Source organism: Stutzerimonas azotifigens DSM 17556 (assembly GCF_000425625.1).
Lineage (GTDB): Bacteria > Pseudomonadota > Gammaproteobacteria > Pseudomonadales > Pseudomonadaceae > Stutzerimonas > Stutzerimonas azotifigens.
The window spans coordinates 1-113,969 of record NZ_KE384411.1 but is presented as its reverse complement, the minus strand read 5'-3'; the positions used below and the strand labels follow the sequence as shown (position 1 = coordinate 113,969).

Annotated in this window: 97 protein-coding genes and 1 pseudogene (1 of these 98 running past the window's edge); 50 read left to right on the top strand and 48 right to left on the bottom strand. The window is 66.9% G+C overall.

Features of this window, described 5'->3' with window-relative positions; all coding sequences use genetic code 11:
• Window positions 1-126, bottom strand: partial view of a dihydroorotase gene (gene pyrC / locus H610_RS0115120; RefSeq protein WP_028240457.1) — the beginning only. It extends 918 nt beyond the left edge of the window; the window shows 126 of its 1,044 coding nt (coding positions 1-126); its start codon is at window positions 124-126; the stop codon falls past the left edge of the window.
• Window positions 127-631: 505 nt separating this feature from the next.
• Here pyrC and H610_RS0115115 point away from each other — a divergent pair.
• From H610_RS0115115 to gloA, 3 genes are all read left to right on the top strand, one after another.
• Window positions 632-1,537: a flagellar protein MotY gene (locus H610_RS0115115; protein WP_028240456.1), complete on the top strand. Its 906-nt coding sequence runs from the start codon at window positions 632-634 to the stop codon at window positions 1,535-1,537.
• Window positions 1,538-1,635: 98 nt separating this feature from the next.
• On the top strand, window positions 1,636-2,853 hold the full coding sequence (locus H610_RS0115110; protein ID WP_028240455.1) for an argininosuccinate synthase: 1,218 nt from the start codon (window positions 1,636-1,638) through the stop codon (window positions 2,851-2,853).
• Between the two features lie 153 nt (window positions 2,854-3,006).
• A complete protein-coding gene (gene gloA / locus H610_RS0115105) occupies window positions 3,007-3,399 on the top strand; it encodes a lactoylglutathione lyase (protein WP_028240454.1) in 393 nt (130 codons plus the stop codon).
• A gap of 565 nt (window positions 3,400-3,964) precedes the next feature.
• Here the strand turns inward: gloA and H610_RS0115100 are convergent.
• From H610_RS0115100 to metG, 9 genes are all read right to left on the bottom strand, one after another.
• Window positions 3,965-4,147, bottom strand: a complete 183-nt coding sequence (locus tag H610_RS0115100) for a PA3496 family putative envelope integrity protein (protein ID WP_028240453.1) — start codon at window positions 4,145-4,147, stop codon at window positions 3,965-3,967.
• A gap of 111 nt (window positions 4,148-4,258) precedes the next feature.
• The gene (nth, locus tag H610_RS0115095) at window positions 4,259-4,897 is read right to left on the bottom strand and encodes an endonuclease III (protein ID WP_028240452.1); all 639 of its coding nucleotides are present in this window, start codon (window positions 4,895-4,897) and stop codon (window positions 4,259-4,261) included.
• Between the two features lie 70 nt (window positions 4,898-4,967).
• Window positions 4,968-5,681 (bottom strand): electron transport complex subunit E, encoded by a 714-nt coding sequence (locus tag H610_RS0115090; protein ID WP_028240451.1) that lies wholly within the window; start codon window positions 5,679-5,681, stop codon window positions 4,968-4,970.
• Window positions 5,678-6,433, bottom strand: coding sequence for an electron transport complex subunit RsxG (gene rsxG, locus H610_RS0115085; protein WP_201768373.1), 756 nt, complete (start codon window positions 6,431-6,433; stop codon window positions 5,678-5,680). The genes H610_RS0115090 and rsxG overlap by 4 nt, the downstream gene beginning before the upstream one ends.
• A gap of 1 nt (window position 6,434) precedes the next feature.
• Entirely contained in the window at window positions 6,435-7,463 is a 1,029-nt protein-coding gene (locus tag H610_RS0115080; protein WP_028240449.1) for an RnfABCDGE type electron transport complex subunit D, read from the bottom strand.
• A gap of 26 nt (window positions 7,464-7,489) precedes the next feature.
• Window positions 7,490-9,757, bottom strand: coding sequence for an electron transport complex subunit RsxC (gene rsxC, locus H610_RS0115075; protein WP_028240448.1), 2,268 nt, complete (start codon window positions 9,755-9,757; stop codon window positions 7,490-7,492).
• Window positions 9,754-10,329, bottom strand: a complete 576-nt coding sequence (gene rsxB / locus H610_RS0115070) for an electron transport complex subunit RsxB (protein ID WP_028240447.1) — start codon at window positions 10,327-10,329, stop codon at window positions 9,754-9,756. The genes rsxC and rsxB overlap by 4 nt, the downstream gene beginning before the upstream one ends.
• Entirely contained in the window at window positions 10,326-10,910 is a 585-nt protein-coding gene (rsxA, locus tag H610_RS0115065; RefSeq protein WP_028240446.1) for an electron transport complex subunit RsxA, read from the bottom strand. The genes rsxB and rsxA overlap by 4 nt, the downstream gene beginning before the upstream one ends.
• A 274-nt stretch (window positions 10,911-11,184) precedes the next feature.
• The gene (gene metG, locus H610_RS0115060) at window positions 11,185-13,221 is read right to left on the bottom strand and encodes a methionine--tRNA ligase (RefSeq protein ID WP_028240445.1); all 2,037 of its coding nucleotides are present in this window, start codon (window positions 13,219-13,221) and stop codon (window positions 11,185-11,187) included.
• Between the two features lie 158 nt (window positions 13,222-13,379).
• On the opposite strand from metG, the gene apbC reads away from it, so the two are divergent.
• The 4 genes from apbC to H610_RS0115040 all read left to right on the top strand — a co-directional run bounded on the left by apbC (window position 13,380) and on the right by H610_RS0115040 (window position 17,616).
• Window positions 13,380-14,471, top strand: coding sequence for an iron-sulfur cluster carrier protein ApbC (gene apbC, locus H610_RS0115055; RefSeq protein ID WP_028240444.1), 1,092 nt, complete (start codon window positions 13,380-13,382; stop codon window positions 14,469-14,471).
• A gap of 14 nt (window positions 14,472-14,485) precedes the next feature.
• The gene (locus H610_RS0115050) at window positions 14,486-15,958 is read left to right on the top strand and encodes a helicase HerA-like domain-containing protein (protein WP_028240443.1); all 1,473 of its coding nucleotides are present in this window, start codon (window positions 14,486-14,488) and stop codon (window positions 15,956-15,958) included.
• A 70-nt stretch (window positions 15,959-16,028) separates the two neighbouring features.
• Window positions 16,029-16,595: a dCTP deaminase gene (gene dcd, locus H610_RS0115045; RefSeq protein ID WP_028240442.1), complete on the top strand. Its 567-nt coding sequence runs from the start codon at window positions 16,029-16,031 to the stop codon at window positions 16,593-16,595.
• Between the two features lie 109 nt (window positions 16,596-16,704).
• Window positions 16,705-17,616 (top strand): aldo/keto reductase, encoded by a 912-nt coding sequence (locus H610_RS0115040; RefSeq protein ID WP_028240441.1) that lies wholly within the window; start codon window positions 16,705-16,707, stop codon window positions 17,614-17,616.
• A gap of 48 nt (window positions 17,617-17,664) precedes the next feature.
• On the opposite strand, the gene H610_RS0115035 is transcribed toward H610_RS0115040, so the two are convergent.
• From H610_RS0115035 to H610_RS0115015, 5 genes are all read right to left on the bottom strand, one after another.
• Window positions 17,665-18,366, bottom strand: a complete 702-nt coding sequence (locus H610_RS0115035) for an ABC transporter ATP-binding protein (protein WP_028240440.1) — start codon at window positions 18,364-18,366, stop codon at window positions 17,665-17,667.
• Window positions 18,366-19,133: a high-affinity branched-chain amino acid ABC transporter ATP-binding protein LivG gene (gene livG / locus H610_RS0115030; protein ID WP_028240439.1), complete on the bottom strand. Its 768-nt coding sequence runs from the start codon at window positions 19,131-19,133 to the stop codon at window positions 18,366-18,368. Before livG ends, H610_RS0115035 begins: the two co-directional genes overlap by 1 nt.
• On the bottom strand, window positions 19,130-20,389 hold the full coding sequence (locus tag H610_RS0115025; protein ID WP_028240438.1) for a high-affinity branched-chain amino acid ABC transporter permease LivM: 1,260 nt from the start codon (window positions 20,387-20,389) through the stop codon (window positions 19,130-19,132). The genes livG and H610_RS0115025 overlap by 4 nt, the downstream gene beginning before the upstream one ends.
• Window positions 20,386-21,309: a high-affinity branched-chain amino acid ABC transporter permease LivH gene (gene livH, locus H610_RS0115020; RefSeq protein ID WP_028240437.1), complete on the bottom strand. Its 924-nt coding sequence runs from the start codon at window positions 21,307-21,309 to the stop codon at window positions 20,386-20,388. Before livH ends, H610_RS0115025 begins: the two co-directional genes overlap by 4 nt.
• 212 nt (window positions 21,310-21,521) lie before the next feature.
• A complete protein-coding gene (locus H610_RS0115015; protein WP_028240436.1) occupies window positions 21,522-22,643 on the bottom strand; it encodes a branched-chain amino acid ABC transporter substrate-binding protein in 1,122 nt (373 codons plus the stop codon).
• A 210-nt stretch (window positions 22,644-22,853) separates the two neighbouring features.
• Between H610_RS0115015 and H610_RS0115010 the strand changes: the two genes are divergently transcribed.
• Complete coding sequence (locus H610_RS0115010; RefSeq protein ID WP_028240435.1) at window positions 22,854-23,171, top strand: DUF2288 domain-containing protein; 318 nt, start codon at window positions 22,854-22,856, stop codon at window positions 23,169-23,171.
• Window positions 23,172-23,183: 12 nt separating this feature from the next.
• Here H610_RS0115010 and phnE read toward each other — a convergent pair whose 3' ends face one another.
• Genes phnE through H610_RS0114990 form a run of 4 tightly spaced genes read right to left on the bottom strand, consistent with a single transcriptional unit; the run spans window position 23,184 to window position 26,426 of the window.
• A complete protein-coding gene (gene phnE / locus H610_RS0115005; RefSeq protein WP_028240434.1) occupies window positions 23,184-23,951 on the bottom strand; it encodes a phosphonate ABC transporter, permease protein PhnE in 768 nt (255 codons plus the stop codon).
• A complete protein-coding gene (locus H610_RS0115000) occupies window positions 23,948-24,781 on the bottom strand; it encodes a PhnE/PtxC family ABC transporter permease (protein WP_028240433.1) in 834 nt (277 codons plus the stop codon). Before H610_RS0115000 ends, phnE begins: the two co-directional genes overlap by 4 nt.
• Complete coding sequence (locus H610_RS0114995) at window positions 24,775-25,578, bottom strand: phosphonate ABC transporter ATP-binding protein (RefSeq protein WP_028240432.1); 804 nt, start codon at window positions 25,576-25,578, stop codon at window positions 24,775-24,777. The genes H610_RS0115000 and H610_RS0114995 overlap by 7 nt, the downstream gene beginning before the upstream one ends.
• Window positions 25,575-26,426, bottom strand: coding sequence for a putative selenate ABC transporter substrate-binding protein (locus tag H610_RS0114990; protein ID WP_028240431.1), 852 nt, complete (start codon window positions 26,424-26,426; stop codon window positions 25,575-25,577). The genes H610_RS0114995 and H610_RS0114990 overlap by 4 nt, the downstream gene beginning before the upstream one ends.
• Window positions 26,427-26,600: 174 nt before the next feature.
• Between H610_RS0114990 and H610_RS0114985 the strand changes: the two genes are divergently transcribed.
• From H610_RS0114985 to H610_RS0114970, 4 genes are all read left to right on the top strand, one after another.
• Window positions 26,601-27,485, top strand: a complete 885-nt coding sequence (locus H610_RS0114985) for an NAD(P)-dependent oxidoreductase (protein ID WP_028240430.1) — start codon at window positions 26,601-26,603, stop codon at window positions 27,483-27,485.
• Window positions 27,482-28,267, top strand: coding sequence for a hydroxypyruvate isomerase family protein (locus tag H610_RS0114980; RefSeq protein WP_028240429.1), 786 nt, complete (start codon window positions 27,482-27,484; stop codon window positions 28,265-28,267). The genes H610_RS0114985 and H610_RS0114980 overlap by 4 nt, the downstream gene beginning before the upstream one ends.
• Before the next feature lie 149 nt (window positions 28,268-28,416).
• Entirely contained in the window at window positions 28,417-29,745 is a 1,329-nt protein-coding gene (locus H610_RS0114975) for a spinster family MFS transporter (protein WP_028240428.1), read from the top strand.
• A 433-nt stretch (window positions 29,746-30,178) separates the two neighbouring features.
• Window positions 30,179-31,444: an Hsp70 family protein gene (locus H610_RS0114970; RefSeq protein ID WP_028240427.1), complete on the top strand. Its 1,266-nt coding sequence runs from the start codon at window positions 30,179-30,181 to the stop codon at window positions 31,442-31,444.
• A 313-nt stretch (window positions 31,445-31,757) separates the two neighbouring features.
• Here H610_RS0114970 and rapA read toward each other — a convergent pair whose 3' ends face one another.
• Entirely contained in the window at window positions 31,758-34,604 is a 2,847-nt protein-coding gene (gene rapA / locus H610_RS0114965; protein WP_028240426.1) for an RNA polymerase-associated protein RapA, read from the bottom strand.
• A 151-nt stretch (window positions 34,605-34,755) separates the two neighbouring features.
• Between rapA and H610_RS0114960 the strand changes: the two genes are divergently transcribed.
• The 8 genes from H610_RS0114960 to H610_RS0114925 all read left to right on the top strand — a co-directional run bounded on the left by H610_RS0114960 (window position 34,756) and on the right by H610_RS0114925 (window position 41,932).
• Complete coding sequence (locus H610_RS0114960) at window positions 34,756-35,055, top strand: hypothetical protein (RefSeq protein ID WP_028240425.1); 300 nt, start codon at window positions 34,756-34,758, stop codon at window positions 35,053-35,055.
• A 39-nt stretch (window positions 35,056-35,094) separates the two neighbouring features.
• On the top strand, window positions 35,095-35,688 hold the full coding sequence (locus tag H610_RS0114955) for an alpha-ketoglutarate-dependent dioxygenase AlkB family protein (protein ID WP_028240424.1): 594 nt from the start codon (window positions 35,095-35,097) through the stop codon (window positions 35,686-35,688).
• Entirely contained in the window at window positions 35,685-35,843 is a 159-nt protein-coding gene (locus H610_RS25815) for a hypothetical protein (protein ID WP_169338861.1), read from the top strand. The genes H610_RS0114955 and H610_RS25815 overlap by 4 nt, the downstream gene beginning before the upstream one ends.
• A 212-nt stretch (window positions 35,844-36,055) precedes the next feature.
• A complete protein-coding gene (gene ccoM, locus H610_RS26130) occupies window positions 36,056-36,166 on the top strand; it encodes a cytochrome c oxidase subunit CcoM (protein WP_028240423.1) in 111 nt (36 codons plus the stop codon).
• Between the two features lie 428 nt (window positions 36,167-36,594).
• On the top strand, window positions 36,595-38,583 hold the full coding sequence (locus H610_RS0114940; RefSeq protein WP_028240422.1) for an FUSC family protein: 1,989 nt from the start codon (window positions 36,595-36,597) through the stop codon (window positions 38,581-38,583).
• Window positions 38,570-38,776 (top strand): DUF1656 domain-containing protein, encoded by a 207-nt coding sequence (locus H610_RS0114935; RefSeq protein WP_028240421.1) that lies wholly within the window; start codon window positions 38,570-38,572, stop codon window positions 38,774-38,776. The genes H610_RS0114940 and H610_RS0114935 overlap by 14 nt, the downstream gene beginning before the upstream one ends.
• A gap of 13 nt (window positions 38,777-38,789) precedes the next feature.
• Entirely contained in the window at window positions 38,790-39,659 is an 870-nt protein-coding gene (locus tag H610_RS0114930) for an efflux RND transporter periplasmic adaptor subunit (protein WP_028240420.1), read from the top strand.
• A gap of 296 nt (window positions 39,660-39,955) precedes the next feature.
• Entirely contained in the window at window positions 39,956-41,932 is a 1,977-nt protein-coding gene (locus H610_RS0114925) for a methyl-accepting chemotaxis protein (RefSeq protein ID WP_028240419.1), read from the top strand.
• Between the two features lie 81 nt (window positions 41,933-42,013).
• Here the strand turns inward: H610_RS0114925 and codA are convergent, their stop codons facing one another.
• From codA to H610_RS0114910, 3 genes are all read right to left on the bottom strand, one after another.
• Window positions 42,014-43,252 carry a cytosine deaminase gene (gene codA, locus H610_RS0114920; protein WP_028240418.1) on the bottom strand — a complete coding sequence of 413 codons (1,239 nt, stop codon included), beginning with the start codon at window positions 43,250-43,252 and terminating at the stop codon, window positions 42,014-42,016.
• Window positions 43,253-43,357: 105 nt separating this feature from the next.
• Entirely contained in the window at window positions 43,358-44,641 is a 1,284-nt protein-coding gene (codB, locus tag H610_RS0114915) for a cytosine permease (protein ID WP_028240417.1), read from the bottom strand.
• Window positions 44,642-45,399: 758 nt separating this feature from the next.
• Entirely contained in the window at window positions 45,400-45,870 is a 471-nt protein-coding gene (locus tag H610_RS0114910) for a MaoC family dehydratase (RefSeq protein ID WP_028240416.1), read from the bottom strand.
• Between the two features lie 227 nt (window positions 45,871-46,097).
• Between H610_RS0114910 and fadD2 the strand changes: the two genes are divergently transcribed.
• Complete coding sequence (fadD2, locus tag H610_RS0114905; RefSeq protein WP_028240415.1) at window positions 46,098-47,786, top strand: long-chain-fatty-acid--CoA ligase FadD2; 1,689 nt, start codon at window positions 46,098-46,100, stop codon at window positions 47,784-47,786.
• Between the two features lie 362 nt (window positions 47,787-48,148).
• Window positions 48,149-49,837, top strand: a complete 1,689-nt coding sequence (gene fadD1 / locus H610_RS0114900; RefSeq protein WP_028240414.1) for a long-chain-fatty-acid--CoA ligase FadD1 — start codon at window positions 48,149-48,151, stop codon at window positions 49,835-49,837.
• A 468-nt stretch (window positions 49,838-50,305) separates the two neighbouring features.
• Here the strand turns inward: fadD1 and H610_RS0114890 are convergent, their stop codons facing one another.
• Window positions 50,306-52,255 (bottom strand): methyl-accepting chemotaxis protein, encoded by a 1,950-nt coding sequence (locus H610_RS0114890; protein ID WP_028240412.1) that lies wholly within the window; start codon window positions 52,253-52,255, stop codon window positions 50,306-50,308.
• A 504-nt stretch (window positions 52,256-52,759) separates the two neighbouring features.
• Between H610_RS0114890 and hrpA the strand changes: the two genes are divergently transcribed.
• Window positions 52,760-56,881: an ATP-dependent RNA helicase HrpA gene (gene hrpA / locus H610_RS0114885; protein ID WP_028240411.1), complete on the top strand. Its 4,122-nt coding sequence runs from the start codon at window positions 52,760-52,762 to the stop codon at window positions 56,879-56,881.
• 809 nt (window positions 56,882-57,690) lie between these two features.
• Complete coding sequence (locus H610_RS23980; RefSeq protein WP_084166465.1) at window positions 57,691-60,081, top strand: M48 family metallopeptidase; 2,391 nt, start codon at window positions 57,691-57,693, stop codon at window positions 60,079-60,081.
• 101 nt (window positions 60,082-60,182) lie between these two features.
• Here H610_RS23980 and H610_RS0114875 read toward each other — a convergent pair whose 3' ends face one another.
• The 3 genes from H610_RS0114875 to H610_RS23975 are packed head-to-tail and all read right to left on the bottom strand — an operon-like array spanning window position 60,183 to window position 65,855.
• Window positions 60,183-61,574: an efflux transporter outer membrane subunit gene (locus H610_RS0114875; protein WP_043238683.1), complete on the bottom strand. Its 1,392-nt coding sequence runs from the start codon at window positions 61,572-61,574 to the stop codon at window positions 60,183-60,185.
• The gene (locus H610_RS0114870; protein WP_028240409.1) at window positions 61,571-64,693 is read right to left on the bottom strand and encodes an efflux RND transporter permease subunit; all 3,123 of its coding nucleotides are present in this window, start codon (window positions 64,691-64,693) and stop codon (window positions 61,571-61,573) included. Before H610_RS0114870 ends, H610_RS0114875 begins: the two co-directional genes overlap by 4 nt.
• A gap of 10 nt (window positions 64,694-64,703) precedes the next feature.
• Complete coding sequence (locus tag H610_RS23975) at window positions 64,704-65,855, bottom strand: efflux RND transporter periplasmic adaptor subunit (RefSeq protein WP_236614309.1); 1,152 nt, start codon at window positions 65,853-65,855, stop codon at window positions 64,704-64,706.
• A 159-nt stretch (window positions 65,856-66,014) separates the two neighbouring features.
• On the opposite strand from H610_RS23975, the gene H610_RS0114860 reads away from it, so the two are divergent.
• The 3 genes from H610_RS0114860 (at window position 66,015) to H610_RS0114850 (ending at window position 68,765) form a co-directional block, all read left to right on the top strand.
• Complete coding sequence (locus H610_RS0114860) at window positions 66,015-67,394, top strand: ATP-binding protein (protein ID WP_028240408.1); 1,380 nt, start codon at window positions 66,015-66,017, stop codon at window positions 67,392-67,394.
• Complete coding sequence (locus tag H610_RS0114855) at window positions 67,394-68,074, top strand: response regulator (RefSeq protein WP_028240407.1); 681 nt, start codon at window positions 67,394-67,396, stop codon at window positions 68,072-68,074. Before H610_RS0114860 ends, H610_RS0114855 begins: the two co-directional genes overlap by 1 nt.
• Window positions 68,075-68,240: 166 nt before the next feature.
• On the top strand, window positions 68,241-68,765 hold the full coding sequence (locus tag H610_RS0114850) for a DUF3087 family protein (RefSeq protein WP_028240406.1): 525 nt from the start codon (window positions 68,241-68,243) through the stop codon (window positions 68,763-68,765).
• A 349-nt stretch (window positions 68,766-69,114) separates the two neighbouring features.
• On the opposite strand, the gene H610_RS25520 is transcribed toward H610_RS0114850, so the two are convergent.
• Entirely contained in the window at window positions 69,115-69,348 is a 234-nt protein-coding gene (locus tag H610_RS25520) for a hypothetical protein (RefSeq protein ID WP_152529106.1), read from the bottom strand.
• A 378-nt stretch (window positions 69,349-69,726) separates the two neighbouring features.
• On the opposite strand from H610_RS25520, the gene H610_RS23970 reads away from it, so the two are divergent.
• Complete coding sequence (locus tag H610_RS23970) at window positions 69,727-70,671, top strand: DMT family transporter (RefSeq protein ID WP_051231781.1); 945 nt, start codon at window positions 69,727-69,729, stop codon at window positions 70,669-70,671.
• A 151-nt stretch (window positions 70,672-70,822) separates the two neighbouring features.
• Here H610_RS23970 and H610_RS0114835 read toward each other — a convergent pair whose 3' ends face one another.
• The 4 genes from H610_RS0114835 to H610_RS0114820 form a co-directional block, all read right to left on the bottom strand.
• A complete protein-coding gene (locus H610_RS0114835; protein WP_028240405.1) occupies window positions 70,823-71,128 on the bottom strand; it encodes an ArsR/SmtB family transcription factor in 306 nt (101 codons plus the stop codon).
• A 137-nt stretch (window positions 71,129-71,265) separates the two neighbouring features.
• Entirely contained in the window at window positions 71,266-72,249 is a 984-nt protein-coding gene (locus H610_RS0114830; protein WP_028240404.1) for an LLM class oxidoreductase, read from the bottom strand.
• 65 nt (window positions 72,250-72,314) lie between these two features.
• On the bottom strand, window positions 72,315-73,439 hold the full coding sequence (locus H610_RS0114825; RefSeq protein WP_028240403.1) for an alkene reductase: 1,125 nt from the start codon (window positions 73,437-73,439) through the stop codon (window positions 72,315-72,317).
• Window positions 73,440-73,498: 59 nt separating this feature from the next.
• Window positions 73,499-74,998 (bottom strand): aldehyde dehydrogenase family protein, encoded by a 1,500-nt coding sequence (locus H610_RS0114820; RefSeq protein WP_028240402.1) that lies wholly within the window; start codon window positions 74,996-74,998, stop codon window positions 73,499-73,501.
• Window positions 74,999-75,164: 166 nt separating this feature from the next.
• Between H610_RS0114820 and acuR the strand changes: the two genes are divergently transcribed.
• Together acuR and acuI are read left to right on the top strand one after the other, a co-directional pair.
• On the top strand, window positions 75,165-75,797 hold the full coding sequence (gene acuR, locus H610_RS0114815) for an acrylate utilization transcriptional regulator AcuR (protein ID WP_201768372.1): 633 nt from the start codon (window positions 75,165-75,167) through the stop codon (window positions 75,795-75,797).
• A gap of 46 nt (window positions 75,798-75,843) precedes the next feature.
• Window positions 75,844-76,827: an acrylyl-CoA reductase (NADPH) gene (acuI, locus tag H610_RS0114810; RefSeq protein WP_028240400.1), complete on the top strand. Its 984-nt coding sequence runs from the start codon at window positions 75,844-75,846 to the stop codon at window positions 76,825-76,827.
• Window positions 76,828-77,239: 412 nt separating this feature from the next.
• Here acuI and H610_RS0114805 read toward each other — a convergent pair whose 3' ends face one another.
• The 5 genes from H610_RS0114805 to H610_RS23965 all read right to left on the bottom strand — a co-directional run bounded on the left by H610_RS0114805 (window position 77,240) and on the right by H610_RS23965 (window position 82,608).
• Complete coding sequence (locus tag H610_RS0114805; protein WP_028240399.1) at window positions 77,240-78,301, bottom strand: Ldh family oxidoreductase; 1,062 nt, start codon at window positions 78,299-78,301, stop codon at window positions 77,240-77,242.
• A 42-nt stretch (window positions 78,302-78,343) separates the two neighbouring features.
• The gene (locus H610_RS0114800; protein WP_028240398.1) at window positions 78,344-79,861 is read right to left on the bottom strand and encodes a tripartite tricarboxylate transporter permease; all 1,518 of its coding nucleotides are present in this window, start codon (window positions 79,859-79,861) and stop codon (window positions 78,344-78,346) included.
• Window positions 79,862-79,870: 9 nt separating this feature from the next.
• Window positions 79,871-80,332: a tripartite tricarboxylate transporter TctB family protein gene (locus H610_RS0114795; protein WP_028240397.1), complete on the bottom strand. Its 462-nt coding sequence runs from the start codon at window positions 80,330-80,332 to the stop codon at window positions 79,871-79,873.
• Window positions 80,329-81,291 (bottom strand): Bug family tripartite tricarboxylate transporter substrate binding protein, encoded by a 963-nt coding sequence (locus H610_RS0114790; RefSeq protein ID WP_084166463.1) that lies wholly within the window; start codon window positions 81,289-81,291, stop codon window positions 80,329-80,331. The genes H610_RS0114795 and H610_RS0114790 overlap by 4 nt, the downstream gene beginning before the upstream one ends.
• 540 nt (window positions 81,292-81,831) lie before the next feature.
• The gene (locus H610_RS23965) at window positions 81,832-82,608 is read right to left on the bottom strand and encodes an IclR family transcriptional regulator (protein ID WP_051231779.1); all 777 of its coding nucleotides are present in this window, start codon (window positions 82,606-82,608) and stop codon (window positions 81,832-81,834) included.
• A 604-nt stretch (window positions 82,609-83,212) separates the two neighbouring features.
• On the opposite strand from H610_RS23965, the gene H610_RS0114780 reads away from it, so the two are divergent.
• From H610_RS0114780 to H610_RS0114745, 8 genes are all read left to right on the top strand, one after another.
• Window positions 83,213-84,757, top strand: a complete 1,545-nt coding sequence (locus H610_RS0114780) for a UxaA family hydrolase (RefSeq protein ID WP_051231777.1) — start codon at window positions 83,213-83,215, stop codon at window positions 84,755-84,757.
• Between the two features lie 10 nt (window positions 84,758-84,767).
• The gene (locus H610_RS0114775; protein ID WP_028240394.1) at window positions 84,768-86,300 is read left to right on the top strand and encodes a UxaA family hydrolase; all 1,533 of its coding nucleotides are present in this window, start codon (window positions 84,768-84,770) and stop codon (window positions 86,298-86,300) included.
• A gap of 35 nt (window positions 86,301-86,335) precedes the next feature.
• Window positions 86,336-87,148 (top strand): 2-keto-4-pentenoate hydratase, encoded by an 813-nt coding sequence (locus tag H610_RS0114770; RefSeq protein WP_051231775.1) that lies wholly within the window; start codon window positions 86,336-86,338, stop codon window positions 87,146-87,148.
• A gap of 18 nt (window positions 87,149-87,166) precedes the next feature.
• Window positions 87,167-87,943, top strand: a complete 777-nt coding sequence (locus H610_RS0114765; protein WP_028240392.1) for a 2-keto-4-pentenoate hydratase — start codon at window positions 87,167-87,169, stop codon at window positions 87,941-87,943.
• A gap of 30 nt (window positions 87,944-87,973) precedes the next feature.
• Entirely contained in the window at window positions 87,974-88,882 is a 909-nt protein-coding gene (locus H610_RS25510; RefSeq protein ID WP_152529105.1) for a cupin domain-containing protein, read from the top strand.
• Between the two features lie 31 nt (window positions 88,883-88,913).
• Window positions 88,914-89,384, top strand: a complete 471-nt coding sequence (locus H610_RS0114755; protein ID WP_028240390.1) for a nuclear transport factor 2 family protein — start codon at window positions 88,914-88,916, stop codon at window positions 89,382-89,384.
• 3 nt (window positions 89,385-89,387) lie between these two features.
• Complete coding sequence (locus H610_RS0114750) at window positions 89,388-89,678, top strand: YciI family protein (protein WP_028240389.1); 291 nt, start codon at window positions 89,388-89,390, stop codon at window positions 89,676-89,678.
• A 135-nt stretch (window positions 89,679-89,813) separates the two neighbouring features.
• Window positions 89,814-91,391 carry an aldehyde dehydrogenase (NADP(+)) gene (locus tag H610_RS0114745; protein ID WP_028240388.1) on the top strand — a complete coding sequence of 526 codons (1,578 nt, stop codon included), beginning with the start codon at window positions 89,814-89,816 and terminating at the stop codon, window positions 91,389-91,391.
• Window positions 91,392-91,797: 406 nt separating this feature from the next.
• On the opposite strand, the gene H610_RS23960 is transcribed toward H610_RS0114745, so the two are convergent.
• Window positions 91,798-92,316: a DUF417 family protein gene (locus H610_RS23960; protein ID WP_051231773.1), complete on the bottom strand. Its 519-nt coding sequence runs from the start codon at window positions 92,314-92,316 to the stop codon at window positions 91,798-91,800.
• 79 nt (window positions 92,317-92,395) lie between these two features.
• Between H610_RS23960 and H610_RS0114735 the strand changes: the two genes are divergently transcribed.
• On the top strand, window positions 92,396-92,908 hold the full coding sequence (locus H610_RS0114735) for a MarR family winged helix-turn-helix transcriptional regulator (protein WP_028240387.1): 513 nt from the start codon (window positions 92,396-92,398) through the stop codon (window positions 92,906-92,908).
• Between the two features lie 66 nt (window positions 92,909-92,974).
• Here the strand turns inward: H610_RS0114735 and H610_RS0114730 are convergent, their stop codons facing one another.
• The 4 genes from H610_RS0114730 to mapR form a co-directional block, all read right to left on the bottom strand.
• Complete coding sequence (locus tag H610_RS0114730) at window positions 92,975-94,177, bottom strand: MFS transporter (RefSeq protein ID WP_051231771.1); 1,203 nt, start codon at window positions 94,175-94,177, stop codon at window positions 92,975-92,977.
• A 219-nt stretch (window positions 94,178-94,396) separates the two neighbouring features.
• The gene (locus H610_RS0114725) at window positions 94,397-94,630 is read right to left on the bottom strand and encodes a hypothetical protein (protein ID WP_028240385.1); all 234 of its coding nucleotides are present in this window, start codon (window positions 94,628-94,630) and stop codon (window positions 94,397-94,399) included.
• Window positions 94,631-94,640: 10 nt separating this feature from the next.
• Window positions 94,641-96,074, bottom strand: a complete 1,434-nt coding sequence (gene ccoN, locus H610_RS0114720) for a cytochrome-c oxidase, cbb3-type subunit I (protein WP_028240384.1) — start codon at window positions 96,072-96,074, stop codon at window positions 94,641-94,643.
• A gap of 98 nt (window positions 96,075-96,172) precedes the next feature.
• Entirely contained in the window at window positions 96,173-97,582 is a 1,410-nt protein-coding gene (gene mapR / locus H610_RS0114715; RefSeq protein ID WP_028240383.1) for a GntR family transcriptional regulator MpaR, read from the bottom strand.
• A gap of 359 nt (window positions 97,583-97,941) precedes the next feature.
• Here mapR and H610_RS0114710 point away from each other — a divergent pair, with 359 nt between their 5' ends.
• Genes H610_RS0114710 through H610_RS0114695 form a run of 4 tightly spaced genes read left to right on the top strand, consistent with a single transcriptional unit; the run spans window position 97,942 to window position 101,237 of the window.
• A complete protein-coding gene (locus H610_RS0114710; RefSeq protein ID WP_028240382.1) occupies window positions 97,942-99,612 on the top strand; it encodes a nitrite/sulfite reductase in 1,671 nt (556 codons plus the stop codon).
• On the top strand, window positions 99,609-100,121 hold the full coding sequence (locus H610_RS0114705) for a DUF934 domain-containing protein (RefSeq protein ID WP_028240381.1): 513 nt from the start codon (window positions 99,609-99,611) through the stop codon (window positions 100,119-100,121). The genes H610_RS0114710 and H610_RS0114705 overlap by 4 nt, the downstream gene beginning before the upstream one ends.
• Before the next feature lie 34 nt (window positions 100,122-100,155).
• Complete coding sequence (locus H610_RS0114700) at window positions 100,156-100,515, top strand: CidA/LrgA family protein (RefSeq protein WP_028240380.1); 360 nt, start codon at window positions 100,156-100,158, stop codon at window positions 100,513-100,515.
• Window positions 100,515-101,237, top strand: coding sequence for an LrgB family protein (locus H610_RS0114695; RefSeq protein WP_028240379.1), 723 nt, complete (start codon window positions 100,515-100,517; stop codon window positions 101,235-101,237). The genes H610_RS0114700 and H610_RS0114695 overlap by 1 nt, the downstream gene beginning before the upstream one ends.
• A 25-nt stretch (window positions 101,238-101,262) precedes the next feature.
• Here the strand turns inward: H610_RS0114695 and H610_RS0114690 are convergent, their stop codons facing one another.
• Entirely contained in the window at window positions 101,263-101,754 is a 492-nt protein-coding gene (locus tag H610_RS0114690) for an Lrp/AsnC family transcriptional regulator (RefSeq protein ID WP_028240378.1), read from the bottom strand.
• Between the two features lie 127 nt (window positions 101,755-101,881).
• Between H610_RS0114690 and H610_RS25030 the strand changes: the two are divergent.
• Window positions 101,882-102,507, top strand: a pseudogene (locus H610_RS25030) (LysE family translocator).
• Between the two features lie 12 nt (window positions 102,508-102,519).
• Here H610_RS25030 and bsrA read toward each other — a convergent pair.
• Window positions 102,520-103,431: a LysR family transcriptional regulator BsrA gene (gene bsrA / locus H610_RS0114680; protein WP_028240377.1), complete on the bottom strand. Its 912-nt coding sequence runs from the start codon at window positions 103,429-103,431 to the stop codon at window positions 102,520-102,522.
• A gap of 87 nt (window positions 103,432-103,518) precedes the next feature.
• Here bsrA and H610_RS0114675 point away from each other — a divergent pair, with 87 nt between their 5' ends.
• Window positions 103,519-104,670 (top strand): SRPBCC family protein, encoded by a 1,152-nt coding sequence (locus H610_RS0114675; RefSeq protein ID WP_028240376.1) that lies wholly within the window; start codon window positions 103,519-103,521, stop codon window positions 104,668-104,670.
• Here H610_RS0114675 and H610_RS23950 read toward each other — a convergent pair.
• Complete coding sequence (locus H610_RS23950; protein ID WP_084166460.1) at window positions 104,652-105,695, bottom strand: ribonuclease Z; 1,044 nt, start codon at window positions 105,693-105,695, stop codon at window positions 104,652-104,654. The genes H610_RS0114675 and H610_RS23950 overlap by 19 nt on opposite strands.
• Window positions 105,696-106,221: 526 nt before the next feature.
• On the opposite strand from H610_RS23950, the gene H610_RS0114665 reads away from it, so the two are divergent.
• The gene (locus tag H610_RS0114665; protein WP_028240375.1) at window positions 106,222-106,698 is read left to right on the top strand and encodes a GreA/GreB family elongation factor; all 477 of its coding nucleotides are present in this window, start codon (window positions 106,222-106,224) and stop codon (window positions 106,696-106,698) included.
• Window positions 106,699-106,774: 76 nt separating this feature from the next.
• Here H610_RS0114665 and H610_RS0114660 read toward each other — a convergent pair whose 3' ends face one another.
• Together H610_RS0114660 and H610_RS0114655 are read right to left on the bottom strand one after the other, a co-directional pair.
• Complete coding sequence (locus H610_RS0114660) at window positions 106,775-107,197, bottom strand: VOC family protein (RefSeq protein ID WP_028240374.1); 423 nt, start codon at window positions 107,195-107,197, stop codon at window positions 106,775-106,777.
• 119 nt (window positions 107,198-107,316) lie between these two features.
• Entirely contained in the window at window positions 107,317-107,661 is a 345-nt protein-coding gene (locus H610_RS0114655; RefSeq protein WP_028240373.1) for an FKBP-type peptidyl-prolyl cis-trans isomerase, read from the bottom strand.
• 337 nt (window positions 107,662-107,998) lie between these two features.
• On the opposite strand from H610_RS0114655, the gene H610_RS0114650 reads away from it, so the two are divergent.
• On the top strand, window positions 107,999-108,442 hold the full coding sequence (locus H610_RS0114650) for an HIT family protein (RefSeq protein WP_028240372.1): 444 nt from the start codon (window positions 107,999-108,001) through the stop codon (window positions 108,440-108,442).
• A 7-nt stretch (window positions 108,443-108,449) separates the two neighbouring features.
• Here the strand turns inward: H610_RS0114650 and H610_RS0114645 are convergent, their stop codons facing one another.
• Window positions 108,450-109,679, bottom strand: a complete 1,230-nt coding sequence (locus H610_RS0114645; RefSeq protein WP_051231769.1) for a DUF445 domain-containing protein — start codon at window positions 109,677-109,679, stop codon at window positions 108,450-108,452.
• A gap of 225 nt (window positions 109,680-109,904) precedes the next feature.
• On the opposite strand from H610_RS0114645, the gene H610_RS0114635 reads away from it, so the two are divergent.
• The 3 genes from H610_RS0114635 to H610_RS0114625 all read left to right on the top strand — a co-directional run bounded on the left by H610_RS0114635 (window position 109,905) and on the right by H610_RS0114625 (window position 113,566).
• Window positions 109,905-110,333: a hypothetical protein gene (locus H610_RS0114635; RefSeq protein ID WP_028240370.1), complete on the top strand. Its 429-nt coding sequence runs from the start codon at window positions 109,905-109,907 to the stop codon at window positions 110,331-110,333.
• 214 nt (window positions 110,334-110,547) lie between these two features.
• Window positions 110,548-112,068, top strand: a complete 1,521-nt coding sequence (gene exaC, locus H610_RS0114630; RefSeq protein ID WP_028240369.1) for an acetaldehyde dehydrogenase ExaC — start codon at window positions 110,548-110,550, stop codon at window positions 112,066-112,068.
• A gap of 379 nt (window positions 112,069-112,447) precedes the next feature.
• A complete protein-coding gene (locus H610_RS0114625) occupies window positions 112,448-113,566 on the top strand; it encodes an oxidoreductase (protein ID WP_028240368.1) in 1,119 nt (372 codons plus the stop codon).
• Window positions 113,567-113,969 lie beyond the last annotated feature (403 nt).

Below are 113,969 nucleotides of genomic sequence, written 5' to 3'. Positions count from 1 at the left end.
GTTCGGCATGACGATCACCCTGGCGAACTGGCGTGCGGCCGCCTCCACGGTGTGTTGCAGGGCGGCGCCGTCGCGGAGATGGATGTGCCAGTCGTCTGGGCGCAGCAGGGTCAGTCGGTCGGTCATGGGTACACCTGGCTATAAAACGTGCAGGAATGCTACCGGAATTGGCCCGCGGCGGCACGTCGCAGTGGTCTGGCCACTGGTTGGTCGTTGCTCATATCGAGCGAGGCGCAGCCCGGTTCGGACTTCCCTTCGCTGCCGAGCCCCCACGGAACGCGCATCGCCCCGGAGGCGGGCCTCCCACAAGCAAAGGGTGCCCGCCGAATCCGGTGGGAGGCCGCGCCCGTTCCCAACGGGCTTGCGGCATTCACCACATCCCTGTGGATTGCGCGCCCTCGCGGCGATTGCGGCCGAGCGACCGTGGCTGCGAGCGGCGATCGGGACTCGTCCCGAGATCAAGACAGTTGCGCCCACAGGCGCGTCGGCGCTGCTGCACTCCGCAGGCCTGTCAGGCGTCGAGTGCGCCGCGCGCTCCACGGTGACCAACCGCCGGAATCGACCCGAAGCCTTAAGTTTTCCGCGTCGGCACCGATACCTCCCTAGAACCCCTTTCGACTCCGGAGCCGTCGTGCGCCTTCGAAGCTGTCTTCTCATCGGCCTGCTGGCGAGCCAGCAGGCGGCTGCCATCACCTTCCAGACGCGTCTGGAGCGGGTGCAATGGCAGGTGGAAGGCGATCAGTTCGAATGTCGCCTGTCGCAGCCAATCGCCGGCTTCGGCTCCGGCGAGTTCGTGCGCCGGGCGGGCGAGGAGGCGATCTTCCGGCTCAAGACGCCGGAGCGCTGGTTCGGCGCGGGCTCGGCGACCCTGCTGGCGGCAGCGGCGCCCTGGCAGCCGGAGCGCAGCGATCTCAACCTCGGGCCGGTGTCGATCGGCAGCGGCGACACGCCGTTCAACAGCAGCCGGCTGCAGGCCGGTCGCCTGCTCGTCGGGCTGCTGGAAGGGCGCAGCCCGGTGGTGCGTCACCGCACCCTGAACGGTGGCGACCCGCTGGAGGTGCGGCTGTCGCCGGCCCGTTTCGGCAAGGCCTACGAGGACTACCTGGCCTGTACCGCCAAGCTGCTGCCGGTGAACTACGATCAGGTCCGCCAGACCCAGGTAGCCTTCCCGACCAACGCCATCGAGCTGGATGCCGCGGGTCGTGCCAAGCTCGACATCGTGCTGGCCTACGTCAAGGCCGATCCGACCATCAACCGCTTCCAGCTCGACGGGCATTCCGACAACAGCGGCAATCGCCTGGCCAACCGCGACCTGTCGCGGCGCCGCGCGCTGGCGGTGCAGGAGTACCTGATCAGCCAGGGCGTGCCCGCCGAGCAGATCACCCTGCGCTTCCACGGCGAGCGCTACCCGCTGGTGCCCAATACCAGCGAGGCGAACCGCGCCAGGAACCGACGCGTCACCCTGAACCTCGACCGCGCCCCGGCGAGCGTGCCCGCGCCGGCCAGCGCCGCCGCCGAGGCACCGCCCGCGCCCTGAGGCCGTACGATCCTGCGGGGAGGCCATCCGCCCCTGTGAAAGAGGCGGCGCGGCCAGTAGAATTGCGCTTTTCGCAACCCCGTTCGGAGTGGATGGCAATGGCCGATGTTAAGAAGGTGGTCCTGGCGTACTCGGGTGGCCTGGACACCTCCGTGATCCTCAAGTGGCTGCAAGACACCTACAACTGCGAGGTGGTGACCTTCACCGCCGACCTCGGGCAGGGTGAGGAGGTCGAGCCGGCCCGCGCCAAGGCTCAGGCCCTGGGCGTCAAGGAGATCTACATCGACGACCTGCGCGAAGAATTCGTCCGCGACTTCGTCTTTCCGATGTTCCGCGCCAACACCGTCTACGAAGGCGAGTACCTGCTGGGCACCTCCATCGCCCGCCCGCTGATCGCCAAGCGCCTGATCGAGATCGCCAACGAGACCGGCGCCGACGCCATCTCCCACGGCGCCACCGGCAAGGGCAACGACCAGGTCCGCTTCGAGCTCGGCGCCTACGCGCTCAAGCCGGGCGTCAAGGTCATCGCCCCCTGGCGCGAATGGGATCTGCTGTCGCGCGAGAAGCTGATGGACTACGCCGAGAAGCACGCCATCCCGATCGAGCGCCACGGCAAGAAGAAGTCTCCGTACTCGATGGACGCCAACCTGCTGCACATCTCCTACGAGGGCGGCGTGCTGGAAGACACCTGGACCGAGCACGAAGAGGACATGTGGCGCTGGACCAGGTCGCCGGAAAACGCACCGGACACCCCGACATATATCGAGCTGACCTACAAGGCCGGTGACATCGTCGCCATCGACGGCAAGGAAATGACCCCGGCGCAGGTGCTCGCCGAGCTGAACCGCGTCGGCGGCGAGAATGGCATCGGCCGTCTGGACATCGTCGAGAACCGCTACGTCGGCATGAAGTCCCGTGGCTGCTACGAGACTCCCGGCGGCACCATCATGCTCAAGGCCCACCGCGCCATCGAGTCCATCACCCTCGACCGCGAGGTTGCGCACCTGAAAGACGAGCTGATGCCCAGGTACGCCAGCCTGATCTACACCGGCTACTGGTGGAGCCCGGAGCGCCTGATGCTGCAGCAGATGATCGACGCCTCCCAGGCCAACGTGAACGGCGTGGTGCGCCTGAAGCTCTACAAGGGCAACGTCATCGTGGTCGGCCGCAAGTCGGGCGATTCGCTGTTCGACGCCAACATCGCCACCTTCGAGGACGATGCCGGCGCCTATGACCAGGCCGACGCGGCGGGCTTCATCAAGCTCAACGCCCTGCGCATGCGCATCGCCGCGGGCAAGGGCCGCAAGCTGTATTGAGGTTCGGTAGGGGAGGCGCGCACTCTCCCTTCTCCCTCCGGGAGAAGGTGGCCCGCAGGGCCGGATGAGGGATGTGCGCAGGCCCTTCCCCGGAAACTACAAGACCCCGGTCGACGAGCCGGGGTTCGTTTTTCAGCCGTGAGGAGAACACCCATGAGACTGCTGCACACCATGCTCCGCGTCGGCGACATGGACCGATCCGTCGCCTTCTACACCGAAGTGCTCGGCATGACCCTGCTGCGCCGCAAGGACTATCCGGAGGGCAAGTTCACGCTCGCCTTCGTCGGCTACGGCGATGAGGCGCACAACAGCGTGATCGAGCTGACCTACAACTGGGGCGTCGACCATTACGACCTGGGCACCGGTTACGGTCACATCGCCCTCGAGGTCGAAGACGTCTACAAGGCCTGCGAGGACATCCGCGCCCGCGGCGGCAAGATCACCCGCGAACCCGGCCCGATGAAGCACGGCACCAGCATCCTCGCCTTCGTCGAGGACCCGGACGGCTACAAGATCGAGCTGCTGTCGCCCCAGCGGGCGGACTGAACGCAAAGAAAAGGTCTTCGCGTTTCCTGGGGACATCTGGCTTGATCCCGGACTGGCGAGTTTGGGCGGGGTCCTGCCTCGTTCAGGCTGGCACCCCGGAGATCAGGGCGATTACCGCGTGTACTGATACCCCTGGTTTCGGCCCCCCGGCCGAGTCACTTTCTTGTTACTTGCCCAACAAGAAAGTAACCAAAGAAGAGGGCACCCGACATCCGGGTCTGGCCGCTGCGCGGCCAGACTTCCCTCGCTCCGGCGCCGCTCCGGGGGCCGTCACGAAGGGGCGTCCCTGCCCCTTCGTTCCTCGCTCGGCGTCCCTGCCTCGCGTCCCCCTGCGCGACACCTCCACTCGGCCTCCTGACGGGGAATGGAGTCCGAGTCGCCTGGAGGATCGGCTTTCTAGTCGCCCAGCAGGGCGAAACCAAGCGTTCAAGGGGCGTATGAACCGGAATGAAAGCAGGGCTTTCATTCAAGCACTCAAACGTGCCAGTCCGGTATCAAGCCTGGCTTCCCGAGAAAGCGCGATGAACCAAAGAAAAGCCCCTGTGAAGGGGCTTTTCTTTAGATGTCAGATGTCGAAATCGTAGTCGTTGAGCTGCTTCTGCAGCCGGCGTTCCTCGAGCAGGTTGTCGATGATGCGCCGCTTGGTCAGGTTGGTCTTGGCGACTTCGACGGGGGCCTCGGCCGCCGCTTCTTCGTCGTCTTCGGCAATAAAATCGTCTTCGATTTCAATGTCTTCTTTTTCGGCCACTTGGGGGTACTCCGGCTACAACGGGGGCACTGATGGCGCACCTTATAGCGACAAAGCCCGAAGCCGTAAAAAAGATTTTTTCAATCATGGCCGGTGGTTTTCACCGCCGGATCAATCGTCCGAGGTCTTGTGCTTGTACTCGCAAAGATCCTCGATCCGGCAGCTGCCGCACCGTGGCCGGCGCGCCTGGCAGACGTAGCGCCCGTGCAGGATCAGCCAGTGGTGGGCGTCCAGCAGATAGTCCTTGGGCACGAACTTCACCAGCTTGCGCTCGACCTCCAGCACGTTCTTCCCCGGCGCGATGTTGGTGCGGTTGGCGACGCGGAAGATATGGGTGTCAACGGCCATGGTCGGCTGACGAAAGGCGGTGTTGAGCACCACGTTGGCGGTCTTGCGGCCGACGCCCGGCAGCGCTTCCAGCGCCTCGCGGGTCTGCGGCACCTGGCTGCCATGCTGCTCGATGAGGATGCGGCAGGTCTCGATGACGTTCTTTGCCTTGCTGTTGTACAGGCCGATGGTCTTGATGTACTCGGACAGCCCCTCGACGCCCAGCGCATGGATCGCCTCCGGCGTGTTGGCGACCGGGAACAGCCGCGCGGTGGCCTTGTTGACCCCGACGTCGGTGGCCTGGGCGGAGAGGATCACCGCGATCAGCAGCTCGAAGGGCGTGCTGTAGGCCAGCTCGGTCTTCGGCTCGGGATTGTCCTCGTGCAGGCGGCGGAAGATTTCCAGGCGTTTGGCGGCGTTCATTGCAAAAAGGCGGCTCCAGGCTTCAGGCGGCAGGCAACAGGCAGTCGGCGTGTGGTTCTCGCCCCGGCCGTCATTCGATCACTCCGGTGACGCGCACGCGGCGGCTGGCGGTGGGCGGGGCGGGCTGAGCGGCCTTGCGGCGCTCGGCGAGGTGGTGGTCGATGCGGTTCTTCAGGGCGATCAGCAGGCCGAGCACGATGAACGCGCCGGGCGGCAGGATGGCCAGCAGGAAGCCGTCGTAGCCGTCGAACAGGGTCAGCTTCCAATCCGCGGTGGCCGGGCCGAACAGCAGGTGCATGTTGGCGAACAGCGCGCCGGTGCCGGCCAGCTCACGCAACCCGCCGAGCACCAGCAGCACCAGGGCGAAACCCAGGCCCATGGCCAGGCCGTCGTACGCGGCGACCAGCGGACCGTGCTTGGCGGCGAAGCCGTCGGCGCGGCCGAGGATCACGCAGTTGGTGGTGATCAGCGGAATGAAGATGCCGAGCACCTGGTACAGCTCGTAGGTGTAGGCCTGGGTCAGCAGCTCGATGCAGGTGGTCAGCGCGGCGATGATCATGACGAAGGCCGGCAGCCGCACGGCGGGCGTGACCACGCCGCGCACCAGTGACACCGCCAGGTTGGAGCAGACCAGTACCAGCATGGTGGCCAGCCCCAGGCCCAGCGCATTGACCGCCGAGTTGCTCACGCCCAGCAGCGGGCACAGGCCGAGCAGCTGGACCAGCGCCGGGTTGTTCTTCCACAGGCCGTCGAGGCTCAGCTGGCGAAGGCTCGGAGTGCTCATCGGGGCTCGTCCTCGCTCGGTTGGCCGGCGCGCAGGTCGTCACGGGTCGCCTCGTCGCCGGCGCGGGTGTGTCGGGTCGCTTCCGGACGCTCGGTGGCTACCGAACCCGTGTCGGTCCCGGCGCCGTAGGCCGCCGGGTCGAGCAGCACCTGCCGGTTCGCGTCGAAGTACTGCAGGGTGCGATGCACCGCGCCCACCACCGCGCGCGGGGTGATGGTGGCGCCGGCGAACTGGTCGAACCGGCCGCCGTCCTTCTTCACCGCCCAGCCCTCGGCGGCCGGCGATGCCAGCGAACGGCCGGCGAAGCCGTGGATCCAGTCGCTCTTGCCCGCCTCGATCTTGTCCCCCAGCCCCGGGGTTTCACGATGTTCGAGCACGCGCACGCCGGCGATCCGGCCGTCGGCTCGGATGCCGACCAGCAGATGGATGGCGCCGCTGTAGCCGTCCGGCGCGGTGGCCCTGAGGATCACCGCGGCCGGCCGGCCCTCGTGCAGCGCCAGGTAGGCCGGCTGGGCGGTCCTGCCGCCGAGCAGCGGGTCCTGCAGCAGCCGGCTGTAGGCGAGCAGGTCGTTGTCGTAGCTGCCGGGCGGCAGCAGCTGGCCGAGCGCGCGGACCTGGGCGGCCCGTCCGGCGGCCTCGATGCGCTCGGCGGTGGCCTGTCGCAACAGGGTGACCGCGCCCACCGTGACCACCGCGAACAGGCCGAGGACCAGGGCGTTGCGGGCCATGGAGCGGGTGATTTCCGGCAGCATCTCAGTCCCCCGCCTTGAAGCCGCGCTGCGTCTTGGCGTGGCCATAGGTGCGCGGGCGGGTGTAGTAGTCCAGCGTCGGCGCGGCCATGTTCATCAGTAGCACGGCGAAGGCGACCCCGTCGGGATAGCCGCCCCAGGCACGGATCACGTAGGTCAGCACGCCGACGCCGAGGCCGAAGTACAGGCGTCCGCGCGGGCTGGTGGCGCCGGACGCCGGGTCGGTGACGATGAAAAAGGCGCCGAGCATGGTCGCGCCGGAGAGCAGGTGGAACAGCGGCGAGCCGTGGCTATCGGAACCGCTGCCGTTCCAGAACAGCAGGCTCATGACGAACAGGCCGGCGAGCATGCCGACCGGCGCCTGCCAGCCGAACAGCCGCTTGTGCAGCAGGAACAGGCCGCCGGCGAGGAACGCCAGATTGACGATCTCCGCGCCCATGCCGCCGAAATGGCCGAAAGCCGGGTTCTGCCAGAGTTCCTCCACGGTCAGGCTGCGGTTGGTCTTCAGCACGTCCAGCGCGGTGGCGCGGGCCCAGCCGTCGGGCAGGGTGACAATGCCGAGGATCTGCTGCAGGCCGTCGAGCAGGCCCACCGCATGGGCGGCCGGCCACTGGGTCATCGGCACCGGGAAGGACACCAGCGCCACCACGTAGCCGATCATCGCCGGGTTGAACGGGTTCTGTCCGAGCCCGCCGTACAGCTGCTTGCCGAACAGGATGGCGCTGCCCACGGCGACCAGCGTCAGCCACCAGGGCGCATAGGGCGGCAGCGCCAGGGCCAGCAGCGCGGCGGTCACCAGCGCGCTGCCGTCGCGCAGGAAGAACGCCACCGGGCGGTCACGCAGCTTCAGCGCCGCGGCCTCCACCCCCAGGGCGACGGCGCTGGCCCAGAACAGATTGATCAGCGTGCCGGCGCCGTACAGCCAGCATTGCGCGAGGGCCCCGGGGATGGCCGCCGCCAGCACGAGCAGCATCACCCGCTGGGTGCGGTTGGGGCCGTGGGCATGGGGCGAGGTGATGCGGGGCAGGGCCATGGTTCTCCGGATGCGGGGTGTTGTGGTCAGCTGTCGAGCGGCTGAGCGGCGAGCGCCTGCTCGGCGCGGGCCAGGCGTTCACGGGCGGCGACCAACGCCTCGGGGCTCGCCGCGGGGTCGCGTTCCAGCTTGTGCAGCTCGGCGCGGGCGTAGGCGCGCTCGGTCTTGCGTGCGCGCTCCTCGGCGCTGACCGGGCGCTTGTCGATCAATACGTGCTCGGGCGCCGGCCGCCCCGAGGCGGCCTCGGCCCGGTGCAGCGCCTGTTCGGCCTCGACGAGCGCGGCGCGCAGGGGAGCCAGCTCTTCGTCGTCGGCACCGGTTTTCTCCGCCTTCTTCAGTTCAGCGCGCTTGAGCGCCAGGGCGATCTTGGCGCGCTTGAGGTCATCGTTCGGGGCGGCGGCCGGTGCCGGCTGGGCCTGTTCTTCCAGCGCCCGTAGCTGCGCCTCGGCGGTGCCCAGGGCGGTGCGCAGACGCTCGAGCTCGGCGCGCTCGGCATTGTCGGGCAATTCCAGCCGCTCCAGCTTGCCGATCTGGGCGCGCAGCATGGCCGCCTCGATCTTGATCTTCTTCAGGTCGGGCGCGGCCGTCGGCGTCGCAGCCGGTTCCGCCGCCTGTTTGGCCTGGGCCTCATCGAGCGCCTGCCGGGCCTGTTCGGCGGCGCGGCGCAGGGTCTCGACCTGCGCCTGCAACTCGGGGGTGTCGTGCGCGGCGAGCTGCTTCTCGGCCTTCTTCAGGGCAACCTGGGCCATGCTGGCCTCGATCTTCAGCTTCTTCACCTCGTCGCCGACGCCGGCCTTCTTCGCCTGCAGCCGCGCCAGCGGATCGTCCGCGGGCGCCTCGGCCTGCGCGGCGCGCATCCGCTCGGCCTTTTCCGCGCGGGCCTGGCGCTCGGCCTCCTTGCGGGCCTCGGCCTGGCGCAGGCGTTCCTGGCGCGCCTCGAAACGCAGCCGGGCCTGCTCGGCCCTGGCCTGCCGGTCGGCCTGCTCGCGCAGCTGCGCCTTGGCCGCGCGGTAGTGTTGCACCAGCGGGATGCTCGACGGGCAGACGTAGGCGCAGGCGCCGCACTCGATGCAGTCGAACAGGTTGTGCGCCTGCAGCTGTTCATGATCCTCGCCCTGCGCGTAGAACAGCAGTTGCTGCGGCAGCAGGCTGGCCGGGCAGGCCTCGGCGCAGTCGCCGCAGCGGATGCAGGGCATGGCCGGCGGCGGGGCCGGCAGCTCCTCGGGCGTGGCGGCGAGCAGGCAGTTGCTGGTCTTGATCACCGGCGCGGCGGCGTCCGCCAGGCTGAAGCCCATCATCGGACCGCCCACCAGCAGGCGCCCGAGCCGTCGCTCGTCCAGCCCGGCGAAGGCCAGCAGGTCCTTGATCGGCGTGCCGACCAGCGCCTCGACGTTCATCGGCCGCTGCAGTGCCTCGCCGGTGAGGGTGGTGATGCGGCTGATCAGCGGGCGGCCGAGCAGCACGGCGTCGTGCACCGCGACGCAGGTGCCGACGTTCTGGCAGAGCACGCCGATATCGGCCGGCAACCCGCCGGACGGCACCTCCAGGCCGGTGAGGATCTGAATCAGCTGCTTCTCGCCGCCGGACGGGTAGAGGGTCGGCACCGACACCACCATGAAGGGCGTGCCGGCGACCGCCTCGCTCACCGCGCCGATGGCCTCGGGCTTGTTGTCCTCGATGCCGATCAGCACCCGCTCGGGGCCGAGCAGGTGGGCCAGTATCTCGATGCCGGCGACCAGCTCGCGGGCGCGCTCGCGCATCAGGCGGTCATCGGCGGTGATGTAGGGCTCGCACTCGGCGCCGTTGATGACCAGCGTGGCGATGCGGCTGCCCGTCGCCAGCTTGGCGGCGGTGGGGAAGCCGGCACCGCCGAGCCCGGCGATACCGGCGTCGCGGATCAGTGCCAGCAACGCTTCGCGCGACAACGAGCGGTAATCGCCGCTGGGTGCAAGCGGCACCCAGCGGTCCAGCCCGTCGCTGTCGATGACGATCGCCTCGGCCGGCGGGCCGGAAGCGTGCGGGTAGGACTGCGGGCCGATCGCGACCACAGTGCCGGAGGTCGGCGCATGTACCGGCAGACCCCGGGCGTCGGCCGCCTCGGCGATCTTCTGGCCCTTGAGCACCGGCGCGCCGACGCCGACGAGGGGCCGCGCCGGCACGCCGATGTGCTGGCCGAGCGGCACGATCAGGCGCGCCGGCAGCGGTGGCTGCGCGATCGGCTCGCGGTTGGACAGCGCCTTGCGCTCCGACGGGTGGATGCCGCCGGGCATCGGCCACAGCTTCGGCATGCTCATGCGGCACGCTCCGCGTCGCTGGCGATCAGCCGTCCGGGCGGCAGCGGGCGTTCCCAGGCCCAGCCTTGCAGGTCGCGGCCGACCTCGATCATGTCGATGCAGTCCACCGGGCAGGGCTCGACGCAGAGGTCGCAGCCGGTGCATTCGGCAGCGATGACCGTGTGCATCTGCCGCGCCGCGCCGACGATGGCGTCGACCGGGCAGGCCTGGATGCACTTGGTGCATCCGATGCATTCGGTCTCGCGGATGAAGGCGACCATCGGCGGCTTCTCGCCGCCCTCGGCGTCCAGCGGTTCCGGCTCGACGTCGAGCAGGTCGGCCAGCGCCTGGATGGTCGCCTCGCCGCCGGGCGGGCACTTGTTGATCCTGTCGCCGCCGGCGATGGCCTCGGCGTAGGGCTTGCAGCCCGGATAGCCGCACTGGCCGCACTGGGTCTGCGGCAGCAGCGCGTTGATGCGTTCGGCCACCGGATCGCCCTGCACGCGAAAGCGCACGGCGGCGAAGCCGAGTATCGCGCCGCAAGCGAGGCAGAGCGCCAGCAGCACGCCGATGCCGATGATCACAACGCTCACAGCTTGATCAATCCGGAGAAGCCCATGAAGGCCAGCGACATCAGGCCGGCGGTGATCATGCCGATGGCCGAGCCCCTGAACGCCTGCGGCACGTCCGCCAGGGCGATGCGCTCGCGCATCGCTGCGAACAGTACCAGAACCAGGGAGAAACCGAGGCCGGCGGCGAAGCCGTTGACGGTGGCGTCGAGAAAGCCGAACTCGGCCTTGTTGGCGTTGAGCAGCGCCACGCCGAGGACGATGCAGTTGGTGGTGATCAGCGGCAGGAAAATGCCGAGCACGCGGTAGAGCAGGGGGCTGGTCCTGTGCACCACCATTTCGGTGAACTGCACCACCACGGCGATCACCAGGATGAAGCTGATGGTCCGCAGGAACTCCAGATCCAGCGGCACGAGCACGTAGCGCTGCACGAGGTAGCTGCACATCGCCGCCAGGGTGAGGACGAAGGTGGTCGCCAGGGACAGGCCGATGGCCGTCTCCACCTTGCGCGACACGCCCATGAACGGGCACAGGCCGAGGAACTGCACCAGCACGAAATTGTTGACCAGGATGGCGCTGACCATGATCAGGACGAGTTCGGTCATCGAATCACCGTGGCTGAATCCCGCGAAAAAAGGCGCCCATTATCCGGAAAACGGCGAGACCCAGGCAACTTGAGGTGACTTGCGCCATGGCGGCGCGTCACTGGATGGCACCCTCTCTCCTCAGGGGAGAGGGCCGGGGTGAGGGGGCGTTCGGGCAAAGGCTCCGTGCCCGTCACCCTCACCCGCCCTTCGGGCACCCTCTCCCGGGGGGAGAGGGGAAGACGCCTTCGTGCGTCTCAGCCTGAAGCCTGAAGCCTGAAGCCTGAAGCCGCCTTTATTTCACCCTCTGACCCGGCCTGGCGCCGCTGTCCGGGCTGAGCAGGTAGATTTCCTCGCCGCCGGGGCCAGCCGCCAGCACCATGCCTTCGGATACGCCGAACTTCATCTTGCGCGCGGCGAGGTTGGCGACATAGAGGGTCAGCCGGCCTTCCAGCTTGCTCGGGTCGGGGTAGGCGCTCTTGATGCCAGAGAACACGTTGCGCTTCTCATCGCCGATGTCCAGGGTCAGGCGCAGCAGCTTGTCGGCGCCTTCGACGAATTCGCACTTCTCGATCAGCGCGATGCGCAGGTCGACGGCGGCGAAGGCGTCGAAATTGATCTCCGGTGCCAGCGGATCCTTCTTCAGCTCGCCATTGCCGGCGGCCGTGGCCTCGGTGGCGGCGAGGTCTTCCTTGGAGGCTTCGATCATGGCGTCGATCTTCGCGGGTTCGATACGGGTCATCAGCGGGGTGAAGGCGTTCAGTTTGTGATTGGCCAGCGGCGTGGCCAGGTCGCCCCAGGCCAGCGGCGGCACGTTCAGGAAGGCTTCGGCGGCGCCGGCCAGGTTCGGCAGCACCGGCTTGAGCATGATCACCAGCTGGCGGAACAGGTTGACGCCCAGCGCGCAGATGGCCTGCACCTCGTCCTGCCTGCCTTCCTGCTTGTTCAGCGCCCAGGGTGCCTTGTCGGCGATCCAGGCGTTGGCGCGGTCGGCCAGCGCCATGATCTCGCGCATGGCGCGGGCGAAATCGCGCGCCTCGTAGGCCTCGGCGATGCTCGGCGCGGCGCTCTGGAAGGCCGCCCACAGCTCCGGCTCGGGGTCGGCGGCGACCAGCAGGCCGCCGTTGCCCTTGTGGATGAAGCCGGCGCAGCGGCTGGCGATGTTCACCACCTTGCCGACCAGGTCGGAATTGACCTTCTGCACGAAGTCCTCGAGGTTCAGGTCGAGGTCGTCGACGCCGCGGCCGAGCTTGCTCGCATAGTAGTAGCGCAGGTACTCGGGGTTGAGGTGTTCGAGGTAGGTGCGTGCCTTGATGAAGGTGCCGCGCGACTTGGACATCTTCTGCCCGTTCACCGTCAGGTAGCCGTGCACGTTCAGCGCGGTCGGCTTGCGGTAGCCGGCGCCTTCGAGCATGGCCGGCCAGAACAGCGCGTGGAAGTTGACGATGTCCTTGCCGATGAAGTGGTACAGCTCGGCGCTCGAGTCCTTCTTCCAGAAGGCGTCGAAATCCAGCTCCGGGCGGCGCGCGCAGAGGTTCTTGAAGCTGGCCATGTAGCCGATCGGCGCGTCCAGCCAGACGTAGAAGTACTTGCCCGGCTCGCCGGGGATCTCGAAGCCGAAGTAGGGCGCGTCACGCGAGATGTCCCATTCCTGCAGGCCGGCGTCGAGCCATTCGGCGATCTTGTTGGCCACCGCGTCCTGCAGCGCGCCGCTGCGCGTCCACTGCTGCAGCATCGCCTGGAAGTCCGGCAGCTTGAAGAAGAAGTGCTTGGAATCGCGCAGCACCGGCGTGGCGCCGGAGATCGCCGACTTCGGGTCCTTCAGTTCGGTGGGTTCGTAGGTGGCGCCGCATTTCTCGCAGTTGTCGCCGTACTGGTCCTCGGCGCCGCACTTGGGACAGGTGCCCTTGATGAAGCGGTCGGCGAGGAACATGCCCTTCTCGGGGTCGAAGTACTGGGTCACCGAGCGGGTGGCGATGTGACCGGCGTCGCGCAGCTTGAGGTAGATCGCCTCGGACAGCTCGCGGTTTTCCTCGGAGTGGGTCGAGTGGAAGTTGTCGAAGTCGACCAGGAAGTCGGCGAAGTCGGCGCTGTGCTCGGCCTTGACCTCGGCGATCAGCTGTTCCGGGCTGATGCCCTGCTTTTCGGCACGCAGCATGATCGCCGAGCCGTGCGCGTCGTCGGCGCAGACGTAGACGCACTGGTTGCCGCGCAGCTTCTGGAAGCGTACCCACATGTCCGTCTGGATGTACTCGAGCATGTGGCCAAGGTGGATCGAACCGTTGGCGTAGGGCAGGGCACTGGTGACGAGGATCTTGCGGGCTTCGGACATGGAAATCTGCGGTCGCGATGGCTGTAGGGAAGTCGGCCACTATATCGGGCGCAGAGGCATTTTTCATCCGCGCCGAGGCGAGCGGGCGGCGAACGTTCCAAGCCGCCTCCGGTCGGTTACCATGGCTCGCATTCCGCCGGCCTTGTAAGGGAGTTGCCATGTCCGTCACACGCGAAGCGGTCGAGGCCGCACTGCGCCAGTACACCGATCCCCATCTGAATCAGGACCCGGTCAGCGCCGGCTGCGTGCGCTCGATCGACATCAACGGCGACCGCGTCAGCGTCGCGCTGGAGCTGGGCTACGCCGCCGGGCTGTTCCGCAGCGGCTGGGCGCAGATGCTGGCGATGGCGATCGAGAACCTGGACGGCGTCAGCCGCGCCGATGTCCAGGTCGACTGCCTGATCAGGCCGCACAAGGCCCAGGATCAGCTGCCGTCGCTGGCCAACGTGAAGAACGTGGTGGTGGTGGCCTCCGGCAAGGGCGGCGTCGGCAAGTCGACCACCGCCGCCAACCTGGCGCTGGCGCTGGCCCGCGAAGGGGCGCGCGTGGGCATGCTGGACGCCGACATCTACGGGCCGAGCCAGGGCATCATGTTCGGCATCGCCGAGGGCACCAAGCCGGAGATCCGCAACCAGCAGGCCTTCGTGCCGCTGAAGGCGCACGGGGTGCAGGTGATGTCGATGGCCTTCCTCACCGACGACCGCACGCCGGTGGTCTGGCGCGGGCCGATGGTCTCGGGCGCGCTCATCCAGCTGATCACCCAGTCGCTGTGGGACGACCTCGACTACCTGGTGGTGGACATGCCCCCGGGCACCGGCGACATCCACCTGACCCTGGCGCAGAAGGTGCCGGTCGCCGGCGCGGTGATCGTCACCACGCCGCAGGACCTGGCCCTGCTGGACGCCAAGAAGGGCGTCGAGATGTTCCGCAAGGTGAACATCCCGGTGCTCGGGGTGGTGGAGAACATGGCCGTGCACATCTGCTCGAACTGCGGCCATGCCGAGCACCTGTTCGGCGAGGGTGGCGGCGAGAAGCTGGCCAGCCAGTACGGCGTCGAACTGCTGGCCTCGCTGCCGCTGTCGATGGCGATCCGCTCCCAGGCCGACGCCGGCAACCCGACGGTGGTCGCCGACCCGGAAAGCCAACTGGCGATGATCTACCAGCAGATGGCGCGCAATGTCGGCGCGCGCATCGCCCAGAGCGGCGTCGGCGCCAGCGCCATGCCGAACATCGTGATCAGCGAAGACTGATACGGAGCACAATCATGAGCGAGCAGGGCGCACTGATCATCGGCGCGGACAGCCAGGGCCAGCCCCTCGGCCAGTCGCTGCGCCTGGCCAACCGCCACGGGCTGATCGCCGGCGCCACCGGGACCGGCAAGACGGTGACCCTGCAGCGCCTGGCCGAGCAGTTCAGCGACGCCGGCGTCGCGGTGTTCGCGCCGGACATCAAGGGCGACCTTTGCGGCCTCGACGCCGCCGGCCAGCCGAGCGGCAAGATTGCCGAGCGCATCGCCGCCATGCCCTGGCTGAACCACCAGCCGCGCGCCTATCCGGTGGTGCTCTGGGACGTGCACGGGCAGAGCGGCCATCCGCTGCGCACCACCCTGAGCGAGATGGGGCCGCTGCTGCTGGGCAACCTGCTGGCGCTAACCGACAGCCAGCAGGCGGCGCTCTACGCGGCCTTCAAGGTGGCCGACCGCGAGGGCCTGCTGCTGCTCGACCTGAAGGATCTCAAGGCCCTGCTCAATCACCTGCGCGAGCAGCCCGACCTGCTCGGCGAGGACCGCGCGCTCTTCGCCGGCGCCTCGGCGCAGGCGCTGCTGCGGCGCCTGGCGACGCTCGAACAGCAGGGCGGCGACGGCCTGTTCGGCGAGCCCTCGCTGCAGTTGGGCGACCTGCTGCAGCCGGAGGCCGACGGCCGCGGCCGCATCCATCTGCTCGACGCCAGCCGCCTGGTGCACGAGTCGCCGAAGATCTACGCGACCTTCCTGCTCTGGCTGCTGGCCGAACTGTTCGAGCAACTGCCCGAGCGCGGCGACGCCGACAAGCCGATCCTGGCGCTGTTCTTCGACGAGGCGCACCTGCTCTTCGCCGATACGCCCAAGGCGCTGCGCGACCGCCTGGAACAGGTGGTGCGGCTGATCCGCTCCAAGGGCGTGGGCGTCTACTTCGTCACCCAGTCGCCGGCGGACCTGCCGGACGAGGTGCTCGGCCAGCTCGGGTTGCGCATCCAGCACGGCCTGCGCGCCTTCACCGCCAAGGAGCAGAAGGCGCTGCGCGCGGTGGCCGACGGCTTCCGCCCCAATCCCGCGCTGGACACCCTGCAGACGCTGACCGGGCTCGGCATCGGCGAGGCGCTGGTCGGCACCCTGGAAGAGAAGGGCACGCCGGCGATGGTCGAGCGCGTGGCGGTGGCTCCGCCGCAGTCGCGGATCGGGCCGTTGAGCGAGGCCGAGCGCGCCGAGCGGTTGCGCCGGTCGCCGCTGGTCGGGCGCTACGACAAGCCGGTCGACCGCGAGTCGGCCTACGAGATGCTGATGCGCGCCGCGGCCAAGCCGGCCGAACCGGAGAAGGCGCCCGAGCAGCCGGGCCTCGGCGACAAGGCCGGCGAATTGCTCGGCGATCTGGCCAGCCAGGCGCTCAAGAGCACGGTGCGGCAGATGTCCAACCAGTTCGCCCGGCAACTGGTGCGCGGGCTTATGGGGTCGCTGCTGGGTAGCAAGAGCCGGCGTTAGGAAGGCCCTTTCACCGCCGGGGCCGCGCCCGGTAAGATGTGCGCCCGTTCCCGCCCTACAGGACGCCGTCATGAGCATCAAATCGGACAAGTGGATTCGCCGCATGGCCCTCGAGCACGGCATGATCGAGCCGTTCGTCGAGCGCCAGGTGCGTACCGAGGGCGATGCGCGGCTGATCTCCTACGGCGTCTCCAGCTACGGCTATGACGTGCGCTGCGCCGATGAATTCAAGGTGTTCACCAACATCAACTCGGCCACCGTCGACCCGAAGAACTTCGACGAGAAGAGCTTCGTCGACGTCAAGAGCGACGTCTGCATCATCCCTCCGAACTCCTTCGCCCTGGCGCGCACGGTCGAGTACTTCCGCATCCCGCGCAACGTGCTGACCATCTGCCTGGGCAAGAGCACCTACGCCCGCTGCGGCATCATCGTCAACGTCACCCCGCTGGAGCCCGAGTGGGAAGGCCACGTGACGCTGGAGTTCTCCAACACCACCACGCTGCCGGCGAAGATCTACGCCAACGAGGGCGTGGCGCAGATGCTGTTCCTCGAGTCCGACGAGGCCTGCGAGGTTTCCTATCGCGACCGCGGCGGCAAGTACCAGGGCCAGCGCGGCGTGACCCTGCCCAAGGCCTGATGCCCGGCGCCTGAGCCGACGCCGGCCGACGGGGCGCCGCCGGCGCGGGGAACTCGCAGGGCTCCACGGGCTCCGTTTTAGCGAGACCGTGCGAATCCGGAGGCCCGTCATGGCCACACGCCGTCGTTTCCTGCAATCCTCCCTGGGCGTCGCCGCCGCGGCCACGCTGGGCGGCCTGCTGCCGCGCCTGGTCCTGGCGCAGCAGAACATGATTTCCCGCGCGATTCCTTCCACCGGCGAGCGCATCCCGGTGATCGGCCTGGGTACGGCCGACGCCTTCAACGTCGAGGCCGACGCCGAAGCCCTCGAGCCGCTGGCGCAGGTGCTGGACGAACTGTTCCGTGCCGGTGGCCGGGTCATCGACACGGCGCCGAGCTACGACAAGTCGCAGGGCGTGATCGGCACGCTGCTGACCCGCCAGGAGCGGGGTGACCAGGCCTTCCTCGCCACCAAGGTCGAGGGCCAGGAACGCAGCGTCGCCGACATCGAGGCCGAGATGCGCGACCTGCAGGGCGTGCCGATCGACCTGCTGCAGGTGCACAGCATGATCGGCTTCGACGAGGTCATGCCGCTGCTGCGCGAGATGAAGGAGCAGGGCCGGATCCGCTACACGGGCATCACCCACCACGACGAAGGCGCTCAGGACCAGATGATCGAGCTGGTGGAAAAGGAGCCCATGGACTTCGTGCAGATCAACCTCAACCCCAAGGAGCAGAAGGCGCAGGAGCATCTGCTGGGGCTGTGCCAGGACAAGGGGGTGGCGGTGATGATCAATCGCCCGTTCCTCGACGGGCAGCTGTTCGAGGTGGTCGAGCACGAGCCGTTGCCGGGCTTCGCCGCGGAGATCGGCTGCCGGTCGTGGGCGCAGCTGCTGATCAAGTACGCGATCGCCCATCCGGCGGTCACCTGCGTGATCCCGGCCACGTCCAGGCCCGAGCACATGGCGGAGAACGCCGAGGCCGGCAGCGGCGAACTGCCGGACGAGGCGATGCGCCGGCGGATCGCCGACTACTTCAGCTGAGCCACCGCCGGCGATCACCTCCGCCGGCAGTGGCCGCCCGGGCGGTGATCAGGCGCCCAGGTACGCCTCGCGGACCTTCGGGTCGGTCAGCAATCGCTCGCCGCTACCCTGCATGACGATCCGTCCGTTCTCCAGCACGTAGCCGCGGTCGGCGAGCTTGAGCGCCTGGTTGGCGTTCTGCTCGACCAGGAAGACGGTGACGCCGTCCTCGCGCAGCTGCTCGATGATCTGGAAGATCTGCTGGATGATGATCGGCGCCAGGCCCAGCGACGGCTCGTCGAGCAGCAGCAGCCTGGGTTTGCTCATCAGCGCGCGGCCGATGGCGAGCATCTGCTGCTCGCCGCCGGACATGGTACCGGCGCGCTGGTCGAAGCGCTCCTTGAGCCGCGGGAACAGCGCCAGCACCTTGTCCATCTGCTCCTGGAAGTCCGCCCGGGCGGTGAAGAACCCGCCCATGGCGAGGTTCTCTTCCACGGTGAGGCGGGCGAACACCCGCCGGCCCTCGGGCACCACGGCGATGCTGCGGCGCATGATGTCCGGCGTCTCGCGCCCGACCAGTTCCTCGCCCTCGTAGCGGATGCTGCCGCTGGCGGCCCGCGGGCTGCCGCAGAGCGTCATCAGCAGGGTCGACTTGCCAGCCCCGTTGGCACCGATCAGGGTGACGATCTCGCCTTTGCGCACCTCGATGCTGACGTCGTGCAGCGCCTGGATCTTGCCGTAGAAGGTGGAAACGTTTTCGAAGTACAGCATCAGGCTTCCCCCAGATAGGCCTTGATCACGTCGGGGTTGTCGCGGATCTGCTCCGGCGTCCCATCGGCCAGGGGGCAGCCCTGGTTGATCACCACGATGTGGTCGGAAATGCTCATCACCAGCTTCATGTCGTGCTCGATCAGCAGCACGGTGACCCCGTGCGCGTCGCGCAGGTGGCTGATGAGGGCCTTGAGGTCTTCGGTTTCCTTCGGGTTCAGGCCGGCCGCCGGCTCGTCGAGCATGAGGATGCGCGGGCGCGTCATCATGCAGCGGGCGATCTCCAGGCGGCGCTGCTGGCCGTAGGCAAGGGTGCCGGCCGGGCGATTGGCGCAGTCGACCAGGTCGACCTGCTCCAGCCAGTGGGCCGCGCGCTCCATCGCCTCGCGCTCGCTGCGGCGGAACGCCGGCGTCTTCAGCAGGCCGGCGAGGAAGTTGGTGTTCAGGTGCCGGTGCTGCGCCACCAGCAGGTTCTCCACCGCGGTCATGTCCTTGAACAGGCGGACGTTCTGGAAGGTCCGCACCACGCCACGGCGCGCGATCTGATGGCCGGGCAGGCCCTGGATCGGCTCGCCGTCGAGCAGGATGCTGCCCTCGGTGGGCTTGTAGAAGCCGGTCAGGCAGTTGAACACGGTGGTCTTGCCGGCGCCGTTCGGGCCGATCATCGAGACCACCTGCTTGTCGTTTACGCTCAGGCCCACCCCGTTGACGGCCAGGAGGCCGCCGAAACGCATGGTCAGGCCGCTTACTTCGAGAATCGGCCGGGTCATCGCTTCAACTCCAGGTGGGGGCGCTGCATGGGCAGCAGGCCCTGTGGGCGCCAGATCATCATCAGGATCATGACCAGGCCGAAGATCAGCATGCGGTATTCGCTCAGCTCGCGCATCTCCTGCAGCATCACCATGACGATGGCGGCGAGGATCACGCCGAGCTGCGAGCCCATGCCGCCCAGCACCACGATGGCGAGGATCATCGCCGACTCGATGAAGGTGAAGGATTCCGGCGTCACCAGGCCCTGCCGGGCGGCGAAGAAGCTGCCGGCGAAACCGGCCAGGCTGGCACCGATGGTGAAGGCGGAGAGCTTGATCACCGTCGGGTTCAGGCCCAGGGCGCGGCAGGCGATCTCGTCTTCGCGCAGGGCTTCCCAGGCGCGGCCGATCGGCATGCGCAGCAGGCGGTTGACCAGGAACAGGGTCAGCAGCACCAGCAGCAGGGCGATCAGGTAGAGGAAGATCACCTTGTACTGCGAGCTGTAGGCGATGTCGAAGAAGCCGTGGAAGGTCGGCATGTCGGCCGGTACGCGGCGCTCGAAGGACAGGCCGAACAGGGTCGGCTTGTTCTCGTTGGCGATGCTGATGCCGTTGGGGCCGCCGGTGTACTCGGTCATGTTGCGCAGCAGGATGCGGATGATCTCGCCGAAACCGAGGGTGACGATGGCCAGGTAGTCGCCGCGCAGGCGCAGGACCGGGAAGCCCAGCACGAAGCCGAACAGCGCCGCCATCATCCCGGCCAGCGGCAGGCAGATCCAGAAGCCCAGGCCGAAGTAGTGGGCGAGGATGGCGTAGCTGTAGGCGCCGACGGCATAGAAGCCGACGTAGCCCAGGTCGAGCAGGCCGGCCAGGCCCACCACGATGTTCAGGCCGAGGCCGAGCATCACGTAGATCAGGATCAGCGTGGCGATGTCCACCGCGCCGCGGCTGGCGAAGAACGGCCAGACCAGCGCCACCATCACCATGGCCAGGATCACCCAGCGCTGGGTGGAGGGCAGGGTGAGGAAGTTGCTGGTCTTGCTCGAGACGCCCGGCAGCTTGGGCAGCCTGGCCCAGGACGGGGTCAGGCGGTCACGCAGCAACTGCCAGAGGAACAGGGCGACGGCCGCGGCGGCGATGCACCACAGTTCGAACGGCGTGGCGCCCTCGATGCGCAGGCCGATGCCGACGGTGGTCAGCTTCAGGCCGAGCACCGGGTAGGAGACCACCAGCACCAGCAGGGCGCTGAAGATCGCGGATTTAAGAGTCCGGCTCATACCTTCTCCACCTCCGGGCGGCCGAGGATGCCGGTCGGGCGGAACAGCAGCACCAGCACCAGTAGGCTGAAGGCCACCACGTCCTTGTACTGGTCGCCGAAGATGTCGGCGCCGAAGGCTTCGGCCACGCCGAGCACCAGGCCACCGAGTACCGCGCCGGGGATGCTGCCGATGCCGCCGAGCACGGCCGCGGTGAAGGCCTTGATGCCGGCCAGGAAGCCCAGGTGCGGATTGATCACGCCGTACTGCATGCCCAGCAGCACCGACGCGACGGCGGCCAGGGCGGCGCCGATGACGAAGGTCAGGGCGATGATGCCGTTGGTGTTGATGCCCAGCAGGTTGGCCATCTTCAGGTCTTCGGCACAGGCGCGGCAGGCGCGGCCCAGGCGCGAGCGGGAGATGAACAGGGTCAGGCCGAGCATGACGGCGAAGGTGACGACGAAGATCAGCACCTGCATGTACGACAGGATCACGCCGTTCATGGCGCTCTCGCCGAACACGAAGTTGCCGGGCAGCAGGTTGGGAATCGCCTTGTCCTTGGAGTCCTGCGACAGCAGGACCACGTTCTGCAGGAAGATCGACATGCCGATCGCCGAGATCAGCGGGATCAGGCGGCTGCTGCCGCGCAGCGGCCGGTAGGCGACGCGCTCGATGCTGTAGCCGTAGGCGCTGGTGACGATCATGGCGACGACGAACGCGCCGATCATCAGGATCGGCAGGGCATCGATCCCCATCATGGACAGCCCGACGATGGCGATGAAGGCCACGTAGGAGCCGATCATGTACACCTCGCCGTGGGCGAAGTTGATCATGCCGATGATGCCGTAGACCATGGTGTAGCCGATGGCGATCAGGGCGTAGGTGCTGCCGATGGTCAGCCCGTTGATCAGTTGTTGGAAGTAATGGTAAAGCTCAGGCATTTCGCTCTCCTGATGTCCCTGCCTGCCGATGAGGCATCATCGGAACGGCGGCCTGGATAAGGCTCGCCACGGTGTCCCTGGCGCGAGGCGGTGGCCCCGTGCGCCGTGCAGATGCAGAGATGGCCCGAAGGTTGGGTGGGCCGGCCCCTTTCAGCGGCTGAAACAAACAGAGCCCACTGCTGCCAGTGGGCTCTGTGCGGGGTCGTGCGACCTTACTTGGCGGCTTCGGTCTTGGTGCCGTCCTGGTGCCACTCGTAGACGACGAAGGAGAAGTCCTTCAGGTCGCCCTTCTCGTCGAAGGCCAGGGTGCCGGTCGGGGTCTCGAAGGTGTTGCTGCGCAGCGCCTCGGCGACCTTGTCGGTGTCGGTGCTGCCGGCTTTCTCGATGCCCTCGGCGATGACCTGCACCGCGGCGTAGGCCGGGAACACGAACGGGCCGCTCGGGTCCTGCTTGTTGTCCTTGAACGCCTGCACCAGCGCCTGGTTCTTCGGATCCTGGTCGAACGAGCGCGGCAGGGTCACCAGCATGCCTTCGGAGGCCGGGCCGGCGATGGCGGAGATTTCCGAGTTGCCTACGCCTTCCGGCCCCATGAAGCGCACGTCCAGCCCGCGCTCCTTGGCCTGGCGCAGCAGCAGGCCCAGCTCCGGGTGGTAGCCGCCGTAATAGACGAAATCCACGCCCTGCTGCTTGAGCTTGGCGATCATCGAGGAGAAGTCCTTGTCGCCGGCATTGATGCCTTCGAACAGGCCGACCTTGATGCCCTTGCCTTCCAGGGTTTCCTTGACCGCGGTGGCGATGCCTTCGCCGTACTGCTGCTTGTCGTGGATGACCGCGACGTTCTTCGGCTTGATCACGTCGGCGATGTAGTTGCCGGCGGTCGGGCCCTGCAGGCTGTCCAGGCCGATGGTGCGGAAGATCAGCTCGTAGCCACGCGAGGTGATCTCGGGGCTGGTGGAGGCCGCGGTGATCATCAGGATGCCTTCGTCTTCGTAGATATCCGAGGCCGGCTGGGTGGAGCTGGAGCACAGGTGCCCCACCACGAACTTCACCTCGTCGTTGACGATCTTGTTGGCCACCGCCACGGCCTGCTTGGGATCGCAGGCATCGTCGTAGACCACGCCTTCCAGCTGCTGGCCGTCGACGCCGCCGGCTTTGTTGATCTGCTCGATCGCCATCTTGGCGCCGATGAACTGCATTTCCCCGTACTGCGCCACCGGACCGGTCACCGGACCGGCCAAGCCGATACGAATGGTGTCGGCGGCCAGGCTGTAGCTCGCCGCGCCGGTCAGGGCGATTGCAACAAAAAGCTTGGAAAGACGCTTGTGGGTCTTCATATGTGCTCCAAATGCATCGTTATTGTTCGATCCTGCAGGCTGGCGCGCGGGTGGCAGCCTGAAAGATAGGCAGCAACTGTACCGGTACAGTGTACGGTCGTCACCGCCTACTTGCACAGCCGACAGATATCGAGGTCGATGGGGCCGCGACGGCGGTATCATCGGATCGCGCAGATTCTCCGACGCCCCTCTTTTCCATCGGAAAGCCCCATGACAGAAGAAGTTAGCACTCTCTATGCCAAGCTCCTCGGCGAGACCGCCCCCATCACCTGGCCGGAGCTGCAGCCGTTCTTCGCCCGCGGCGTATTGCTGCAGGTCGGCGCGCAGCTCGACCTGGTGGAGGTCGCGCTAGCCGTCGCCGAGGACGATGGAGCGGCGGTCGGGGCTTGGATGCGGGCCGGCGCACTCGGCCGGCTGGAGACGAATCAGGCGCAGGATTGGCAGGATCGTCATCCTTCCCTGTGGGCAGTAGTGGTCGCCCCCTGGGTGCTCGTGCAGGAGCGTGCCGCCACCCCTTCCGTGCACTGAACTGGTGCGCGACTAGCCGCGCACCCAGCGTTGCCGGGCCCAGCCGCTGGCGGCGTCGACCGCCAGGACCATCGCCAGCATCGCCAGGATCACCGTCGCGGCCTGCGCTTCCTGGAACAGGCTGAGGCTCATGTAGAGCATCTGCCCCAGGCCGCCGGCGCCGACGAAGCCGAGGATGCTGGCCATGCGGATGTTGTTCTCCCAGCGATACAGCGTGTAGGCCACCAGCTGCGGCCAGAGGCCGGGCAGGGTGCCGTAGACGAAGGCCGTGACCCGCCCGCTGCCGGCCAGGCGCAGGGCTTCGGTCGGTTGCGTGGGGGCGTTTTCCAGGGCCTCGCCGAACAGGCGGCCGAGCACCCCGGCGGTGTGCAGCGCCAGGGCCAGCGTGCCGGCGTTCGGGCCGAGCCCGGCGGCGAGCACCATCAGCGCCGCCCAGACCAGTTCCGGCACCGCCCGCAGCGCGTTCAGCACCAGCCGGCTGAAGGCCCGCGCCAGGCGGCCGAAGCGCCCCGCGGCCGGCAGCGCCAGCAGCAGGCCGAGGAGCGCGGCGAGCAGCGTGCCGATGCCGGACATCGCCAGGGTCTCCAGCGCCGCCCAGGCCACTGCCCGCAGGTGTGCGGCGGAGAAATCCGGATCGAGGAAGCCGCGCGCGTAGTCGAGCATCCCGGCCAGCGCCTCGCGGCTCACCAGCGCGCCGGCCTCCAATTGGAGAAAGGCGAAGGCGCCGACGGTCGCCAGCAGCACGGCGAGCGCGATCAGGTAGCCGGGCAGACGGCTCATGCCAGCCTCCAGCGCAGCAGGCGGCTGATCAGGTCGGCGAGCAGCACCAGGGCGAGGAAGGTCAGCAGCATGCTGGCGACCTCGCCGCCGGCGAACATCCGCATCGACAGGTCCATCTGCTGGCCGAGCCCGCCAGCCCCGACGAAGCCCATCACCACCGAGGCGCGGATGCCGCATTCCCAGCGGTACACGGTATAGGACAGCATCTCGCCGGTGGCCTGTGGCAGCATCGCGTAGGCGAAGGCCGCCAGCCGCCCGCTGCCGGCGCCGAGCAGGGCGCGCGTGGGCAGCGGGTCGACCGATTCGAAGATTTCCGCATAGACCTTGCCAAGCATGCCGGCATAGGTGATGGCGATGGCCAGTACCCCGGCCGTGGGGCCGAGCCCGACCGCGCGCACGAACAGCAGCGCCCAGACGATCTCCGGCACGCTGCGCAGCACGATCAAAAGGCCGCGCACCGGCCAGCGCAGCGCTTGCGCCCACCAGGCGGGGTGGCCGTTGCGGCTGATCGCCGACAGCGACAGCGCGCGGCTGGCGAGCAGCGCGGCGGGCAGGGCGACCACCAGCGCCAGGGCCAGGCCGGCGGTGGCGATGGCCAGCGTCTCGAGAGTGGCGCGGGCGAGCAGGGCGAGGAAGTCGGTGTCGTGCGCCGGCGGCCAGAAGTCGGCGACGAAGCCGCCCATGGTGCGCGCGTTGTCCTCGTCGAAGAGCACGCCGAGGTCCAGTTCGCTCAGTTGCAGGCCCGGCCACAGCAGGAGGATGACGACGGCCGTCAGGACCAACCGCGGCAGGGCCGCCGGATCGCGCGGGGCGGGGGTCGCGATCAGCATCGCGGGACGGCCAGCGGCTGGCTCAAGGGGGCGATCCGCACGGACGGCTCCTCGAGCTGGTCGTTGGCGTAGAGCGCCGCGAGTTCCGCCGGGGTGACCGCCTCGGCGGGGCGGTCGAAGAGAATGCGCCCGGCGCGGATGCCGATGATCCGCGGAAAATGCGCCAGGGCCAGCTCCACCGCATGCAGGCTGGCGAGCAGGGTTGCGCCCTGCGTCTGGGCCTCGCGCGTCAGCACGCCGAGCGTGTGCCCGGCCAGCACCGGGTCCATCGCCGAGACCGGTTCGTCGGCGAGGATCAGCGCCGGGCGCTGGTAGAGCACCCGGGCAATGCCGACCCGCTGCAGCTGCCCGCCGGACAACTGGTCGCAACGCTGGTAGAGCTTGTCGGCGAGGTCCAGCCGCGCCAGCGCCGCTTCGGCGCCGGTGGCGTCCAGCGGAAAGGCCAGGCTCAGCAGGCTGCGCGGCAACGACCACTGGCCGAGGCGCCCGGCCAGCACCGCGGTCACCACCCGCTGCCGGGCGGGCAGTGGCGGCGCCTGGTGGATCAGGCCGATGCGTGCGCGCAGACGCTGACGCGCGCGGGCGCTCATGGCCCAGGGCGCTTCGCCGAGAATCTCCAGCGAGCCGGATTGCGGACGCAGGGCGGTGCCCAGCAGGCGCAGCAGGGTGGTCTTGCCGGCGCCGGAGGGGCCGATCACCGCGATGCGTTCGCCCTGACCGACCTCGAGCTGCAGATCGGCGAGCGCGGCCGTCCCGTTGGCGTGGCTGTGCCCCACGCCAACCAGGCGCAGGGTCACTTCAGCAGGCCGGCGGCGCGCGCCGCCTCCTCGATACCCTGGTAGTTCTCGGGGCGCGTCTCGATGAAGCGGCTGGCCGCCTGCAGGTCGAGGATGTGCTTGTGCTCCGGATTCGCCGCGTCGAGGGCGAGGAAGGCGGCCTTGATCTTCTCCGCCAGTGCCGGGTCGAGGTTGCCGCGCACCGTCCAGTTGTAGTCGTAGTAGGGCGGGGTGGTGGCGATCACGCGGACCTTGTCGGTATCGACCTTGCCGGACTCGACCAGCTTGTTCCACACCGAGGCGTTGAGCACGCCGCCGTCGGCCTTGCCGGCCGCGATCCAGGCGACGGTGGCGTCGTGCGCGCCGGAATAGGCCACGCGCTTGAAGAAGGTCTCCGGGGTGATGCCGTCCTGCAGCATGAAATAGCGCGGCATCAGGCTGCCCGAGGTGGACGACACCGAGCCGAAGGCGAAGGTCTTGCCCGCCAGGTCCTTGAGCGACTTCACCGCCGGATCGGCGGTGATGAACTTGCTGGTGAACTGCTCGTCTTCCTGGCGCTGCACCAGCGGGATGGCGTCGCCGGTCTTCAGGCGCGCCTGGACGAAGGTGAAGCCGCCGAGCCAGGCCAGGTCGATGCGGTCGGCCGCCAGGGCCTCGACGACCGCGGCGTAGTCGGACACCGGGGTGAACTTCACCGGCATGCCGAGCTGCTGTTCGAGGTAGCTGCCGAGCGGTTCGAACTTGCGGATCAGTTCGGTGGGCGCTTCGTCGGGAATGGCCGAGACGCGCAGTACGTCCTGGGCCTGGGCGGGGGGAAAGCAGAGGGACAGGGCAAGGCCGGCAACGGCTGCCAGGGTGGCTTTCAGCATTGGGTTCTCCGGTTCAATAGCGGAAAAAGCGGGCGGATTATAGTGGCTGCCGGGCGCTTCGGGGCAAGTTGCGTGCACGTCAATCCGCCGCCGAGGAGGCGTCAGGGGCAAGAGCTCGTGCCGGGCGCCGCCGGCGGGGCTACACTCGCGGTTCCGTCCGCTCAGGAGCTGTCCGTGTCCGAACTGCCTTCCCTCGCCTTCGCCGGTATCGGCCTGATGGGGCTGCCGATGTGCCGGCGCCTGCTGGCCGCCGGCCATCCGCTGACCGTATGGAACCGCACGCGCGACAAGTGCGTGCCGCTCGAGGCGCTGGGCGCACGGGTGGCCGACACGCCCGCGCAGCTGTGCGAGGCGGCCGACGTCGTGCTGCTGTGCCTGGCCGACACGGCGGTGGTGCGCGAGGTGGTGTTCGGCCCGCAGGGTATCGCCGAGGGCGCGCGCGCCGGCCAGTTGCTGGTCGATCATTCCAGCCTGGAACCGGCGGCGACCCGCGAGATGGCGGCGCAGCTGGAGACGCACGGCATGCGCTGGGTGGATGCGCCGGTGTCCGGGGGCACAGCCGGCGCCGAGGCCGGGACCCTGGCGATCATGGCCGGCGGCCGTGCCGAGGACGTCGAGCGCGTGCGCCCGGTGCTGATGCGGCTCGGCCAGCGCCTGACCCACATGGGGCCGGTCGGCGCCGGGCAGGTGACCAAGGTCGGCAACCAGATGATCGTCGCCTGCAACGCGCTGGTGATCGCCGAGGTGGTGGCGCTGGCCGAGCGCGCCGGGGTCGATGCCGGGCTGATCGCCTCGGCGCTGGCCGGCGGCTTCGCCGATTCGAAACCCCTGCAGATTCTTGCCCCGCAGATGGCCAGCAGCACCTTCGAGCCGGTCAAATGGCACGTGCGCACCCTGCTCAAGGACCTCGACACGGCGGTCAAGCTGTCCCGCGAGCAGGGCTCGTCGACGCCCATCAGCGCGCTGGCGGCGCAACTCATGCGCCTGCATGGCAGCCAGGGCAACCTCGAACGCGACCCCGCCACCCTCGTCGAACTCTATCGGGAGCCCAGATCGTGAAACTGGCCGCCAACCTTTCGCTGTTGTTCACCGAGCAGCCGCTGCTCGACCGCGTGCTCGCCGCCCGTGTCGCCGGATTCGACGGCGTCGAGATCCAGTTCCCCTACGACGTGCCGGCGGTGCAGCTCAAGGAGGCGCTGGCGCGCGCCGGGCTGCCGCTGGTGCTGGTCAACCTGCCGGCCGGCGACTTCACCGCCGGGGGCCCAGGGCTCGCCGCCGTGCCGGCGCGCCAGACCGAATTCGACCAGGCCCTGCAGACGGCGCTGACCTACGCGGCCATGGTGCGGCCGGCCTGCGTCAACGTGCTGCCCGGGCGGCTGGCCGAGGGCGTTTCGCGCGAGCTGGCGCTGGCCACGCTGGCCGCCAACCTGCGCCAGGCGGCCGAGGCCTTCGCCGTGCTCGGCATCCGCGTGCTCTGCGAGGCGATCAACCCGCTGGACATGCCCGGTTTCCTGGTCAGTACGCCGGCCGATCTCGACGCGCTGCTGGCCGAGGTCGATCACCCGAACTGCCTGGCGCAGCTCGATCTCTATCACATGGCCCGCCAGGGCTTCGGCCTCGGCGGCTGCATTCGGCTGCTCGGGCCGCGCCTGGGGCACGTGCAGTTCGCCGACTGCCCGGGGCGGGGCGCGCCGGGCAGCGGCCAGATCGATTTCGACGAGGTCTTCGCCGCGCTGCAGGCCGTTGGCTACCGCGGCTGGCTGGCCGCCGAATATCGTCCCGGTCCGGAAGGCACCGAGGGCGGCCTCGCCTGGCTGCCGGCCTGGAAGGCGCGGGCCTGATGGCGGCGGGCCGGTAACGTCCGGCCGGTCGCATCGGCAGGCATAAGCCCGGCGAATACTCGCAGACAGCCCGGCAGAGCGGTTCTAGAGTGCTGCCACAGCCGGCTCATGGGTGTGGCTGGCGCCTACAAGAACAAGAGATCGATCGCATGCCGTCATCCCACCAAGCCGCCAACGCCTGGCGCGTGCTGTTCCTGCTCTTTCTCGCCAACCTGTTCAACTTCTTCGACCGCACCATTCCCGCTATCGTCGGCGAGCCGATCCGCCTGGCCTGGAACCTCAGCGATTTCCAGCTCGGCCTGGTCGGCACCGTGTTCACCATCGTCTACGCGATCGCCGGGGTGCCGCTCGGGCGCATGGCCGACACCGGCGCGCGGCGCAAGATCATGGGCTGGGGGCTGATGGTCTGGAGCGGCCTGACGGCGGTGAACGGCCTGGCCTGGAATTTCTGGAGCTTCCTGCTGGTGCGCATGGGCATCGGCGTCGGAGAGGCGAGCTACGCGCCGGCCGCCAACTCGCTGATCGGCGACCTGTTCCCGGCGCACCGGCGCGCGCGGGCGATGGGCATCTTCATGCTCGGGCTGCCGCTCGGCCTGCTGCTGGCGTTCTTCACCGTCGGCGCCATGGTGGAGGCGTTCGACAGCTGGCGCGCGCCCTTCTTCATCGCTGCGGTGCCGGGCATCGTCCTGGCGCTGTTCATGTTCTTCATCCGCGAGCCTGCGCGGGGTGCCGCCGAGGCGGTTCCGCTGTCGCAGGAGCCGATCGACAGGCCGCTGCGCCGGGTGCTGGCGATCCGCACCTTCTGGTGGCTGACGCTGGCGGGGCTGACCTTCAACTTCGCCACCTACGCCTGCAACGCCTTCATGGTCGGGCTGCTGATGCGCTACTTCCAGGTGCCGCTGATGGATGCCTCGCTGGCCACCGGGGTGATCGTCGGCGTCACCGGTCTGGTCGGGCTGACCTGCGGCGGCTGGCTGGCCGATCGCATCCATGAGCGCTACGAGCGCGGACGCCTGCTGTTCGCCGCGGCGAGCATGCTGGTGGCGACCGTCTGCACCGGCTATGCGCTGCTCGCCGGGCGCATCGATGTGGCGGTGTTCGTGGTCGTATTCAGCATTGGCTGGCTGTTCTCCTACAACTTCTACACCTGCGTCTACACCGCCATCCAGGACGTGGTCGAGCCGCGCCTGCGGGCCACCGCCATGGCGCTGTTCTTCGCCGGCCTGTACCTGCTGGGCGGCGGCCTGGGGCCGGTGGTGGTGGGGCTGCTGTCGGACTACTTCGCCGAGGCGGCGATGCTGGCCGCCGGCGCCGAACAGCTGGGCGAGGCGCACAAGGCCATCGGCCTGCACAACGCCATGTACCTGATCCCGGCCAGCCTGCTGCTGACCATGGGCTTCCTGCTGCAGGCCGCGCGAAGCTTCGGTCATGACGCGCGCAGCATGAAGACCGGGATGGTCGAGGCCGTGCCGGCCTGACGGCCCTCCGGTTCGCGAGCAAGCTCGCTCCTACGAAAGCAGGTGGACCGTAGGAGCGAGCTTGCTCGCGAATGGGGACCGCGCCCTCATCCGGCCCTGCGGGCCACCTTCTCCCGCGGGGAGAAGGGAAAGCCAGCGACCATGGCATGGCCTGGGGGAGCGGTCTTGACCGCGAACGGACCTGCACGACCTCGAACCCGATATCAAACAATCTCCCTCTCCCTCCGGGAGAGGGCTGGGGTGAGGGTTTGTTTGCCCGTGCAAGCGGCCCTCATCCGGCCCTGCGGGCCACCTTCTCCCGCGGGGAGAAGGGAACGGGATGGGCGTTGCCTGCAGCTTCAACTGCCACGAGGCGGTCGCCGGTCGAAAGCGGCCCCCGGAGCGGCCCTGCTCGCGTACACTGCGCGGCCGTTTTTTCGCCCGGACCTCGCGCATGCAACCTTCCACGCCCGCCCGCGCCTGCGGCATCGACTTCGGCACCTCCAATTCCACCGTCGGCTGGTGGCGGCCGGACAGCGATCCACTGATCGCCCTCGAGCAGGACCAGTCGACCCTGCCCTCGGTAGTGTTCTTCAATCTGGAGGAGCGGCGCCCGGTCTACGGCCGCCAGGCGCTGGCCGAGTACCTCGAAGGCTACGACGGGCGCCTGATGCGCTCGCTCAAGAGCCTGCTCGGCTCCAAGCTGCTGAAGAGCGAGACCACCGTGCTGGGCAGCGCGGTACCGTTCAAGGACATCCTCGGGCTGTTCCTCGGCACCCTCAAGGCGCGCGCCGAGGCCGCCGCCGGACGACCGTTCGAGCAGGTGGTGCTGGGCCGGCCGGTGTTCTTCGTCGACGACGACGAGCAGGCCGACCGCGAGGCGGCCGATACCCTGGCGGCGGTCGCGCGCAAGATCGGTTTCGCCGAGGTGTCCTTCCAGTACGAGCCCATCGCTGCGGCCTTCGACTACGAGTCGCGCATCGAGGCCGAGGAACGGGTGCTGATCGTCGACATCGGCGGCGGTACCTCGGATTTCTCGCTGGTGCGGCTGTCCCCCGAGCGGCGCCTGCTCGATGAGCGCCAGGCCGACATCCTCGGCACCGGCGGGGTGCACATCGGCGGGACCGACTTCGACAAGCAGCTCAGCCTGCATGGCGTGATGCCGCTGTTCGGCTACGGCAGCCGGATGAAGAGCGACGCGCCCATGCCCACCGCCACCCACCTCAACCTGGCGACCTGGCACACCATCAACGCCGCCTATTCGGCCGCCTCGCAGCGCTCGCTGCAGAGCATGCGCTACGACATCGTCGACCCGACCGGCATCGACCGGCTGATGCGCCTGATTGAGCAGCGCGCCGGGCACTGGCTGGCGATGCAGGTTGAGGCCGGCAAGATCGCCTTGAGCGACGAGACCCGCTACCGCATCGACCTGCAGCGGATCGAGCAGGGCCTGGAGGCGACCCTGACCCGGCCGGCCTTCGAGCAGACGCTGCAGCCTCTGCTGGAGCGGCTGCGCACGGCGGTCGGCGAGCTGCTGTCCCGCGCGGAACTGGGCGCGGATCAGGTGGACACGGTGTTCTTCACCGGCGGCTCCAGCGGCATCCCGGCCCTGCGCCGCAGCATGGAAAGCCTGCTGCCGCAGGCGCGGCAGGTCGAGGGCAACCGCTTTGGCAGCATCGGCAGCGGCCTGGCGATCGAGGCGAAGAAGCGTTACGGCTGAAGGACGTTCGGCAGGCCCACTGTTCGAGCCTGGCAGGGCGGTGCAACTCGCGCGTGGAGGTGCGGCGTGGCACTGCCGCTGCCGCTGCCTGGATTAGCTGGCTGGAGCAGGGCAGCGTGCTCCCGGCCACGCACGAACATCCCCCTCTCCCTCCGGGAGAGGGCCGGGGTGAGGGCCTGGTGTGCAGGGACTTTCCCTCATCCGGCCCTGCGGCTTCCCTTCTCCCGGCGGGAGAAGGGAAGCCGCCAGCGCCGGCTAGACCGGGCGGCGTTCCGCCTCAGCCCAGCGAATCGCATCCAGGTCGCCAAGTCACTCAGCCCGCTACCAGCACCCGGATCGCCTCCAGCCGCAGCGCGGCCTTTTCCAGCATCGCCAGGCCGTCCTCGCGCTGCTTGCGCAGGGCCTCGATCTCGCTGTCGCGCACGCTCGGGTTGACCGCCTGGAGGGCGGTGAGGCGCGCGATTTCCTCGTCGAGGCCGGCCTGCAGGCGGCGCTGGGCGTCGCTCACGCGCTCGGCGTGGCGCGGGGCGACCTTGGCTTCGGCGGCGGCGATCTGCGCGGCCAGCACGTCGCGCTGGGCCTGCACGAACTTGTTGGCGCTCGAGCGCGGCACGCTTTCCAGCTGGTCGTTGAGGGTGTCGAAGGCCACCTTGGGCGCCAGGTCGTTGCCGTTGGCGTCGAGCAGCACGCGCAGCGCCATCGGCGGCAGGAAGCGGTTCAGCTGCAGCGCGCGCGGCGCGACCACCTCGCTGACGTAGAGCAGTTCCAGCAGCACGGTGCCGGGCTTGAGCGCCTTGTTCTTGATCAGCGCCACCGCGGTGTTGCCCATCGAGCCGGACAGCACCAGGTCCATGCCGCCCTGCACCATGGGGTGCTCCCAGGTGAGGAACTGCATGTCCTCGCGGGACAGGGCTTGCTCGCGGTCGTAGGTGATGGTCACCGCCTCGTCGTCGCCGAGCGGGAAGCTGGCGTCGAGCATCTTCTCGCTCGGGCGCAGCACCAGGGCATTCTCCGAATGGTCCTCGCTGTCGATGCCGAAGGCGTTGAACAGCTCTTCCATGTAGATCGGCAGCTGGTACTGGTCGTCCTGCTCGCGAATGGCGTCGACCAGCCGGTGGCCGTTTTCGCCGCCGCCGGAGTTGAGCTCCAGCAGGCGGTCGCGGCCGCGGTGCAGCTCGGCCTCGAGGCGTTCGCGCTCGGCGCGGCCCTCGTCCAGCAGCGCCTCGAAGGCATCGTCGTCGCCGTCGTCGAGCAGCTCCAGCAGACGCGGCCCGAAGCGGTGCTGCAGGGCGTTGCCGGTCGGGCAGGTGGCGAGGAACGCGTTGAGCGCCTGGTGGTACCACTGGAACAGCCGCGCCTGCGGGCTCGGCTCCAGGTAGGGCACGTGCAGCTGGATGCGGTGCTTCTGGCCGATCCGGTCGAGGCGGCCGATGCGCTGCTCGAGCAGGTCGGGGTGCGCCGGCAGGTCGAACAGCACCAGATGGTGGGCGAACTGGAAGTTGCGGCCCTCGCTGCCGATCTCCGAGCAGATCAGCACCTGGGCGCCGAATTCCTCGTCGGCGAAGTAGGCCGCGGCGCGGTCGCGCTCGACGATGCTCATGCCTTCGTGGAACACCGTGGCGGGAATGCCCGAGCGCACGCGCAGCGCATCTTCCAGGTCGAGTGCGGTCTCGGCATGGGCGCAGATCACCAGCACTTTGTATTTCTTCAGCATCTTCAGTTGGTCGATCAGCCACTCGACGCGCGGGTCGAAGCGCCACCAGCGCTCCTCCTCGGTGACGTCCGGCAGGCTCTGATAGCTGACTTCCGGGTACAGCTCGGCGTGCTCGCCCAGCGGCAGCTCGAGGTACTGCGCGGGGCACGGCAGGGCATAGGCGTGCAGCTCGCGCTCGGGGAAGCCGCGCACCGCCGCGCGGGTGTTGCGGAACAGCACCCGGCCGGTGCCGTGGCGGTCGAGCAGTTCGCGGATCAGCCGTGCGCTGGCGTCGACGTCACCGTCGCTGACGGCCGCCAGCAGGGCTTCGCCCTCGGTGCCGAGCAGCTCGTGGATGGTGCGGTGCGCCGTCTCCGACAGCCGCCCTTCGTCGAGCAGCTCCTGCACCGCCTCGGCCACCGGCTGGTAGTTGCGGCTCTCGGCGCGGAAGGCCTCGAGGTCGTGGAAACGGTTGGGGTCGAGCAGGCGCAGGCGGGCGAAGTGGCTTTCCTGGCCGAGCTGCTCGGGCGTGGCGGTGAGCAGCAGCACGCCGGGGATGACCTCGGCCAACTGCTCGACAAGTTTGTACTCGGCGCTGGCGCCTTCCGGGTGCCAGACCAGGTGGTGCGCCTCGTCGACCACCAGCAGGTCCCAGCCGGCGGCGAAGGCGGCATCCTGCGCGCGCTCGTCGTTCTTCAGCCAGTCCAGCGCCACCAGCGCGAGCTGGGCGTCCTCGAAGGGGTTGCTGGCGTCGCTCTCGGCGAAACGCTCGGCATCATAGAGCGCGACCTGCAGGTTGAAGCGCCGGCGCATCTCCACCAGCCACTGGTGCTGCAGGGTTTCCGGAACCAGGATCAGCACGCGGCTGGCGCGCCCGGAGAGCAGCTGGCGATGGATCACCAGTCCGGCCTCGATGGTCTTGCCCAGGCCCACCTCGTCGGCCAGCAGCACGCGTGGGGCGACGCGGTCGGCGACTTCCCTGGCGATGTGCAGCTGGTGGGCGATCGGCTGCGCGCGCGCGCCGGTCAGGCCCCACAGCGGCGACTGCAGCTGGCGGCTCTGGTGTTCGAGGGTGTGGTAGCGCAGGGCGAACCAGTTCAGCGGATCGATCTGCCCGGCGAACAGGCGGTCGCTGGCCAGGCGGAACTGGATGAAGTTCGACAGCTGGGTCTCGGGCAGGGTGCGCGGTTCGTTCTGCGCGTCGAGGCCGTGGTAGACCAGCAGGCCGTCGACGTCCTCGACCTCGCGCACGGTCATCTTCCAGCCTTCGAAGTGGGTGATCTCGTCGCCGGGGACGAAGCGCACGCGCGTCAGTGGGGCATTGCGGGCGGCGTATTGGCGGGTTTCGCCGGTGGCGGGGTAGAGCACGGTGAGCAGTCGGCCGTCCTGGGTGAGGATGGTTCCGAGTCCGAGTTCGGCCTCGCTGTCGCTGATCCAGCGTTGCCCCGGTAGATACTGCTGCGCCATGCTGCCTCCGCTGTCGAAAAAAGCCGGCTATGGTACCGGAAGCCACCGGCGAGAGCGATGGCGGATGCCGACCGGTTGGAGGTTCATGCCGGTGCGAATCGGCTACACTCCGGGCATTGCCGGCCGCGCGACCGGCACAGGGAGAATCACCATGCTGCCGACCCTTCCTACAGGCGTGTTGCCGGCAACCAGCCCCCAGCAGGACGTACCGAAGCTCCGGCCCGAACCGCCACCGGTGGCGCCGGTGCAGCCCGGCAGCGGCGGCGATGCCGTCGGGCTCGAGCAGCGACGCCCGGAAGAGGCGGCCGAACGCCTGCGCGAAGAACAGCGCCGGCGCCGGCGGCAGGCCTACACGCCGGAGCAGATCGCGGCCGGCGACATCGATGAAGAAGACCGCGAGGCCCTCGCGGAGTTGCCGCGGCAGGGGCTGTGGGTCGACATCGAGGTCTGAGGCACGCGGTTCGTGCGGTTTTCACCATCGAGACATACCTTGCCCGCCCTGACGTTCGATCTTCCTGACGCCGACCTGCACTACGACGCCGATTTCGTGTCGATCGCCGAAGCCGACCGCTGGCTCGAGCGGCTGCTGGCGGAAACGCCCTGGGAGCAGCCGCGGGTCCGGCTCTACGGCCGCGAGCATCCGGTGCCGCGGCTGCTCGCCTGGTACGGTGACGTCGACTACCGCTATTCCGGCGTGACCCACCGGCCACTGCCCTGGACGCCGTTGCTCGGCGACATCCGCGAGCGGGTCGAGCGCGCGGCCGGGCAGCGCTTCAACGGTCTGCTGATCAACCACTACCGTGACGGGCAGGACGCCATGGGCTGGCACAGCGACGACGAGACGGAGCTCGGCCCCGAACCGCTGATCGCCTCGCTCAGCCTCGGCGGCGCGCGGCGCTTCGACCTGCGTCGCAAGGGCTCGCAGCGGATCGGCCATTCGCTGACCCTCGCGCACGGATCGCTGCTGGTCATGGGCGGCCGGACGCAGCATCATTGGCAGCACCAGATCGCGCGTACGCGCAAGCCGTGCCCGCCACGTCTGAACCTGACCTTTCGCCTGATCCATCCGCGAGCCCGAACATGAGCGACGCCGACAAGCTGATCGATTTCACCGCCGAGCGCAGCAAGCGCATCCACGACCTCAAGGACAAGCGGCTGGCCGAGATGCGCGAAGCCTTCGAGCAGGCCCTGCCGCTGGGCAAGGGCCGCAAGAAGGGCAAGCCGAAAAAGAAGCGCTGAGCCCGCCGTTACCTCCTTCCTCCGTTTCGCTTCCTGTATGCATGCGCCCGTTCCGCTGTGGCGCGACCCTGATTTCGTTGATCTGCGTCAGTTCCGCTGATGGTCGGCAGTCGGCCGCTCCGGCGAATTGACCCGGATCAATTTTCCCGACGCGCCGCCGGGATACCTTGCCCCCATCGAACAACGCAACACGCAAGCCGGGGGTGAAAACCATGTTCGTCGATAGCGTAGTGCTCGCAGGGGTGGTCACTGTCGGCCTGATGGTCGTCTTCCTGGGCGGGTTGGGATTCTTCATCTGGAAGGACGCGCAAAAGAAACGCTGATCCTCCAGCAAGGGGCACGCAAGGCAATTCGGGCGACTTCGGTCGCCCTTTTTTTGCCTTCCGTTTTTATCTTCTCCTACATGGTCCTGCCGCTGTGCCCGTCGCCGCCGGTAGGCGGGGCCCGGTGAGCGCCATACGGAGCTCGAGGTCGGCCTGACGCTGCCTCCATCGCTTCCCCTGGCAGTTGCCCACCTGGGTACCGGCTTGCGCCGGTACGACGGTTGCGTGGACGCCGGGCATGTGCACACTCGGTCGCCCCGGCGAAGGCGGGGCCCAGTGGGGCGCGTACGGAGCCAGGGCGGTCTCCGCACGCGTGTCCCGCGCCCTTGCCGGCAGGGTGCCGCTTGCGTGATTTCGTTAGGAAGCTAATAATTCTCGCCGCGTTTCATTGTCAGTTGTTCATTCCCGGACATAACCGCTTCCAAATCGTGCGCGACAACCTGCTGGCGTTCCTGGCGCCCCCCCTTCCTGCCTTGCGCTTCGCCCTGAAGACCGTCTTCGGCGGCCTGCTGGCCCTGTGGCTGGCCCTGCGGCTCGGGCTCGAGCAGCCGCAGTGGGCCTTCATGACCGCTTTCATCGTCGCCCAGCCGCTGGCCGGCATGGTGGTGCAGAAGGGGCTCGCGCGCGTCACCGGGACCCTGGTCGGTGCGCTCATGTCGCTGTCGATCATGGGCCTGGCGGCGCAGGCGCCCTGGCTGTTCCTCGTCTGCCTGGCCCTGTGGGTGGGGCTGTGCACCGCGGCTTCGACGCTGCTGCGCAGTGCCTGGTCGTACGCGTTCGTGCTGTCCGGCTACACCGTCATGCTGATCTGCCTGCCGGCGCTCGCCGAGCCGCTGGCGGTTTTCGACCATGCGGTGGCGCGCTGCACCGAGATCATCCTCGGCATCGTCTGCGCCACCACGGTCAGCGCCATCGTCTGGCCACAGCACGTCAGCGGGCTGCTGCTGCAACAGGCCCGTGCGACCTGGCAGGGCGCGCTGCGCACCGCGGCGGCCGAGCTGGCTGCCGAGCCGGCGCCGCGCGAGGGGTTGCTGCAGGCGCTCGGGCAGATCGTCGCGGTGGATACCCAGCGCGAGCACGCCTGGTTCGAGGGCAGCCGGGGGCGCGAGCGGGCGCGCGCGGTGCGGGCGCTGAGCCGGACGTTGCTCAGCCTGATTCGCATCAGCCGCGCGGCGGGGCGCCAGCGCCGCGACCTCGACCCAGGCGACGCGCAGCGCCTCGCGCCTGCCTTCGAACAGGTGCGGCAGGCGCTCCAGGCGCCGGAGCAGGCCGACCTGCCCATGTTGCGCCAGGCGCTGCTGGAGCGGGCGCGCGAGCCGGGCATCGGCGCCGGTGCGCTGTACTGCCTGGGCCGGATGGTGCTGATGCTGGACTACTTCGCCAAGGCCGACGCCGCGCTGGAGGCGGTGGAGCAGGGCGGCGAGACCGAGCAGGCCGAGGGCCAGTTCTCCGCGCACCGTGACCTGCCCATCGCCGCGCTTTACGGCCTGCGCAGCGCGGCGACGTTGCTGACGCTTTCGGTCTTCTGGCTGGCCACCGCCTGGACCTCGGCGGTCAGCGCGCTGGTGCTCGCCACCGTGGTCTGCTGCCTGTTCGCCAGCCGCGAGAACGCGGTGCAGATCGGCTTCGGTTTCCTGCGCGGGATCGCCTATGCGATTCCGGTGGCCTTCGTCGTCGGCCAGCTGATCCTGCCGCAGTGGAGCGGTTTCCCGTTGCTGGCGATGGCGCTGGGCGTGCCGCTGTTCGTCGGCGCGCTGGGCATGGCGCGGCCGGCGCTGGCCGGCACCTCCACCGCCTTCGCGCTGCACTTCATCGTGTTGACGCTGCCGCCGACGGGATATGAATACAACGTGGCCTTTTTCATCAACGAGGGACTGGGCATGCTGATCGGGGTCGGCTGCGCGGTCATGGCGTTTCGCCTGATCACCCTGCGCAATCCGCTGTGGCAGAGCCGGCGGCTGCTGGAGGCGACGCTGCGCGATCTGGCCGAACTGACTTCTCGCCGGCTGGCCGGGGCCGACACCTGGTTCGCCGGGCGCATGGCCGAGCGGCTGCTGCAGCTGGCGCGGCACTACCCGCTGCTGCCCGAGGCGGTCCGCCAGCGCTGGGGCGACGGCCTGCTCGGGCTGGACATCGGCGACGAGCTGCTGCACCTGCGCCTGTGCCTGGCGGCGGCACGTCCGGCCGACGAACGCCTGCAGCGCCAGGCCCTGGACGAACTGGAGCGGGCGCTGCTGCACGGGCCGGCGCCCGAGCGCGCCGAGGCCCTGCAGGCGCCGGCGGACAAGCTGCTGCGCGTGCTCGACAGCGCGCCGGAGAGCCAGGCCCAGCGCCTCGGCCGCGGCGCGGTGCGCCAGCTCGAACGCAGCTGGCGGCAGTGGTGCGGGATCGCCGGAGGTGCCCATGAGCTGGCATGAGTGGGCGCTGGGCGGCGTGCTGGTCAGCCCCTTCCTGGTCGCGGCGCTGGTGGCCCTGCTGCTGACCGTCGGCCTGCGCCTGCTGCTGCGGCTGACCGGACTGGGGCGCTGGATCTGGCACGAGGCGCTGTTCGACCTGGCGCTGTTCGTGATCGTGCTGGGCGGGGTGGTGGCCGCGATGGGTCGTCTATGACAGGAGCATCCGAATGAAGACTTCACTGCGCATCGCGGTCACGCTGGCGATGGTGGCGCTGGCGGTGGTGGCGGGCTACGGCCTCTGGCACCACTACATGGTGGCGCCCTGGACGCGCGACGCGCGCATCCGCGCCGACATCGTCACCCTGGCGCCGGACGTCTCCGGACGGGTGATGGAGTTGCGCGTGCGCGACAACCAGCACGTCGAGCAGGGCGAGGTGCTGATGGTGATCGACCCCGAGCGCTACCAGGCGGCGCTCGACGAGGCGCGTGCGATCGTCGAGGTGCGCACCCAGGAGGTACGGTTGCGCGAGCACGAGGCCTCGCGCCGGACGCGCCTCGGCCAGTCGATCAGCGAGGAACAGCGCGAGAACGCGCAGATCGCCGCGGCCATCGCCCGCAGCCAGCTGCGCCAGGCGCAGGCCGAGGTGCGCCTGGCCGAGCTCAACCTGCAACGCACCCAGGTGCACGCGCCGCGCGCCGGGCAGGTGACCAACCTGCGCCTGGCCCAGGGCAACCACGTCGCCGCCGGGCAGGCGGTCATGGCGCTGGTGGCCGACGGCTCCTTCTACGTGCAGGCCTACTTCGAGGAAACCAAGCTGCCCGGCATCCGCGTCGGCGACCCGGTGCGGATCTGGCCGATGAGCACCGGCGCACCGCTGGACGGCGTGGTGGACAGCATCAGCCAGGGCATCACCGACCCCAACGCGCGCCCCGACAGCCAGTTGCTTGCCGACGTCGATCCGACCTTCGACTGGGTCCGCCTGGCGCAGCGGATCCCGGTACGCATCCGCTTCAGCGCACAACCGGATGGCCAGCGACTGAGCGCGGGGATGACCGCCAGCGTCCAGGTGCTGGACGCCGGTCAGGAGCGCCCATGAGCGGTGCAGTGACGAAGCGTCGAGCCCTCTTCCAGGGCATTTCCGACCGCGCCTGGAGATTTTGTGACGGCGGTCGGATTCCGCCGGCCCGACGCACGGGTGGCGCAGTGCCACCAATAAGGGCGGTCGGCGGGTTACCTGAACCCAGTATGGTCATTCCTGGCTGAACGGTCAGAAAAAAGCCGGGCCTGGGTCCATCGCGGCAAGGTTGTTGCAATGGCCCTTTCGAGCCCTGGGTTTCCCGGGGCTCGAGGAGGGCCGGCATCCTGCAGTGGCCGGCGAGCAGAGGAACCACCATGTCTTTTTTCACTCCCGTCCTGTCCCTGATGTCGCGGGCGCGCTATGCGCACAAGTTCGCCATCATCCTGATCGTCTTCATGCTGCCGTACTGCTGGCTGGCGACCGACAAGCTGAGCGGCCTGTACCGCTCGATCACCGCCCTGCAGCAGGAGCAGCTCGGGCTGGAGGCGCTCGAGCGCTACCTCGAGGTACACAAGGCGGCCTTCCGGGTCGCCGCCCTGCAGGTCGTCAGGCAGGGGCGGAACAAGCCGGACGTCGAGCAGGCGATCGCCGAGCACAGCCAGCGCTACGAGCGGCAGGCGGCCGACTTCAACGCCTGGCTAGGCGAGCACGGTTTCGGCAACCATCCGGCGCACGCCACGGCGCGGGCCGAGGCGGTGGAATTCGAGCGCGGCACGGCGGTGGACACGCTGTTCATGCACCATGGCAAGCCGGTGCTCGGCCACGTCGATGCGATGAAGGCGATCGCCGCCGAGGCGGGCCTCATCCAGGACGACGACCCCGGCGTCTACGAGGCGCTCGACGGGCTGCTCAACCGCGTCCTGCCGCTGTACCAGAAGCACGCCCAGGCCGGCGCCTACAGCGCCTACCTGAAAGCCTACGGTTATCTCGAATCGGCGACGCGGCCGTCGGTGATCAACCTCGCCAGCGAGATCGCTGCCCTGAGCGGCGCCGAGGGTGCCGACGGGCCGGTGGACAAGGCCGCCGGCCTGCTGCTGACGACCTACCAGGAGGTGACCCGGCCCTACACCGAGTCGCGCTTCTTCGGCAGCGACACGGTCGATCAGTGGGCGCAGGAATTCGCCCGCTTCGAACCGGTCACCGAGCAGTTGGACGCCGGCGCCGCCGCGCTGGTCGGCCAGGTCCGGAGGCTGCTCGACGCGCACCTGGCCAGCGAGCGGGCCAGCCTGAGCCTGTGGGCCGGTGCGCTGCTGGCAGTGGTGCTGATCACCCTGTACCTGTTCGCCGGCTTCTACCTGTCGGTGCGCGGCGCCATCAAGCTGATCGGCGACGGCACCCGGCGGCTCGCCGAAGGCGACCTGCGGCAGGAAATCCACAGCAGCGCGCGCGATGAACTCGGCGACCTGGCGCAGGATTTCAACCGCATGCAGGCCGGCATGCGCGAGCTGATCAGCGAGGTGGTGCGCTTCTCCGCCTCCACCACCGGCAAGGCCGAGAATCTCAATGACAGCGCCATCGCCAGCCAGCGCGCAATCGCCCGGCAGACCGCCGAGCTGGAGCTGATCGCCAGCTCCATGAGCGAGCTGGTCAGCAGCGTGCAGGAAGTCAGCGGCAACTCGCTGACCACTGCCGAGCGCGCCAACCGTGCCGGTGAGCAGTGCAAGGAAGGCCGCGTGCAGGTCGAGCGCGCGGTGGTACAGATCAACCAGCTGTTCGGCGAGATGGACCAGTCACTCAAGGCGATCACCGCGGTCGAGCAGGAAAGCGGCGAGATCGCCAAGGCGGTGGACGTGATCAAGACCATCGCCGAGCAGACCAACCTGCTGGCGCTCAACGCCGCCATCGAGGCGGCGCGCGCCGGCGAGCAGGGCCGCGGCTTCGCCGTGGTGGCCGACGAGGTGCGCAGCCTGGCGCAGCGCTCGCATTCGCTGACCGGCGAGATCTACGCCACTATCGGCCGCCTGCAGCAGCAGGTCAGCGATGCGGTGCGGATCATCCAGGCCAGCCACCACAACGCCTCCGACACGGTGGAGGAAGTGACCCGCACCGCGGCCATCTTCGAAGGCATCACCGCCAGCATGGAGCAGATCATCGACCACAACACCCAGATCGCCTCGGCCGCCGAGCAGCAGGCCACGGTGGTCGAGAACGTCGAGCGCAACACCCTGGAGATCAAGGGGATCAGCGAGAGCAACGCGGTGGAGGCGGGCAACACGGTGGCCGTCAGCACCGAGGTCGCCGGAATGACCCGCGACCTGCAGGGGCTGATCGCCAACTTCCGGGTGGCCTGAAGGCGGGCGCGACGGCGCCGCCGGGCCCGTCCATGGGCGCGGCGGCTCGTTTCATGCTTCAGCGGTGCAGGTCAGCCGCTTTCAGACGCGGCGCTCGATCCTCGCCGGGGTGCGCTGCATCAGCACCTTGCCGTCGCGGATGGACACCAGGGCATGGCCCTGGCTGCGGATCATCTCGTAGTCGCTCGGTGCCGAGAGGATCAGCAGGTTGGCCGGGCGGCCGACCTCCAGCCCGTAGCGTTCGCCGAGGGCGAGGGCGCGGGCGCTGTTATCGGTGATCAGGTCGAGGGCGCGCTGCAGATCCTCGTAGCCGAGCATGTGGCAGATGTGCAGGCCAGCCTCGAGGATGCGCAGGATGTTGCCGTTGCCCAGCGGGTACCAGGGGTCGACGATCGAGTCCTGACCCAGGCAGACGTTCATCCCGGCGCGGTCGAGCTCGGCCACGCGGGTCACGCCGCGGCGCTTGGGAAAGGTGTCGAAGCGACCCTGCAGGTGGATGCTCTCGGTCGGGCAGGAGACGAAGCTGATGCCGGACATCTTCAACAGGCGGAACAGCTTGGAGCAGTAGGCGTTGTCGTAGGAGCCCATCGCCGTGGTGTGGCTGGCGGTGACCCGCGCGCCCATGCCGCGCACGCGGGCCTCCTCGGCCAGCACCTCGACGAAACGCGAGTGCGGGTCGTCGGTCTCGTCGCAGTGCACGTCCACCAGACAGCCGGTGCGCTCGGCCAGCTCCATCAGGAAGCGGATCGAGGAGACGCCCTGTTCGCGGGTGTTCTCGAAGTGCGGAATGCCGCCGACCACGTCGGCGCCCAGGGCCACGGCTTCCTCCATCAGCGCGCGGCCGCCGGCGAAGGATTCGATGCCTTCCTGCGGGAAGGCGACGATCTGCAGGTCGATCAGATGGCGGGTTTCCTCGCGCACCTCGACCATCGCCCTGAGTGCGGCCAGGGTCGGGTCGGTGACGTCGACGTGGGTGCGCACGTGCTGGATGCCGTGGTCGACCAGCATGTCGATGGTCTTCTTCGCGCGGGTCTTGATGTCCTCGTGGGTGACCAGCGCCTTGCGCTCGGCCCAGCGCTCGATGCCCTCGAACAGCGTGCCGCTCATGTTCCAGGCCGGCTCGCCGGCGGTGAGGGTGGCGTCCAGGTGGATGTGCGGCTCGACGAAGGGCGCGGTGACCAGGTTGCCGGCGGCGTCCAGTTCACCGGGCGCGCAGGCGATGCTGTCCGGCTGCGCGGTGATGGCGGCGATGCGCCCGGCGGTCAGTTCCAGGCTGAACAGGCCCTCCTTCTTGCGCAGGCGGGCGTTGACGATCTTCATGGGTTACCTCGGGCAGACGAAAGCCGGCACGGTGCCGGCAGGGTGAAAGGCTGGATGGGTTGTAGCCGATTGCCCGGCGGCTGGCCATGGCCGCCGGGCGGCGGGTCAGGCGTCGGCCTTGGCGACCGGGACCGCGCGCCCGGCCAGCGCGCGCTGGACCTCGAACAGCGCCACGTAGGCCGCGGCCGCCACCAGAATGCCGACGATGGGGGCCACCCAGGGCGAGAAGTAGGCGCACACCGCGCCGATGAAGTAGGCGCCAAGCCCCACCCAGTTGAAGGCCGGCAGGCGCGCCTCGGCGAGCAGCGGGTAGCGGCCGCGGTGGCCGTAGGCATAGTCGGCCATGATCACCCCTCCGATCGGAGGGATGATCGAGCCGAGCAGGATCAGGAAGGGGATCAGCATCTCGTACATGCCGCCGATCGCCAGCAGCGTGCCGATGGCCGCGCCGCCGAGGGTGACCCACTTGCGGCGATCGGTGCGCAGCAGGTTGCAGCCGGCCGCGGCGAAGTTGTAGATGGTGTTGTCCTGGGTGGTCCAGAGGTTGAGGAAGAGCATCACCACCGCGGCCATCGACAGGCCCTGCAGCACCAGCACTTCGACCACGTCCGGCTGCTGGTAGACGATCGCGCCGTAGGCCCCGGCGACGATCATCAGGCCGTTGCCGATGAAAAAGCCGATCAGGCTGGCGAACACCGCGACCCGGCCGTTGCGGGCGAAACGCGTCCAGTTGGTGGCCTGGGTCGCGCCACTGACGAAGGTGCCGAACACCAGGGTGATGGCCATGCCCAGGGTCATGCTCTCCTGCGGCTCGACCGCCAGCAGCGCGTCCAGCCCGCCGACATCGCGGGTGGCGATGCCCAGCGAGGCCACCAGCAGCACCAGCATGGCCGGCACCGCGAAGCGCGACAGCAGGTCCAGCCCGCGGTAACCGACGAAGGCGGTGAGGCAGAAGCCGAAGCCGAACAGCACCATCAGCGGCAGGGTCAGCCCCTCGGGCAGGCCGAGGATCTTCACCAGCACGATGGCGATGGTCGCGGTGCCCCAGGCGTACCAGCCGACCTGGGTGAAACCGAGCAACACGTCGGACAGCTTGCTGCCCAGCTCGCCGAAGCAGAAACGTCCCATGAGCACGGAATTCAGCCCGCTGCGGCAGGCGATCAGCGCCAGCGCGGCGGCATAGAGGCCGAGCAGCAGGTTGCCGACGACCGCCGCCCAGATCAGCGTCGTGAAGTCGAAGGCCATGCCGAGCTTGCCGCCGGCGAACATGGTCGCGGTGAAGAAGGTGAAGCCGAACAGCATCACCGCAGTGGAAAGCAGGCCCTTGCGGGCGCCGGCCGGCACCTCGCTGAGGGGGAAATCGGTATCGCCGTGGGATGCCTGGGACATGGCCGTGTCTCCGCGAGAGGGATGATCCCAGCGCGTAGCAGAGGGCGTGCCAAAAAATGGGCTGGAGGCTGGAGGCTGGAGGCTGGAGGCTGGAGGCTGGAGGCGGCAGGCGGCAGGCGGCAGGCGGCAGGCGGCAGGCGGCAGGCGGCAGGCGGCGGGTGCGGCTTTGCCCTTCTCCCCCCCGGGAGAAGGTGGCCCGCAGGGCCGGATGAGGGTCCAAGGCAGGCCAGGCGAGCGCCGGGTGGGCTTTAGCCCACCAATGCAGGCCTGCGCCGATGCAACATGGTGGGCTGAAGCCCACCCTACGTGGAACGCTGCCCGGCCCCCTACCGGATTCGGCACCGGCTTTGCCCTTCTCCCCTCCGGGAGAAGGTGGCCCGCAGGGCCGGTGAGGGAGGCCGTGCACACCAGCCCTCGCCCCAGCCCTCTCCCGGAGGGAGAGGGGGATGGTTTCGGGACAGACTGTTCGCGAGCAAGCTCGCTCCTACGGGCAGCCGCCGGCTTTTCCCTTCTCCCCTCCGGGAGAAGGTGGCCCGCAGGGCCGGTGAGGGAGGTCGTGCACACCAGCCCTCGCCCCAGCCCTCTCCCGGAGGGAGAGGGGGATGTTTCGGGACAGACTGTTCGCGAGCAAGCTCGCTCCTACGGGCAGCCGCCGGCTTTTCCCTTCTCCCGTCGGGGGGAGGTTGGCCGGCGGGCCGGATGAGGGAGGAAGGGACTGGTCTGGTGCGGAGACGCTCGTTCCTGCACCACTTTGGCGCTCAGCCGATGGTGATGGGCGGCAGTTCCGCCAGGGTGAAGGTTTCCTGCTTGCGCGGGGCGAGCACCTGGGCTTCGCCGTCGACCACCTGTTCGTCGCGCTGGTTGAACACGCGGGTGGCGATGCGGACGCGGTTCTTCGGCTGCTTCTCGAGGATCTCCAGCTCCACGCGCAGGGTGTCGCCGAGCTTCACCGGGCGGCTGAAGGACAGTTGCTGGCCGAGGTAGATGGTGCCCGGGCCAGGGAGCTCGCAGGCGATCGCCGCGCTGATCAGCGCGCCGCTGAACATGCCGTGGGCGATGCGCTCCTTGAACAGCGTGCCGGCGGCGAACTCGGCGTCCAGGTGCACCGGGTTGCGGTCGCCGGAGACGGCGGCGAACAGCTGGACGTCGGCTTCTCCGACGGTCTTGCTGAAGCTCGCCTTCTGGCCGACTTCGAGGGCGTCGTAGGGCGTGTTGGTCACTTGGGTCATGTAGGGGGTCTCTCCGCTCGACGGGCAGGGTGCGCAGGGCACGGTGGCGGGCATTCTAGGCCGCCGCCGGCGAATGCCCAACCGGGGAGGGCACATTGCCACGGTGGCGGAGATTCACGAGCCTGATGAAGCGCTTCGCCTATTTGCCGCCCGCCAGGTTGCTGCTAACGTCGCCGGAGTCCCGCCCTCGCGGGCCAGACTCTCTCAGGTAAAGAGGCCAATAACAAATGCAACCTGAATTCTGGAACGACAAGCGCCCGGCCGGGGTGCCCAACGACGTCGACATGGGCGGGTTCCGCTCGGTGGTGGAGGTGTTCGAGCGCTCCTGCAAGCACCACGCGGACCGCCCGGCGTTCAGCAACATGGGCGTCACCCTGACCTACGCGGACCTGGAACGGCACTCGGCGGCCTTCGCCGCCTACCTGCAGAACCACACCGACCTGCAGCCCGGCGACCGCATCGCCGTGCAGATGCCCAACCTGCTGCAGTACCCGGTCGCCGTGTTCGGCGCCCTGCGCGCGGGTCTGGTGGTGGTCAACACCAATCCGCTGTACACCGCCCGCGAGATGCGTCACCAGTTCAAGGATTCGGGCGCCCGCGCGCTGGTCTATCTGAACACCTTCGGCAATTCGGTGCAGGAGGTGCTGCCCGACACCGACATCGAATACCTGATCGAGGCGAAGATCGGCGACATGCTGCCGACGCTCAAGGGGCTGCTGGTGGATGCGGCGGTCAGGCACGTGAAGAAGCTGGTGCCGGCCTACAGCCTGCCGCAGGCGGTGGGCTTCAAGGCCGTGCTGCGCGACGGCGCCCGCCACAGCCTCAGGCCGGTGTCGCTGACCCTCGACGACATCGCCGTGCTGCAGTACACCGGCGGCACTACCGGCGTGGCCAAGGGCGCCATGCTCACCCACGGCAACCTGGTGGCCAACATGCGCCAGGTGTACGCCAACATGCAGCAGCTCGGCGACGACGGCCAGCCGATCATCCGCGAGGGGCAGGAGGTGATGATCGCGCCGCTGCCCCTGTACCACATCTATGCGTTCACGGTGAACTGCATGTGCATGATGGTGACCGGCAACCACAACGTGCTCATCACCAACCCGCGCGACATCAACGGCTTCGTCAAGGAGCTGCAGAAGTGGCGCTTCACCGGCTTCCTCGGGCTGAACACGCTGTTCGTCGCGCTGATGTCGCACCCGGACTTCAGGAAGATCGACTTCTCCGCGCTCAAGGGCACCAATTCCGGCGGCACCGCGCTGGTCTCCTCGGTGGCCGAGCGCTGGAAGAGCCTGACCGGCGTCACCGTGACCGAGGGCTACGGGCTGACCGAGACCTCCCCGGTGGTCTGCGCCAACCCGCACGGCGAGCGGTCGCGGCTGGGCACCGTCGGCCTGCCGGTGCCGGGCACCACGCTGAAGGTGATCGACGACGAGGGCAACGAACTGCCGCTCGGCGAGCGCGGCGAGCTCTGCGTGAAGGGCCCGCAGGTGATGAAGGGCTACTGGAACCGCCCCGAGGCCACCGCCGAGGTGCTGGACGCCGACGGCTGGCTGAAGACCGGCGACATCGCCATCATCGATCCGGACGGCTTCGTGCAGATCGTCGACCGCAAGAAGGACCTGATCATCGTCTCCGGCTTCAACGTCTACCCGAACGAGATCGAGGACGTGGTCATGGCGCATCCGAAGGTGGCCGCCTGCGCCGCCGTCGGTGTACCGGACGAGCGCTCGGGCGAGGTGGTCAAGCTGTTCGTGGTGCCGAGCGATCCGAGCCTGACCCTGGAAGATCTGCAGGCCTACTGCCGGGAGAACTTCACCGGCTACAAGATTCCCAAGCACTACGTCTTCCGCGACGCGCTGCCGATGAGCCCGGTGGGCAAGATCCTGCGCCGCGAGCTGCGCGAACAGGCCTGACGGCCGCACGCGACCCCGCCGCCCGGGCAGGCGGCGGGCCCTCCCTTCCTTTTATCTCTCTCTCCGCTTCCCGCTCCGCTTCCCGCTCCGCTCCTGCCGCAAACCCGCGTGCCAGACGCCGGCAGTGCAGTTGCCCAGCCCCGCGGGCTGCCGGGTCGTCGATGACCGATTTCCGCCTGCCGGTCACTTTTTTATCGGTCGCTGGCGGTTCGCACCCTGTTCCGGCACTGGCAAAGCTGCTACGCTCGGCGCCGATTTTTGGCCGGGATCGCCGTACAAAAGTTAACAAAACACAACAAAACGCCTGCAAATGCGTGCGAACTGCCCGCAAATATGCAGCCGACGCTTAGGAGTGGGGCTTTATGACCGATAACTTCTGGAAGGATAAGTATCCTGTCGGGGTTGCCAGCGAGATCGATCCCGACCAGTACCAGAACATCCAGGCCGTGCTGAAGCAGTCGTGCGAGCGCTTCGCCGACAAGCCGGCCTTCAGCAATCTCGGCAAGACCCTCACCTACCGCGAGCTGTACGCCCTGTCCGGCGACTTCGCGGCCTACCTCCAGCAGCACACCGACCTGCAGCCCGGCGACCGCATCGCCGTGCAGATGCCGAACGTGCTGCAGTACCCGGTCGTGGTGTTCGGCGCGCTGCGCGCCGGGCTGGTGGTGGTCAACACCAACCCGCTGTACACCGCGCGGGAGATGGAGCACCAGTTCAACGATTCCGGCGCCAGGGCGCTGGTATGCCTGGCGAACATGGCGCACCTGGCCGAACAGGTGCTGCCGAAGACCGGCATCGAGCACGTGGTGGTCACCGTGGTCGGCGACCTGCTGCCCGGGCTCAAGCGGCTGCTGGTCAACAGCGTGGTCAGGCACGTGAAGAAGATGGTGCCGGCCTACAACCTGCCGCAGGCCGTCAGGTTCAACCGCGCCATGGCCCTGGGGCAGGGCAAGGCGGTGCGCGAGGCCAACCCGTTGGGCGAGGACCTCGCGGTGCTGCAGTACACCGGCGGCACCACCGGCGTGGCCAAGGGCGCGATGCTGACCCACCGCAACCTGGTCGCCAACATGCTGCAGAACCGCGAGCTGATGGGCAACGAGCTGCAGGAAGGCAGCGAGGTGATGATCGCGCCGCTACCGCTCTACCACATCTACGCATTCAACTTTCACTGCATGCTGATGATGCTGATCGGCGCGCACAACATCCTGATCAGCAACCCGCGCGACCTGCCGGCCTTCGTCAAGGACCTGTCGAAGTACCGCTTCACCGGCTTCGTCGGTCTCAATACCCTGTTCGTCGCCCTGTGCGGCAACGACGCCTTCCGCAAGCTGGATTTCTCCGCGCTGAAGTTCACCGTCTCCGGCGGCATGGCGCTGCAGCAGGCCACCGCCGAGCGCTGGAAGGCGGTCACCGGCTGCGACATCGCCGAAGGTTTCGGCCTGACCGAGACCAGCCCGGTGGTGTCGGTCAACCCGATCAAGCACATCAAGGGGGGCACCATCGGCATCCCGCTGCCGTCGACCCAGTGCAAGGTCATCGACGACGAAGGCAACGACCTGCCGCTCGGCTCGGTCGGCGAACTCTGCGTCAAGGGCCCGCAGGTGATGAAGGGCTACTGGCAGCGCCCCGAGGCCACTGCGGAAATCCTCAGCGAGGACGGCTGGCTGAAGACCGGCGACATTGGGATCATCCAGGAAGACGGCTACATGCGCATCGTCGACCGCAAGAAGGACATGATCCTGGTCTCGGGCTTCAACGTGTACCCCAACGAGCTGGAAGACGTGCTCGCCACCCTGCCGGGCGTGCACCAGTGCGCGGCCATCGGCGTGCCGGACGAGCGGTCGGGCGAGGCGATCAAGCTGTTCGTCGTCACCAAGCCGGGCGACAGCCTGACCAAGGAACAGGTGATGCAGCACATGCACGACAACGTCACCGGCTACAAGCGCCCGAAGCACGTGGAGTTCCGCGACAGCCTGCCGACCACCAACGTCGGCAAGATCCTGCGCCGCGAGCTGCGGGACCAGGAGCTGAAGAAGCTGGGCGTCAAGTAGGCGTCGGCTTGCCCAGTCTGGCAAGCTCGCCCTGAGATCGGGTCTCGCACAGCCCCTCATCCGACCCTGCGGGCCACCTTCTCCCGCAGGGAGAAGGGAAAAGCCTGTAGCCACGTCGTGACCCGTAGGAGCAGGCTCTGCCTGCGACCCGAATCCGCTCGGCGCAGGTAATTCCTGTGGGAGGCGTGCCCCCGCGGCGCCGATGCCGAGTCCTTGCTCGCGAAGAAGCTCGGCATCGGCGCCGGCTCCGTTCGCGACCAAGGTCTCTCCTACATCCGGTGCCAGGTCCCACGCGGACCGGCGCCCTCTCCCTCCGGGAGAGGGCTGTGGTGAGGGAACCGTGCGCCTAGCACCCCACTTCCCAAAGGACGGCACTGACCCTCGGATGCGCCGCCCCCCTTGCCTCGGCTCCGGTTCCGCGGCGACGTTATCGCCGGAACGGTGGGCAAGACTCAGCCACGGTTGCCTTCACCGAAACCGATTGACCTCGCGCTCCAGCGTGTCGGCCAGTGCCTTGAGTTCTCGCGCCGTCTCCGCCAGCTGATTCCCGGCCTCGCGCGTCGACTGGTTGTCCTCGGCCACGGCATGGAGGTTCTGGCTGAGCACGGTGGCGGTGGCGCTCTGCTCGCTGGTCGCCCGGGCAATGCCGGCGAACTGTTCCAGCGTCTGCGCGGTGTGCGCCTGGATCTCGTCGAGCGTCGTCGCCACGGCGCCGTTGAGCGCCAGGCCTTCCTGCATCAGGCGGTTGCCGTCGTCGATGGAGGTCATCGCGCGGGTGGTTTCCTCCTGCACCGACACGATCACCTCGGCGATCTCGCGGGTCGCCTGGCTGGTGCGCGCGGCCAGGTTGCGCACCTCGTCGGCCACCACCGCGAAGCCGCGGCCCTGCTCGCCGGCGCGTGCGGCCTCGATGGCGGCGTTGAGGGCCAGCAGGTTGGTCTGCTCGGCGATGCCGCTGATGACTCCGACGATGCCGCCGATCTGCTGCGAGCGCTCGCCCAGGCCGTTGATCACGGTGGCCGTGGCCGTCAGCGAACGGGCGATCTGGCCCAGCGCCTGGGACGACGCCTGCATCGACTCGGCGCCCTGGCGGGTGCGCGCCACGTTCTCGGTGGTCAGCTGTTCGGTGCGCTGCATGCCCGTGGCGATGTCGCCGGCGGTGGCGCTGAACTGCTCCACCGCGCTGGCCATGGTGTCGAGCTGGGCCGCCTGCTCGGCGGAGCGGCGCTGGGTCGCGGCCGCCAGGGTATTCAACTGGTCGGCGCGCTGCGTCACGTCCGCCGAGGCGCTACGCACTTCGGTCACGGTGCCGGACAGCGATTCGGCCATCTGGTTGAAGGTGGCCGACAGGGTGCCGATCTCGTCGTCCCGGACGATCTGCAGCCGTCCGCTCAGGTCGCCGGCGCCGAAGGCCCGGGCCTGCTCCACCAGCGGCCCCAGCGGTCGCAGGCGCTGGCGCAGCAGCAGGATCGAAGCCGCCACTGCCAGGATCAGCGCCAGGCCGCTGCCGAGCGCCAGCCGCGTACCGACCTGCCAGATCAGCGCCTGGATCTCCTGCTCCGGCAGGGTCGCGACCACCTGCCAGCCTTCCCCGGCGACCGGCGCGGCGACGCTGAGGAACTCCTGCGCGCCGTCGCTCCAGACCACGCCATGAGTGGCGTCGGGCTGGGCGAGGGACGCTTCGGCGGCGTCCGCGCGCTCGGTCCCGGCCGGCTTGACCAGCCAGGCGCCGTTTTCCTCGCGAATCGCCAGCGAACCGCCGGCGCCGATGCGGAAGGCCGCCAGGCTGTCGAACTGCTGGCGCTGCGCGTCGGTGTAGTCGAAGCCGACGAACAGCACCGCGATCACCTGGCCGGACGCATCGCGCACGGGAGTGTACTGGGTCATGTAGTGGCGGCCGAACAACAGGGCACGGCCGACGTAGGGCTGGCCCTGCAGCAGGCGGGCATAGGCCGGGTGCTTGCGGTCGAGCTGTGTGCCGATTGCCCGCGAGCCGTCCTCCTTCTTCAGCGAGGTGGTGATCCGCAGGAAGTCCTCGCCGCTGCGAACGAAGACGGTGGCGACCCCGGCGGTCAGCTCGTTGAATTCGTCCACCAGGGTGAAGTCGCCGTTGAGCGGCCGCCCGGCGAGGGTGAGCATCGGCTCCGGGCCACTGTCGCTGCGGCTAAGCCCCTCGGCGAAGCGCCGCTCGAACAGCGTGGCCAGGCGCAGGGTGCTAGTCCTCAGCGACTGTTGAAAGGTGACCAGCTGATCGGCCAGCAGCTTCGCCTCGCTGGCCAGGTGCTGGCGGTGCGCGTCCTCGGTCGACTGGCTAAGCGAGCGCAGGGCGAACAGCCCGCTCGCGCTGATCACCACCACCAGCACGGCGGAAAGCGCCGCGCCCAGCTGTCCCGCAATACCAGAGCGGATTCCAAACATACGAAAGACTCCTTGGCGAACGGGATTCCGTGCCGGATTGGATTGAGACGGAAACGAGCGATGTCGCTGCGGCGAGGAGGGGCGCGTCGAAGGCAGGAATCATTGTCTGTCTGTTCCGGCCGCTTCGACCCCATGTGGCCGGGCAGCCGGTGCGCCTTCCGACACGGGCATTCGTGCGGCAAGCGCCCTTGCCAACGACTCATGATATCCACGGCACCCGATCGTCAAGAAGGCGAAGTGACACTCTGTGACGCTTCGTGATCGCGGGTGACCGGGCTCTCCCACAGTCGCGAGCAAGGCCTGCTGGTCGTCGCGGTGTCGTCCTCGGTTTCCTTAACGGCAAGCGGGGCGGGGACTGGAGGGTCGCCGGTCGGATAGCTACGGTCTGTGACGGTTGGATCTCGACGTTCCGGCCGGCATGGAATCCCCGGTCGAATCGGCCTGCTGGCAAGGGGTCAAATCTGCGACAATCCCGCTCTTTGCCGCCGAGCCACACGCCGCCTGATGACCGAAACGACGCCCGCCTTTTCCTCCTTGCTGAAGAATCTCGACCAGGCCCTGATCGCCGACCGCCACCGCTTGCGCCGGCAGCTGCACGAGCTGCAGAAGCAGCCGGACGAAGCCCGGCAGGCGCAGTGGCTGGAGCGCTTCCGGGCGTCCTGCGCCAAGGTCGAGGCGCGCAGGCAGAGCGTGCCGGTGATGCGTTATGACGAGGCGCTGCCGATCGCCGCCAAGCGCGACGAGATCAAAGCGGCGCTGGAGAAGCATCAGGTGCTGGTGCTGGCCGGCGAGACCGGCTCGGGCAAGACCACCCAGTTGCCGAAGATCTGCCTGGAGATCGGCCGCGGCGTGCACGGCCTGATCGGCCACACCCAGCCGCGCCGGCTGGCGGCGCGCAGCGTGGCGACGCGGGTCGCGGAGGAGATCGGCACGCCGCTCGGCGAGCTGGTCGGCTATCAGGTGCGCTTCGAGGACCACAGCACCGAAGGCACGCTGGTCAAGCTGATGACCGACGGCATCCTGCTCGCCGAGACCCAGCACGACCGCTTCCTGGAAAGGTACGACACGATCATCGTCGACGAGGCCCACGAGCGCAGCCTCAACATCGACTTCCTGCTCGGCTACCTGAAGACCCTGCTGCCGCGCCGGCCGGACCTGAAGGTGATCATCACCTCGGCGACCATCGACCTGGAGCGCTTCAGCAAGCACTTCGATGATGCACCTATCGTCGAAGTCTCCGGCCGCACCTATCCGGTCGACCTCTGGTACCGGCCGCTGGCCGCCGAGACCGACGAGGACGGCAACCGCGTCGAGGACGACCTCACCGTCGACCAGGGTATCCTCGCCGCGCTGGGCGAGATCGAGGCGCACGAGAAGCAGGTCGGCAAGCGTCCCGGCGACGTGTTGGTGTTCCTCCCTGGCGAGCGCGAGATCCGCGACGCCGCCGAGGTGCTGCGCAAGGCCAACCTGCGCCACACCGAGGTGCTGCCGCTGTACGCGCGGCTGACCCCGGCCGAGCAGCAGAAGATCTTCCGGCCGATGCCGGGGCGCAAGATCGTGCTCGCCACCAACGTTGCCGAGACCTCGCTGACCGTGCCGGGCATCCGCTACGTGATCGATTCCGGCACCGCGCGCATCAGCCGCTACAGCTACCGCGCCAAGGTCCAGCGGCTGCCCATCGAAGCCATTGCCCAGGCCAGCGCCAACCAGCGCAAGGGCCGCTGCGGACGGGTCGAGCCGGGCATCTGCATTCGCCTGTACAGCGAGGAGGATTTCCTCGGCCGGCCGGAATTCACCGATCCGGAAATCCTGCGCACCAACCTGGCGGCAGTGATCCTGCAGATGCTGCATCTGCGCCTCGGCCAGATCGAGGACTTCCCCTTCATCGAGCCGCCGGACGGCAAGGCCATCAGCGACGGCTTCAACCTGTTGCAGGAACTCTCGGCGGTCAACCGCGAGAACCAGCTGACGCCGCTCGGCCGCCAGCTCGCACGGCTGCCGATCGACCCGCGGCTGGGCCGCATGCTGCTGGAGGCGGCGCAGCAGGGCAGCCTCGAGGAGGTGCTGATCGTCGCCAGCGCGCTGTCGGTGCAGGACGTGCGCGAGCGCCCGGCCGACCGCCAGACCCAGGCCGACCAGGCGCACGCGCAGTGGAAGGACCCGGACTCGGACTTCGCCGCGCTGATCAACCTCTGGCGCGGCTTCGAGGAGCAGCGCCAGGCGCTCGGCTCCAACGCCCTGCGTACCTGGTGCCGGAAGCACTTCCTCAACTACCTGCGCCTGCGCGAGTGGCGCGATGCCCACCGCCAGCTGACGCTGATCGTGCGGGAGCTGAAGCTGGGCACCGAACCCCGTAGGAGCGAGCTTGCTCGCGAACAGGGCGCATCTGGAAAGGTTCGCGAGCAAGCTCGCTCCTACGACCGCCAGAACGGCGACCGTAGGGTGGAAAACGGCGCAGCCTTTTCCACCGAGCAATCCACTGCCGAACCTGCCCGCACCACCGACAAGCGCGTCAACGCCAAGCTCGCCCAGCAGGCCGAGGCCGGCGAGGCCGCGATCCGGGCGAAGAACTACGCCGCGGTGCACAAGGCCATCCTCGCCGGCCTGCTGAGCCAGATCGGCAGCAAGACCGAGGACGGCGATTTCCTCGGCGCACGCCAGCGGCGCTTCTGGATCCACCCTTCCAGCGTCATCGGCCGCAAGAAGCCGAACTGGGTGATGGCCGCCGAGCTGGTGGAGACCACCAAGCTGTTCGCGCGCATGGTCGCCAAGATCGAGCCGGAGTGGATCGAGCCGCTGGCCGGGCACCTGATCAAGACCAACCACTTCGAGCCGCACTGGGAAAAGAAGCGCGGCCAGGTGGTCGCCTTCGAGCAGGTCACGCTCTACGGCATGATCATCGTCGCCCGCCGCCCGGTGCACTACGGGCCGATCGACCCGGCGCTGTCGCGCGAGCTGTTCATCCGCGAGGGCCTGGTGCGCGGCGACATCAACAGCCGTGCCCGCGCGCTCACGGCCAACCGCCAACTGCTCGAACGCCTCGACGAGCTGGAGGCCAAGGCCCGCCGGCGCGACATCCTCGCCGACGAGGAAACCCTGTTCGCCTTCTACGACGCGCGCCTGCCGGCCGACATCTACCAGACCGCCAGCTTCGAGAGCTGGTACAAGCGCGAGAGCGCCAGGGAACCGCAACTGCTGATCATGCGCGAGGAGGACGTGCTGGCGCGCGACGCCCGCGAGGTCACCGCCGCGCAGTACCCCGACAGCCTGTGCCTCGGCGAGCTGGAACTGCCGCTGACCTACGACTTCGAGCCGGGCAGCGAGCGCGACGGCGTGACCCTGCGCGTTCCGGCGCCGCTGCTGCCGCAACTGCCGCCCGAGCGGCTGGACTGGCTGGTGCCGGGGCTGATCGAGGCCAAGGCGGTGGCGCTGGTGCGCAACCTGCCCAAGGCGATCCGCAAGAACTTCGTGCCGGTGCCGGACTTCGTCTCCGCTGCGCTTTCCAAGATCACCTTCGGCCAGGGCTCGCTGTTCGAGGCGCTCGGCCGCGAGTTGCAGCGCATGACCGGCGCGCGCATCCCCGACGAGGCCTGGCCGGAGGCGGTCGCCGGGCTGGAGCGGCACCTGCGGATGAACATCGAAGTCGTCGACGCCCGCGGCAAGTACCTCGGCGAAGGCCGCGACCTGGCCGAACTCACCGCACGCTTCGCCGAGGCCAGCCAGGCCGCGCTGGCCGTGCCGCAGAAGAAGGAGCAGGCCGACAGGCCGGTGGAGGCGCGAGGCTTCGACGCGGTGCCGGAAAAGTCCCAGCAGAAGGTCGCCGGACTGTCCATGACCGTCTACCCGGCGCTGGTGGAAGAGGCCGGGGTGGTGAAGGAGGGCCGCTTCCCGACCCAGGCCGAGGCCGACTGGCAGCACCGCCGCGCCCTCCAGCGCCTGCTGCTGCAACAGCTGAACGAGCAGGCGAAATACCTGCGCAACAAGCTGCCGGGCCTCACCGAGCTCAGCCTGCTCTACCGCGACATGGACAAGCCCGACGCGCTGGTCGAGGACATCCTGCTGGCCAGCCTCGACGAGGCCATTCTCGATGGCGTCGCGCCGCTGCCGCGCGACGGCGCCGCGCTGGCCTCCCTGGCCGAGCGCAAGCGCGGCGACTGGACGCCGCACGCCGAGCGCCTGGCCCGGCGGGTGCTGGAGATCCTCAAGCTGCGCCAGGGCCTGCAGAAGCGCTTCAAGGGCCGCATCGACCTGGCCCAGGCGGTGGCGCTGAACGACATCAAGGCGCAACTGGCGAACCTCATCTACCCCGGCTTCGTGCGCGACACGCCGGCCGAATGGCTGAAGGAATACCCGCGCTACCTCAAGGCGATCGAGCAGCGCCTGGACAAGGTCGGCGGCCAGGTCCAGCGCGACCGCGTGTGGACCGGCGAGATAGGCGGCTACTGGGCGCAGTACCAGGCCCGCGCCGCCAAGCACGCGCAGGAAGGCAAGCGCGACCCCAACCTCGCGCTGTACCGCTGGATGCTCGAGGAGTACCGCGTCTCGCTCTGGGCCCAGCAGTTGGGGACCAGGATGCCGGTCTCGGACAAGCGCCTGTCCAAGCAGTGGAGCCTGGTCGAGGTCTGACGGGCCTCGGGTTGGCACCATAGGTTGGGTTGAGGCGCATAGCGCACAGGTGGTACCGGCGCGTTTCCCTTCTCCCACCGGGAGAAGGTGGCCCGCAGGGCCGGATGAGGGAAGCCGGCACGCATTCCCTCACCCCAACCAGGGGGTTGTCTTGGTGTTGGTCGCGGCATGGTACAGGTGCCGGTCGCAGGCAGAGCCTGCTCCTACAGGTGCCCATCGAGGCTACAGGTGGTGCCGGCGCTTTTCCCTTCTCCCTTCGGGAGAAGGTGGCCCGCAGGGCCGGATGAGGGAAGCCGGCATGCATTCCCTCACCCCAACCAGGGGGTTGTCTTGGTGTTGGTCAAGGCATGGTACAGGCGCCGGTCGCAGGCAGAGCCTGCTCCTACAGGTGCCCATCGACGCTACAGGTGGTGCCGGCGCTTTTCCCTTCTCCCTTCGGGAGAAGGTGGCCCGCAGGGCCGGATGAGGGAAGCCGGCATGCATTCCCTCACCCCAACCAGGGGGTTGTCTTGGTGTTGGTCACGGCATGGTACAGGCGCCGGTCGCAGGCAGAGCCTGCTCCTACAGGCGCCCATCGAAGCTACAGGTGGTGCTGGCGCTTTTCCCTTCTCCCTTCGGGAGAAGGTGGCCCGCAGGGCCGGATGAGGGCCGCCAGAACCGCCTGTCCCTTCCTGCGAATCAGCCGAACAACGCTCCACACCCGGTCCTGAAACGAAGAGCGTGATGCCTTTCTCAGCCCGTGTCGCAGCGCTGTCTGGCCTTCGAGCGCCTTGCTAACCTCCGCCTCTGACCTCAGGGGGCAAGGACGCATGAAATTTCGTCTGGTACTGACGGGGCGGGCCGCGCAGGGCTGCTCGAACGAGACCATCCGCCAGCGATTGGTGGGGCAAATGAAGCTTTCGGCGGCGCAGGCGGAGACGCTCTTGCCGCCCGCGGTGCGGGTGCTCAAGCAGGGGCTGGATCGCCCGGGCGCCGAGGCGCTGCGCAAGCGTTTCGCGGCGGTCGGGCTCGACACCCGCATCGAGGCGTTCGAGCCCGCCCCGGCCGCCGATCCGCTTCAGCCCCTGCAGGCCCTGGCCCAGGCCGGCCTCAAGCGCTCGCCTCCCAGCCGCCGCTACGTCACCCACCTGCTGCTGGTGACGCTCTGCTGCCTGCTGATCCCGGCGCTCTACGCCGGGCTCGTCATCGGCCTGGCAGTGGCCCTGGGCTGGTATCTCGGCCATGTCCATGTGTACCTCGCCTCCACGCATGGCATCTGGCTCAAGCTCTGCGCCTATGCCATACCCGCAATCAGCGGCGGTGTGCTGCTGTTGTTCCTGGCGCGGCCGCTGTTCTCCGGGCGCGCGCCGGACGAGCGCGCGCTGGTGCTGGACCTCGACACCGAACCGCGGCTGCGGCAGGTGATCGACCAGCTCTGCCAGGCGATCGGCCTGCAGCCGCCGGTGGCGGTCCATCTGTCCGGGCAGGTCAATGCCAGCGTGCATTTCGAGGGCGGCTGGCGCGGCTTCCGTTCCGGGCGCAAGGTACTGACCATCGGCCTGCCGCTGGTGGCCGGGCTGACCGTACAGCAGTTCACCGGCGTGCTGGCCCATGAATTCGGCCACTTCGCCCAGCGCCTGGGCATGCGCTGCAGCTTCCTGATCAACCGCGTCAACGCCTGGCTCGAGGTGCGCGGCTACACCGCCGACCCCTGGGACGACCGCCTGGACGAGTGGATGGAGCGGGACCTGTGGTTCCCGGTCGCCCTGGCGCTGCAGATCGGCCAGTTCGGCATCGACCTCTCGCGGCGGTTGATGCAGGGCTGTTTCTGGCTGAGCTTCCGCCTGTCGCGCTCGCTGTCACGGCAGATGGAATTCGACGCCGACCGCTACGAGGCGCTGCTGAGCGGCAGCGGGGTATTCCGCCAGACCGCCCTGCGCCTGCGCACGCTGTCCGAGGCCTGGCAGGAGGTCGACCGGCAGAACGGTCGCATCTGGCGCGAGCGCCGGCTGCTGCGCGACATGCCGGAAGCCACCGCGCTGATGGTCGCGCGCCTGGACAGGCAGGTGCTGCAGGCCATCGAGCAGAGCCTGGAGGAGCGCACCACCCGCTACTGGGACACGCACCCGGCCGACCTCGAACGCATCCACCACAGCGAGGCGCTGAAGGCCCCGGGGCACGTGCACGACACGCGTCCGGCAGCCACGCTGTTCACCCGCTTCGCCGAGCACTGCGAGCGGGTGACCCTGGCCTACTACACGGACCTGGGCCTGGACTACCAGGGCGCCCAGTTGCAGGACAGCCACACCCTGCTGCAGCTCAACGACCAGCGCGAACAGGCGCTCGACCAGCTGCAGGAATGGAGCGGCCGGCAATGGCGCGCCGAGCCCTGGCTGCCGCTGCACCAGCCGGCCCTGCCGGCGCACACCGAGCTGGGCTGGCAGGCCATCGTCGACACCCTGCGCCAGCAATCGCCGGAAATCATCGGCGCCTGGCAGACCGCCGAGCAGGAACAGGAGCAGCGCGTCGCCCTGGCCTATTGCCTCAGCTGGCATCGTCGCGGGGAAAAGGCCTGGCTCAGCGACCGCGAACCCATCGTCCCGGAAAAGCACGAGCCCCTGTACCGCCAGATCGAGAAGGGCCAGACGCCTGCGCAGCAGCAACTGGCGCAGGCCGCCTCGCTGTATCGCCGCCGGCTCGAATTCACCCTGGCGCGCGGCAACGAGGCCGCCCGCACCGCCGGCCGCCTGCTGCTGCAGCTCAGCGCGCTGTTCCCCGACTACGCGCGCCTGGTCGAGGCCCGCGAACTGGCCCGGCGCTTCACCCTCGACTATCGCCGCCAGGGCGACAACCATTCCGACCAGCTCAGCCACGACGCGCTGGTGCGCTACCAAGACCTCGCGCTGCGCCTGCTGGCCAAGGCCGACGGCATCGCCCAGCCGTTCCTCGACGGCGATACCCTCGGCGGCTACCTGCGCCTGCGCTGCCCACACTTGAAGGGCGAGCCCGGCGAACCCATGGACTTCTTCGAGAACAGCGGCACCCTGGTGGACAGCCTCGCCTACATGCATGCACGGGTGGCCGCCGAAGTCGCCAGCGCCTGCCTGGCCATCGAGCGGGCCCAGGGCATTCGCGGCATCCGCCTGCTGGCCAAGGCCGCCGGTGCCGCGGTTGAAGGCGCCTCGCCTGCCAAGGTCCCGGCAACGGCTGACAACGCTTAGGCTGCGCCCATAGAACCGGCCGCCGCTGTCCGCGAAAGGGCAGGGCGCCGGCGGGTCATTCCCCAGGCAGCAGAGCGGCTCGCGACGAAACGGCAACAGACCTAGGCACCGCCACCGAGCGCCTTGTAGAGGGTGATGCGGTTGCTCTGTTCGGTAAGGCGAAGGTCGATCAGCGTTTGCCGTGCGGCATACAGCGAACGCTGGGCATCCAGTGCGTCGAGGTAGCTGCTGGCACCGCTGCGGTACAGGGCATCGGCCAGCGTGTAGCTCCGCTCGGTGGCGTCGGTCAGTGCTTGTTGGGCCGCGAGGCGCGCCTGGATGGTGCTGCGCACGGCCAGGGCATCGGCTACCTCGCTGAATGCCGTCTGTATGGTCTTCTCGTAGGTGGCGAGCTGCATGTCATGTTCGCTCCGCGCAGCCGCCAGCGACGCACGGTTGGCCCCATTATTGAAGATCGGTACGCTGATGCTCGGCGCGAAACTCCAGGCGCCGCTACCGGCCTTGAACAGCCCGGCCAGTTCCGAACTGGTCGTCCCTGCGCTGCCGGTCAGGTTGATGCTGGGAAAGAATGCCGCACGGGCGGCTCCGATGTCGGCATTGGCCGCCTTGAGTGTGTGTTCGGCGGCGAGGACGTCGGGGCGCTGCTGAAGCAGGCTCGACGGCAACTCGCCGGGTAGCGCGACCAGTTCGGCACTGTCAGCTTCCAGCGCCTGCGGTAGCAAGGCGCTGTCCACCGGCGCGCCGACGAGAAGCTCCAGTGCGTTGAGGTCCAATTGCACCTGGCTCTGGTAGGCGGCCACGTCGACGCGTGCTGATTCGACCGTTGTCTGCGCCTGGGCGAGCTCCAGTCCGGAAGTATTGCCCAGCGCATGGCTGCGTTGCTGCAGGTCATAACTGGCCTGCTGGCTCGCCAGGGTGTCCTTGGCTAGCTGCAGGAGTTCCTGGTCCGCGGCAAGCGTCAGCCAGGCCGTCGCGACCTCGGCCACCAGGCTGATCTGTGTGCTGCGGCGAGTTTCCTCCAGCGCCAGGTAGGATTCCAGCGCGGCATCGCTGAGGTTGCGCAGGCGGCCGAACAGGTCCAGTTCGTAGCTCAGGCTCAACGCGACGCTGTACTGGTGCTCGACGCTGGCTGTCTCCGAACCGCTGTTGACGGCAGCGCGGCTATGGCTGCCGCTGGCAACGCCGTCCACGGTGGGGAACTGCTCGGCACGTTGCACCCGGTATTGCGCACGCGCGGTCGCCACGTTGAGGGCGGCTACCCGCAGGTCACGGTTGTTGGCCAAGGCTTGTTCCAGCACCTGCCGCAGGCGTGAATCGAGGACGAAGCGATCCAGCGCCGAGAGCACATCGGCCGGCGCGGTCGACGCTACGACGTCGGCCGGCCACTGGTCGCGTATCGGCGCCTCGGGGCGTTGGTATTCGGGCGCCAGGTTGACGCAGCCGGTCAGCGCCAGGGCAGATAGCCAGGCAGCGAGCGGGGCAGGGCGAATCATGCTTCAACTCCTGAGAGCAGGGTCGGTGCGCGACGAGCGCTCGCGCGGCGAACCAGGACGAAGAACAGCGGAACGAAGAAGATGCCGAGCACGGTGGCGCTGAACATCCCGCCCAGCACGCCAGTGCCAATCGCCTGACGACCGCCGGCGCCGGGACCGCTGGCCAGGGCCAGCGGCAGCACGCCGAACATGAATGCCAACGATGTCATGAGGATGGGCCGCAGGCGTTGCCGACAGGCCTCGAGCGTCGCCGCGAGCAGCTCCATGCCTTGCTCCTGCAAGTGCTTGGCGAACTCGACGATAAGGATCGCATTCTTCGCCGCAAGGCCGACGGTGGTCAGTAGGCCCACCTGGAAGTAGACGTCGTTGCTCAGCCCGCCCAGGCCGGTGGCCAACACCGCGCCGACGATGCCCAGCGGTACTACCAGCATCACCGCGAAGGGTACCGACCAGCTCTCGTAGAGCGCTGCCAGGCAGAGGAACACGAACAGGATCGAGACGGCGTAAAGCATCGGCGCCTGCGAGCCGGACAGTCGTTCCTGGTAGGACTGCCCCGACCACTCGTAGCCGATCCCGGCCGGCAACTGCGCGAGCAGCGCCTCGACCTCGGCCATTGCGTCGCCTGAACTCACGCCGGTCGCCGGGTCGCCGACCAGCCCTATCGAGGCGTTGCCGTTGTAGCGCTCCAGCATGGGCGAGCCGTATGTCCAGTCGGTGCTGGCGAAGGTGCTGAACGGCACCATTTCGCCGGCGTCGTTGCGCACGTACCAGCGCATGAGGTCGTCGGTGCGCATGCGGCTGTCGGCCTCGCCCTGCACATAGACCTTCTTGACCCGGCCGTTGTAGACGAAATCGTTGACGTAGCTGCCGCCCATCGCGGTAGCCAGGGTATCGTTGATGTCCAGGGTGGACAGGCCGAAGGCGCCGCTCTTGCGGTCGTCGATCGCGACATGGAATTCCGGTGTGTCCTCCAGGCCGTTGCTGCGCACGCCGACCAGCTTGTCGCTCTGCGCCGCCAGGGTGAGGAACTGATCACGCGCGGCGATCAGCGCATCATGGCCGACACCGCCGACATCCTTGAGCTGGAGATCGAAGCCGGAACTCTCGCCAAGGCCACGAATGGCCGGCGGCTGCATGATGAAGATGCTCGCATCGCGCAGGCTGGACAGGGCCGCGGTGGCGCGACGGGCGAGGGCGGCGGCGGTCTGCTCGGCACCCTCGCGCAGGCTCCAGTCCTTCAGCTTGATGAACGCGCGGCCTGAGTTCTGTGCGTTACCACCCATGCCGAGGCCCGTGACCGAGATCATCGAGTCCACTTCCGGCTGCTCCAGCATGTAGTCGATGAACTGGCTGGTCGCGGCCTGGGTGCGTTCGTCCGTGGCTCCGACCGGTAGCTGGATCATGGCCATCAGCATGCCCTGGTCCTCGTCCGGGAGAAACGAGCCGGGCAGGCGCAGGTAGCCGACCGCCATCACGCCCGCGATCAGGGCGTAGACCAGCAGCATGCGTGGGCCGCTGCGCAACACACGGGAAACGCCGTGGCCGTAGCGCTCGGTATTGCGGGCGAAGGTGCGATTGAACCAGCCGAAGAAACCGCGTCGCGGACCGTGCGTGCCCGATCGCAGCAGGGTGGCGCATAGCGCCGGGCTGAGGCTCATGGCCACCAGAACCGAGAGCAGCATGGCGCTGACGATGGTCACGGAGAACTGGCGATAGATGGCGCCGGTAGAGCCGCTGAAGAAAGCCATCGGCACGAACACCGCCGACAGCACCAGGGCGATGCCCACCAGCGCGCCGCTGATCTCGTCCATCGATTTGCGCGTCGCGTCGCGCGGCGAAAGGCCTTCCTCGCTCATCACCCGCTCGACGTTCTCCACCACCACGATCGCGTCGTCCACCAGCAGGCCGATGGCCAACACCATGGCGAACATGCTCAGGGTGTTGATCGAGTAGCCGAAGGCCGCCAGCACGCCGAAGGTGCCGAGCAATACAACCGGCACGGTGACGGCCGGAATCAGCGTGGCACGCCAGTTCTGCAGGAACAGATACATGATCAGCACTACCAGCGCGATCGCCTCGAACAGCGCCTTGACCACCTCTTCGATGGAAAGGCTGACGAAGGGCGTGGTGTCGTAGGGGATGGCCATCTCGAGCTGCAGCTCGGCGGGGAAATTCGGCGCCAGCTCGGCGAGCCGGGCCTTCACCGCCTCGGCCACGTCCAGCGCATTGGCTCCGGTGGCCAGCTTGACGGCCATCGCGGCGGAGGGCTGACCATCGAGCGAGGCGACCACGTCGTAACTCTCGCTGCCCAGTTCGACCCGCGCCACGTCCGAAAGCAGCACCAGCGAGCCATCGCTGTCACTCTTGACCACCACGTCGCGGAACTGCTCGACGGTCTGCAGCTTGCTGCGCGCGCTGATGGTGGCGTTGAGCTGCTGGCCAGCCTTCGCCGGCAGGGCACCGAGCTGGCCGGCCGAGACTTCGGTGTTCTGCGCCTCGAGTGCGCTGCTGATGTCGGAGGGCATCAGGGCGTACTGTTCGAGCTTGGCCGGATCGAGCCAGATGCGCATGGCGTAGCCGGAGCCGAGGGTCTGTACCTCGCCGACGCCGTCGACGCGGCTGATCTGGTCGAGGAGCTGGCTGTCGATGAAATCGCCGATGTCGGTATGGGTGATCGAGGGATTGTGCGAGTGGAACGCGACGATCATCAGGAAGTCGCCGCCGCCCTTGGTCACCGTGATGCCCTGGTTCTGCACCGCCTGCGGCAGGCGTGATTCGGCCTGCTGCAACTTGTTCTGCACCTGCATCTGCGCCACATCGGCATCGGTGCCGGCGGCGAAGGTCAGACTGATCTGCGCACTGCCCGCCGAGCTGCTCGAGGCAGACATGTACATCAAGCCGTCGAGACCCTTCATCTGCTGCTCGATGACCTGGGTGACCGAGTCCTCGATGGTCTTGGCCGAGGCGCCGGTATAGGTCGCGGAGATGTTGATCGTCGGCGGTGCGATATCCGGATACTGCTCCAGCGGCAGGCGGCTGATGGACAGTGCGCCTGCGAGCATCACGACTATGGAGAGGACCCAGGCGAAGATCGGCCGGTCGATGAAAAAGCGTGCCATGTCCGCCTCCTCAGTGCGTGGTGACGGCCACGGCCGCGGGTATGGTCATGGGCCGTGCACTGACCGCGTCGCCGGGCCGCGCCTTCTGGCCGCCCTCGATCACCAATTGTTCGCCGCCGCTCAGGCCCGAGGTGATCCACCACTGGTTCTCGACCTGCCGGCCGATGGTCACTTCGCGCTGCGTCAGTTTGCCGTCTTCGACCAGCAGCACGTGGGTGGCACCCGTTGCGCTGCGGGTGACGGCGCGTTGTGGCACCAGGATCGCGTTTTCGTCGACTGCTTCCTCGAGCAGGGCGCGCACGTACATGCCCGGCAGCAGCAATCCGTCGGGGTTGGGCACCACGGCACGCAGGGTCACGCTACCAGTGCTCTGCGACACGCTGGCGCCGCTGAACTGCAGGCGGCCGGCATGAGCGTATTCGCTGCCGTCCTCCAGGCGCAGGCGGATGCTCGCTTCGTCGTCGCCGGCCTTGTGCAGCCGCCCCTCGGCCAGTTCGCGCTTGAGACGAAGCACCTCGGCACTGGACTGGGTGATGTCGACGTATAGCGGGTCTAGCTGTTGCACGGTGGTCAGTGCGGTTTCCTGGCTGGCGGTCACCAGAGCCCCGGGGGTGACGCTCGAGGTTTCGACGCGGCCGGAAATCGGCGCCGTCAGCGTGGTGTACGCCAGATCGATGCGAGCGCTCTGCTCGGAGGCCTTGGCTGCCTGATAGGCGGCTTCGGCGCTTTGCCAGGTGGCCTGGGCGTCCTCGTTGTCCTGCTGGCTGATGGCGTCGATCTCGGCCAGGGCGGCATAGCGCTTGGCTTTCAACCTCGCCGAGTCGAGCGTGGCCTTAGCCTGTGCCGTGGCCGCACGCATCTGGTCATATACCGCCTGATAGGGCGCCGAATCGATGCGGTAGAGGATGTCGCCCATCTTGACGAACGAACCCTCGGTGAAGAGTCGTTCCTTGACGATGCCACCCACCTGCGGGCGAATCTCGGCGGTGAGCCAGGCTTTGGTACGGCCGGGAAGCTCGCTGGTCAGCCACTGGGATTGTGGCTCGACGGTGATCACACCCACTTCGGGAACGGGACTTTGCGGCAGCTCCGGCGCCGGCGTGCAGCCGGCCAGGAGCGCGGCGGCGAGGTAGGCCAGTGTGCTGCGCTTCAGAAATTGCATTATTGCTCCCATCGGGGCGGACCCGGGTCGTTTTTCCATGCAGCCCATGCTGTGGAGCAAATGTGCAGAGAATTTGGAGATTGCGGCGGCAATGTTGAATCGCCGGGCATGGGCGGTCTTAATAGCCGGACCTTCGCCCTCCGTGATGTCCCATCCCTGATGAAGTCGAGCCTGTCCCGCAAGCTGTTCGTCGCCGTACTCGGTACCGCCCTGTTTGTGGCCCTGGCCATGGGCGTGGCGGACGGCTGGAGCTTCGCGCGAGGCTTTCTCGGCTACGTCAATGGCCTGACCGAGGAGCGAGCAGAGAGCGTGCTGCCCAAGATGCAAGACTATTACCGCCGGTATGGCAGTTGGGACCGGTTGCGCGGGAGGAACCCGGAATGGTTCGAACTGATGCGTCCTCCTGTCGGCGACGAGACGCCCGAATGGGTCATGCCCGCATCCGATCTGACCGGTGGGGGTTTGCGTATCGCCCTGCTTGATGCGGCCGGAGAGCCGGTCGTGCAGTTCGTCCAGTTGACCGATGATGCCTCGCGCCGGCCCATCGAAGTGGATGGTCAGGTAGTGGGTTGGCTGGCGGTCGTACCCTTCCAGAGCGTTGTCGAAGCCGGGGGCGAGATGCTGGTCAAGCGCCAGTTGCTCTCGAGTATGGGGGTGGGCGTGCTGGCCCTGTTGCTCGCAGCGCTCATCGCCCGCTGGGCTTCGCGTCGCTTGCTCGCCCCGGTACGTCAGGTGGCCGCTGCAACGCATAGGCTGGCTGCGGGTGATTACAGCGAGCGCGTGCAGGCGCAGGCCGACGACGAGGTAGGCCAGTTGGCGCGCGACTTCAACCAGCTGGCGTTCGCCCTGGAGCGCAACGAACGCATGCGGCGCGAGTTCATGGCCAGCATTTCGCATGAACTGCGCACGCCGCTGGCGGTGCTGCGGGGCGAACTCGAGGCGTTGGAAGATGGCGTACGTGCGCTGGATGCCATGTCGCTTCGCTCGTTGCAGCAGGAGGTCGGCCTGCTGAACAAGCTGGTTGCCGATCTTTACGAGCTTTCGCTGGCCGACGTCGGCGCGCTGACTTATCGCAAGAGCCCGGTCGATCTGATCGAGTTGCTGCAACTCTCGCTGGCCGGCGCAGCCGGGCGTTGCCGCGAGCGCGGACTCTCCCTCGAGATGACGGTGCCCGAGCGAACGCGACCGGTGCTGGCCGATGCCGGCCGCCTGCAGCAACTGTTCGGCAACCTGCTCGAGAACAGCCTGCGCTATACCGATTCTGGTGGCCGGCTGCGAATCGAGGTCGTGCAGGATGGCGCCGGAATCGGCGTCGACTGGATGGACTCCGGCCCGGGCGTTCCAGACGCCGAACTGTCCCGGTTGTTCGAACGCTTCTACCGCGCAGAGGCTTCGCGGCGTCGTGCCAGTGGCGGTTCCGGCCTCGGGCTGGCGATTTGCCGAAGCATTGCCGAAGCCCACGGTGGAACGCTCGAAGCACGGCGGTCCCCGTTGGGAGGCCTCTGGCTGCACCTGCAATTGCCGACGGAGAGTGCCTGATGGGCGGCAATGAAGAACTCCGTCCAGCCGACATTCTGATCGTAGAGGATGAGCCCAAGCTGGCGAATCTGTTGCGTGACTATTTCCAGGCGGCCGGCCATCGTGTGACCTGCATGGACGAAGGGTTGGCGGTCGAGCCTGCAGTTCGCGTGGCTCCTCCGGACTTGATCCTGCTCGACATTATGCTGCCCGGACGTGATGGGCTCGATATCTGCCGCGCACTGCGTACCTTTTCGGATGTACCGATCATGCTCGTCACGGCAAGGGTCGAAGAGGTCGACCGCCTGCTCGGGCTCGATCTAGGGGCCGACGACTATATCTGCAAGCCCTTCAGTCCGCGTGAAGTGGTGGCGAGGGCGCGTGCGATCCTGCGCCGACGAAGCCGGACGGTCGACACGGGCGTGCGCCTGGAGACCACGGAATACCGCGCCACCTTCAAGGGGATCGATCTGGACCTGACGCCGGTCGAGTTTCGCCTGCTCAGTTGCCTGGCCGGCTCGCCAGGGCGGGTATTTTCCAGGAACCAACTGATGGACCGGCTCTATGACGACAATCGCATAGTCACCGATCGAACCGTGGACAGCCACGTGAAGAACCTGCGGCGCAAACTGCAGCTGGCGAGCCCCGATGAAGAGCTGATTCATTCCATCTACGGCGTTGGTTACAAGTTCGAACCATGAGCCGCCTCGAACGGCCGGCCGCCTGGCTTGGAGGCCAGGACGGTTGCTTCGGCCAGTACCGCGGGCCGGAGGATGGCAGAGCATTGCGGCGCATGTTCAAGCACAATGCAGCGCTGCCACGCAGGCATGCGCTGCGATACGACATTTCACCCCACATGAAGAGCCCATGTTCGAAATCCGCCCCATGAGCGCCGAGCGCTACCGCCAGGACACCCGGCGCATCGCCTTCGTCGTGATCGCCATTTTCCTCGTTCTGGCGCTGCTCCTCTCCAGCCTGGCCGTGCAGCTGTTCGGCGACCCCGGCGGCAACAACTTCCGCTGGAACCTGCTCGGCGTGCTCGCCGGCCTGGCCGCCACCGTCGCCCTGGTGCGCCTGAAACTCTGGTCCACCGCCTGGATGGCCCCGGCGGCGTACGGCTGGCAGCTCAAGCGCAACCTCATGCGCATCACCAACGTCATGCACCACGTCAAGGCCGGCGTCGCCGCCCGCCAGCCCGAGGCCATCAAGCTCCTGCGCTTCTACCACCTGGGCGTGACCCAGATGCACCAGCTCGACGGCAACCTCACCGAACTGGCCGGCATGGTGCGGGAGATCGACGCGCACCGGGAGCTGATGGAGGAGCTGGGAATGGACGCCGAGCAGACGCACCTCGATCCGGTATGGATCGAGGCGGTGAAGGGAATCGGGTAGCGAGGAGTGCCCGCTTGCGCACACCCTGATGATGCAGCACTACCGGCAGCTGGGCTTCGAGCAGTAGCGATTTCACGCCGCTTGGACATTAAAGGCCCGGCGGCATGGAATGCTGCTCACCCAGACAAGCTCGCCCCGAGGTCGGGCCTCCCACAAAAGCGGGGGTGTCCACCGAACCCGTGGGAGGCCGCGCCCGTTCCCGACCGGCTTGCGGTATTCACCACATCCTTGTGGATTGCGCGCCTCGCGGCGAATACAGGCCTGTAGGTCTGCCCGAAAGTCACGGCGCTCCTGGGGCGCCTCGGCCAAGTGACGCACCAAGCGGCAGCCCGGGCTTTTTGCTCGACGCTCAGGGCAGCGGGTTGCCGAGCCCCGGCTGGGTCGGATCGGCCTCCGGTGTGCCGGGGTCCTGCACATCCGGCCCAGTGCCCGGTCGCCTGGCAGGCTCGCCAGCGTTGTCCGGGATACCCTGAACGTCCGGGTTATCGGTGACGAAATCAGGCTCCGGCGAATGGCTCGGGTTCTGGTCCTGTCCTGGCACGGGCTGCTGATCGTGAGGACGGTCGAGCGGATCGATACTCATGGGATCACCTCCGGTTGAGAGCCGTGGGTGGCTCTTGTGTTTGAGATGATCCGTGCGGATTTTGTGCTGGCCGTGCGTCGTTTGGGTGGACGCGACGATTGCAGAGATCGAGAATCGGGAGGCGCCTTTCGACTCAAAGCCACCTTTCGCCAGTGACCCAGACCGGCCCGATTGCAGACAGTGACCCCATTGGCCAAAGGGCACGTTGTCCGGCTGAGCTGTGGCAACTGAATAGGGCGACTTGAAGTGGCACAAAAGCTGCGATACGCCTCGGTCGGTCGGCCATGTACATCCGTTCGAACGTGAGCCTGCGTTGGTAGTCCGATGCGGAACATGGCTGACAACAACACAACAACAAGCTGATCAAGGGAGCGCCTGATGTTGGCGGCACGGGAAGATGAAGTCCTCGAGGAGCGGGTGGAGCCGAAGCGCAGCCCGTTCGTGACGGCGGTGGCGTTCATGCTGGCGGCGGCGATTCTGATTCCGCTACTGAACGCGGAAGTTAAATACCTCGGCCTGTTCTACCCGGTCATTCAGTTGCTCTGGTGCCGCTACTTCGGCCATGTGGTGTTCATGTTGGTGGTATTCGCGCCGCGCAAAGGGGCGGCGCTGTTTCGCTCTCGGCGCCCCTGGTTGCAAATCGTGCGGTCGTTGCTGTTCTGCCTTACCTCCTTCCTGATGTTCTGCGCGCTCCAGTACGTGCCGGTGGGGACCGCGGCAGCGGTGAGTTTCACGGCGCCCATGGTGGTCCTGGTACTGTCACCCTTCATGCTGGGCGAGACGGTAGGCCTACTGAAAACAGTCGCGGCGATCAGTGGGTTCGCCGGGGCGCTGTTCGTCATACAGCCAGGTGGCGATGCCTTCCATCCTGCCGTGTTACTGGTGCTCTTGAGCGCCTGCACCTCAGCGCTTACACAGATCCTGTCGCGCAAGCTCGCTAGTCACGACACGCCGGAAACGTCCAACACGTACATGGCCGCCGCCGGGTTCGTGTTGACGAGCCTGATGCTTCCATTCTTCTGGCAGTCGCCGGACAACCTGGTACATGTTGGTTTGCTGGTCAGCATGGGCATCCTCGGTGGTTGCGGGCACTACTGCCTGGTGCGTGCCTTCGAGGTGGCCCCTGCGCCGTTCGTCGCACCGTTCACTTACCTGCAAATCGTCGGCGCGAGCCTGCTGGGGTACCTGCTTTTTTCCGAGCTGCCAAATCTGTGGAGCTGCATTGGCACCCTCATCATCGTGCTGAGCGGATTGGTTGTCTTGCTGGGCGAGCAATACCTGGAGTCGCGGGGGCCGAGGACGTCGACCAGATCGTCTGGCTGAGATGTCCGGCACCAGCCGGATAGTACTGGTCGCTTGAAGCGTACCCTTCACCGGATTCGAGGCGCGGTAGTCGGCCGAGCAGCTTGTCCAGGTGTCGTGGCGGGGGTGATCAACAGGTTGGCGGGCCCCCACGGCCCGCCTGCGGAGGGGCCTATATCTTTTCTTGCAGCGCTTTGAAGAAGGCCTTGATGTTCTCGTCGTGGCGCTTGTAGTAGGTCCAAGGACCGATCCGCTGAGATGTCACCAGTTGCGCGCGCTGCAGGGCCGTGAGGTAAAGCGACGTAGTGGACTGCGAAAGGCCCGTGCGCTCCTGGATGATGCTGACGCACACACCGACCGTTTCCGGATCGACCTCCTGCTCGGGGAAGCTCGTCCTGGGCTCCTTGAGCCAGTTGAGAATGGCGAGGCGCGTCGGGTTCGCCAGGGCCTTCAGGGCTTCGTTGACGTCGATGCTCATGGAATTTGCGATACCCCTTTTTCGCGATATGGCGATATCTTCCCCGTTCGCATGGAAAATTGGAAGGCGCTGGAGTGACCTCTCGTGGTCCGGCTGTCGCAAGGGCGCGAGATTGGCACTGATTGAAAACCTTTCCTTCAGCTCAGGCTGTCCGGGGCCTGGGCGCCGAAATGCGGAACGATATGCCGGCCGAGTTCTTCGATAACCTCGGCGGCGGGTCGTTTACCGTACTTGAGGTTAAGGATGACGTGGTCCACGCCGATTTCCTGAAGCGTCTCCAGCAGGGCCCGGAGGTGGTCACGTCCCAGCCGGAACCCCAGGTGAATGGGGGACGGCGGTGTGGACGAGCGAGCCTCGAGGTCGATGTAGAGCGACTGCATGAACGGCTTGTGAACCGGTCCGCATTGTTTCATTACCTCTTCCTTCCAATCCTCTACGATCAATCGCTGAATTTTCGGCGGACGTGGATAGCTGATCCAGCCATGGCTTTCACGTGCGATCCAGTCGAGCGACTGGCGGCTGTGTCCGGTCACGAACAACGGGATTTCTCGGGTCGTGGGCTTGGGTATGAGGTCGGCCCCCAGTAATTCACCACCACTCCAGCGAATCGGTTCGAAGTGGCTGTGATGGACCTGGCGTATCACCTCGCAGTGCTCACGAAAGATCTCGCCGCGCTTTTCCGGGTCGACGTTGAAGGCGGGAAATTCCACCGGCCGATCACCGGAAGCCACCCCGAGGAGCAAGCGGCCTTTGCTCAGCTGATCGACGCTCGCCGCCGCCTTGGCCGTATGCAAGGGATGGTGCAAGGGAAGGGCGATGGAGGCGGTGCCCAGCGCGATGTTCGTCGTATGAGCGGCCATATGGCCCAGGTACACCCAAGGGTCGAAGACCTGGCCGACGTCGCCGAAGCCCGGATCCCGGAGTGGGACGTCGCGAAACCAGAGTGCGGAAAACCCGAGTTCCTCTGCGCGCCGGGCCAATGGCACCTGATCGAGCATGCTCGGCGTATCCCCTTCGAACGCCTCCAGGGGGAAGAACAATCCCAGGCTCAGATGACCTTGCTTGAAGGTCCGCCTGAATGCTCGATGCTCGTGGTGAGAAATCGTGCTCGGTTGATACATGCTCATCTTCCTCGGTCAGTGAAGGCGAGCCGCGCCCTGGAACTGCAGGGCGCGGGATCGATCGCTTAGGGGCGATAGGTTGGATAGTCGGTGTAGCCCTTGTCGGTACCGCCATACATGCTGGTCGGGTCGACCGGATTGAGCGGCCAGCCATTGGCGATCCGCTCGGGCAGGTCAGGGTTGGCAATGAAGGGGCGACCAAACGCGATCAGATCGCCCCAGCCGGCCTGGATCATCCGATTGCCACGCTCCGCGGTGTACTTGCCGGCGTAGAGGATCTTGCCGCTGAAGGTCTTGCGGACATCCTCGCGGAAGGTCTCGGGCAGCTCTGGGGCGTTCTCCCAGTCGGCTTCGGCGAGCGACAGGTAGGCAATGCCCACGTCCTCCAGCACCTTCACCGCCTCGATATAGGTCCGGTGAGGGTCTTCCTCGACCAGCCCCAGGTAGACGCGATCTTCATCGGTGGTGGCGAACAGCGGGGCGAAGCGCACGCCCATGCGCTCCTTGCCCACCACGGCGGCAACCGCCTCGGTGATTTCGCGCAGGAAGCGCAGGCGGTTGTGCAGCGAACCGCCGTATTCATCGTCACGCCGATTGGTGTGGGCGGAAATGAACTGGTTCACCAGGTAGCCGTTCGCGCAGTGCAACTCCACTCCGTCGAAGCCCGCCTCCAGGGCATTGCGGGCGGCCTGGGCATAGAGCTGGACAAGCTCCTTCACTTCCGCAGTCGTCAGCGCTCGTGGGAGTGAAGGCTCGGCCAGCGCACCGGTGCCGGGGCCGGTCTCGATGAACACCTTGACGCTGTCCGCCCGAATGGCCGAGGGCGCAACCGGCGCTTCACCACCGGGCTGCAGGGAGGTGTGCGACACGCGGCCGACATGCCAGAGCTGAGCGAAGATCACGCCTCCTTCGGCATGCACGGCATTGGTGACCTTGCGCCAGCCCTCGATCTGCTCGGCGCTATGGATGCCGGGGGTCCAGGCATAGCCCTGGCCGCGCGGCTCGATCTGGGTGCCTTCGGTCACCATGAATCCGGCACCGGTGCGCTGGCGGTAATAGGTGGCCATCAGATCGTTCGGAATATTGCCCGGCTGGGAGCTGCGCGAACGGGTCAGCGGCGGCAGGACGATACGATTCTTTAAGGTGTAGGGGCCCAATTGGGCGGGCTTGAACAGCGCGGATTGTTTCATTTGTTTTACCTGCATATCTAGAATTTTAGATGTAAAAAGTCAAATCGACGAATCTGTAATCAGAACAAGCCGAGCGGGGCTTCATTGAGGCTGACGTAGACGTTCTTCTTCTGGGTGTAGGCTTCCAGGATCGACTTGTGGGTTTCGCGTCCCAGGCCGGATTTCTTGTAGCCGCCGAAGGGGGCGTGCGCCGGGATCTCGTGGTAGGTGTTGACCCACATCCGCCCGGTTTCCACGGCCCGTGACACGCGCAGCGCGCGGTTGATGTCCTGGGTCCAGACCGCGCCCGCCAGGCCGTATTCCGAGTCGTTGGCCATGGCGATGACGTCCGCTTCATCCTTGAACGGAATCACGCACAGGACGGGGCCGAAGATCTCTTCGTAGGCCACGCGCATGTCGTTGCGCACGTCTACCAGGATGGTCGGCTGGATGAAGAAACCGTCGTCGTAGCCCGGCCCTGTCAGACGGCCACCGCCGAGCAGCACCGTGGCACCTTCCTGTCTGGCGATATCGATGTAGCCAAGGATGCGCTCCATCTGGGTCTTGCTGACCTGGGCGCCCATCATGGTCTCGGGGTGCTGCGGATCACCGACGCGCACGGCTTCGAATTTCTGCTTGAGCTCACCCAAGAAGCGCTCGTAGATCGACTCGTGCAGGAACAACCGAGCGCCGGATTCGCAGACCTGGCCCTGGTTCCAGAGAATAGCGAGCGCCGCGCCTTCCACGGCCTTGTCCCAGTTGGCATCGGGAAACACGATGTTGGCCGACTTGCCGCCCAGCTCGAGGGTCGCCGGAATGAGTTTCTTCGCCGCCGCGTCGGCCACCCGATGGCCGACGCCTGTCGAGCCGGTGAAGGCAAGCTTGCGCACGCCCGGATGATCCAGCAGCGCCTGGCCCGCCGAGGCGCCGGTACCGGTGACGATATTCACGACCCCGGCAGGCAGGACCTGGGCGAAGATCTTCGCGAGCTCCAGGATGCTGACCGGAGTCAGCTCCGACGGCTTGATGACCACGGTATTGCCCGCTGCGATGGCCGGGGCGATTTTCCAGGCCGCCATCAGCAATGGGAAGTTCCATGGGATCACCTGGCCGACCACCCCCAGCGGTTCGCTGAGCACGATGCTGAGGGTCTGTTCGTCCAGCATTACCGCCTCGTCGGAGTGGCTGCGGATCACGCCGGCGAAATAACGAAAGTGATCGATTGCCAGCGGGATATCGACGCTGCTGCTTTCACGGATAGGCTTGCCTACGTCGAGGCTTTCCAGATAGGAGAACCGTTCGGCGTCGGCTTCCAGCAGGTCGGCGATCTTCAGCAGCGCGTTGGCGCGTTCGATCGGGGTGGTGCTACGCCAGGTTTCGAAGGCACGTTGCGCGGCCCTTACCGCACGGTCGACATCGAAAGCCGTGGCGTTCGGGATGCTGGTGAGAGTTTTCCCATTGGCGGGATTGAGGATGGCGAGGGTTTCCGCACTTTCACCTGCAACCCACTGGTTGTCGATGAACAGGCCGTAGCTGCTGTCGGGAGCATGGTTCGGGCGGATATCGCTGGACGCTTGCATGAGTACCTCCTGAGGTACGAGGGTGGGTTTCGAATTAAGCCTATTTGCGATATTTAGGTATGTCAATATCCAGTTTCCGTTTTGTCACCTCATGTGTATGCGCCACGGTCCCGCACCCGGGGAAGCGCCGGCTTGACTTTATAGACGATCGGTCTAAATTGAAGCGATGAACACCGCCAAACCTTCGGCCCGCAGGGGTCGACCTCCCAGGATCAATCGAGAGCACGGCGACACGCGCGAGGCCCTGCTGCGTGCCGGGATGGAAATACTCACCGAGCAAGGTTTCGTTGCCACCGGTATCGACACCGTGCTCAAACGCGTCCAGGTGCCCAAGGGGTCGTTCTATCACTACTTCGACAGCAAGGAGGCCTTCGGCCAACAGGTCCTCGAGCGCTATGCCGCCTACTTCGCGCGCAAGCTCGACCGCTGGCTGCTGGACCGGGACGAAGCCCCGCTGAAACGACTGAGGAACTTCGTCGAAGACGCCAAGGCCGGCATGGCTCGGCACCAGTTCCGGCGCGGTTGCCTGGTCGGCAACCTGGGGCAGGAGGTCGTGGTCCTGCCGGACAGTTTCCGCTGGCAGCTGGAGCAGGTCCTGCTGGATTGGCAGCAACGCCTTGCCCGTTGTCTGGACGAGGCAGTCGAAGTGGGCGAGGTCGCTCCCGATGCCGACTGCGACGCCCTCGCGGCTTATTTCTGGATCGGCTGGGAAGGCGCTGTGCTACGTGCCAGGCTGGTCCAGGAGATCCATCCCCTGGATGTCTTCCTCCAGGGGTTTTTGAACGGCATCGCGCGGTGATTCGTTTTTATCTGTTTATAGACGACCGGTCTAAAAGGAGGTGAATGTGTTCAAGGCAATCGTGATCGAGAAGGACGCTTCGGCGTATCAGGCCCGGCTGACCGAGCTGAATGACGAGCAATTGCCCGAAGGTGATGTCACCGTGCGGGTGTCCTACAGCACGCTGAATTTCAAGGATGGGCTGGCCATTACCGGCAAAGGCCCGGTGGTGCGCCAGTTCCCGATGGTGCCTGGGATCGATTTGGCCGGCACGGTGGAGACGAGCACCCATCCCCGATACCAGCCTGGAGACAAGGTGTTGCTCAACGGATGGGGCGTGGGCGAAACCCACTGGGGAGGCTTGGCGCAGAAAGCCAGGGTCAAAGGCGACTGGCTGATTCCGCTGCCCCTGGGCATGACCGAACGGCAGGCCATGGCCATCGGCACCGCGGGCTATACCTCGATGCTGTGCCTGATGGCGTTGGAACGCCATGGTGTTCGGCCGGATCAGGGCAGGGTTCTGGTCACGGGCGCCAACGGTGGGGTGGGGAGTTTCGCGATCGCGCTTCTGGCACACAACGGCTATTCGGTCATCGCCGCGACAGGCAGGCCCGAGGAGGCCGACTACCTCGAGAAACTGGGCGCGGAAACGATCATCCACCGGTCCGAGCTCTCGGAGCCCGGGCGCCCCCTCGGGAAGGAGCGCTGGGCGGCGGCGATCGATTCCGTTGGCAGCCATACCCTGGCCAATGTCTGCGCCGGCACCCGGGCGGAAGGGGCGGTCGCCGCGTGTGGCCTGGCTCAGGGCATGGACCTGCCGGCAACCGTGGCGCCCTTCATCCTGCGGGGCGTGAGTCTGCTGGGCATCAACAGCGTCACCCAGCCTTATCTCCGGCGGGTCGAGGCCTGGAGCCGCCTGTGCACCGAGCTGGATCTGGAGAAATTGACCAGGATCACCCAGGAAATCGCTCTGACGCAGAGCATCCAGGCGGCGGATGATCTACTGCAGGGGAAGGTGAGGGGACGTCTGGTCGTGGACGTGAACCGCTGAAGTTATCCCATGGCATTCGGGGCGTAATGACGCTATCACCTGCGCCGGCGCAGTAGTACCCACAGAAGTTCGGGCGGCTGTAGCCGCCCGGGCGGAGCGAGCGCCCCTCGCTCGTGCACGCTCAGTTTCCCTCGCCCCGGGTTTGCCCGGCATTGCCACGCAGGCGTCCGGACCTTCCACGAGCACCACCAGGCTTGCGCCCAGCAGTGCGACGTCCTTGATCAGGGAAGGAGCCAAGCGCATTCAGCCATGGGAAGCCACCGGATTCGGTTTCCCAGATGGGCAGCGCGAGCATGGTCGATACGGTCGTCAGAAAGGTGAGGGCGGCCCGGCGAATGGCTCGGTTTCTGGTCCTGCCCAGGCACGGATGCTGGCCACAGGAGCAGGCAGCCACCGTTGGATCGTTCAACAGCTAATTGCTGGAAAAGATCGAAGGCATGGTGAGGCCAATGTGTTCTATTTCGCGGTGTAAGCGCTCGATGGTCGAGACGCTTAGCGGAACACCGTCCTCTATGCATTGTTTGCGGTGACTTTCGGCACGGTCACCTGGCACTCGGACAGCGCTTACGCCAGGGCGCGGCGGATTCGTACGGCAAGCATTAACCAGCCAGTCGGTCTGTCGAGTCAGGGCATCCAATCCAGCAAACGCCTCCGGATCCCAGGCCTGTAGCATGACCTGCGTGCAGGTGCCGCCGGGGTGATCAGCACGCCCCACCCCGGAAAGCCCCTGGGTCAAGGCCTCAGTCAGTAGTGCCAGGTTGTATCCCTTGTGCCCATGGTCAATTCCGCCAATCGGCAACAATGATCCGCCCTCAGCCAGCGCGGTCGGGTCATCTGTGGGTATGCCTTCCACAGTCAATAGCCAGGGGTGTGGGTAACGTTCGCCAGCGGCGGCCAACTGTTGGGCACGATTGAGCGTTGTGATCGAGGCGCTGATGTCCAGCATGATCGGGTTTTGCCGCGTCGGGAAGCCTGCGGCCAAGGGGTTTGGTGTAAATAGCCGTTGTCGGCCTCCAAAGGGAGCAACGACCGAGACGGATGCAGTCGAGCAACTGATCAAAAGTATCAGGCCCTGCTCGGTTGCCCGGCGCAAGTAGGCGGCCAGGGCCCCGATGTGGTGGCTTTCGGCAATCAACAGTGTTGCCTGGCCGAATTGCCGGGCTCTGGGCAGCAGCACGTCCAGGCCTCGACTGACCAGCCAGGTACCCGGCAGGCGCCGCCCATTCCAGACCAAGCATGCGCCACGATCTGAGCAGACCTCGTAGTTTCCCGCACGAAGCATCTCCCCTCGGCGACCCGCGTCCAGGTAGCGAGGCAGGAGAGCCAGGCCATGAGTCGAGTGCCCAATCAGATCCGCCTCCAGCAACACGTCGGTCATCGCCTGGGCCTTTTCTGCTTCGAAGCCGTTCGCCACGAAGAGGTCCATCGCCAGCGTTTTTAGTTCGTCCAGCGGGAAACGCTGTAGCTCTACCATATGTGCCCCAAGCGGTATGCGAATGATGGGGTAGCCGCCATGTCAGGAGTTCGAATCAGCGAGTCGGCGTTCTTTTGCCCTGTTGCGCTGTTTCAGGTAGCGCTGCAAGAGGATGCCGGCGACGGCTACTACGGTGACTGCAATGAAGGTGCCGGAGATGGGGCGGGTGACGAAGGGAGTGAGATCCCCTTGGCCAAAGGTTAACGCTCTTCGCAGGTTAACCTCGAAAATCGGTCCCAGAATAAAGCCGAGAATAAGGATCGCGAGCGAGAAGCCAAAGCGTTCCAATATCAGTCCCAGCGCGCCGAAGGCGAACATCAGCCATACGTCGAAGGTACGATTCTCCGCGCTGTAGGCACCTACTACCGTGAGCACCAGCATCATCGGCAGGAGAAAATGCTTTGGTGTCAGCAGTAGACGCGGTACGACCCGAATGGTCGCTAGCTGGAACAGGAAGATGGCTACGACAGCGAACAGGAAGGCGACATAGATGTCCGCGATGACGTCCGGACGTGACACAAACAACAGCGGCCCCGGTTGCAGGCCGTGAATCATGAAACCGGCGATCAGCAACGCTGTCACGGTGTCCCCAGGAATCCCCAAGGTCAGCAGCGGAAAAAGCGCGCCGCCTGCCGCGGCATTGTTGGCCGACTCGGCGGCCCACACGCCTTTAACGGTACCAGTGCCGAACTCCTCGGGTGTCTTCGAAGACTGCTTGGCAACCGCCCAAGAAAGCATTCCGGCGGCAGCTGGGCCGAGCCCGGGTAGGATGCCGACGAAAACACCAAGGAACGAGGAGCGCAGTATATTGATCAGGTTGCCGGTCACCTCCGATAGGGTGACACCGAACCCTTTCAGATTGAAATCGAGCTTGACCTCGGTATCCCCTCGGTGCACTTCTCGAACCATCTGCGCCACGGCAAACAGCCCCACCATTACTGGCACGATGGCGAGGCCGCTGATCAAATCGGTATTACCGAAGGTCAACCGCATCACTCCGTCGATAGGGGCGATGCCTACCAGGCTTAGCGACATGCCCAGGCACGCCATGAGCAGCCCCTTCACCATCGCACCCTGCGACAGGAGAATAACTAACAACAGCGCGATCAAAATCAGAACGACGAATTCATACGGCCCCATCTTCAGGCCGAAGCCGGCAATCAACGGCGCGCAGGAAACCAAGAACAGAAGACCCAGCAGGCCCCCGCAGAAGTTCGCCAATACACCGGTACCCAAGGCCTTTAGCGGAAAGCCCTTTTGCACAAGTGGATACCCGTCGAGTGTGGTCGCGATGGAGGAAGCGTTGCCAGGTATGCGCATAAGCGCTGCGCCGTACAGGCCTCCACAAATGGCTCCGATGTAAATGGTTGTGAGGAAGCCAATCGCCGTACCCGGCTCTAGTTTGAAGGTGATCGGTAGCAGTACGGCAATGGCTAAGGTGGCATTGAGCCCGGGTAGGGTCCCAACGAACAGGCCAATCAAAGCACCGATGCAAAGCAGGCCTAGCTGCGAGGGAGTCGCCAGCAGGCTGCTGATACTCGCGAAGATTGTCTCGAACATGTTGCGCTCCTAACCAAAGAACCAGACATGCGCGAGGGGAACGCGCAGCACGCCATACAGCAACCAACCCAATAGACCGGTGAAAAGCGCGGCGACGACCAGCGAGAGGGCAAGAGCGCGTAGCGAGTGGTCGCTGAGCATGAACATCGTCACTGCGAGGAAGGCGAAAGTAGGGAAGGAAAAGCCGAACCATACGAACAGTGCGGCATGGGCCACTCCGGCAGCGATAAAGCCCAGCGCCGTTCCAAGCCGTCCTTTACCGATTGCTAGGCATTCTTCCGAGCGTGGCGCGATGACCAGCACTGCGCCAAGCAGTGCGATCATCGCGCCCAGGATCGTCGGCAGGAATCCCGAGCCGACATCCCCCAGCCGGTTGGCCGTTGGCAGGTTCCAGCCATACAGCGCGAGCGCCAATCCGACAACCACGAACAACAGACCAAAGCAGCGGTCCGCATTGAGCTTGCCGATCATTTGCCGGAACTCTTGATGGTTTTCTGGAAGAAATTGAACTCACGCTCAAGATGCGTCTTAGTGGCTTCGGCATCCCTATATACCGGGAGCTGATCGATGCGTGCGGTTGCTTTGGCGAAGTCGTCGCTCTCGACAATCTTCTTCAGCGTTTCTCCGAGGCGTTGCTGCAGGGCATCGGGCATCGAGGCGGGGGCGTAAAGCGTATAGACCAGAGGCACGGCCAGGTCGAGATTGGCGGACTTTGGCAGTGGCCAGTCCGGATGCTGTGGATCCGGGCGCTCGTTAAGCAATGCCAGCACCTTGAGCTGGCCGGCATCGACATACTGCTGTGCCGTGTTCTTGGCAAGAAGTGCGAGGTCCGTCTGCTGGCCAAGCACCGAGGTCAGTTTGTCTGAATCGGTACCGATGTCGACGCTGCGTAGCGTATCGCCAGACCATGTTTCCAAGGCATCGCTCATGGTCTGCCCCATGCCTCCGAAGAAGCTGGCGATTACTACCTTGCCGGGATTGGCCTCCGCATAATCATGCAGCTCCTGCAAGGTGTTGTATGGCGCATCGGCCCGCGCTACCAGCACGTTGTCTGCTTCGCTGATGGTGCCAATGGCTGCGAAGTCCTTGTAGGTGATTTCGGTTAGGCCGAACACTTTTGCCGAATGGAGTAGGGCGTGGGTGATCATCAGCGTGCCGCCATCGCCTTTGGCTGCCAGCACCGTATTTGAAGCGACGATGCCGCCACCGCCGCCCTGATTGACCACTATTACGGGCACGCCAACTTCTTTTTCCAAGAATGGCTGAAATGTGCGGGCGATCAGATCGGTTGGCCCACCGGGCGATCCAGGGACATAGACACGCACTTCGCGGGTGGGCCACTTATCCTCTGCACTGACGCCAGTTGCGATAGTCGCAGAGGCGAGGCATGCGGCGGCGAGGGTCAGGTTGTAGCACAGTTGGCGTAGCATCTTGTTGTTATCTCCGTGAGGCGGGCGACCAAATCCATCACGGCTCGGTCGCGGCTGTGGCGCTCGTTAAACGAAAGGTCGTACCGATGGAGTGAGGGAAGAATGCAGAACGTTGCGAAGCGTGAAGATGGCGGACGGATGCCGCCAGTGGTGCGCAGGTGGCGCAACCCGGAGCTTCGGTGTTCGGTTCGCAGATGGCTCACTGAGGTGAAGGCCAGACGGAATCGCATATGCCATGGCGGATGGCTCCATTGTTCTTATCTTTATTCGCGTTCAGGCAAGCGTTTCCGCCTTGCCCTGTGCTTGGCCTGATCTTAGACAGCAGTTCCCCATCAGGTCAACCATATTGAACTCTGTTCAGTATGATGAATTGAGCGGAGCGTGTCCCGGCATGCCCCGCAGGCCGTGCTCAGGGTGTCGGAGGGGGGATCGCAGAGGCGAGCGGCAGCAATGGCCATGTTGCGCGGCGTGCTCGCGCGCGGGCTTCTTGAAGCAGCAGAGAGACCGCCGTTGGATGATGAAAAGGAAGTTATGTTGCGGCTATATCTGTTGGGCAAGTCTCTCTACGACCTGAAACAGCGCGTTCTTGTGCTCCTCGATTCGCTCTTGGCTTTGTCCTTCTTTTTGCGCTGTCACGCTTATGGCGATAACGCCGTCCTCCCGGGAGGCGGTTTGCACTGCCATGGCTACGCAGCTTACGCCGGGCAGTACTTCCTCATCATCGATCGCGAACCTGTCCCTGCGTATCTGGTGCAGGCGGTCGCGCAATTGGTCTGGGTTGGAGATCGAACGCTCGGTAAGCGTTGGCAGCGTGCGGATGCCGGTCAGACGCTTTTCAAGTTCGTGCGAAGGTAGCGCGGCGAGAAGGGCCTTACCAATGCCCGTGCAGTTTGCAGGCACACGCCGTCCGATTTCGGCGCGCAGCCCCAGGCGTAGCCCGCTGTTGCAATCTTGGCGGGCGAGATACACAGCGTTCAGCTCTTCGTCCAGCACCGCTAACTGCACCATGGCATTCAATTCGGGCGGCATGAACTGGCAGGCATTGTAGAACTCTCGAACCAGATCGACGCTAGACACGTAGGCCGAGCCGAGCTGAACCAGCCGACGGCCAAGCTGATAACCGTCAGAAGAGCGGCGTATCAGTTGGCCTTCGAGCAGTTCGCTGCAGAGATTCAAGGCGGTGGACTTGGGTATGTCGAGCGCGCGTGAAATCTCTGTCAGGCTGAAACGGTGTTGCGGCGTGGCTTCAAGCAATGCCAGCAGGCGGATGGAGCGTTCCACGGCCGGCGCAAGGATGCGTCTTTTGTTGGTTTCCATGTCGTTACCCTTTCACTGAGCCGTCGATTCTATATGTGGGGCAGTGTTTCCAGGTAGCCGATGAGGGAAAATCAGTGAACTGTTATTCAGTATGCTGACTCCTGGTTATTATGCTGGGCCTCGCTCGAGGCTTTCCTTTCGCCAGTTGCTGGCCTTCGACAAGCGCCGGATCCCCTGTTCTGCACCGTCCAGGCGCGTGCTGCGGGAGTGCAGGGGAGGTCGGTCTTGATCCGTTTGCGATCGCCCCGTGGTGTTGCGATGGCTTGCTCAAGGCTTTTCAGCATTGACTGGAAAGGCTTCATTCCTCGCTTGGCTGGGCGAATGGGAACGGAGCGTGACCCCGCAATGATGCTAATCGTACCGGCCGCCAGCGTGCTGGAAGGGCTGGCAAGGGCCTCTTCAAGTGCTCTTCAGGCCATCGCTCCTTGCCTTCCGCTGTGTGGCAGTCCGCACGTATTCATGATTCATTGTTCAGTATGGTGAACAAAACAGAAAAATATGGCCGTTTTAATGGGTAGATTCGTGCTTTTGAATGCAATATATTGAACGTCGTGCAGCTTGATGATTGTAACAATAACAATGGTCCGCAGTGACGGAGGCCGACATGCCTGAACCCTTTCAAGACAGCTCCAGTGACTTCGCTCCTCGGTCGATCTGTCAGCTGGAGCCCACCGATAACGTCGCTATCGCTCTGTGCGATCTGGCGCCTGGTATGGATATCTGTCGGGGCGTGTGCACCACGGAGCTCGTTCCTGCAGGCCACAAGGTCAGTCTGCGCACGCTCGTTGCCGGTGAGGCGATCATCAAGTCGAACGTAGTCATAGGCTGTGCCGCCGCTGACGTGGCGGCGGGCAGCTGGCTGCACAGCCATAACATCACCCCTGCCATTGTCGATGAGCTACCTGTTGCAACATCAGCTCAAACGAAGTCGATCGATACCGTGGACGCCACTTTCCGTGGTTTCCGGAGGGCTGACGGCCGCGTAGGCACTCGTAACTACATCGCTGTGCTAGTCGCGGGGAACTGCGCTGCAACGGCCGCGCGGCAGGTCGCGCAGTGGTTCGATGAGGTCCGGCTTGCCGATTACCCGCATGTCGACGGTGTCGTGCCGATGACTCATGAATTTGGCTGCGGCATGGAAATGACCGGCGAGCCCATGGATCTTTTGCGTCGAACGCTGAGTGGGTGCATCCGTCATCCGAATGTCGCTGCCTCAGTCGTGATCGCTCTTGGCTGCGAGCGCAACAATCTATACGGCTTCCTGGAGCAGGAGGGATTGGTCCCCGGCGATACGCTAAAGACTGTCGTCCTGCAAGAGGTCGGTGGTACCAGGGCGGCGATTGACGCCGGTATCGCCGCAGTGCAGCAAATGTTACCTGTCGCGAATGCGGCTAGACGTGAATCCGTCTCGATCGACCATCTCGCCATTGGGCTGCAGTCGGTACTTCCGGATGGCTTGAGCGCGGCGACCGCCAATGCGGCGCTTGGTGAAGCCGTGGATTTGCTGGTTAGCCATGGTGGTACCGCGGTGCTTTCCGACTCCACGGCATTGGTCCGTCTGGGGGCGGAGTTCAGAGCGCGGGCCGTGAGCGAGGACGTCCGCGCGGCGCTCCAGGAACGGCGCGATTGGTGGCGCCGCTATCATCATGGACGCGATACCCAGATTGCGCGTAGCGGTGAGCAGGATGATGCGCAGCGCGGGCTCAGCAACGGCCGGGACAAGTCTGTCGCCACTTTGCGGATGGCCGGAAACAGTCCAATCCGCGCGGCCGTTCCGTATGCCGGCCCTATCCCCACCAAGGGCCTGGTGTTCATGGATGCGCCAAGTTATGAGGCGGTGTCCGCCACCGGCCAGGTGGCCGCGGGAGTCAACCTGGTCTGCCTTGCCAGCGGTGCCGGCAGTTGTTTCAGCGCGCCGCTGGCGCCGACAGTGAAACTCAGCAGCAACACTGCGACCTTCCTGCGTCTGCAGGACGACATGGACATGGATTGCGGTTCCATCGCAAGGGGAGAGCGAACGGCCGCCGAAATGGGGCGGGCGATCTTCGAGCACTGGCTGCGTATCGCATCTGGCGAAAAGACGCGAGGTGAACTGCTCGGTGTCGGCGACGAAGAATTCGCCCCATGGCCCATCGGCGTGCTGGCCTAAAGGAGCTCTCATGAATACCCCTCTGAAGAACCCGTTCATTCGCCTTGACCCTCGTGACAACGTAGTCGTGGCGCGTGCCGAGATACCCGCAGGCACGCGGGTGGAAAGCGAAGGGTTGACAACCCAGCAGCCGGTACCGGCCGGGCACAAAATCGCCGCACGTTTCATCGCAAAGGGCGAGGCCGTACTCAAGTACAACACGATCATCGGTTTCGCCGCACAGGACTTGGTGCCAGGCACCTGGATGCACAGCCATAACATCAATTTCGGGGACCTGGTCAAAGACTATCGCTACGGGCTCGACTACCAGCCGACCGAACTCGTGCCTGCGGGGCAGCGTGCAACCTTTCAGGGAATCCTGCGGGCGGACGGGCGCGTGGCTACTCGCAACTACATAGGAATTTTCGCGGTTAGCCATCGCGCCGCCACGGTTGCGCGGAAGATCGCCCGTCACTTCGACTCCGCCCGGCTAGACGCCTTTACGCACCTCGATGGCGTGGTGCCGTACGTTCATGAGCAGGGCGCCGGCATAGAAGCCAGTGGCGAGCCGCTTGAGGTATTGAGACGCACCTTGGGCGGCTACATTCGTCATCCGAACACCGCGGCCTCGCTGATCATCGCGGCCGGCGACGAGCGCAACGCGCTGGAAACCTTCCTGCAGCAGCAACGCCTGCATTCCGGGCATCAAGTGCAAACCCTGCGTATCGACGAGGCCGGCGGCACGCTGGCAGCAATCAAGAAGGGTATTGCTTGCATTGAGTCCATGTTGGAGCAGGCCAATGCTGTGAGTCGCCAGCCCGTTTCCGCCGAGCACTTGATCATAGGGATGCAGTGCGGCGGATCGGACGGCTTTTCCGGCCTCTCCGCCAACCCCGCACTGGGGGCAGCCATGGAAATTCTGATCCGCCATGGCGGAACCGCGATTCTTTCCGAAACACCCGAAATCTATGGCGTCGAGCACCTGCTCACCGCGCGGGCGGTGACCCCGGAAGTTGGCCGCAAATTGGTTGCACGAATGAACTGGTGGCTGGAGTACAACCGCGGGCGAGACACCCAGATCAACGGACGAGTTAGCCCAGGTAACAATGCCGGAGGTCTCGCCAATGTGCTGGAAAAAAGCCTTGGTGGTGCGAAGAAAGGCGGCAACGCGCCGCTCATGGAGGTTTACGAGTATGCCGAGGAGGTGACCGCGAGGGGGCTGGTCTTCATGGATACCCCCGGCTATGACCCCGTCTCTGCTACCGGGCAGATCGCCGGCGGCGCCAACATGGTGATGTTTACGACAGGGCGTGGCTCATGTTTCGGTTCGGTTCCCGCACCAACCATCAAGCTCGCCAGCAACACCCCCATGTATCGGCGGATGGAAGCGGACATGGATATCAATTGCGGCGTAATCATCGATGGCGAGGCAACACTGCAGGAATTGGGGCAGCAGATTTTCGAACAATTGCTCCACTACGCGTCGGGGAGACCGACCAAGAGCGAGTCCCTGGGCGTCGGCGTCAATGAATTCGTGCCGTGGCCCATAGGCGTGGTGGATTGAAGTTGCTGTCGCTTAATTCCTATTCGGAGCCCGCAATGTCCATTATTGATCGCCCCTCCAGCAGTCAGGTAGCTATCGAGTCCGCTGCACAGGCGCTGTACGAAGCCGCTGCAGCGCAGCGGCCATGCCAGCCGCCGCGCCAGCTCCTGTCCGCCCACGACTTGGCCGGCGCCTACGCCGTGCAGGACTGCAACATTGCCCGCTGGCTGGGTGACGGCCGCCGCCTGGTTGGCTGGAAGATCGGGCTGACCGCACGTGCCGCACAACACCGCTTCGGCATGGACCAGCCCAATGCCGGCGCTTTATTTGCCGACATGGAGATCGCCGACGAGGGTGAAATCCCGGCTTCGAAGGTCATCGCGCCACGCGTCGAAGGCGAGGTTGCCTTCGTGCTCGGGAGGGATCTGACCGAGGAGGCCCCAACTTTGGCCGAGGTCATCCGTGCGGTGGACTTTCTGCTGCCGGCGCTCGAGATTGTGGACAGCCGTATCGAGGGCTGGGACGTACTGGGTGTCGATGCCACCGCCGACAACGCCGCGGCTGGACTTTACGTGCTGGGTGCACAGCCCGCGCGGCTGGCCAACGTCGACCTGCGTCTCTGCGGCATGACCCTTGAAATCGATGGCACGCCCGCTGCCTATGGCGCGGGCCTGGCTTGCCTCGGTAACCCACTCAACGCACTGCGTTGGCTCGCGGGCCAAGCTGTGAGGCGAGGCCGTGCGTTACGCGCGGGGCAGGTGATTCTGTCCGGTGCGCTGGGGCCGATGTTGCCGATCGCACCAGGCCAGCGGGCAGAGGTCCGCATATCCGGCCTTGGTTCGGCTCGCTGCCATTTCTCCGCCCACTGACTCAGCAGGAGCCTGTTCATGCACACTTCCATGCAGGCCAGTGAACTGGCCGCCATTGCCGAATATCTCGACGAGGCTGCGCGTAATGTGCGGCCTGTGGAACCGGGCGAGCGGTCGATTAGCATCGACGAGGCCTATCAGATCCAGAAACTGTCCGTCGAACTCCGCGAGGCGCGTGGCGAACGAGTGGTGGGCGTCAAGATGGGCATGACCAGCAAGGCCAAGATGCTCCAGGTCGGGCTGAGGGATGCGATCTGGGGGCGTCTCACCGACGCGATGCTGCACGACAATAGAGGCAAGTTGGAGCGGGCGCGCTTCATTCATCCGCGTGCCGAGCCGGAGATCGCCTTCCTGCTACGAAAACCGTTGGAGGGGCGTATCACGGCGTTGCAAGCGTGGGATGCCATCGATGCGATCGCGCCGGCGATCGATATCCTCGACAGCCGATTGAAGAATTTCAAGTTCGATGCTGGTTACGGCATCTCCGATAACTGCTCTTCCTCGGGTTTTTTCATTGGATCTTGGTGCCTTCCCAGTGTCGACGTCGGCAATTTGGGGATGGTGCTGGAGATCGATGGAAGACCCGTCCAGATCGGATCAAGCGCCGCGATTCTCGACCATCCGATTCACTCCCTGATCGCCGCGGCGAGATTGACGGCGGAGCACGGTGGAGCGCTGCGTGCCGGCGACATATTTCTCACCGGAGCGGCGACTGCGGCTGAACCTCTGCAAGTCGGCATGAACGTATGCCTCCAGGTCGAGCATCTTGGCCGCTGCGAATTCAGCGTCACCTGACAGAACAATTTCAATAATAAGGAGTTATGTGTGAATCAATCCACACCGCTTCCCCCCTCCGTTCTGCGGGCATATCAGGAACCACCGCAGAAGATCGAGGTGGATGGTAGCCCCACCTGGATTCTCCGTGGCGCTCACTTCGTGATTGCCCTAACGCGCGCGCACGCTGGCTGCATATTGGAACGAGTCTTTCAGACCGATGAATACCTGCTGCTACTGCCTCCCGGCGTATCGGCGAAAGTCGATGCCGACGGCGAGACGCTTGTCGCGAACGGCAACTCGCTCACCATTGTTCCGCCAGGACCCAGCCAAGCCGTTATCGAGACGGCGGGGGAGGTCGTGCGGGTTTTCTCCGGCCAAGCGGAAGACCTGCTGGCCTTGGCCTCCAATGCCGAAGTGTATCGGCACATGGTCGCCGCCGAACCCGAGATCTGGCCTGAGCCGCATGATGGTTTTCGCTTGCGATACTACGATCTGAGCGCGCATGGCGATGTCAATGGGCCTTTGATCCAGCCGCGGATATACCGTAGCGCCAATCTCATGCTGAATGCGTTCGTGCCGTTCCGCCATGCGCGGCCGACGAATGAATTGCGTCCTCACTGGCATGATGATTTCGAACAGGCCTCCGTTGCGCTGTCCGGCAATTGGATTCATCACATCCGTACGCCATGGGGCAATGACCTGGCTGGTTGGCGTGAGGACGAGCACCTGGAGGTGGGTAGTCCCTCCATTGCGATCATTCCAGAAACGCTAATCCACGCTACTCGTAATTTTGGTGATGGCGAGGCTTGGCTCCTGGACGTTTTTGGACCGCCACGCCTCGATTTCTGCTTGGCTGGCTTGGTAATCAATGGTGACGAATATCCTTTGCCGAGCAATCGGGATATCGAACTGGATGAGCGACTAGTGCCTAACGGCTGGCGCAGATCAAGCACCTAATGACACGACAATCATAAAGAGGATTGACTCCATGACTCCGCCCGAAAAAGCCGAAGCCTTGATCCGACATTACTTTGCGATGTGCAACCGGGCTGATCATCAAGGCTTGGTCGACTGCTTCAGTGATAACGCGGTTCATTATTTCCCTCCGGGACTACCTGGGGCGCCCTGGCGTGGAGCCCGGGCTATCGCGGACGGTTGGCTGTGGTGCGTGAAGACGCTGGGTTCCCAATGGTCCATAGAGAAAGTGCTTGCCAGCTCCGATGGCCGCGAGGCGGTCATCGAATGGACGCACTGGAAGACTGGCATCGGTGAGGTCTTGCGGGGGGACGAATGGTACGTCTTCGACGAAAATATCGAACGGATCGTCGAGATCAGGGCGTATTACGCGTCACCCGTGAACAAGGCCGAGTCGGAAAACAAGCTTTTCGGCTTCGATTACCCGGGCCGGGGATACAGCCTCGAGGCGCCTGGGGTTCCGCCACGGATCGAAGGGAACTGAGCCATGTTGTTCGCAATCGTCGCGCGTGACAGCACGGCTCCCGGCACGCTCGAAAAGCGGTTGGCGGGGCGCGAAGCGCACATGAAATGCATCTTGGAGCTGAAGGCGAAAGGCGTAGTTGTCGATGGTGGGGCTTTGCTCGATAACGATGGACGCATGATTGGCTCCATCGTCTTTTGCGAAGCAGCGGACCGCTCGGGTGTGGACGAGTATCTCGCCCAGGAAATCTATTACCAACAAGGTGTCTGGAATTCCATCGAAGTTACGCCTTTTAAGCGTATTCAATGGGCGTAGCCGAATGCATTGATTCCTGCATGTGGCGATATTTCCATGCAACTTGGTTACGGACCAAGCTTCGCTTTCAAATAAAGAATGCTTTCGAAATACGCGCTGACGCCGGCTTCTATCCAATCGGGTTAAGGAGATGATATGCAACTACTGGGCAAAAACTACATCGCAGGGGCGCGTAGTGGCGAAGGCGAGAGGCGCGTCTACAGTTACGATGCCGGCACTGGCGAACAGTTACCCTATGATTTCTGCCAGGCTACGCCAGGCGAAGTAGATGACGCTGCGCGTGCCGCCGGGGCGTGCTATCCAGTCTACCGTGCCCTGCCTGCAGCCAGGCGAGCCGACTTTCTTGATGCCATCGCCAATGAACTCGATGCGTTCGGTGACGACTTCATTTCGCTAGTGTCCCGGGAAACGGCCCTGCCGGCTGTCCGTATTGCCGGCGAGCGGGGGAGAACCAGTAATCAGATGCGCCTGTTCGCCAAGGTCTTGCGCCGTGGCGACTTCTATGGTGCCCGCATCGATACCGCAATACTCGACCGCAAGCCAATGCCGCGCGTGGACATGCGCCAATGCAAAATGGGTGTCGGACCGGTCGCCGTGTTCGGAGCTTCCAACTTTCCGCTGGCTTTCTCCACCGCCGGTGGCGACACCGCCGCGGCGTTGGCGGCCGGATGTCCGGTGGTCTTCAAGGCTCACAGTGGACACATGGCGACCGCCGAATGCGTGGCCGATGCCATTATTCGCGCGGCTGAGAAAACTGGCATGCCGAAGGGTGTGTTCAACATGATCTACGGGAGCGGGGTTGGCGAAGCCTTGGTCAAGCACCCTGCGATCCAGGCTGTGGGCTTCACTGGCTCGCTCAAGGGCGGTCGAGCCCTTTGCGACATGGCCGCAGCGCGCCCGCAGCCGATCCCCGTATTCGCTGAGATGTCAAGCGTCAACCCGGTACTGGTATTGCCCGAAGCGCTCAAACAGCGTGGCGAGCTGGTAGCTAACGAACTGGCTACATCGGTCGTCACGGGCTGCGGTCAGTTTTGTACGAATCCCGGCTTGGTCGTCGGCATCCGATCGCCGGAATTCTCCGCCTTCCTGGCGAGCTTGGCGAGCATCATGGCCGACCAGCCAGCGCAGACCATGCTCAACACCGGCACGTTGAAGAGCTACGAGAAAGGTCTCGCCGCGCTGCATGCCCACAGTGGAATCAAGCACCTCGCCGGACAGGCGCAGGCAGGAAACCAGGCAAGGCCGCAGCTGTTCCAGGCGGACGTCAGCCTGCTCTTGGACGGCGACAAGTTACTGCAGGAAGAGGTCTTCGGCCCGGCTACAGTGGTCGTTGAGGTCGCGGACAAGGCGCAGTTGGTCCAGGCATTGCTGGGCCTGCACGGGCAACTGACCGCCACGTTGATCGCCGAGCCGGCGGATATCAATGCCTTTGGCGACTTGGTGCCGGTGCTGGAGCAGAAGGCAGGTCGCCTGTTGCTCAATGGCTATCCGACCGGTGTGGAGGTCTGTGATGCCATGGTCCACGGCGGCCCCTACCCGGCGACTTCGGATGCCCGCGGTACCTCGGTTGGCACCCTGGCAATCGACCGCTTCTTGCGGCCGGTGTGCTATCAAAACTATCCAGACGGGCTCCTTCCCGAGCCGCTGAAAGACGCCAATCCGCTGGGCATCCGCCGGCTGGTGAATGGCGAGATGACGACGGACGCAGTCTGATCCGCTTCGCAGGAAAATAAACGCTGGGAGCGGCTTGCTACCCTCCCAAAGGGTAGCCACCCCTCGGTGTGGAATAGAGCGTGGCTCATCCCTTTGCAAACTATAGATAACGTGATCGGTTGATGCTGAGCTAGCGCAAGGAAGCGCCTGCTGGTGTCGGCCCCTGGCCGAACCAGCCCATCGCACCCCACCACCCGGCACCACCAATCGTTCCGCCACACTCGCTTCCCTCGCAGCCTCATCCAATGCCGCCCGGGTCACCGGGCAATGGCTGATCGCCTCCGGTTGATTGGCCACGACCACCCTACGCGACAGCCGCACAAACTGACGCCGGCGCAGTACCGGCAGAAGTTCGGGCGGCTGTAGCCGCCCGGGTGGAGCGAGGGCGTCCCTCGCTCGTGCACGCTCAGTTTCCTTCGCCCCGGGTCTGCCCGGCATGGCCGCGCAGGCGTCCGAGGCCTTCCACCAGCACCACCAGGCTCACGCCCAGCAGCGCGACGTCCTTGATCAGGAAGGAGCCAAGCGCATTCAGCCATGGGAAGCCACCGGATTCGGTTTCCCAGATGGGTAGCGCGAGCATGGTCGATACGGTCGTCAGGAAGGTGAGGGCGGCGAGCAGGCCGCCGGCCACGGCGGCACGGGCGGACCAGGGCGAGGCGATCAGCAGCGCGGCCGTCACCAGCTCGACGGTGCCCAAGAGATAAGAGGCGCCCGCTTCGCCGAAGACCGTATAGAGCCAGGCCAGCCAGGGTGTGCCGCCGATCAGCGGCTTGAGCGCATCGACTTCGATCTGGGTGAACTTCAACAGGCCGATCATCAGCAGCGGAAGGACTACGCCAGCCAGCGCGATCGCGCGGCTCGCGGTTGCCGCCTGTGCGGTGTGAACGGAACGGTGGGTGGTGGTGACGTCGATGATCTGTTGCATGGCACGCTCCTCGAATGTGTGCGCCAAGCATACATTATTTGTCTTGGATTTCTATGCTTCGTGCATATAATATTGCGCTGTGAACGATACGAAGCTTGAGAATATGGTTGGGGCGCTGGCGCTCGCCTTGTCCGATGCGGTCCTGCAGGGGGCGCAGGACGAGGCGCCCGAGCCGGGCCCGGCGGCAGCGGCCATCACCCTGCTGGGGCACGAGCCCGGCATGACGATCGAGCGGCTGAGGCGGGCGCTGCGGCTTTCGCATCCTGGCGCCGTGCGCCTCATCGACCGGCTCGTCGCGGAGGGGGTGGTCGAGCGCAGGCCGTCCGAACGTGACCGGCGTGCCGTCGCGCTGTACCTCACGGGTGGTGGCGAAAGGAACTGCGCGGCGATCCTGGCGGTGCGGCAGCAGCGCATCGCACACGCCCTGGCGGCGCTGGAACCTGCCGAGCGCGAGACGCTCGGGCGGCTGACCGGGAAGCTGCTGAAAAGCCTGGTGCACGACCTCGATCAGGCCTATTCGGTTTGCCGTCTTTGCGACCCGGGCGTCTGCACCGACTGCCCGGTCGCGGCTGCGCTGGACGAATCCGTCTGACGAAGTGGCACGCCGACCCTCCGTGAACCCGACCGGGCGACGAGGTCGCCTGGCCCCGGCGCCATCTCAGGCCTCGCGCATCTTCGGATGCCTGAAGAAGCCCACCGCCGCCGGCGTGGCCAGCACCACCACCGTCATCCCCAGCACCGAGATCGCGGTCGGCAGGCCGAAGTGGTCGGCGATCCAGCCGGCGGCGATCAGCGGCACGATGGCGCCGATGTAGCCGCAGACCAGGTAGGTCGACAGCAGGCCGGAACGCTGCGCCGGGCTGGCGATGCGGTTGACCATGCTGATGCCGGCCAGCAGGCCCATGCCGTGGCCGGCCGCCGCGGCGCAGACGCCGGCGGCGAACACCAGCGTCGAGCCGACCTGGAAGTTGAGCACCAGCAGGGCGTTGCTGAGGACGATCGCCAGCAGGCCGAGGAAGCCGCACCAGCGCACGTCCAGCCGGGCGCAGGCCAGCTGCACGGCCGCCGAGGCCAGCAGGATGGCGCCGATGGAGGTGCCGCTGACCACCGGGCCGTGCCAGGCCACCATCCTGTCCAGGAACAGCGGGGCCATGGAGGCGTACACGCCGAACACGCCGAAGGCGAAGAACGGGCAGGCGCAGGTCAGCGTGTAGGCCAGCGAATCCCCGCGGCTGGCCCAGCTCAGGCGCGGCACGAGCGCTTTCCAGCCGAACGGCGTGCCGGGCGTGGCGGCGGCATGGGGCTCCAGGTCGATGCGCCTGAGCGCGTAGATCGCCAGCAGGCCGAGCACCAGCGTCGGCAGGTAGGTGGTGACCAGCGGCCGCGGCAGCCACTGGCCGATCAGCCCGCCGGTGATCGGCCCCAGGCCGAAGCCGAAGGCGAGCAGGAAGCTGGTGATGGTGGAGACGCGATGCATGGCGCCTTCGCGGCAGATCTGCATCAGCCCTACCGAGGCGCTGGTGACGATCAGGCTGGACGACAGCCCCACGGCGAAGCGCCCGGCGTTCAGGCTGGCGAGGTTCCAGGCGAGCATGGTCAGCAGGGTGCCGATCCAGCCGAGCAGCAGCCCGGTCGTCATGGTCGCGCGAAAGCCCAGCGAGTCGGACAGCCTCCCCATGAACAGCAGCCCGGTCAGCGCGCCGACCATGTAGGTCACGTAGATCAGCGAGATGTCGCTGGTGCGCAGTTGCCAGGCCTCCTGGTACAGCGGGTACAGCGGCGAGATGAGCGCCGTGCCCATCACGCCCACGCACATGGCGAAGCACACCCAGGGATACGCTGCCCACTTCTGTTTCGCCATTGCCGCCGCATGCCTCCAGGTCGTTCGGGTGGTTCGGATGCGGTGGTCGCCCGCGCCGCCCGAACGCAGGCGCGCCGCCCCGGTTCGTCCGGGGCGTGCGGGCTGGAAGGGAGCGCTTGAAAGGGCGTTGGCCGCAAAACCGAGGGCGAAATCCTACGCCTTTCCCGCGTCGGCCGTCGATTTATGCGGCGGGGATGGCGGGTATCAGACCAGCCGGTGTCACATGTCCATCCGCTGGTGATGGCGGCAGCTGCCGTCGCAAGCGCCCGGGCAGCTGCAGCCGGTGCGGCTGCGACGGATCTCCCGCTCCATTCGCCGCGCGACCTCGGGGTCGTCGGCAAAGGGCAGCATGGCCGCCCGGTCCAGGTCCTGCGTGTCGCGCCGGCCGAGATGCAGGTGCGCGCCCAGGAAGAAGGTGCCGAGCAGCGCGAGGGTGCAGAAGGCTTCGTGCATGGCGTGGCCCTCAGTTGAGTTGCGGCTGCAGGGCAGCGATGCGCGATTCGGTGACACCGCCGCGCACGGTGCGCCAGGTGTTGTAGGCCATCAGCAGCATGCCGGTGAGAAAGAACAGTCCACCGACCCAGCGCACCACGAAGCCGGGGTGGCTGGCTTCCAGCGCTTCGACGAACGAGTAGGTGAGGGTGCCGTCCTCGTTTACCGCGCGCCACATCAGGCCCTGGGTGATGCCGTTGACCCACATCGAGGCGATGTAGAGCACGGTGCCGATGGTCGCCAGCCAGAAGTGCAGGTTGATCAGCGCGATGCTGTGCATGCGCTCGCGGCCGTAGACCTTCGGGATCAGGTGGTAGAGCGAGCCGAAGGTGATCATCGCCACCCAGCCGAGGGCGCCGGCATGCACGTGGCCGATGGTCCAGTCGGTGTAGTGAGACAGGGCGTTGACGGTCTTGATGGCCATCATCGGGCCCTCGAAGGTGGACATGCCGTAGAAGGCCAGGGAGACCACCAGGAAGCGCAGGATCGGGTCGGTGCGCAGTTTGTGCCAGGCGCCGGAGAGGGTCATCATGCCGTTGATCATGCCGCCCCAGCTCGGTGCCAGCAGGATGATCGACATCGCCATGCCGAGCGACTGCGCCCAGTCGGGCAGGGCGGTGTAGTGCAGGTGGTGCGGGCCGGCCCAGATGTACAGGCTGATCAGCGCCCAGAAGTGCACGATCGACAGGCGATAGGAATACACCGGGCGCTCGGCCTGCTTGGGCACGAAGTAGTACATCATCCCGAGGAAGCCGGTGGTGAGGAAGAAGCCCACGGCGTTGTGGCCGTACCACCACTGCGCCATGGCGTCGGTCGCGCCTGCGTAGATCGAGTACGACTTGAACCAGCTCACCGGAATGGCCAAGTGGTTGACCACGTGCAGCATGGCGATCACCAGGATGAAGGCGCCGAAGAACCAGTTGCCGACGTAGAGGTGGCTGACCCTGCGCTGCACCAGGGTAGTGAAGAAGACGACGCCGTAGGCGACCCAGACGATGCCCATCCACACCGCACCGGTGAATTCGATCTCGGCGTATTCCTTGGTGGTGGTCAGGCCCTGCGGCAGGGTGACCAGCAGGATCAGCACCACCGCCTGCCAGCCCCAGAAGGTGAAGCCCGCCAGGCCGTCGGAGAACAGGCGTACCTGGCAGGTGCGCTGTACGGTGTAATAGCTGGCGGCGAACTGCGCGCTGCCGGCGAAGCCGAAGATCACCAGGCTGGTGTGCAGCGGTCGCAGCCGACCGAAGCTCAGCCAGGGCGTGTCGAAGTTGAGTGCGGGCCAGACCAACTGCGCGGCGATGAATACGCCGAGCGCCATGCCCAGTACGCCCCAGACGACAGTCATCAGGGCGAACTGGCGGACGACCCTGTAGTTGTAGGGGGAGGAGGAGGCGGTTGTGTGCATCGGAGGACCTTCGGCGGCTGCGGGACTGTTCCAACGTCGCGCATTGTCCGCACCGGTCCTGCCGATAAACAGATTCAGATGAGGCGTTGAGATACGTATCAGAACGAGCGGATCATGCGCCCGAGCAGTTCCATGGCCGCTTCGCTGCGGCCGTCCCAGGGGCTGCCGTAGTTGAGCCGCGCGCAGTTGCGAAAGCGCTGGGTCGCCGAGAAGATTGGCCCCGGCGCCAGGCTGATGCCCTGCGCCAGCGCCAGTTGCAGCAACTGCAGGGAATCGACCTGCTGGGGGAATTCGAACCACAGGAAGTAGCCACCGGACGGCCGGGTGACCCGCGTTTCGGCCGGGAAGTGCCGCGCGGCCGAGGCGAGCATCTGGCCCTGCTGCATCTCCAGCGTGTGGCGCAGCTTGCGCAGATGGCGGTCGAAGCCGCCGTGCTGCAGGTAATCGGCAATCGCCGCCTGTGCCGGTACCGACGGCGAGATGGTGGTCATCAGCTTGAGCCGGGCGATCTGCTCGGCATAGCGCCCGCCTGCGACCCAGCCGATGCGGTAGCCCGGCGCCAGGCTCTTGGAGAACGAGCTGCAGTGCATAACCAGGCCCTTGCGGTCGTGGCTCTTGACCGGGCGCGGGCGCTCCTTGGTGAAGTACAGCTCGGCGTAGACGTCGTCCTCGATCAGCGGCACGTCATGGCGTTGCAGCAGCCGGTAGAGACGTTCCTTCTTCTCCGCAGTCATGCTCGCGCCGATCGGGTTCTGCAGATGGCTCATCAGCCAGCAGGCCTTGATCGGCAGGCGCTCGAGGCTCTCCTCCAGCACGTCGAGGTCGATGCCCTCGCGCGGGTGCACCGGGATCTCCACCGCCTTGAGTTTCAGGCGTTCGAGCACCTGCAGGGTGGCGTAGAACGCCGGGGCCTCGATCGCCACCAGATCGCCCGGCACGGTGGCCACCTGCAGGCAGAGGTTCAGCGCTTCCATCGCGCCGCTGGTGATGATCAGCTCGTCCATCGGCAGCATCACGCCGCTGACCATGTAGCGCAGGGCGATCTGCCGACGCAGGTCGGGGTTGCCGCGGGTCATTTCGGTGATCACCTGTTGCGGCGGCATCTCCCGCACCGCCTGGCCCATGGAGCGCGCCAGCCGTTGCAGGGGAAAGAGCTCCGGGCTGGGGAAGGCCGAGCCGAACGGCACGGTGTCCGGGTCGCCCAGCGATGCCAGCACCGAGAACACCAGGTCGCTGACGCCGACCTCGGTGGTCTCGGCCATGCGCGGGCCGATGTCCGGCTCGTGCAGCGGGCGCTTGGCGCTTTCCCTGACGAAGTAGCCAGAGCGCGCTCGCGCCTGGATCAGCCCCCGGGCCTCCAGCAGGTAATAGGCCTGGAACACGGTGGAGGGGCTGACGCCGTAGGTGCGGCTGGCGTGGCGTACCGAAGGCACCTTTTCGCCCGGTGCGAGCACGCCGGTGCGAACCAGCTCGGCGATTTCGTCGGCAAACTTCTCGTAGCGCTTCATGCGGTCTTCGTTCGACAGGGCCTGTGGAGCGAAGTCTAGTGTGGATGGCATGGTGATTTCACTCGCGAGCCGGCGAGAAAAACGATCGGCCCGGGCAGGCGTGCGGGTGTGCCAGGCATCTTGACCGGTCGCCAGGGGTAAGGACAGGCGCAGGTGGGCAAGAAAAAAGCGAATCAGATTGTCGTCGTGAATATGCCGTGCGGGGGCGCGCCGCGGTGCCTGAAAGGGCCTTCCATCGCCGCTGATACGGTTTTGCCAGTGCCATCTGCATCTGTTTCGGGGGCAGGCGATCCCGGCATAGTGGGCCCCGAGGCGGCGCCCGCTGCCGGCGCGCACTCGCTGCGTGAAAGGAGCCTTGCATGTACCACTACGATGACTACGACCGCGCCCTGGTGCGCGAGCGGGTCGACCAGTTTCGCGACCAGGTCAGGCGCCGGATGGCCGGCGAGCTGAGCGAAGAAGAGTTCCTGCCCCTGCGCCTGCAGAATGGCCTGTACCTGCAGAAGCATGCCTACATGCTGCGGGTGGCCATTCCGTACGGCACCCTGTCGGCACGGCAGATGCGCACCCTGGCGCGGATAGCGAAGGGCTACGACCGCGGCTACGGTCACTTCACCACCCGCCAGAACATCCAGTTCAACTGGGTCGAGCTGGCCCGGGTGCCGGACATCCTGGCGCTGCTCGCCGAGGTCGACATGCACGCCATCCAGACCTCGGGCAACTGCGTACGCAACATCACCACCGAGGCCTTCGCCGGCGTCGCCGCAGACGAGCTGCTAGACCCGCGCCCGCTGGCCGAGATATTGCGCCAGTGGTCGACGGTCAACCCGGAATTCCTCTACCTGCCGCGCAAGTTCAAGATCGCCCTGTGCTCGGCCGAGGAGGACCGCGCGGCGGTCATGATGCACGACATCGGTCTCTACCTTTATCGCGACGAAGCCGGGGAAATGCTGCTGCGCGTGATGGTCGGCGGCGGCCTCGGGCGCACCCCGATCCTCGGCCAGCAGATCCGCGAGGCGCTGCCGTGGCGCCACCTGCTGTCCTATGTCGAGGCGATCCTGCGGGTGTACAACCGCCACGGGCGACGCGACAACAAGTACAAGGCGCGCATCAAGATCCTGGTCAGGGCGCTGGGCATCGAGGCTTTCGCCGCGGAGGTCGAGCGCGAGTGGCAGCACATCAAGGACGGTCCGGCCGAGCTGACCGACGCCGAGTTCGCCCGCGTCGCCCGCTCGTTCGCACCGCCGGCCTACGCCGCGCTGGCGGAGACCGACCTGGCGCACGGCACCCGGCTGGCCCGAGAGCCGGACTTCGCCCGCTGGGTCGCACGCAACGTCAAGGCGCACAAGGTGCCGGGCTACGCCTCGGTGGTGCTCTCCACCAAGCCCGGCCTCGCCGCGCCGCCCGGCGATCTGACCGATGCGCAGATGGAAGCCGTCGCCGACTGGGCCGAGCGCTTCGGCTTCGGCGAGATCCGCATCGCCCACGAACAGAACCTGGTGCTGCCCGACGTGCGCAGGCAGGACCTGCACGCGCTCTGGTCCGAGGCCTGCGCGCTCGGCCTCGGCACACCCAACGCCGGCCTGCTCACCGACATCATCGCCTGCCCGGGCGGTGACTTCTGCGCGCTGGCCAATGCCAAGTCGATCCCCATCGCGCAGGCGATCCAGCAGCGCTTTCTCGACCTCGACTACCTGCACGACCTCGGCGAGGTCAGCCTGAACATCTCCGGCTGCATAAACGCCTGCGGGCACCACCACATCGGCAACATCGGCATCCTCGGCGTCGACAAGAACGGCAGCGAGTGGTACCAGGTCACCCTCGGCGGCGCCCAGGGCAAGGCCAGCGCGCTGGGCAAGGTGATCGGCCCATCCTTCGCCGCCGAGCAGGTGCCTCAGGTGATCGAGCGCATCGTCGACACCTTCGTCGCGCACCGCGAAGGTGACGAAAACTTCGTCGACACCTTCAACCGTATCGGCCTGGAGCCCTTCAAGGGGCGGGTCTACTCCGCGCCGGAGACCGCGCCATGAACAACCTGATCCGGCTGGTGGAGGGCGAGGTCGCTGTCGTGGGAGACGATCCATGGCAACTGGCGCGCGAGCCGGCCGAGGTCGACGACGAAGGTCCGTTGATCCTGCCGCTGCCACTCTGGCGAGCGCGCCAGGCGGCCGCGGTGTTCTCCGGCGCGCAGCCGAGCCGGGACGGCGTGCTGCTGCAACCGGACGACGAACCGGAAGCGCTGATACCCTGGCTGGGTGTGCTGCCGCTGATCGCCATCGACTTCCCCAGCTTTCGCGACGGACGTGGCTACAGCCAGGCCTACCTGCTGCGTTCGCGCCTCGGCTGGCGGCGCGAGCTGCGGGCGGTCGGCGACGTGCTGCGCGACCAGTTGGCACACATGCGCCAGTGCGGTTTCGACGCCTTCGCCGTGCGCGCGGACAAGTCGGTGGAGGATGCTCTCAAGGGCCTGGCGGGCATGAGTGTGCTCTACGGCCGCTCGGCCATCGAGCCGAGGCCGCTGTTTCGCCGGCGCGAATGATGCGCCGGCGCGGAAGAACAACAACGGAGTTTCTATGCTGAAAGGCCTTACCTTCCTCGTACTGCTGCAACTGTGCGGTAGCCTGATCAGCCAGACGCTGCTGCCGATGCTGCCCGGTCCGATCATCGGCCTGCTCCTGCTGCTCGGCTGGTTGCTGGTGCGCGGCGAGATCGGCGAGCCGCTGACGCAGGCCGCCAACGGGCTGCTGCAGTACCTGCCGCTGCTGCTGGTGGTTCCCGCCGCGGGCATCCTGGTCAGCGGCGAACAACTGCTCGGCGACCTCGGCGCGATCCTTGCCGCGCTGCTGCTGTCGCTGCTGGTCACGGTACCGCTGTGCGGCTGGCTGATGCAGGCGATGATCCGTCGCATCGACCGCGCGCGGGACGAACGCTGATGCCGGCCGCGTTCTGGCAGGGCCTGTGGACCGGGCTGATCACGCATCCGCTGTTCGCCGTGGCGCTGACGCTGGTGGCCTTTCAGATTTCCCTGGTGGTTTATCGCCGCACCCGCTGGCTGCTGCTGCAGCCGGTCATGGTGTCCACCGCGCTGGTGGTCGCCGTGCTGCTGGCAAGCGGCATCGACTACGCGCGTTTCCGCGCCGAGGCAGCGCCCATCGCGCTGCTGCTCGGGCCGGCCACGGTGGCGCTGGCGGTGCCGCTGTACCGCAACCTGGGGCGCATCCGCCAGTTGTTCTGGCCGATCCTGGTGACGCTGGTGGTCGGTGGCAGCCTGACGGTGATCCTGACGCTGCTGATCGCCCATCTGCTCGGCGCCGAGCTGCCGGTGTTGGTGAGCATGGCGCCTAAGTCGGCGACCATGCCGATCGCCATGCTGGTGGCCGAGCAGTGGGGCGGCACCGCCTCGCTGGCGGCGGTGATGGTGATGATCACCGGCGTCGCCGGCACCGCGATGGGGCCCTGGCTGTACCGCCTGGCGGGCGTGCACAGCCCGGCGGCGCGCGGGCTCGGCTACGGCATCAACGCGCATGCGGTCGGTACCGTCCGCGCGCTGGAGGAGGGCGACGAGTGTGGCGCCTTCGCCGCCCTCGGCATGAGCCTGATGGGCATCCTCATCGCGGTGGTGCTGCCGCTGGGCCTGGCCCTGTGGCTGCGCTAGCGGCCTGAGGCCGCGCCCGGCGGCTTCAGGCGGGCAGGTGCCCGAGCGGCAGCGGGCCCTGGGCCTTCACCGTCTGGATCGCGAAGTTGCTGCGGATGTCGCGCACCCCGGGGAGCTTCAGCAGCACCTCGGTGAGAAAGCGCTCGTAGTCGCGCAGGTCCTGCACGACGACGTGCAAAAGGAAGTCCGATTCCCCGGACACCAGGTAGGCGGACAGCACCTCCGGCAACGCCGACACGGCCTGGCGGAAGCGCTCCGCCTCTTCCTCGTGATGCCGCTCGACCTTGATCCCGACGAACACCGTCAGCCCCAGGCCGATGGCGTCCGGGTCGAGCGTCGCCTGGTAGCCCAGGATCACGCCCGCGTCTTCGAGCATCTTCACCCGGCGCAGGCAGGGCGACGCCGACAGCCCGATGCGGTCGGCGAGGTCGACGTTGGTCAGCCGCCCGTCCCGTTGCAGCGCCGCGAGGATGCGGCGGTCGTGGGCATCGAGCCTGGCTTTTGGTTTTCTTGGCATGGAGAACCTTTTCCGTATTGATAAGTGGCATGAGCTGCCAACAAAGTGCATTCCGGTAGCGTATTACGCAAGCACCTGCCCCGGCCTCCCGCCGTAGCATGAGGCCCTCTGCAGAGGGGGCTGGACGATGGAAAACCTGGGGATGTTCGTGCTGGCGCTGTCGGTGGTGCTGTTGCTGCCGGGCCCCGACATGCTGCTCCTGCTGCAGACCGGCGCACGCGCGGGGCGCAGCAGGGCGCTGGCCACGGCAGCCGGCCTGGCGGTCGCGCGCGGCGGCCATGTGGGATTCGCGGCGATTGGGCTGGCGTCGCTGTTCAGGGCGGTGCCCTGGACGTTCGACGGGGTGCGCCTGCTGGGGGCGGCCTACCTGCTCTGGCTGGGGCTGGGCATGTTCCGCGCCGAGGCGCGGGCGCTTTCGGTCGATGGGACTGTCGGCCCTTCGCTGTCGCACGGCGCCGCGTTTCGCCAGGGCGTACTGACCAACCTGCTCAACCCCAAGGCGCTGGTGTTCTGCTCGCTGCTGCTGCCGCAGTTCATCGATACCGGCGCCGGACCGGTCGCCAGCCAGTTCGCGGTGCTGGGCGTCACCCTGGTGCTGGTGGGGTTGCTGTTCGATACCAGCTACGCGCTGGCGGGCGCCCTGATCGGGCGCTGGCTCGAGCAGAGTCCGGCGCTCCAGCGCGCGCAGCAATGCCTGTTCGGCACCCTGCTGATAGGCTTCGCCCGCGCCTGGCGCTGGTCTCGCAGGCATGAGCGCGCGCCGTTCTACAGCCGTTCGTCCACCATCTGCACGATCTGCTCGCGCAGCCAGCGCAGGCCGGGGTTGCGGTCCTGCTGGCGGTGCCAGATCAGACTGACCTGCACCGGCGGCATGGCCAGCGGCAGCGGCGCCAGTTGCAGGGAGTAGACGCCGGCGAAGTGTTCGGCCAGGCGCTGCGGCACGGTGCCCAGCAGCTCGGTGCAGGCCACGATCGGCGGGATGGAGAGAAAGTGCGGGACCTGCAGCCCGACCTTCCGCTGGATCTTGGCCGAGCCGAGCACGATCTCCAGCGGCGAGCCGCGGTTGGCGCGCGGCAGGATCAGCACGTGGCGGCTCTGCTGGTAGCGTTCGCGGCTCATGCCACCCTCGAACGCCGGGTGGCCGGCGCGTCCGATCACCACCAGGTCTTCCTCCAGGAAGGGCTGGTAGCAGAGGTCCGGGCTGTCGAGGTAGAGGTAGTCGATCGCCAGGTCCAGCTCGCCGGTCACCAGGCGCGCCAGCAGCGTCTGCGCCTCGTCGTCCTGCACTTCCAGCACCGTCCGCGGGGCCCGCTCGTGCAGGCGCTCGAGCAGCACCGGCAACAGCATGGCCATGCCGTAGTCGCTCATCGCCAGGCGGAAGCGGTGCGCACCGCCGGGGTCAAACTCGCCCTCGGCGCCGAGCCCCGTGCGCAGCAGGTCCAGCGCCTGGCGCACCGGGCCATAGAGCGCCTGGGCATGCGCGGTGGGGGCCATGCCACGCGCGGTGCGCTTGAATAGCGGCGCGTCCAGCTGGCTGCGCAGCCGCGCCAGCGCGTTGCTCACCGCCGGCTGGCTCATGTGCAGGCGCGTGGCGGCGCGCGAGAGGTTCTGCTCCTGCATCAGGGCGTCGAACACCAGCAGGAGGTTGAGGTCGAGGCGGCGCAAGTTCAAGGTCATCAATAATGCACATTCCGATTATCCATTATCGGAATAAAGCACAGCTCACTAGACTCGCGCCATGCCGACCCGGCCATGGAGCGAGCCATGCGTCACGATACCCAAGCCTTCCGTGCCCGTTACCGTGCGGGCATCCATCCGCGCTACAACGTCTGGCTGCACGGAGGTTTCGTGCTGCTGTACGGGCTGGGCTGCCTGGCGTTCCTCGGCGGCACCCTGGAGAACGTGCAGCCGCTGGAGTGGCTGGTGGTGCCCCTGACCCTGGCGCTGGGCAACTGGGGCGAGTACTGCATCCACAAGAACCTGGGCCACCACAAGACGCGGCGCGGCGCGCTGTTCTACAAGCGCCACACCGGCGACCATCACAGCTTCTTCGTGTCCGGCGAGATGGCCTACGACTCCGCCCGCGACTGGCGGGTGATCCTCTTCCCGGCCTGGCTGATCGTGCTCTACAGCCTGATGCTGCTGCCTGTCTGGTGGCTGCTGTCGCGGGTCAACGGCAACCTCGCCGGGCTGTTCGCCATGACCTTGCTGGCGGGCTATCTGGCCTACGAGGCGTTCCATGCCTGCGAGCACCTGCCGGCGGATCATCCAGTCGCCGCGCTGCCGTGGATCAGGCACATGCGCCGGCTGCACGAGCTGCACCACCGTCGCGACCTGATGCAGACGCACAACTTCAACCTGATCTTCCCGCTGACCGACTGGCTGAAGGGCACCCTCTACTGGGAGCCGCCGGCGCAGCCGGCCGACGGCACCCGCATGCGCCACGAGGTGGAGATCGCACGTGCGCCGGAGCAGGTGATGGCATACGCCTGCACGGCCACGCGCTGGCCCGAGTGGCATCCGTCCTCGCTGTGGGTGGACGGGCGCGATGGCCCCTTGCCGGTGGGCAGCCGTTTCGAGGAGGAGATCGAGGCCGGCGGTCGCGCCGGGCACCTGAGCTGGGAGGTGACCGAGTACGTGCCGGGCTGGCGCTGGTGCGCCAGGGCGCGCAGCCGCGAGGTGGAACTGACGCTGGTGTACGAATGCGAGCCCACGGACAGCGGGGCGCGCTTCGTGCGCACGCTGGAGTACCGGGTCGCCGGCCTGGCCATGCGCCTGGCCAACCGGCTGCTGCTGCGCGGCCGGATCGAGCGCGAGTCGGCGCTGTCGCTGGAGCAGCTCAAGAGCATGATGGAGCGCGGCCGCGTGGCGGATGCCGCGGCGCCCGGCAGCGGCGGCTACGGCCTGGCGCCCTGAGGCGGAGGGCAATCCGCCGGTGGCGCTTCGGGCGCTGGCGGCTCGGTTGCCTGGCCGTCCGCCGCCGTGTCGCCGGTCATCGCGATTCCATCCTTGCCGATGCGCAGGCGCAGGAAGTCATGGGCCAGGAACAGCCGCCCCTGGTAGCTCGCCGCGGCTTCGGCGCGGATGTCCTCGGTCGAGAGCCCGCGCCCGGGGCTGCTCTGGTAGCGCGCGCTGAAATGCGTCAGTACCAGGTTCGGCACGCCCGCTTCCTGGGCGAAGGCCGCCACCTGCGCGGCGGTGCTGTGGCCGAAGTCGCCGCGCGAGGCCTCGGCGACGGGGCGGGTGTAGGTGGCCTCGTGGACCAGCAGCTGCGCGCCCCGGCAGGCGTCGCGCAGCAACTCCGGGCGGTCGTTGTCGCCGCCGACGACGATGCGCCGGGCCGGGCGATCGAAGATCAGGTAGTCGTCGCTGCGCAGCGGGCGCCCCTCGTGCTCGACGTCGTATCCGCGCACCAGTTGACCCCACAGCGGCCCGCGGGGGATGCCGTCGCGGTCGAGCCTGTCGATGTTCAGCCGCGGGTCGGGGCGGGCCTCGGTGAAGGTGTAGCCCCAGCTCGGTACGCGGTGGGAGAGGGCGGTGGCCTCGACGCGCACCTGCGGGTTGCGCCAGCCGGTGAAGGTCTCGCTGGCGTGGAAGTGCAGTTCGTAGGGTAGCCAGGTGCCGCTCATCCGCAGCGTGGCGCGCACCCAGCCCTCGATGGCGGCGGGGGCGACGATCTCCAGCGGCTCCTGCCGGCGCGCCATGCCGGCGCTCGCGAGCAGGCCGGGCAGGCCGTAGCAGTGGTCGCCGTGCACATGGGTGACGAAGATCGCCCGCAGCCCGTGCAGGGTCAGCGGCGTGCGCAGCACCTGGTGCTGGGTGCCCTCGCCGCAGTCGATCAGGTACCAGCCCTTGCCGCTGTCCTCGAGCAGCGCCAGGCCGCTGACATTGCGGGCGCGGGTGGGGGTGCCGGAAGAGGTGCCGAGGAAGAGCAGTTCCACGCCTGTGCTCCTGTGCTGCGTTGGGCCGGAATGGGCGGCTGGAGTATGCCGTATGGATTGGACAGGCGATGGGATCGCCTTCTCCCTCATCCGGCCCTGCGGGCCACCTTCTCCCGGGGGGAGAAGGGAAAGGCGCGGTGCAGCCTGCGACCTCGCAGGGTGCGCCGTGCGCGTGCCGGTGGCGGGACGGAAGATCAATCTCGGTCACGACCGCTGGTATATCGCCCCGAGGTCGGGCCACCCGCAAAACAAGCGGTGCCCACCGGAACATGTAGGGCGCGCGCCCTCGCGGCGACTGTGGCCAAGCGACCTTGGCAGTCGGGACTCGGTCTGCGTCAGGACAGTCGCTCCCCACGGGACTCGCGGCCTTCGTGGGAGCGCTCTCGACCGCGACAACCCATGGTGGACGGACGCGGCCTTGGCTACTCTGGCGCCCTTCGCCCCGCTGAAAGGCTCCGGATGATCCCCCGAATTGCACCGCTACGCACCGCCGACATCACGGAAGTGCATCATGCCACCTGAGTCCATGGGCAACGCCGCCGTACGCCAGCGGGTCATGCAGCGTCTCGAGGACGACCTGCGCATCGCCCGCGCGGTCCTGCAAGCCACGCACGAGGCGGCCACGCACAGCGAGAGCAAGGCCGAGAACAAGTACGACACCCGCGGGCTCGAGGCCGCCTACCTCGCCGACGGGCAGCGCCGCCGCCTGCACGAGATCGAACTGGCGCTGGCGGCCTTTCGCAACCTGCCGGCCGAGGTGCGCCCCGAAGGCGTCGTGCGCATGGGTGCGCTGGTGCAGCTGGCGCAGGAGGAGAGCGAACGCTGGGTGTTTTTCGGCCCGGACGGCGCGGGGCTGAAGGTGATGCTGGACGGGCAGGAGGTGCTGGTGATCTCGCCACGCTCGCCGCTGGGCCAGGCCCTGCCAGGGCGGGAGATCGGCGACGAGGTGCAGATCCGCGTCGCCGGGCGGGTGCAAACCTTCGAGGTGCTGGATATTCGCTGATCGCCCCGGCCGTAGGACGGCAATGCGATCGTAGATGGGCCGAAGGGGTGGGCTTCAGCCCACCATCCGCGGGCATTCAGGGATGCTCGCAGTTGACCATCCAGCCCACGCCGTAGCGGTCCACCAGCATGCCGAAGCGCTCGGCCCAGAAGGTCTTCTCCAGCGGCATGATCACCTGCCCGCCCTCGGCCAGCGCGGCGAACAGGCGCTCGCCCTCGGCGAGGCTTTCCGGGTGCAGGGCGATGGAGCAGCCCTTGATCCCCTGGTACGCCTCGGCGCCGCAGGTGCCTTCCGGCATGCTGTCCGAGGCCATCAGCGGCCGCTCGCCGCCGAAGCTCAGGCAGGCGTGCATGGTGCGGCCGTGGTGCTCGGCGGGCAGGTCGCCGGCCGGCGATTCGCCGAAGCTCATGATTTCCAGCTGGCCGCCCAGCACCTGCTGGTAGAAGGTGAAGGCCTCGCGGGTGTTGCCGTCGAAGGTCAGGTAGGTGGAAAACTTCATGGTGTGCTCCTGTCAGTCTTGGGGGAGACGCACGGCAGGGGTTCGCCGGCTCTGCCCAGTGGTCGAACGGGCGAGCGGCAAATCGACAGGGGCCGGGAAATTTTCCCGCGCGGGCCGGGTCAGTCGTCCCGCGTCAGCACTTCCAGCAGCTCGATCTCGAACATCAGGTCGGAGTTCGGCTTGATGTGCGCGCCGACCTGGCGCTCGCCGTAGGCCAGGTGCGCGGGGACGTGCAGCCTGCGCTTGCCGCCCACCTGCATGCCCATCAGGCCGAGATCCCAGCCTTTGATCACCCGCCCGGTGCCGATCACGCACTGGAAGGGCTTGCCGCGATCCCAGGACGAATCGAACTTCGTGCCGTCTTCCAGCCAGCCGGTGTACTGGGTGGTGATGAGCGCGCCCTTGACGCAGGCCTTGCCGGCACCGGGGGCGAGGTCTTCGATCTTCAGTTCGCTGATGGGCATGGGGATGTCCGGCGGAGAAAGGGGAGGCGCGAGGGTAGCCGGCGGCGGTGGAGGGCTCAAGGGCCGGCTCCCGTGTGCCGCTCCCTCATCCGGCCCTGCGGGCCACCTTCTCCCGGGGAAGAAGGGGAAAGCACGGGCGCTGCCGCCGACCACGCGCCATCCCTGTAGGAGCAGGCTCTGCCTGCGACCAGGACGCCAGACACCGAATCATCCTGTCTCCCTCGGCGGAGAGGGTCCGGGGCGAGGGCTTCCGGGCGCGGGACTCCACGAGACGCCGCTGCACAACCGTCGCCCGAGGCGGGTATCTTTGTCCGCACCTCACCCACCGGAGCCCGCCATGAGCCTCGAAGGCACCTACGATCCCCAGAACATCTTCGCCAAGATCATTCGCGGCGAGGCACCCTGCTACAAGCTCTACGAGGACGACGACACGCTGGCCTTCCTCGACCTGTTTCCGCAGTCCTACGGTCACGCGCTGGTGATTCCCAAGCGCTCGGCGGCGCGCAATCTGCTGGAGGTGGATACCGACGCGCTGTGCCGGACGATGGCGACGGTCCAGCGCCTGACCCGCGCGATCGTCGCGGAGCTGGAGCCGGACGGCGTGCAGGTGGCGCAGTTCAACGGCGCGCCGGCGGGGCAGACGGTGTTCCATATCCACATGCACATCGTCCCGCGCTACGCCGGCGAGGGGCTCGGCAAGCATGCGGCCGGCAAGGCCGAGCCGGCGGAGCTGGAGGCGCTCCAGGCGCGGCTGGTCAAGCGGCTGCAGGCCACCGCCTGAGGCGCGCTCAGCCGGCGGCTGTCGCCAGCTGGGTGAGGGCGTGCAGCACCAGCCCCACCAGCCCGCCGACCAGCGTGCCGTTGATGCGGATGTACTGCAGGTCCTTGCCGACGCTGCGCTCCATCTGCTCGACCAGTTCGCCGCTCTCCCAGCTCTCGACCCGCTGCGCGATGTAGCGGCCGATCTGGTGGCGGTGGCGTTCGAGCAGCCCGGGCGCGGCCGCCATCAGCCGTTCGTTGATCCAGCCGCGCATGACGTCGTCCGCCGCCAGCGCATCGCCCAGCCCGCGGGTGAGCTGCACGATGCGCTGGCGGACGCGCGAGTCCGGGCGCTCCAGGTCCTGCTGCAGCCAGGCGAGCAGTTCCTGCCAGAGGCCCTGCAGGTAGTCGCGCGTCGCCGGGTGGTCGAGCAGGCGGGCGAGCAGGCGCTCGATCTCCAGCCGATAGCCGGGGTCGTGCCGCAGGCGCACGATGAACTCGGCGACGTGCTGGTCGAAGCGCGCACGCAGGCGGTGCTCCGGGTCGCCCACCACCTCGGCGATCAGTGTCGACAGCCCGTCGACGAACTTGTTCGCCGACCAGCCGCCGACCGCTTTGCTCAATCCCAGGTAGCGCAGGGTGCGAACTTCGGTGCTGATGGCGTCGGCGACCAGCGCGCGCGTCTCGTCGTCCTGGAGGATGTGGTGGAGGCGGATCAGCGCCCCGTCGAGCAGCGCCTGGTGGCGGCCCTCTCGGGTCAGCAGGTCGAGCACTTCGGCGCAGGCCGGCGCCAGGTCGATGCGCCGAGCGCGGTCGAGCAGCCGCTCCTGCACGAAGGCCTGCACGCGCGCGTCGTGCAGCGAATCCAGGCCGAAGCGCGCAACCCCGGTCAGTTGCCCGGCCAGCGCCTCGGCATTGCTCGGTTCGCGCAGCCAGTCGGCCAGGCGCCCGCCCAGGTCCAGCGCCTGCAGCTTGGCTAGCACCAGCGGCGTGGCGAGGAAATGGGTGGTGATGAATTCCGACAGGTTGCGGCCGATGCGCGCCTTGCTGCGCGGGATGATCGCCGTATGCGGGATCGGCAGACCCAGCGGATGGCGGAACAGCGCGGTGACCGCGAACCAGTCGGCGATCGCCCCGACCATCGCCGCCTCGGCGAAGGAGGCGAGGTAGCCCCAGGCCGGGTGCCGGCCCTCCATCGCGGTGCCGAGCACGTAGAGCAGGGCGGCGACCAGCAGCAGAAGCCCCGCGACCCGCTTCATGCGGACGACCGGCGAAGACGGTTGGACAGGCATGCCGGCTCAGCCCTCCTGCGCGGCCGGCCGGTACAGGCGCATGGTCATGGCGATTCCCGTGGCGAACACAGCCATGTCGACCGGGCCGGCGGCCGGGCGTTCAGCCTGCGCAGGCTCGGATCGCACCCTCGACGCCTTGCGGTTGTCCTACCCTTAGCGTTTCGCTTTCCACCACAGAAGGGATTCCCCGTCATGCGCCTGACCCTCTTGCTGCTGCCCCTGTTGATGCTCGCCGGCTGTTCGTCCTGGGAGCCGGACCCGGAGGACATCCGCCCGGTGCCGGCCGAGCGGGTGCTCGGCTTCCAGGAACCGGTGGAGGGCGGCGGAGAGGTGGTGGTGACCCGGCATTTCGCGATGCTCGGCGGTGGCTGCTACGTGGCGGTGATGGTCGACCGCCAGGTGGCGGCGCGCATCCACGTCGGCGAGCAGGTGCATTTCCAGGTGCCGGCCGGGCAGCACATCGTCGGCATCGCCACCGACAAGGAAGACGACACCCTGTGTGGCATGAGCCGGCTCAACCGCGAGGAGCTGGTGACCGTCACGCCCCACGAGCCGGCGCGCCTGCGGGTGATCGTCGACAGCAACATCGGCTTCGATATCGAACCGGACGTCGACCGCTGAGTCGCGCCGGGCGGGCCGACCGTTCGTCGGAATGCAGCCGAAGCGGCGGCCGGCCGCCTGCCGGCAGGGGCCGTGGCAGAGCGGCTGACGCCGTTTGCGACCAAAGCCGTAGAGCCGCAGGCCGCCTCGCGCCCGGCGGCTTGCCAGGGGCCTACTAACATCAGGTCATGCCCCGCTCCGCGTCGGAGCGGCCACGACAAGAAGAGGCCCCGCCATGATCTACGCACAACCCGGCACCCCCGAATCCATCCTTTCCCTGAAACCCCGCTACGGCAACTACATCGGCGGCCAGTTCGTCGAGCCGGTCAAGGGCGAATACTTCAGCAACCCTTCGCCGGTCACCGGCGAAGTCATCGCCGAATTCCCGCGCTCCGGTGCCGAGGACATCGAAAAGGCCCTCGACGCCGCGCATGCCGCCGCCGACGCCTGGGGCCGCACCCCGGTGCAGGAGCGCTCCAACATCCTGCTGAAGATCGCCGACCGCATCGAACAGAACCTCGAGCTGCTCGCCGTCGCCGAGACCTGGGACAACGGCAAGGCCGTGCGCGAGACGCTCAACGCCGACGTGCCGCTGGCCGTGGACCATTTCCGCTACTTCGCCGGCTGCATCCGCGCCCAGGAAGGCAGCGCCGCCGAGATCAACGACAGCACCGCCGCCTACCACTTCCACGAACCGCTGGGCGTGGTCGGGCAGATCATTCCGTGGAACTTCCCGCTGCTGATGGCGGCCTGGAAGCTCGCCCCGGCGTTGGCCGCCGGCAACTGCGTGGTGCTCAAGCCGGCCGAGCAGACGCCGCTGTCGATCACCCTGCTGGCCGAACTCGTCGGCGACCTGCTGCCGGCCGGCGTGCTCAACATCGTCCAGGGCTTCGGCAAGGAAGCGGGCCAGGCGCTGGCCACCAGCAAGCGCATCGCCAAGATCGCCTTCACCGGCTCCACCCCGGTCGGCTCGCACATCCTCAAGTGCGCCGCCGAAAACATCATCCCCAGCACCGTGGAGCTGGGCGGCAAGAGCCCGAACATCTACTTCGAAGACATCATGCAGGCCGAGCCGGCCTTCATCGAGAAGGCCGCCGAGGGCCTGGTGCTGGCCTTCTTCAACCAGGGCGAGGTGTGCACCTGCCCGTCGCGGGCGCTGGTGCAGGAATCGATCTACGCCCCGTTCATGGAAGAAGTGATGAAGAAGGTCCAGCAGATCAAGCGCGGCAACCCGCTGGACACCGAAACCATGGTCGGCGCCCAGGCCTCGCAGCAGCAGTTCGACAAGATCCTCTCCTACCTCGAGATCGCCCAGCAGGAAGGCGCCGAAGTGCTCACCGGCGGCGCGGCCGAGAAGCTCGAAGGCAGCCTGGCGAGCGGCTACTACATCCAGCCGACCCTGCTCAAGGGCCACAACAAGATGCGCGTGTTCCAGGAAGAAATCTTCGGCCCGGTGGTGGGCGTGACCACCTTCAAGGACGAGGCCGAAGCGCTGGCGATCGCCAACGACACCGAATTCGGCCTCGGCGCCGGCGTCTGGACCCGCGACATCAACCGCGCCTACCGCATGGGCCGGGGGATCAAGGCCGGGCGGGTGTGGACCAACTGCTACCACCTGTACCCGGCGCACGCGGCGTTCGGCGGCTACAAGAAATCCGGCGTCGGCCGCGAGACCCACAAGATGATGCTCGACCATTACCAGCAGACCAAGAACCTGCTGATCAGCTACGACATCAATCCGCTAGGGTTCTTCTGATAACCGTCGCCCCGGCGCAGGCCGGGGCCCAGAGGGCTTGCACGGGGTTTTGCCGAGCTCGGAACCGATAGGCGCCACGCCGACGTCGCACACCGCGCACCCTACCGCTCGGCGTTGCGCATCTGGGTACCGGCCTGCGCCGGTACGACGGGGGGGTGGGCAAGGTGCACGGCATCCGATCCCTCGTCGCCCGGCGTAGGCCGGGGCTCAGAGGGCTTGCACGGGCTCATCGGGCCTGGCGAAGGACCGGCAGGCGCCGCGACACCATGGAAGATGCGCACACACCCGCTAATACACCCAAACCACATTCCCGCCGAACTCCGGCCCTGTTCGACTTTCACAAGAGCAGTGCCGCCTGCCCCAGACGCGAGGATGCCCCATGCCCAGCCTGTTCGAGCCGTTCGCCCTCAAACACCTGACGCTGCGCAACCGTGCCGTGCTGGCGCCGATGACGCGGGTCAGCGCCGAGCCGGAAGGGCAGGCCAACGAGCTGATGCGCGACTACTACGGTTCCTTCGCCAAGGGCGGCTTCGGCCTGCTGATCAGCGAAGGCACCTACACCGACACCGCCTACAGCCAGGGCTATTTCAACCAGCCGGGCATCGCCACCGAGAAGCAGCGTGACTGCTGGAGGCCGGTGGTGGAGGCGGTGCACGCGGCCGGCGCCGGCTTCATCCTGCAGCTGATGCACGGTGGCGCGCAGACCCAGGGCAACATCCATCACGCCCGCCACGTGGCGCCCTCGGCGGTTCAGCCGCAGGGGCAGCAGCTGTCCTTCTACGGCGGCCAGGGGCCCTACCAGATTCCCTCGGAAATGACCGAAGCGGAAATCCAGGAGGCCATCGCCGGCTTCGTGCAGGCCGCGCGCCATGCACAGGAGGCCGGATTCGACGGGGTCGAACTGCACGGCGCCAACGGTTACCTGCTGCACGAGTTCATGAGTGCCGAATTCAACCGCCGCAGCGATCGCTGGGGTGGGGATTTCAAGGCACGGCTGGCGCTGCCGCTGACCGTCATCCGCGAGGTGCGCCAGGCGGTGGGCGAAGGCTTCGTGGTCGGCATGCGGCTGTCGCAGTCGATGGTCACCAATGCCCGGCTCAAGTGGGAGGGCGGCATCGAGGAAGCGAAGCTCCGCATGGCGACCCTGGCCAACGCCGGGCTCGACTACCTGCACATCACCGAGCCGGATGCCGGGGCCCCGGCCTTCGGCGAGGGGCCAAGCCTGTGCGCCCTTGCGAAGACCAGCGTGCCGATCCCGGTGATCGGCAACGGCAACATCGCCACCGGCGAGCAGGCGGCGGGGCTGCTCGAGCGTGGTGAACTGGACCTGGTGGCCATCGGCAAGGCCGCGCTGGGCAATCACGACTGGCCGCGCCGCGTCGAACAGGGCGCGCCGCTGACCGCGTTCGACTACGCCATGTTCGTGCCCATGGCGACGGTGACCAACGAACTGGCCTGGCGCCAGGAGCACGACCGTCCGCCGATGCAGCCGTCCTGAGACGGCCCCCTGCGGTGCCCTTCGCGTGGCCCCGGTGGGCTTCAGCCCACCTGTCGACCCGGCGCCGGCCTGTATGTGGTGGGCTGAAGCCCACCCTACGAGCGCGCGTGCCCACCCGTGGGAGGCGCGACCCCGCGGCGACTGCCGTCAGCGAGCACAGCGCGTGGGCCTCGTCTCACGCGCGACCTGGCCAAGAACTGCTGACGCTGGGAGAGCGCGCCACGCTGTACTGGCGACGCAGGTCGGGCGCGTGGAAGAGCTTTAGCCAACCCGTAGGAGCGAGCTTGCTCGCGAAGCGGGCCCGCCTTCCCGTAGATACCGTCTTGAGCCCTAGTGGGCAAGGGCCAGTTTAGGGTCGAAAGGCTGGCCGGATTTCAGTACCCCATAGGCGATGTGCAATAGC

Coding starts and splice junctions, on each gene's coding strand:
- H610_RS0115110 (WP_028240455.1), top strand. CDS start 1,636: ATGGCCGATGTTAAGAAGGTGGTCCTGGCGTACTCGGGTGGCCTGGAC.
- gloA (WP_028240454.1), top strand. CDS start 3,007: ATGAGACTGCTGCACACCATGCTCCGCGTCGGCGACATGGACCGATCC.
- nth (WP_028240452.1), bottom strand. CDS start 4,897: ATGAACGCCGCCAAACGCCTGGAAATCTTCCGCCGCCTGCACGAGGAC.
- H610_RS0115090 (WP_028240451.1), bottom strand. CDS start 5,681: ATGAGCACTCCGAGCCTTCGCCAGCTGAGCCTCGACGGCCTGTGGAAG.
- rsxG (WP_201768373.1), bottom strand. CDS start 6,433: ATGCTGCCGGAAATCACCCGCTCCATGGCCCGCAACGCCCTGGTCCTC.
- H610_RS0115080 (WP_028240449.1), bottom strand. CDS start 7,463: ATGGCCCTGCCCCGCATCACCTCGCCCCATGCCCACGGCCCCAACCGC.
- rsxC (WP_028240448.1), bottom strand. CDS start 9,757: ATGAGCATGCCGAAGCTGTGGCCGATGCCCGGCGGCATCCACCCGTCG.
- rsxA (WP_028240446.1), bottom strand. CDS start 10,910: ATGACCGAACTCGTCCTGATCATGGTCAGCGCCATCCTGGTCAACAAT.
- metG (WP_028240445.1), bottom strand. CDS start 13,221: ATGTCCGAAGCCCGCAAGATCCTCGTCACCAGTGCCCTGCCCTACGCC.
- apbC (WP_028240444.1), top strand. CDS start 13,380: ATGTCCGTCACACGCGAAGCGGTCGAGGCCGCACTGCGCCAGTACACC.
- H610_RS0115050 (WP_028240443.1), top strand. CDS start 14,486: ATGAGCGAGCAGGGCGCACTGATCATCGGCGCGGACAGCCAGGGCCAG.
- dcd (WP_028240442.1), top strand. CDS start 16,029: ATGAGCATCAAATCGGACAAGTGGATTCGCCGCATGGCCCTCGAGCAC.
- H610_RS0115040 (WP_028240441.1), top strand. CDS start 16,705: ATGGCCACACGCCGTCGTTTCCTGCAATCCTCCCTGGGCGTCGCCGCC.
- H610_RS0115035 (WP_028240440.1), bottom strand. CDS start 18,366: ATGCTGTACTTCGAAAACGTTTCCACCTTCTACGGCAAGATCCAGGCG.
- livG (WP_028240439.1), bottom strand. CDS start 19,133: ATGACCCGGCCGATTCTCGAAGTAAGCGGCCTGACCATGCGTTTCGGC.
- H610_RS0115025 (WP_028240438.1), bottom strand. CDS start 20,389: ATGAGCCGGACTCTTAAATCCGCGATCTTCAGCGCCCTGCTGGTGCTG.
- livH (WP_028240437.1), bottom strand. CDS start 21,309: ATGCCTGAGCTTTACCATTACTTCCAACAACTGATCAACGGGCTGACC.
- H610_RS0115015 (WP_028240436.1), bottom strand. CDS start 22,643: ATGAAGACCCACAAGCGTCTTTCCAAGCTTTTTGTTGCAATCGCCCTG.
- H610_RS0115010 (WP_028240435.1), top strand. CDS start 22,854: ATGACAGAAGAAGTTAGCACTCTCTATGCCAAGCTCCTCGGCGAGACC.
- phnE (WP_028240434.1), bottom strand. CDS start 23,951: ATGAGCCGTCTGCCCGGCTACCTGATCGCGCTCGCCGTGCTGCTGGCG.
- H610_RS0115000 (WP_028240433.1), bottom strand. CDS start 24,781: ATGCTGATCGCGACCCCCGCCCCGCGCGATCCGGCGGCCCTGCCGCGG.
- H610_RS0114990 (WP_028240431.1), bottom strand. CDS start 26,426: ATGCTGAAAGCCACCCTGGCAGCCGTTGCCGGCCTTGCCCTGTCCCTC.
- H610_RS0114975 (WP_028240428.1), top strand. CDS start 28,417: ATGCCGTCATCCCACCAAGCCGCCAACGCCTGGCGCGTGCTGTTCCTG.
- H610_RS0114970 (WP_028240427.1), top strand. CDS start 30,179: ATGCAACCTTCCACGCCCGCCCGCGCCTGCGGCATCGACTTCGGCACC.
- rapA (WP_028240426.1), bottom strand. CDS start 34,604: ATGGCGCAGCAGTATCTACCGGGGCAACGCTGGATCAGCGACAGCGAG.
- H610_RS0114960 (WP_028240425.1), top strand. CDS start 34,756: ATGCTGCCGACCCTTCCTACAGGCGTGTTGCCGGCAACCAGCCCCCAG.
- H610_RS25815 (WP_169338861.1), top strand. CDS start 35,685: ATGAGCGACGCCGACAAGCTGATCGATTTCACCGCCGAGCGCAGCAAG.
- ccoM (WP_028240423.1), top strand. CDS start 36,056: ATGTTCGTCGATAGCGTAGTGCTCGCAGGGGTGGTCACTGTCGGCCTG.
- H610_RS0114935 (WP_028240421.1), top strand. CDS start 38,570: ATGAGCTGGCATGAGTGGGCGCTGGGCGGCGTGCTGGTCAGCCCCTTC.
- H610_RS0114930 (WP_028240420.1), top strand. CDS start 38,790: ATGAAGACTTCACTGCGCATCGCGGTCACGCTGGCGATGGTGGCGCTG.
- H610_RS0114925 (WP_028240419.1), top strand. CDS start 39,956: ATGTCTTTTTTCACTCCCGTCCTGTCCCTGATGTCGCGGGCGCGCTAT.
- codA (WP_028240418.1), bottom strand. CDS start 43,252: ATGAAGATCGTCAACGCCCGCCTGCGCAAGAAGGAGGGCCTGTTCAGC.
- codB (WP_028240417.1), bottom strand. CDS start 44,641: ATGTCCCAGGCATCCCACGGCGATACCGATTTCCCCCTCAGCGAGGTG.
- H610_RS0114910 (WP_028240416.1), bottom strand. CDS start 45,870: ATGACCCAAGTGACCAACACGCCCTACGACGCCCTCGAAGTCGGCCAG.
- fadD2 (WP_028240415.1), top strand. CDS start 46,098: ATGCAACCTGAATTCTGGAACGACAAGCGCCCGGCCGGGGTGCCCAAC.
- fadD1 (WP_028240414.1), top strand. CDS start 48,149: ATGACCGATAACTTCTGGAAGGATAAGTATCCTGTCGGGGTTGCCAGC.
- H610_RS0114890 (WP_028240412.1), bottom strand. CDS start 52,255: ATGTTTGGAATCCGCTCTGGTATTGCGGGACAGCTGGGCGCGGCGCTT.
- hrpA (WP_028240411.1), top strand. CDS start 52,760: ATGACCGAAACGACGCCCGCCTTTTCCTCCTTGCTGAAGAATCTCGAC.
- H610_RS23980 (WP_084166465.1), top strand. CDS start 57,691: ATGAAATTTCGTCTGGTACTGACGGGGCGGGCCGCGCAGGGCTGCTCG.
- H610_RS0114875 (WP_043238683.1), bottom strand. CDS start 61,574: ATGATTCGCCCTGCCCCGCTCGCTGCCTGGCTATCTGCCCTGGCGCTG.
- H610_RS0114870 (WP_028240409.1), bottom strand. CDS start 64,693: ATGGCACGCTTTTTCATCGACCGGCCGATCTTCGCCTGGGTCCTCTCC.
- H610_RS23975 (WP_236614309.1), bottom strand. CDS start 65,855: ATGCAATTTCTGAAGCGCAGCACACTGGCCTACCTCGCCGCCGCGCTC.
- H610_RS0114860 (WP_028240408.1), top strand. CDS start 66,015: ATGAAGTCGAGCCTGTCCCGCAAGCTGTTCGTCGCCGTACTCGGTACC.
- H610_RS0114855 (WP_028240407.1), top strand. CDS start 67,394: ATGGGCGGCAATGAAGAACTCCGTCCAGCCGACATTCTGATCGTAGAG.
- H610_RS0114850 (WP_028240406.1), top strand. CDS start 68,241: ATGTTCGAAATCCGCCCCATGAGCGCCGAGCGCTACCGCCAGGACACC.
- H610_RS25520 (WP_152529106.1), bottom strand. CDS start 69,348: ATGAGTATCGATCCGCTCGACCGTCCTCACGATCAGCAGCCCGTGCCA.
- H610_RS23970 (WP_051231781.1), top strand. CDS start 69,727: ATGTTGGCGGCACGGGAAGATGAAGTCCTCGAGGAGCGGGTGGAGCCG.
- H610_RS0114835 (WP_028240405.1), bottom strand. CDS start 71,128: ATGAGCATCGACGTCAACGAAGCCCTGAAGGCCCTGGCGAACCCGACG.
- H610_RS0114830 (WP_028240404.1), bottom strand. CDS start 72,249: ATGTATCAACCGAGCACGATTTCTCACCACGAGCATCGAGCATTCAGG.
- H610_RS0114825 (WP_028240403.1), bottom strand. CDS start 73,439: ATGAAACAATCCGCGCTGTTCAAGCCCGCCCAATTGGGCCCCTACACC.
- H610_RS0114820 (WP_028240402.1), bottom strand. CDS start 74,998: ATGCAAGCGTCCAGCGATATCCGCCCGAACCATGCTCCCGACAGCAGC.
- acuR (WP_201768372.1), top strand. CDS start 75,165: ATGAACACCGCCAAACCTTCGGCCCGCAGGGGTCGACCTCCCAGGATC.
- H610_RS0114805 (WP_028240399.1), bottom strand. CDS start 78,301: ATGGTAGAGCTACAGCGTTTCCCGCTGGACGAACTAAAAACGCTGGCG.
- H610_RS0114800 (WP_028240398.1), bottom strand. CDS start 79,861: ATGTTCGAGACAATCTTCGCGAGTATCAGCAGCCTGCTGGCGACTCCC.
- H610_RS0114795 (WP_028240397.1), bottom strand. CDS start 80,332: ATGATCGGCAAGCTCAATGCGGACCGCTGCTTTGGTCTGTTGTTCGTG.
- H610_RS0114790 (WP_084166463.1), bottom strand. CDS start 81,291: ATGCTACGCCAACTGTGCTACAACCTGACCCTCGCCGCCGCATGCCTC.
- H610_RS23965 (WP_051231779.1), bottom strand. CDS start 82,608: ATGGAAACCAACAAAAGACGCATCCTTGCGCCGGCCGTGGAACGCTCC.
- H610_RS0114780 (WP_051231777.1), top strand. CDS start 83,213: ATGCCTGAACCCTTTCAAGACAGCTCCAGTGACTTCGCTCCTCGGTCG.
- H610_RS0114775 (WP_028240394.1), top strand. CDS start 84,768: ATGAATACCCCTCTGAAGAACCCGTTCATTCGCCTTGACCCTCGTGAC.
- H610_RS0114770 (WP_051231775.1), top strand. CDS start 86,336: ATGTCCATTATTGATCGCCCCTCCAGCAGTCAGGTAGCTATCGAGTCC.
- H610_RS0114765 (WP_028240392.1), top strand. CDS start 87,167: ATGCACACTTCCATGCAGGCCAGTGAACTGGCCGCCATTGCCGAATAT.
- H610_RS0114755 (WP_028240390.1), top strand. CDS start 88,914: ATGACTCCGCCCGAAAAAGCCGAAGCCTTGATCCGACATTACTTTGCG.
- H610_RS0114750 (WP_028240389.1), top strand. CDS start 89,388: ATGTTGTTCGCAATCGTCGCGCGTGACAGCACGGCTCCCGGCACGCTC.
- H610_RS0114745 (WP_028240388.1), top strand. CDS start 89,814: ATGCAACTACTGGGCAAAAACTACATCGCAGGGGCGCGTAGTGGCGAA.
- H610_RS23960 (WP_051231773.1), bottom strand. CDS start 92,316: ATGCAACAGATCATCGACGTCACCACCACCCACCGTTCCGTTCACACC.
- H610_RS0114730 (WP_051231771.1), bottom strand. CDS start 94,177: ATGGCGAAACAGAAGTGGGCAGCGTATCCCTGGGTGTGCTTCGCCATG.
- H610_RS0114725 (WP_028240385.1), bottom strand. CDS start 94,630: ATGCACGAAGCCTTCTGCACCCTCGCGCTGCTCGGCACCTTCTTCCTG.
- ccoN (WP_028240384.1), bottom strand. CDS start 96,074: ATGCACACAACCGCCTCCTCCTCCCCCTACAACTACAGGGTCGTCCGC.
- mapR (WP_028240383.1), bottom strand. CDS start 97,582: ATGAAGCGCTACGAGAAGTTTGCCGACGAAATCGCCGAGCTGGTTCGC.
- H610_RS0114710 (WP_028240382.1), top strand. CDS start 97,942: ATGTACCACTACGATGACTACGACCGCGCCCTGGTGCGCGAGCGGGTC.
- H610_RS0114705 (WP_028240381.1), top strand. CDS start 99,609: ATGAACAACCTGATCCGGCTGGTGGAGGGCGAGGTCGCTGTCGTGGGA.
- H610_RS0114700 (WP_028240380.1), top strand. CDS start 100,156: ATGCTGAAAGGCCTTACCTTCCTCGTACTGCTGCAACTGTGCGGTAGC.
- H610_RS0114695 (WP_028240379.1), top strand. CDS start 100,515: ATGCCGGCCGCGTTCTGGCAGGGCCTGTGGACCGGGCTGATCACGCAT.
- H610_RS0114690 (WP_028240378.1), bottom strand. CDS start 101,754: ATGCCAAGAAAACCAAAAGCCAGGCTCGATGCCCACGACCGCCGCATC.
- bsrA (WP_028240377.1), bottom strand. CDS start 103,431: ATGACCTTGAACTTGCGCCGCCTCGACCTCAACCTCCTGCTGGTGTTC.
- H610_RS0114675 (WP_028240376.1), top strand. CDS start 103,519: ATGCGTCACGATACCCAAGCCTTCCGTGCCCGTTACCGTGCGGGCATC.
- H610_RS0114665 (WP_028240375.1), top strand. CDS start 106,222: ATGGGCAACGCCGCCGTACGCCAGCGGGTCATGCAGCGTCTCGAGGAC.
- H610_RS0114660 (WP_028240374.1), bottom strand. CDS start 107,197: ATGAAGTTTTCCACCTACCTGACCTTCGACGGCAACACCCGCGAGGCC.
- H610_RS0114655 (WP_028240373.1), bottom strand. CDS start 107,661: ATGCCCATCAGCGAACTGAAGATCGAAGACCTCGCCCCCGGTGCCGGC.
- H610_RS0114650 (WP_028240372.1), top strand. CDS start 107,999: ATGAGCCTCGAAGGCACCTACGATCCCCAGAACATCTTCGCCAAGATC.
- H610_RS0114645 (WP_051231769.1), bottom strand. CDS start 109,679: ATGAAGCGGGTCGCGGGGCTTCTGCTGCTGGTCGCCGCCCTGCTCTAC.
- H610_RS0114635 (WP_028240370.1), top strand. CDS start 109,905: ATGCGCCTGACCCTCTTGCTGCTGCCCCTGTTGATGCTCGCCGGCTGT.
- exaC (WP_028240369.1), top strand. CDS start 110,548: ATGATCTACGCACAACCCGGCACCCCCGAATCCATCCTTTCCCTGAAA.
- H610_RS0114625 (WP_028240368.1), top strand. CDS start 112,448: ATGCCCAGCCTGTTCGAGCCGTTCGCCCTCAAACACCTGACGCTGCGC.